Raw genomic sequence first — 112,862 nt, forward strand, 5'->3', positions numbered from 1 at the left:
GAACAGGTCCAGCACGGCCGGCCGCTCGACCCCGCCGAGCCGCCGGATGAGCTCGAGGCCCTGGGCGAAGGACGCCGAGCGGTCCTGCTGCTGCGCTTCGGACATCGTGGTGTGGTTTCCCTTCCGGAGTGGGTTTTCGGGTCAGTCCAGGTAGGCGCGGGTGGCCTGGTCGGCCTTGCGGCGCTCCAGCGTGTCGATGCGCCCCTGCCCGATCATCGAGTACTCGATGCCGGCGGTGGCGACGGTGCGTCCGTGCTGGCGGACCGCCGTGCTGGCGCGGAACTTGAGGTTGCTGTCGCGGCTGAGGTCGGACTCCTCGATCAGCGACTCGACCGTGGCCGGCAGCGGGAACAGGAAGTCCTGGAACGACAGGTCGATCCGCTTCCACACACCCGCGTAGGCGGGCGCGCCCAGGCGCGGGCGGACCGCGGTCTCGAACTGCGCGATGCAGATCTGCCGCATCGCCTCGATGATCACGATGCCCTGCACGTGCTCACCGGTGTGGTGGTCGAGGATCAGCTCGTTGTCGCGGTGGATCCGCAGCTCGGCCCGGCAGTGCGTGGCCACCGGGCTGTGCACGCCCGCCAGCAGCACGTTCTCCGGCCGGTCCTTGTGGACCACCCCCGGGTGTGCCAGGGACTGCCGGAACGCGGCCGGGTCGGCGAGGCGCACCGACGCCTCGCTCTTTTCGCAAGCGGCTTCGAGCAGGTCGCAGTCGGTCCCGTCGATGCCCTGGCCGACGTGCACGACCCAGTGGCAGCCTTCCACCTCCGGCGCGCCGGAGGTGAGCATGGCCAGCAGGTCCGACATGGTCAGCACCCGGTCGCCGCGGGCGAACCGCGCGAACCGGTCGGCGACCACCACGACGTGGCGGCGGGTGTGGCCTTCGAACGCCCAGTCCGGCTCGACGGGAGCGTCCTGCGGGCGCGGGGAACCCTCCGGTGCCATCCGCGGCACCTCCATCCGGGTCGGGTCGCCCGTCACGACCGAGCCGAAGCTTGGGCGTCCAGGAGAGCCTCGGCGAGGCTCCGGGCCGTCGCGGCCGCGCGCCAGCGCGGTCCGGTCAGCTCGGTGGCCAGGACCTTGAGCATGGCACGCACCATGTCCGGCTGCTTCGCCACGTCCGTGGCCAGCAACGGTTCCACCTGGGCGGCCGCGCCGTCGAGATCGTCGAGCCGCAGGTGCGCGCGGCCGGTGTCGATCCGGATCATGGGGTCCATGGCCTCCCAGCGGTTTTCCAGCGACAGCTTTTCGTAGGCCTCACGGGCCGTCCTGAACTCGCGCAGCGCGGCGCACGCCTGCCCGACCGACAGCAGCGAGGTGCCGGCCATGTAGTGGCGGCGGTCCTTCGTGATGTTGAAGAACCGGTCCTCGCCGCCCGCGCCGAGGTCCGGGTCCTCGATGCTGGTCCAGCGCGCGATCGCGTCCAGCACCTGCTGCTCGGCCTGCACCGACGACCAGCCGCGCGCCTCGGCGAGGATCAGCGGCGCGTCCGTCAGCCGGCCGCCGACGTGGTAGTTGAGCCCGTCGGCGGCGAGCTTCGCGGACTCGATGCCGTTGCCCGACCAGAAGGCCACGCGCGCCTGCGACGTGCGCACCCAGCGCCGGGCGAGGAAGTCGTCGGCGTACTGGGTGTAGAGCCAGGCCGCGGAGTTGAGCTCGCGCGAAAGGCGGTACCGCCCGAGGTCGCCGGCGATCCACGCCATCATCGCGGTGGACTTCGCGCCGACCAGGAGCAGGTCCTGGGTCTGCTTCGGCCGCTGGCGCCCCTTCAGCAGCGCCGACGCCCGCTCCTCGATGACGGCGAGCTGCCCGAGGATCGAGTCGGGCGCGGTGCGCGTGTAGGCGCTGCCGAGGAAGTCGAGGTCCGACCAGAGGTCGTCGAGCTGGACGTCGTCGACGTTGGTCTTGGTCAGCAGGATGGCGTCGTCGAGCGCGCCGGCGCCGAAGTCCTCCTCCGGCCGCAGCTCGGTGCGGGGCGCCGCGGTGCGGGCCGGCGGGACGTCGTGCTCGGGCACGGCGACCGCGGTCACCAGCGCCGGTTCGTCGGCGTGGTACTCGGCAAGCTCCTTCTCCGGCAGCTGCTCGAGGTCACGCAACCCCAGCAGGGACTTCCAGCCGGTGCCGTACACCTGCGCGAGCACGCGCAGGGCCGCGATGGTGGGCCGGACGCCGCGTTCGGGCCACTGCTCGTACTCCCAGATCCGGGTGCCGCGCATGCCGGCCTTGGGGTCGCCGGTGACGGCGTTGTACTGGTGCGCCGCGACGTCGAGCGAGAGCTCGGACGCGAGCCGCCACGCGGTCCGGGGCGGGATCCGGCATTCGACGATCAGGTTCTCCGCCACCCTGGCCGGGATCGCCGCCTCCGGGAAACCCAGCGCGGCCAGCCGGTCGCGCAGTTGTGCACGGTAGGGCTTACTCCCTGGTTTTACCTGTCGACTCATCGTTCATCCAACGATTTCCGGCGTACTGGTGCACACGGATGACAGTACCGCAGCGTGACCGCAAGGGCCCACGACGTCACCAAGGACCTGGTCACACCACCCCATAAGGGTGATAGAGCACCCATTTCGTGCACGTGCACCCGACATTCTCTCACTCGACCGAGCGAAGGGGCGGCGGAAACCCACCGCCCCTCCGTCGCTCAGCCCGCCGCGAGGAAGCGCGCCCGGATGCCCGCGCCGAACGCGGTGGGCGTGCCGTCGTAGGCCGAGATCATCGCCGGTCCGGTGCCGCAGTTCCAGGTGTTCCACGTCCAGCCGAGGTAGGACGCCTGGTGCCGGTCGAGCCAGTCCATCAGACCGGTGACGTACCCGCTCGCGCAGTCGTTCTCGCCGATCTCCCCGGCCACCAGCGGCACCGCCGCGGCGACCGGCGCGAGCTGGCTGTCCCAGCAGGACGCCGAGCTGCAGACGTTGAAGTTGTAGGAGTGCCAGGACGCGACCAGGTTGCCCGCCGGGTCGCTCGGCCGGTACTGCAGCCACCCGGTGAGGTCGTTGGAGTACGCGAGCCCGCCGAGCATGACCACGTTGGTGGCGCCGGTCGAGCGCACCGCGTTCACCAGCGTCTGCATGCCCGCCACCGGGTACCCGATGCCCGGGCACGCGGAACCGCCGTCGCGCCAGCACGTCCAGGCCTGGGCGGAGCCGGAGACGGCGCGGTCGAGGTAGGGCTCGTTGAACAGGTCGAGGATCGTGGCGTTGTCACCCTTGAACGCGGTCGCGACCGAGGTCCACAGGTCCACCGAATGCGCGGTGTTCGTCATCGGCTTCTGGCAGGTCGAGTTCACGTCCGCGCACGCCGACGAGTTTCCCGTGTAGACACCCTGGGTCCAGTGCAGGTCGAGGATCGCGAAGAGACCGTTGGCGTGTAACAGGTCCACATAGGACTTGAGCGCGGCGCGGTAGGTCGCGCCGGCGTACTCCGGCTTGACGTTGGGCAGCCCGAGCCAGCAGTCCTCGTTGAACGGCACGCGCACGACGTTGGCGTGCCAGCTCTTGATCGCGGCCACCGAGGCCGCGTCCATCGGGCCGTCGAAGAGGCCGTTGCCCTGCACACACGCGAACTCCCCGCCGGAGCGGTTCACCCCGCGCAGGGTGACCGGGGTGCCCGCGGGGTCGGCCAGGCGGTTGCCCGCGACGTGCAGCGCGGGCGCGTCGCCCGGCGGCGGAGTGGTGGTGGTCGTCGTCGGGGTCGTCGGGGTGGTGGTCGGCGTGGTGCCACCGCAGGGCGCGCCGTTGACGCTGAACGACACCGGGGCAGTGTTCGTGCCGCTGTAGGCGAAGTTCGCCCCGGCGGTGACCGACGCGTTCGGCGCGACCGTCCCGTTCCAGGTCGCCGGGGTAAGCGTGACGGTCTTCCCGCTCTGGACCCAGGTGCCGTTCCAGCCCTGCTGCAGCTGCTGGTTCCCGGTGTAGGCGTAGCTGACCGACCACCCGGACAGCGGCGCCGTCCCGAGGTTCCTCAGGGTGAGGTTGGCGGTGAAGCCGGTTCCCCAGTCGTTCGTCGTGTAGCCGACCTCGCAGGCCGTGGCCGCGGCGGCGGGCGACGGGGTGCCGAGGGTGAAGGCCGTCGTCGCGCCGACGACGGCGAGTGCGCTGAAGGCGCCGAGCAGTGCTGGTCCGGAACGCATCGAACACTTTCTTGTGCAGGACTTATCATGAGAGCGCTCCCAGCAGCGCTGGACAGTACCGCCCACCCCTGGCCCTGTAAAGCCCGCCGCGATCTTGGGGAAGATTCTTCCGAATCCACCCCAACGGCGGCATCCGGCCGCCTCGGCCGGTGGCTCAGCGCGACCGCGGGATCGGTTTCCCGCCAACGGGTTCGGCCGTTCAGGAGCGTTCAGTGGAGGCCGGGAGCGGCCGGTCGCCGGAAAACGGGCCACCGGAACGGGCCGCGGCCGGGTCGCGCTTTACAACCCGGACATCCCGGGGTTACGTTCTCGGCGGCTGGAAGCGCTCCCATGCCAGGTCGCCTCGCCAGAACGCGGCCACCACCCAGGGGCGTCGTGGTGCAGGCCACGGCGCCCCTGGCCGCGTCCTCGTCCGCCTCCCGGGAGACCCGATGACCAGGTTCGCCGGCGCCCTCGGCGCGCTCTGCCTCGCCGCCGCGGGCACCACCGCGGTGGTCGCCGCCGGTCCCGCCACCGCCGCGCCGGCCTGCGAAGCCGGCTACCGCGCCAACGCGTGGCAGACCGGGTACACCGCCGAGATCACCGTGACCAACGGCGCCACCGCGCTCTCGTCCTGGACGCTCACCTGGCACCAGCCCGGGAACCAGGTCGTGACGTCCGCGTGGAACGCCACCGTCCGGCAGTCCGGCGCCGCGGTCACCGCCGAAAGCCTGCCCTACAACGCCGCGCTGCCCGCCGGCGCTTCCGTTTCGTTCGGCGTGCAGGGCACCGCCACCGGGACGAAACCCCGATCCCGTGGACTTCGCGCTCAACGGCGTCGCCTGCGGTGACCCCGCTCCCCCGGTGACGACCACACCGGCCACCACGACGTCCGCACCACCGCCCGCCGGGTGCGCCCAAGCCGTGGTCTGCGACGACTTCGAACAGCAGACCGGCGGCGCCCCGGGCGGCCGCTGGACCGTCGGCGCGGCGAACTGCCAGGGCACCGGCGCGGTCACCGTCGACGGCACGGTCGCGCACTCGGGCAGCCGGTCGGTGAAGGTCACCGGCCAGGGCGGCTACTGCAACCACACGTTCTTCGGCACGAGCGTCCCCGGCACCGGTCCGCTCTTCGGCCGGTTCTGGGTCCGGCACACCACCCCGCTGCCCGCCGGGCACGTCGCCTTCCTGGCGATGCACGACTCGGTCGACAACCGCGACCTGCGCGCCGGCGGCCAGAACCACGCGCTGCAGTGGAACCGCGAGTCCGACGACGCGACCCTGCCCGCGCAGAGCCCGGCCGGGGTCGCGCAGAGCGTCCCGCTGCCGACCGGGACGTGGTCCTGCTTCGAGTTCGAGCTCGACGGCGCCGCCGGGCAGCTGCGGACCTGGCTCGGGTCCGCGGCGGTGCCCGGGCTGGTCGCCGACGGCGTCGCGACTCCCGACGTCGACCAGCAGTGGCTCGCGCGGGCCTGGCACCCGTCGGTGACCGACCTGCGGCTGGGCTGGGAGAGCTACGGCACCGACGCCGACACGCTGTGGTTCGACGACGTGGCCGTGGCTCCCGCGCGGCTCGGCTGCGCTACCGCCTGACGATCCGGTCGATCTCGGCCAGCTCGTCGTCGGTGAACTCGAGGTCGGCCATGGCGGCGACGGTGTTCTCCAGCTGCGCGACGCTGCTGGCGCCGATCAGCGCGGAGGTCACGCGGCCGCGGCGCAGCACCCAGGCGATGGCCAGCTGCGCCAGCGTCTGCCCACGCCGCTTGGCGACGTCGTTCAGCGCGCGGATAGTCGCGAGGGTGTCCTCGGTGAGGCGATCGCGGGTGAGGAACGGGCTCGCGCCGGCCGCGCGCGAATCGGCCGGGACGCCGTCGAGGTAGCGGTCGGTCAGCAGGCCCTGGCTCAGCGGCGAATACGCGATCGACCCCACGCCGTGCTCGTCGAGGGTGTCCTGGAGGCCGTCCTCGACCCAGCGGTTCAGGATCGAGTACGACGGCTGGTGGATCAGCAGCGGGGTGCCCAGCTCCGTCAGCGCGGCGATCGCGGCCGCCGTCTGCTCCGGCGAGTAGTTGGAAATGCCCGCGTAGAGCGCTTTCCCCGACCGGACGGCGGTGTCGAGGGCGCCCATGGTCTCTTCGATCGGCGTCTCGGGATCCGGCCGGTGGGAGTAGAAGACGTCGAAGTGGTCCAGGCCGGTGCGCGCGAGGCTCTGGTCCAGGCTGGCGAGGAGGTTCTTGCGGGAGCCCCACTCGCCGTACGGGCCGTCCCACATCAGGTAGCCGGCCTTGGACGACACCAGGATCTCGTCGCGGTGCGGGCGGAAGTCGGCGGCGTAGTGCCGGCCGAAGTTCGCCTCGGCCGCGCCGGGCGGCGGGCCGTAGTTGTTGGCCAGGTCGAAGTGCGTCACGCCGAGGTCGAACGCCCGCCGCAGCACCGCGCGCTGGACGTCGAGGGGCTTGTCGTCCCCGAAGTTGTGCCAGAGGCCGAGCGACACGGCGGGCAGCTTCAGCCCGCTGCGCCCGGCGCGCCGGTACGGCATGTCCGCGTACCGGTTTCCGGCGGCGGTGAAGGGCGACATGGTTCTCCTTGTCGGGAAGACGGCTCGGGCGAGTCTAGCCGCGCGGCTTGAGCGCCCCGGCGAACGACGCGGCGGGCGGGAGCGCCGGCAGCAGCGTCGCCTGGTACGCGTGGTAGATGTCCGGTTTGCCGGCCCAGACCGTCGACGCGGGCCGGTTCTCCGGGTCGAGCTCGTGGTGCCACGACCCGAGTTCCCGGTCAGCGAAACAGGCTTCGGCGTGTTCACACCACTGCGCGAACCGGTCGAGGTAGGCCGGGTCGCCGGTCTCCTGGTGCAGCGTCCACGCGGCGGCGATCGCCTCCGCCACCACCCAGTGCAGGCGGGTGCGCACCACCGGCGTCCCGGCGAAGTCGGTGGTGTAGACGAATCCCGGCCGGCCGTCGACCGCCCAGCCGTCGCGGACGGCGGTGTCGAACAACGCCACCGCGTCGGGCACCAGCCACTCCGGGGCGCCGTCACCGAGCGCCCGCTTGAGGTGTACCGCCAGCCGCGCCCACTCGAAGAGGTGCCCGATCGTCGCGCCGAACGGGCGGAAGGGGTGCGCGGGCTCGTCGCGGTTGTGGTCCAGCAGCACATGCCACCGCGCGTCGTAGTGCTCCGGCAGCCGCCAGCCGTGCGCGCGGGCCTCGCCGTGCACCAGTTTGTCCACAATGGACAGCGCGCGGCCGGCCCAGACCGCGTCGCCCGTGACGTCCGCCGCGGCCAGGAACGCCTCGACGCTGTGCATGTTGGCGTTGGCCCCGCGGTAGTCCTCGAGCCGCGTCCAGCCGCGGTCCCAGACGTCGGCGACGCGGCCGGGGCCCGGCTCCCAGAACCGGCGTTCGACCACGTCAAGCGCCTCGGCGAGCAGCGGTTCCGCGCCCTCGGCGCCGGCGGCCACCGCGCTCGAGGCAGCCAGGACGACAAACGCGTGCTCGTAGGCGCGCTTCTCTGACAACGTTGTCGTCGCGTACCAGCCGCCGTGGTCCGGGTCGCGCAGCAGGCCCGTCAGCGCCGCCACCCCGTGGTCGACCTGCGCTCCCGTGTCCGAGCCCTGCAGGGACGCCAGCGCGAAGACGTGCGTCATCCGGCAGGTGATCCAGGTTTCGACGGGCCGGTCGAGCACCGGGCGGCCGGTGTTGTCGAGCCAGGCGAACCCGCCGCCGGGGTGCGCCGCGCGGGCGGCGAAACCGAGCAGCCGGGCGGGTTCGGCCCGCACCCAGGCGGGAACCGATGACGGACTTTCCACGCTGTGCCTTTCTCGGTGATCGACGGCCTCCGCCAAGGTAGGCCAAGGCGTCCGGGCCCGTCACCGCGGGCTGTTCCGGAGGCGTGCCACCGCGTATCCTGACCTTGAGAGCGCTCCCAGTCTTCGACGCACGCTACCCGACGAAGGGACAGACGTGACCAGGAGACGAAGTACGATCCTCGCCGCCGTCACCGTATTGCTGGCGAGCTTGACGGCCATCCTGCTGAACACCGGCACCGCCGAAGCGCACGGCGCCCTGATGAAACCGGGCAGCCGGACGTTCCTGTGCTGGCAGGACGGGCTCAGCTCGACCGGCCAGATCATCCCGCAGAACCCGGCCTGCTCGGCCGCCGTGGCGACCAGCGGCGCCAACTCGCTGTACAACTGGTTCGCCGTGCTGCGCTCCGACGGCGCCGGGCGCACACGCGGGTTCATCCCGGACGGGAAGCTGTGCTCCGGCGGCAACCCGGGGTACGCCGGCTTCGACCAGGTCGGCGACTGGCCGCTGACGCACCTCACCGCCGGGGCCACATTCGACTTCTCCTACAACGCGTGGGCCGCGCACCCGGGCTGGTTCTACACGTACGTGACGAAGGACGGCTGGGATCCCTCGAAGCCGCTCACCTGGGACTCGCTGGAGGACCAGCCGTTCCTGACCGTCGACCACCCGCCGGTGACCGGCCAGGTCGGCACGGTCGACGGGCAGTACAAGTGGACCGGCGCGCTGCCATCGGGCAAGTCGGGCCGGCACGTCATCTATTCGGTGTGGAAGCGCTCCGACAGCGCCGAAACGTTCTACGGCTGCTCGGACGTCACGTTCGACGGCGGGCACGGCGAAGTCACCGGCGTCCACTCGCCGGGCACCCCGACCACGACGCCGACCACGCCCACCGACCCCCCGCCCTCGGGCGGCTCGTGCATGGCGATGTACGAGGTGACCAACTCCTGGAGCGGCGGCTACCAGGCCACGGTGACGGTCATGAACCACGGCACCACGGCCTACCGCGGCTGGCAGGTGGGCTGGACCCTGCCCACGGGCCAGACGGTCGGCAGTGTCTGGAACGGCACGCTGAGCCAGTCGGGCTCGGTGGTGACGGTCCGCAACGCCGACTGGAACGGCCGGGTGGAGCCGGACGGCGAGACGACGTTCGGGCTGGTCGTCAACGCGCCGGGGACCAACCCGGCCCAGCCGACGCCGACCTGCCAGGGCAGCTGAGCGGGGCGCCGGTCCCGTCCGTCAGCGGGCGGGGCCGGTGCTGCCCCGGGTGATCAGCCGGGGCCGCGACGCGCAGACGTCACCGGGGTGTTCCCCGGCGAGCAGGTCGTGCAGGACCGACGCGGCGAGTGAGCCGAGCTCGGCCAAGGGACGCCGCACGGCGGTGAGCGCGGGACGGACCAGGCGGCAGAGCGGGGTGTCGTCCCAGGAGACGACGGAGAGGTCCCCGGGCACGGAGAGGCCGAGTTCGCGCGCCGCGACGAGGACGGCCACGGCGAGGGTGTCGGTGTCACAGAGCAGCGCGGTGGGACGCGGGTCGGCGGTGAGGACCCGGCGAACCGCGCCTGCGGAAGGTTCGGGATGTCCCGAGTCGCTGGTGAGCACCCGGCGGACCGCGCCGGCGGAAGGTTCGGGATGTCCCGGGTGGACGGTCGGCGCCTCGCCCCTTCGCGCGGCCGGCGGCCCGAGCCGCGCCACCGCCTCGGTGAACGCCCGCTCCCGCACCCCCGCGTCCGCGAACGGCGCCGCTCCCGCGATCCGCCCCACCCGCCGGTGTCCCAGCGCCGCGAGGTACTCCAGCACCTCCCCCACCCCGGCCACGTCGTCGACCCACACCGACGGCACGCCCGGCACCCCGCCCGGCCCGCCGAGCACCACCGCCGGCAGGCCGACCTCCGCCACATTCCGCGGCCCCGCTAGCAGCACGCCGTCCACCCTCCGCTCGGCCCGCCACCGCCGGTACACCACCAGCTCGGTCTCCCGGTCCGGCGCGATCCGCACCAGCAGCTCCGCCTCGAACCCCGCCAGCAGCGCCCCCAGCAGCAGCTCCGGCGGCCGGTCGAGCACCAAGCCGGTGACGCCGGTGCCGGCCGGCGCGGGGCCGCACCAGCCCAGCCTTCGCGCGGTCTCCGTGATGCGGCGGCGGGTCTCCTCCGAGACGCCCGGGCGTCCGTTGAGCGCGTACGAAACGGCCCCTTTGGACACTCCCGCCTCCCGCGCGATGTCGGTGACCGTCGGCCGTTTCACCGGACACCACCGGAAAGCCGGTCCGTGTCCGCGCGGACACCCGCCGTCGTGCGCCTTGACACCCGGGGCTCCCGCGAACAACACTCCGTCCGGGAGCGCTCCCAGCCACGAGGGAGTGGCAGGCCAATGGGGAGTGCGCGCACATGAGGCAGATCCGAAGACGGCTGGCCTTCGCCGTCACGCTCGTCCTGCTCGTCCTGACCGGCGGGTGCGGGCCGGGCACCCCCGAAGCCATCACGCTGACCCTCGCGACCTTCGGCCAGTTCGGCTACGACGACCTGATCCCCGGTTACGAGTTCACCCACCCCGGGATCACCATCACCCAGGTCCGGACCGAGCAGGGCGGCCCGTACCACCAGGACCTGCTGGCCAAGCTGCAGAACGGCCAGCCGCTCGCCGACGTCCAGGCCGTCGAAGAAGGACATCTCGCCGACGTCCTGGCGCAGTCCGGGAAGTTCGCCGACCTGGCCGAGATCGGGCCCGCCGACGTCAAGCCCGGCCGGTGGCTGGAGTGGAAGTACGCGGCCGGCCGCAGCAAGGACGGCAAGCTCGTCGGCTACGGCACGGACATCGGCCCGCTCGCCATGTGTTACCGCAAGGACCTCCTCGAAACGGCCGGGCTGCCGACCGACCCCGGGTCGGTGAAGACGATGTTCGCGACCTGGGACAGCTACTTCGCGGCGGGCGAGAAGTACGTCAAGCGCACCAAGGGCAAGGCCTGGTTCGACTCCGCCGCGCAGAACTTCAACGCCATGGTCAACCAGCTCCCGGTCGGCTACCTCGACCGCGAAGACCACCCGACGCTGGAAACGAACACCGCGCTGCGCGGCGCCTGGGACCGGGTCACCACCGCCGTGAAGCAGGGCCAGTCGGCCGGGCTCACCGCCTTCGCCGACGACGGGAACAACGGCCTGCGCCTCGGCGCCTTCGCGACGAAGGTCTGTCCGTCGTGGATGCTCGGTGTCATCGAACAGCAGGCCGGGCTGGGCAACGCCGGCAAGTGGGCGATCACCGACGCCTTCCCGGACGGCGGCGGCAACTGGGGCGGCTCCTACCTGACCGTGCCGACCTTGAGCGCGCATCCGAAGGAGGCCGCCGCGCTCGCCGCGTGGCTGACCGCGCCGGAGCAGCAGCTGCACGCGTTCCGGGTGAGCGGGAACTTCCCCAGCCAGGTCGACGCCTTCACCTCCCCCGACCTGCTCAGCGAGATGAACGGCTACTTCGGCGGCGCGCTGAGCGGGCAGGTGTTCGTCGCGCAGGCGCAGAAAGTCGGGAAGCCGCAGTACAAGGGTCCGGGTGACGGCAAGATCCAGGAGACGGTGATCGCGCCCGCCCTCGGGTCGGTCGAGCGGGGTGCCGACCCGGCCGCCGTCTGGCAGCAGGTGCTGATCGGGGTGCACCGGGTGGTGCCGTGAGGCCGGGACCGGCAAAACCCGCTCGCGCGGGCCCGCCGGAGCAGGCAGGGTGCCGGTCATGACCACTCCCCTCTCGACACCTTGGCGGCACTACGACCTCCGCCGTCCGGGTCCCGAAGACCACCTGCCGGTGCTGGCCGTCCTCGACAGCTGGTGGGACGGCATGGGCGGCCCGGAAGCCTCCCGTCAGCGGGCCCTGCTGCTGCCCAAGCTGATGTTCCAGCACTTCACCGACAGCAGCTTCGTGGTGACCTCCGACGAGCGGATCGTCGCGTTCCTGATCGGCTTCGTCTCGCCGTCCCGGCCGGCGGAGAGCTACATCCACTTCGTCGGCGTCGACCCCGCCGAGCGCGGCAACGGGCTCGGCGCGGAGCTGTACGAGCGGTTCTTCGCCTACAGCCGGGCCAACGGGCGCACGACCGTGCGCGCGATCACGTCGCCGGTCAACAAGGGGTCGCACGCGTTCCACACCCGGCTGGGGTTCGTCACCGAGCCGGGCCCGAAGGAGTTCGACGGACTGCCGGTCCAGCCCGACTACGACGGGCCGGGGCTGGACCGGCTGTCCTTCCGCAAGGACCTCTAGCCGGACACGCTGAAAGACCGCACGCCCAGCCCGGTCTGGCCCTGCCACGGCTCGAAGCCGAACTGGACGCTCGTCAGGTACCAGGCGTCGCTGATCTTGCCGCGGTTGACGCCGTCCCGGGTGAAGTCGCTCAGGTTGACGTCGAGGCTGTCGGTGCCGGACGTGCGGACGTAGGAGATCACGTTCCAGCCGATGTTGCCGAACCAGACGTTCCACGTCGCTCCGGCCAGCTGCGCCGTCCCGATGACGCTGCCGACCGGCTGCGGGGCGCCGCGGTGGTTGCCCCAGATCATCACCTCGGCGCCGGTGTTCTGCCCGGCCGGGTTGGGGTTCGGGTCGTACCAGACGTCGTAGGCCGCGTCCCACTGTCCCGCCTGGACGGTCGCGTAGTCCACATGCGACCGCAGCGAGCCCAGCGACCGGACCTGCCGGGGCAGGCCGCTGCCGCTGCTGCAGTTGCCGTAGTGGCAACCGGCGAACACCGACGGATAGCTGCCCGGCGCGCCGTTGGTCGGCCGGTTGTGCGACGCCGTCGTGACGGTGAACCCGGTGGCGGACACCGAAAGGCACTGGGTCGTGTCGTCGCCCCAGTTGTTGTTCTGCACGATGTACTTGCCGCCCTGGATGCGCAGCGAGCCGTACTTGTCACAGAGCTGCGTGTCCGCGGCCGCCGGTGGGGCGGTCAGCACCACACCGCCGGAGAGCAGCACGGTCGCGGCTCCGAACGACGCCAGTGTGGCCCGTAGCCGGTTCTTCATGAGCGGTTCCTTCCTGGAGTGGACGGGGTGGAGACCCGGGCCGGACGGCGGCTGCGCGGCACCGCCCGGCCCGGGAGCACTGCGGGGTTACTGCACCGGCGGGTAGGCGTTCTGGACCAGCTCCTCGAACTGGGCCTGGAACCACTTGCCGGACAGCGGCGAGTTCGGCAGGGCGCCGGTCAGGTTGCCGCCGTTGGCCTGGTCGCTGCCGTGGTAGGTCGGGTCGCACATCCGGTCGAAGCCTTTGCCTTCGTCGTTCGGGATCTGCGAGCTCGCGCCGTCGGACTCACCCGGCGGCTTGATCCAGACGTAGGCGTCGAAGTGCGCCGCGGGCGACGCGGTCGGCCGCGTGCCCAGCCCGGCTCCGCTCTGGTTGCACCAGTTGCCGCGGTGCAGCCGCCGGTCGGTCCGGCCGGAGTTCACATAGCTGTCCACAGTGGACCCGGACGCGCTGCCGGGCCGGGCCGAGCCGCCCCAGCCGTTGCGCGAGGTGTCGATCAGCATGCCGATGCCACTGGGCAGGCCGGCCGAGACGAACGCGGTGTACATCGCGGTGGCGAACGGCACCTCGGCGAAGTACGGGTTCCACTGGTAGAACGTCGCCGACTTGATCTGCTGGCCGCCCACGGTCAGGTTCGGGTCGGGCAGGTTCGGCTCGGTCAGCGGGGTGTAGTTCGCCGTGTCGCTGATGAAGCCGTCGATGCTGTTCACCCCGGCCGTGGTGCCCTGCAACGTCTGCTTGACCAGGTTGACGAACGGGCCGAAGTTACTGTCCCAGCCCAGCCACGCCGAGTGCGCGATGTCCAGGTAGTTGTAGACGTTGGAAATCGCGTGCAGCTTGTTCAGCGCGTACTGGATGCCCTGGGTGTAGGCCCCGGTGGACTGCGCTTCGGCGCACTTGGCCGTCGCGGTGTTGGTGATCAGGTTGGGCAGCGAGTCCGGTTCGACGACCGCCACGACCCGCAGCGGCGCGTACTTCGCGTCCGACAGGATCGAGGCGATCGGGTCGATGTACTCGCTCTTGTACCGGGCCAGGCCGTTCGAGCCGGCCTGCAGCTCACCGTTGGACGCCAGCGCCGCGCAGTCGCGGTTCGGCAGGTCGTAGACGACGATCTGGATCGTCACCGGCGTCGCGCCGCTCTGCTGGGCCAGCGCCGCGTCGAGGTGCCCGCGCAGGCCACGGGCGCTCGAGGTGCCCTCGATCGCCGCGATCCGGTCGAGCCAGACGGCCGTGGAGGTGTTCGCCACCTTGGCCATCTGCGCGCCGAGCGTGCCGCCCTTGGCCGCGGCCGCCGCGGTCACCGAGGCCGACCAGTCCGGGTTCACGTACCCCTTGGCCCCGGCGTACGGGTTGTCGACGTGGGTTCCGGGCTGCGGGGTGGTCGTGACGGTGGTTGGGGTCGTCGGAGTGGTCGGCGTCGTGGGTGTGGTGGTCGTGCCGCCCGTGGTGCCGTCACAGTGGACGCCGTTGAGCGAGAAGGAGGCCGGGACGGCGTTGTTGCCGTTGTAGGACCCGTTGAAGCCGAGGCTCGCGGTCGCGTTGGTCGCCAGCGTCGCGCCCCAGCTGGGATTCTTCGCGCTGACGTGTTTACCGCTCTGGCTGAACGTCGCGCTCCAGCCCTGCGTGACCTGCTGGTTGCCGCCGAAGTCCCATTCGAGGTTCCAGCCGGACGTGATGGGGTCGCCGAGGTTGGTCACCGTGATGTTCGCGGTGAACCCCGGCTCGTACAGGTTGGTGCTGTAGGTGACCTTGCAGCCGGTGGCGGCGGTCGCCGGGCTGCCCCCGGCCACCAGCAGCCCCGCGACGACCGCGGCGGCCGTCACCGAGGAAGCCACGGCGAACCGCATCTTCCTCTTCGGGGACCAGAATGCACTCTTCATCGAGTGTGCTCCTTCGTGTTGTCGGGTCAGGCGGAACAGCTGGTGGAGCCGACGGCGAAGCCGCTGGGAGAGCCGGTCGAGGCGCCGGTCGCCTGGAAGCCGATCGACGTCGAAGCGCCGCCGGCCAGGTCGGGCGCCCAGGACGGCGCCTTGGCCGTCGCCTGCTGCCCGGACTGGGTGACGGTGGCGCCCCAGCCGCCGGTGATCTGCGTCCCCGAAGGCGCGGTCCAGCCGAGCGCCCACGTCTTCAGCGGGGTGGTGCCGGTGTTCTTGAGCGTCACGGAGGCGACGAACCCGCCCTGCCACGCGTTGTCGACGTGGTAGGTGACCGCGCAGCTCACCGCGGGCGGCGGGTCGGTGGTCCCGCCACCGCCGCCGACCGGCGGCATGAGGTACGGCTGGAGGATCGCCTGCTTGGTCTGGTTGACCGTCGTCCAGTCGTCGTTGAGGATGCCGCCGGTGTCGCCGGAGTTGGGGTTCCACGACCAGTACGTGAAGCTCATCCCGGTCGCCCCGGTCCCGGCGTACTTCATCAGCTCCTGCAGCCACGTCTTGTCGCGCGGGTCGGCGAGGGTGGTGCCGAACTCGCCGAGCAGCACCGGCGCGATGTTCTGCTTCTGGAGGTAGCCGAAGAAGTGGTCCCACAGCGCCGGCAGGTTCGCCGGGAACGACGGGTCGGAGAACCACGGCTGGGCGAACACCGACGTCGCGTACTCGTGCGCCGAGTACACCAGCTTGTCCGGTTTGGACAGTCGCACCGGGAACTGCCGGGCGCCGGAGAGGTTGCCGCCCCACCAGCCGCACTGCGGGTCACCGGTGCCGCTGACGCAGTCGACACCCTCGACGATGACCAGCCAGTCCGGATTGGCGGACAGGACCGCGTTTCCGCCGCGCGCGGCGGCGAGGCGCCAGTCGGTCGCGGTGTCCCCGCAGCCCCAGCACGCTCCCCCGCCACCCTGGATCGAGTGCGGCTCGTTGTGCAGGTCGGCGCCGATCACCGTGGTGTTGCCCTTGTAGTGCTGGGCGAGCATCGTCCAGTCGGACAGCCAGCGGCTCTCGGGGTACGCGCTGGTGTACCAGAGCGGGGACTGTGCGCCGGAGTCCGGCCGGTGCTGGTCGAGGATGACGCGCATGCCCTTGGTGCCGGCGTAGGCGATGATCTTGTCGAGCACCTGCAGGCCGGAAAGCCCTTGCAGGTCGGGGTTCTGGACGGCGTCGATGCTGTTCGGCTTGACGCCGGGGTCGAAGAGCTGGTTGGAGTAGGGCAGCCGCAGCGTGTTGTAGCCGAGGCCCGCCATCTGGTCGAGCATGTCCCGGTAGTTGCGGCTCCACAGGCCGTGCGGCGAGTAGTTGCCGGTCTCGGCGCCGAACCAGTTGACGCCGGTCATCCGGACCGGCGCGCCGGTGGCGTCGACGAGCTGGGAGCCGGACGCGTGCCAGTAGCCGGTGCCGGTTCCCTGGAGCGCGGGGGCCGCGGTGGCCGGGGACGCCGTGAGAACGGCGCCCCCGACCAGTGCGGCGACCGCGAGGGCGAGCAGTCGCTTCATCGAGTGCCTTTCAGCCGAACAGGGCGACGTGGGCGGCGAACGCCGTGGCGATCTCCGACTGCGCCCAGAACCGGTGGTAGGTGAACGTCGGCGCGGCGCCACCGTCCAGATAGGACTGGACCTTCGGCCACTGCGGGTCGCTCTGGTAGAAGGAGCGGATCGAGGTGAACGTCGAGCCGGCGTTGATCGGGTCGCCGTTCGGCATCGTGCCGGTCCAGCCGGAGGGCACGTACAGGCCCTGGTCGGTGGTGGCGTTGTAGGCGTCGTCGAACCGGTTGTAGTCCGTCCGGGTCTCCGGCACCGCGATGCCCTTGCTGTCGGTGTTCGCCGAGAGCGCCGTCAGCAGGCTCTCCCCCACGGTCTTGGCCTGGGCGTTGCTCGAGCCGGCCGCGTAGTACAGGAGCGTCTTGGCCAGCGATGCCGCGACCCCGACGTCGTTGCTGTAGTTCTTCACCGTGACGTGCAGGCTCGTGTTCGAGCCCGGGCTGGTGGCGTTCCAGGTGTCCGGCGCGCCGCTCCAGCCGAGATCGGCCGGGATCTGGAAGCTGCCGCCGGCCCCGACCGTGGTGTTCGCGATCGCCCACGGGACCCACTTGTCGAGGATCTTCTTGGCCCGGGCGTCGTTCGTGGCCTGGTAGTACTCGGCGATGCGTTCCATGCCCCAGGTCTGGAAGCCGAACCACTGGTTGCTCGGCGGGTCGTGCCAGACCGGCTGCTGGTCGTAGAACATCCCGTAGAACGTCGGCGTCCCGGACGGCGGGGTGCCGTACTGGCCGTCCCAGCTGTTGGTCGCGCCACCGGCGAGGCCGCCTTCGGACGACTGGAGCCACTGCAGGAACTCCAGCTGCCGGCCGAGACTGGTCGCCCAGTCGCTCGCGCCGGTCGCCGACGTCACCTTCAGGCCCGGGTCGGCCGACAGCGCGTACGCGGCCAAGGGGTTCTGGTATCCCTGGTGCGCCGCTCCGTCACCGATGCGCCACGCCCACGCGTTCTGGTCGAGCGAGCCGCCCCAGGCGTAGTACCAGGAGACGAGGTAGTGCTCGCTGTCCTTGCCGGTGCCGGCGGGGCAGCTGCTCGGGTTGACGCAGTTGCCGATCTTCTTGAAGTACTTGTCGAACAGCGAGTACCGGAGGTAGTCGCCCATCTTCGACGCCTTCTTCACGACGGCCGCGACGTCGGCGCTCTTGCCTTGGGCGGCTGCCCATTTTTCGGCCTGGAAGGCCACCTGGACGGCGCGGGCGTCCGCGTCCGGCGCGTCGGTGTACTTCCACTGCTTGGCGTAGGCCGAGTCGCCGGTGAACAGGTCGAGGTAACCGTTCTTGCCGCCGAACTTCAGGGTGTCGCAGCTGGGCTGGGTGACGGTCTCCCAGACCGACTCCTGCGAGCCGCGCTGGAAGGTGTTGATGAACGCGGGCGCGGTGTTCGTGCCGTCCTCGCAGTGGCCGAACTTGTAGATGTTGTCGACGTCGAGCAGCCAGTGCATGCCGTAGACGTCCGCCGAGCCGTAGGCCGCCTTGAGCTCGGCCGCGATCGGGTCGCTGCCGACGGAGACGCCGGTCTGCAGCTGCGACGGGTAGGACTTCGGGCTCGGGTACTCGGCCGCGTAGGTGGCGGGCTTGCTCGCGTTGTAGCCGGAGTTGCCCGGCTGGTCGGCCGCCGACGGGATCGCGTACGTCTCGATCGACGTCCACGCCTGGTTGAACGGCGACCAGTCCCCGGTGATCCGCCCGTAGGACGCCTCCAGCCACAGGTAGTAGCTGAACGCCTCCGACGTCGTCTCGTGGCCGTGGTCCGGGGCCTCGACGATGAGCGTCTCGATCGAGTGGTAGGGCACCAGGATGTTCCCGAACTTGCGGAAGTAGCCGTTGTTCGGATCCTTGATCTTGTTGTACTGCGTCAGGAACGCGAGCTGGTAGTCCGAAGTGGACGACGAGATCTCGGTGACCGTGACAGTGGCCGCGGTGTAGCCGGTGCCACTCGCGGTGAAGGTGGCGCTGCCCAGCGCTCCCCCGTTGTCGGCGCTCTTCACCGTGACGTTCTGCGGGGTGCTCCAGTTCGACGTGGTGAAGGTGAGGCTCGTCGGGGTCGCGGTGAGGTCGGTGCTGCCCGCCGTGCGGGCGACGCCGACGGTCACCGAGCTCGTCGGCGCGCCGGCGAGGCTGACCGCGAACGTGGTTGTCCCGCCCTGCTTGACCTGCGTGGTCGCCGGGGTCGCGACGATCGTGGGTCCGGAAAGGACCTTCACGCTCACCGGGCTCGACGACGTCGAGGCGTTCTTGTTGTCGTAGGCCTTGGCCGTGATCGAGTACGTCCCGGCGGGGACGTTGGCCCAGCTGCCCTCGAACGGCGCGGAGGTGTCGGTGGCCAGCAGGCTGTCGCCGGCGTAGAACTCGACCTTGCTCACCGTGCCGTCGGAGTCGGCGGCCGTCGCGGCGAGCGGGATCGTGGCCGGGGCGTAGTAGGTGCCGGACGACGTCGGCGACGTCAGGCTGACGGTCGGGGCCTTGTTGGCGCCGGTGCACGCGGTGCCGTTGACGGAGAAGTCCGTGGGCGGGCGGTTGGCGGAGCCCTTCGAGCCGTTGAAGCCGAAGCTCGCGCTGGCCCCGGTGTCGAGGTGGCCGTTGTAGGAGAGGTTCGTCGCGGTGACCGCGGCGCCGGTCTGGGCGAAGGTGGCGCTCCAGCCCTGCTGGACCTTCTGGCCGTCGAGGAAGGTCCAGCCGACCTTCCAGCTGTCGAGCGGCGCGCCGTCGTTGCGCAGCGAGACGTTCGCGGTGAACCCGGTGTCCCAGTCGTTGGTGGTGTAGGTGACGGAACAGGCGACGTCGGCGGCGAGCGCCGAGGAGGGGACGACCAGCGCGGCGGTGAACGCGACCACGGCCGAGACCATGGCCGGCGCGCGGCCGCGTAACCAGCGCGTTCGGCGCACAAGGCGCCGTCGGGGAGAGGAACGCATGGCTGCGGAACTCCTTTGTCCGTAGGGAGCCAGCGATCTGGGAGCGCTTCCAGGCGCAGACGGTAGCCAGCCGGAAACGTGGATGTAAAGAATCGAGTCAGAAGGACACCGCGGCCGCGGACGTCACATCCGTGCTCCCGGCTCGCACCGGCGCACTGAACGCTCCTGAACAGCCGCCCCCGACGGTCGCCCGTTCACCCGTCCGGCCCAGCATGCCGGTCACCCTCAGCACCAAGGAAACACCGTTTAGCGCCAAAGGCGTGCACCTCAGGCGGGATCGCTCCCAGCCACCGGCGCCCCCGGCCGTGTCGACCCTTCAATCACGCGTGTCGACCCTTTAATCACGTGAGTCGACCCTCCGGACACGCGAGTTCGCCGGTCGGCCCGTGCGGGAAGGGTCGACACGCGTGATCAGGAGGTCGACACGCGTGATTGGGGGGTCGACACGGCGGTCAGCTGGAGGCGCGGACCGCCAGGGAGACCGGGAGGATCTGCTGCCGCGGCTTCAGGTTCTGGTCGTCGAGCAGCTGGATCAGGGTCTCGACCATCGCGTGGACCTGCTCGCGCGGGTCCTGGTGGACCGACGTCAGGGGTGGGTCCATGGCCGGGGCCAGGGTCGCGTTGTCGTCGAAGCTGACCACCGCGACGTCCTCCGGGATGCGGCGGCCGGCCGCGTCCAGCGTGCGCAACGCGCCCACCGCCATCATGTCGCTGGCGACGAACACCGCGTCGAGGTCCGGTTGCCGGGTGAGCAGGGCCGACATCGCCGAAGCGCCGCCGGCCAGCGTGAAGTCGGCCTCTTCGGCCAGGTCGGCGGGGTCGAGGCCGGCGTCGAGGAGGGTCTTGCGCCAGCCGGCGAGCCGGTCGATCGGGGCGCTCTGGTCCTGCGGCCCGGCGATGGTGCCGATCCGCCGCCGTCCGGCCGCGACCAGGTGCTCCACGGCCAGCCGGGCGCCGCCCTCGTTGTCGAAGTCGACGACGTGCACCCCGCGCCGGATGCCGGCCGCCTGCCCGCCGAACACCACCGGGATGCGCAGCAGCCGCAGTGCCTTGGGCAGCGGGTCGGCGCGGTGCGGCGCGAACACCAGCGCGCCGTCGACGTGCCCGCCCTCCAGGAACCGGACGGTCTTGCTCAGGTCCTCGCGCGTGTCGCTGAAGATCAGCACCATCTGACGGCCGACGTCGGCGAGCTCGCGGTAGCCGGCCCGCATGACGGCGGTGCGGTACGGGTCGTCGAGCAGCCGGGCCTCCGGCTCCGACAGCACCACCGCGATCGCCCCGGTCCGGCGGGTGACCAGCGACCGCGCCGCCTGGTTCGGGGAGTAGCCCAGGTCGCGGGCCGCGGCGAGGACCTTCTCGCGCGCCGCCGCGCTGACGTACGCGTCGTCGTTCAACGCGCGCGACGCCGTCGACCGCGACACGCCGGCGAACGCCGCGACGTCCTCCAGTGTCGGCCGTTCTTCATCCCCTGCTCGAGGCCCCACGCCTACCGCCCTCGCTCCCGCCACCACCTGTACGCGGACAGCTTAACCGGCACTGGTGCGCAAAGTCCGGGAGCGCTCCTCGCAGGAAACGCTCCGGTTACGACCCCTTGACACCGGTCGAGGCCCCAACCAGACTCTGCGACACCTGGGAGCGCTCCCAGTCCGGCTCCCAGCAGTAGGAGCGCTCATTCCCGTCAACAAGGTGGTTGGACACGTGAGAACGATCCGGAACGGCCTGGTCCTGGCACTGGGCATCACGATGACGGCGCTCGGCGCCACGGCCTGCGGTGGCGGCGGTGACGAGACCCCGGCGGCAGCGGGTCCGAACGAGCACGTGGACCTCACGCTGGCGACGTTCACCGAGTTCGGCTACGAGGCCCTCATCCCGGAGTACGAGCGGCTGCACCCGAACATCAAGATCACCCACCGCAAGACCGGCCAGGGCGGCCCGTACCACCAGGACCTCATCACCAAGCTGGCCGCCGGCTCCGGTCTCGCCGACGTCTCCGCGGTCGAGGAGGGCCACCTCTCCGACGTCCTCGACAAGGGCTCGAAGTTCAACGACCTGAGCAAGATCGGCCCCGCCGACGCCTCCCCCGAGCGCTGGCTCGGCTGGAAGTACGACGCCGCCAAGACCAAGGACGGCAAGGTCATCGGCTACGGCACCGACATCGGCCCGCTCGCCATGTGCTACCGCAAGGACATGTTCGCCGCGGCGGGCCTGCCGACCGACCCCGAGGCCGTCAAGCCGCTGTTCGCCAGCTGGGACAGCTACTTCTCCGCCGGCGCCGACTACGTCTCGAAGACCAAGGGCAAGGCCTGGTTCGACTCGGCCGCGCAGAACTTCAACGCCATGGTCAACCAGCTCCCCCAGGGTTACATCGGCTCCGACGACAAGCTCGCCGTCGAGGGCAACCAGGGCATCAAGGACGCCTGGACGAAGGTCACCGACGCCGTCGCCAAGGGCGAGTCGGCCAAGCTGACCGCGTTCAGCAACGAGTGGAACACCGGCTTCAAGCAGGGCGCCTTCGCCACGAAGGTGTGCCCCGCGTGGATGCTCGGCGTGATCAAGGAGCAGGCCGGCCCGGAAAACGCGGGCAAGTGGGCCGTCACCGCGGCCTTCCCCGGCGGCGGGGGCAACTGGGGCGGCTCGTACCTGACCGTGCCGACGCAGTCGAAGCACCCGAAGGAAGCCGCCGAGCTGGCCGCGTGGCTGACCGCGCCGGAGCAGCAGATCAAGGCGTTCCAGGCCAAGGGCACCTTCCCGAGCCAGGTCAAGGCGCTGTCGGACCCCGCGCTGCTGAGCCAGACCGACGCCTACTTCGGCGACGCGAAGGTCGGCGAGCTGTTCGCCGAGCAGGCCAAGAAGGTCCAGAAGCCGCAGTACAAGGGCCCGGGCGACGGCCAGATCCAGGAGAACGCCTCCAGCCCGGCGCTGCAGGCGGTCGAACAGGGCAAGTCGGCGGCGGACGGCTGGCAGCAACTGGTCGACTCGGCGAAGAAGATCACCCGCTGACCTCATGACCGTCATCGACAAGGTCGCGCCGGAAGGGAGTACGGCCGGGAAGCGAGTGTCTTCCCGGCCCACCTTCCGGCACAAGCTGAGCCGGTGGGACGTCAAGGTATCGCCGTACCTCTACGTCGCGCCGTTCTTCGTCGTGTTCGGGATCGTCGGGCTGTTCCCGCTGCTCTACACCGCCTACGTCTCGCTGTTCGACTGGAAGGCCGGGGACGACAACCCGGAGTTCATCGGCTTCGACAACTTCAAGGAGCTGTTCGCCGACAGCCAGTTCTGGAACGCGCTGACCAACACGATCAGCATCTTCCTGCTCTCCAGCGTCCCGCAGCTGATCATCGCGGTGCTGCTGGCGGCGCTGCTCGGCGCCCGGCTGCGCGGCGCCACCGGCTGGCGCGTCGGCATCCTGCTGCCGTACGCCGCGAGCCTCGTGGCGATCGGCATCATCTTCGCCAACCTGTTCGGCCCCAAGTACGGGCTGATCAACGGCGTGCTGCAGACGATCGGGCTCGACCCGGTCGACTGGCAGGCCAGCCGCTTCGGCAGCCACGTCGCGATCGCGATCATGGTGAACTGGCGCTGGACCGGCTACAACGCCCTGATCGTGCTCGCGGCGATGCAGGCCATCCCGAAGGAGCTGCACGAGGCGGCGTTGATCGACGGCGCGGGCACGTGGCGCCGGTTCACAGCTGTCACCCTGCCGCTGCTGAAGCCGACACTGGTCTTCGTCACCATCACCTCGACGATCGGCGGCCTGCAGATCTTCACCGAGCCCAAGCTGTTCGACGCCCTCCCGGGGTCGAACAACGGCGGCTCGACCAACCAGTTCCAGACCGTGACGCTGTACCTGTACCAATCGGCGTTCGAGAACTACAACCTCGGCTACGCCTCGGCGATCGCCTGGGTGCTGTTCGTGATCATCGTGCTCATCGCGCTGGTGAACTTCTTCCTCACCGGCCGGCTCGCGCGGACCCCGGCGGTGAAAAAGAAATGACCACACTCCAAAGTGGACTGCGCAAGTCCGTCGCCACGCTCGGGAAACCGCGCAAGGCGACGTACATCGTGCTCGCCATCTTCGTGCTCGGCTCGCTGTTCCCGTTCTACTGGTCGTTCCTGGTGGCCAGCCGCGACAACGGGATGCTCACCGAGCGCATCCCGCCGTTCGTGCCCGGCGGCAACTTCTTCGCCAACGCCGCCCGCGTCTTCGACACCGTGCCGTTCTGGAAGGCGCTGGCCAACAGCGTGATCGTGTCCGGCACGGTCACGCTCACCACGGTGCTGTTCTCGTCGCTGGCCGGGTTCGCCTTCGCGAAACTGCGGTTCAAGGGGCGCAACGGGATGTTCGTGTTCATCGTCGTCACGCTCGCCGTGCCGACGCAGCTGGGCATCATCCCGCTGTTCATCGCGATGTCGGAGCTCGGCTGGGCCGGCGGCCTGCAGGCGGTGATCGTGCCCAACCTGGTCACCGCGTTCGGCGTCTTCTGGATGCGCCAGTACACAGTGGACGCGCTGCCGTACGAGCTGATCGAGGCCGCGCGCGTCGACGGCTGCAGCATGATCCGGATCTTCTGGAACGTCTGTCTGCCCGCCGTGCGCCCGGCCGCGGCGATCCTCGCGATGTTCACGTTCATGACGTCCTGGAACGACTTCCTCTGGCCGCTGGTGGTCCTGGACGCGGGCAACCCGACCGTCCAGGTGGCGCTGGAGAAGCTCCAGAGCGGTTACTACGTCGACTATTCGCTGGTGCTGGCCGGCACGACCCTGGCCACCATCCCGATCCTCATCGTCTTCGTCCTCCTCGGCCGCCAGATCGTGGCCGGGATCATGCAAGGTGCCGTGAAAGGGTGACCATGTCCGTACATCCCGACAGCGTTCGGGCGGAGACCGCGTCGATGTTCCCGCCCGGCTTCGTCTGGGGCGCCGCCACCGCGGCGTTCCAGGTGGAAGGAGCCACCACGGCCGACGGGCGCACCGACTCGGTCTGGGACGTCTTCGCGCGCCGTCCGGGTGCGGTCGTGGGCGGCGACACCGGCGACCCGGCCGCCGACCACTACCGGCGCTACGGCGAAGACGTCGACCTGATGCGCCGGCTCGGCCTCGGCGCCTACCGGTTCTCGCTGGCGTGGCCGCGGGTCCGCCCGGACGGCGGCGCCCCCAACACCGCCGGGCTCGCCTTCTACGACCGTCTGGTCGACCGGCTCCTGGAGGCCGGGATCCAGCCGTGGGCGACGCTCTACCACTGGGACCTGCCCCAGGCGCTGGAGGACAAGGGCGGCTGGACGGCGCGCGACACCGCGTTCCGGTTCGCCGACTACGCCGAGACGGTGCTCGCCCGGCTCGGTGACCGCGTCGCCAGCTGGTCGACGCTCAACGAGCCGTGGTGCGCGGCGATGCTCGGGTACGCGGGCGGCATCCACGCGCCCGGCCGCACCGACCACCCCGCCGCCGTCGCCGCGACGCACCACCTGCTGCTGGGCCACGGGCTGGCGATGGACGTGATCCGCCGGCACGCGCCGGGCGTCCCGGCGGGCATCACGCTGAACCTCTACCCGGTCGTCCCGCACGACCCGGCGAACGTCGCCGACGTAGCCGCGTGCCGCCGCATCGACGGGCTGCAGAACCGGCTGTTCCTCGACCCGGTGCTGCGCGGCGGCTACCCGGACGACCTCGTCGCCGACCTCGCGCCGTTCGGGCTGGGCTCGGTCGTGCGGGACGAGGACGCCGCGGTCATCGGCGCGCCCGTCGACTGGCTGGGCGTGAACTACTACCGCGACTACCGCGTCGCGGGCCGCCCGGTGCCGGGCAGCGAGCCGGCGGGCCCGGAGTGGGTCGGGGCGGGCGACGTCCACTTCGTCCCGGACCCGGCGGCGGCGCACACCGACTCCGGCTGGGAGGTCCAGCCGGCCGGGCTGACGGAGTCACTGCTGCAGGTCCACCGCGGCTACCGACGGGTCCCGCTGTACATCACCGAGAACGGCGCGGCATACCCCGACGTCATCTCCGACGGCGGCGACATCGTCGACACCGACCGCGTGGCATTCCTCGACTCCCACCTGCGAGCAGCGCACGACGCCATCGCGGCGGGCGTCGACCTACGCGGCTACTTCTACTGGTCACTGCTGGACAACTTCGAGTGGGCCGAGGGCTACGCAAAGCGGTTCGGCCTGGTCCACGTCGACTACGCAACCCAGCAGCGCACCCCGAAGCAGAGCGCGCACTGGTATTCACGGGTGATCGGGCTGAACGGCCTGGGCTGACGAGGACCCAGACCCCCCTCCCGCACCCCGATCCGAAGCCAGAACACGGCCGGCAGCGCCGGGTCAAGGCATCTTTCCCGCCTTGACGCGGTGTTGCCGGCCGTAGTCACAATGAAGGCTTCGGGGTGCCGGAAGGGCCCTATCCCTATGCCAAACTGGCCGGTATGGGACTGCGCAGCGAAGCTTGGTTCAACAACCCCGCCGACCCCGGAATGACGGCGCTCTACCTCGAGCGATACATGAACTGGGGCCTGACCAGGGAAGAGCTGCAGTCCGGCAAGCCGATCATCGGCATCGCCCAGACCGGGTCCGACCTCTCCCCCTGCAACCGGCACCACCTGCAGCTGGCCGACCGCACCCGGGAGGGCATCCGCGAGGCGGGCGGGATCGCCATCGAGTTCCCCGTCCACCCGATCCAGGAGACCGGCAAACGCCCCACCGCCGCACTCGACCGCAACCTCGCCTACCTCGGCCTGGTCGAAACGCTCTACGGCTACCCGATCGACGGCGTCGTGCTGACCACCGGCTGTGACAAGACGACCCCGGCCTGCCTGATGGCCGCCGCGACCGTCGACCTCCCGGCCATCGTGCTCTCCGGCGGGCCGATGCTCAACGGCTGGCACAACGGTGAGCGCACCGGCTCCGGGACCATCGTCTGGAAGGCCCGGGAGCTGCTGGCGGCCGGCGAGATCGACGACGCCGGGTTCATGGAGCTCGTCGCGTCCTCCGCGCCGTCGCCGGGGCACTGCAACACCATGGGCACGGCGTCGACGATGAACGCGCTCGCCGAAGCGCTCGGAATGAGCCTGCCCGGCTGCGCGGCCATCCCGGCGCCGCACCGCGACCGCGCGCGGATGGCCTACCGCACCGGGCTGCGGATCATCGAGATGGTGCGCGAGGACCTCAAGCCGTCGGACATCCTGACGCGCGAGGCGTTCGAGAACGCCATCGTGGTGAGCTCCGCGATCGGCGGCTCGACCAACGCGCCCATCCACATCGGCGCGATCGCCCGGCACATCGGCGTCGACCTGCCCCTCGAGGACTGGCAGCGGCTCGGCCACGCCGTCCCGCTGCTGGTCGACCTGCAGCCGGCCGGCAAGTACCTCTGCGAGGAGTTCCACCGCGCCGGCGGTGTCCCGGCCGTGGTGCACGAGCTGATGCGGCACCGGCTGATCCACGAGGACGCCGGCACCGTCAACGGCCGCACGCTCGGTGACAACTGCCGCGACGCCGAGGCCGGCGACCGCGACGTCATCCGCACCTTCGACACCGCGCTCACCGGAGACGCCGGGTTCCTCGTCCTCAAGGGCAACCTCTTCGACGCCGCGATCATGAAGTCCAGCGTCATCTCCCCCGAGTTCCGGCGGCGCTACCTCGCGGGCGGCGTCTACGAGGGCACCGCCGTCGTGTTCGACGGCCCGGAGGACTACCACGCCCGCATCGACGACCCGGACCTCGGTGTCGACGAGCACTCGCTGCTCGTGATGCGCGGCACCGGCCCGCTCGGCTACCCGGGCTCGGCCGAGGTGGTCAACATGCGCCCGCCCGCCGAGCTGATCAAGCGCGGGGTGCACGAGCTGCCCTGCCTCGGCGACGGCCGCCAGTCGGGCACGTCCGGGTCGCCGTCGATCCTCAACGCCTCCCCCGAAGCCGCGGCCGGCGGCGGGCTTGCGGTGCTGCGGACCGGTGACCGGGTGCGGATCGACCTTTCGGCCGGTACCGCGAACGTGCTCATTCCCGGCGAAGAGCTCGCACTGCGGCACAAGGAGCTGGCAGAGTCGGGTGGGTACCCGGTGCCCGAAGCGCAGACACCGTGGCAGGAGATCCAGCGCTCGATGGTCGACCAGCTGTGCGACGGCATGGTGCTGCGCCCGGCCGTGGCGTACCAGCGGATCGCCGCCACGAAGGGCATCCCCCGCGACAACCACTGATTTTCCCGCCGAAACACCGCTTCGGCCGGGCGCGGAGCGGGTACCACTTCGATAGCCGAGGCGAGGAGGCCACCCATGCTGCCGGAGCGAGAACGCCACGCCCTTCGCGAGATCGAAGCCGGGCTGCAGGCGAGCGACCCCGCGTTCGCCGCCGCCTTCAGCGGCCGGCGGCCACGCCGGGTCACCCGGGCGAACTTCCTGCTCGTCCTCTGCGACGTGACGGCGGTCGTGATGCTCGTCGTCGGTCTCTTCGCCCGCGACGCCGCTCTCGTGCTGTGGGGCACGGTCAGCGCGGGCGCGCTGGTCGCCTGGCACATCGCCCGCAGCGAGAAGACGCACAAGTCCACCGAGGGCGACACGACCCCGACCGCCGACTCCCACTGAGCAGGCGGCCGACGGGTCCACAGTGGACTATTCGGCCGCCTTCGCCGCGCCCGCGACCGCCTCGGCCACGCTCGGCACGATGTGCCCCGGCTCCAGGTCCTCCCCCACGACGTCGGCCGGCGCTCGCGCTCACCCCGACGAAGACGTCCGCGCCGCGCAGGGCGTCCTGCACACTGCCGGTGGCGCCGCCAGCCAGTGCTTCTCCCCGACCAGGTCGCGCTCGCCGTGCAGCACTCCTTCGCTGTCGCAGACGATGCCGCCGGCGGAGTAGCAGGGCCGCGGCCGGGCCCCGGTCGCCCAGCCCGAGCAGGGCGGAGCCGTCGGAGACGATCGCGACCGAGTTGGCCTTGACCGTCTCGACCTTCGTTGCCGGGGCCCGAAACGCTCAACTGAGCTGCTTCAACGCCGCTTCCGCCGATCCCGCGTGCTCGTCCAGGTCTCGCCACGGGTCGGCCTTGCGCGCCAGCCGCTGCTTTTCCCGCGCCGGGCCCCAGCCGGCCGGGTCGGCCTTGCCCAGCTCCCGCCAGTCCAGCGGGGTCGCGGCGGCCGCGCCCGGGCGGGCGCGCAGCGAGTAGGGCGCGACGAACGTCTGCGCGTACCCGTTGCGGTTGGCGTCCAGGAAGATCCGGTCGCCGCGCTTTTCCTTGCGCTGGGCCGTCGTCAGCCGGTCGGGGTCGTCCGCGGCCACGGCGCCGGCCAGGGCGCGGGAGAGTTCCAGCACGACGTCCGTGTCCGCCTTCGCGTCGAGGGGCGCCAGCACGTGGAAGCCGCGGCCGCCGGTCGCCTGGACGAACGCGGTGAGCCCGGCCCGCTCGTAGTGGTCGCGGATCCGCCGCGCGACCGCGCGCAGCTCGGTGACCGGGGTGCCCTCCGGCGGGTCGAGGTCCAGCACGAGCCGGTCCGGGCGCTCCGGCGCGTCCACAGTGGACAGCCAGACGTGGAACTCGATGCTGCCCTGGTTCACCAGGTAGTCCAGCGTTTCGGCGTCTTCGCAGACGACGTACTCGTCGGTGCCGCCGCCGCTGCGGGGCACCCGCTCGACGCGGATCGAGTCCGGGAAGTGCTCCCCCGGGTGCTTCTGGAACCAGCTCTGGCCTTCGATGCCGTCGGGGTAGCGCCGCAGCGTCAGCGGGCGGCCGCGCAGGTGCGGCAGCATGACGTCCGCGACGGACCGGTAGTACTCGGCGACGTCCCCTTTCGTCAGGCCGTCACCGGGGAAGAACACCTTGTCCGGATGAGAGATCTTCACGCCCGCTCCCTCAGGACGCCTTGAGCGCCTTCTCCAGCTGGGCGCGGGTCATCTTCGACCGTCCCTTCACCCCCTGCTCGCGGGCGAGCTTGTCGAGGTCGGTCTTGGACAGCTCGCCGAGGTCAGGCTGCTTCTTCGTCGTCTTCTTCGTGGGTGCCTTGCCACCGCCCTTGCGGCTCTTCACGCTGCGGGACAGGGCTTCGAAGAGGTCGACGACGTCGGCCGAGGGCTCCGGCTCCTCCTCGTGCGTGATCTCCTTGCCGGCCTTCTTGGCCTTGAGGAGCTTCTCGACGCGGCCGGAGTACTCGTCGCGGTAGTCCTCGGGCCGCCACGGCGAGGTCATCTCGTCCACCAGCGACAGCGCCATGTCGAGCTCCTTCGGCCGCGGCTTCGGCAGCTTGGGCAGCCCGCCCATGACGTCCTTCGGCTTCCGCAGGTCGGCGACGAAGTGGAGGGTGTTGAGCACCATGACACCGTCGCCGGCGCGGATCGCCGACAGGTACTCCTTGCCGCGCAGCACGAACTTGGCGATCCCGGCCTTCTCGCTGCGGTCCATCGCCCGCAGCAGCAGGCCGTACGCCTTGGCGAAGTCCTCTTTCGCGGGCTTGAGCCAGTACGTCCGGTCGAAGAACCAGGGGTCGATCTCGTCCAGCCCGACGAACTGCTCGATGTCGATCCGCCGGGACCGCTCGGGCGCGATGTCGTCCAGCTCGTCGGGTTCGACGAGGACGTGGTCACCCCCGCCGAGGTTGTACCCTTTGACGATCTCGTCCTGGGTGACCTCGTCGCCGGTCCGCTCGTTGACCTTGCGGTTGCGGATCCGGTCGGACGTCCCGCGTTCGAACTGGTGGAAGTGGATCGTGTGGTCCGCCACCGCCGGGTACAGCTCCACCGGGACGGTGACCAGCCCCAGGCTCAGCGCCCCGCTCCACACCGGTCTGGCCATGTCGACCTCCTCACCGCCATCCGATACCCGCGGCGAGTCCCGGCGAAACCGGCTCAGGCCACTTCGCTGCTGCGGCCGTCACCCCGGTGCAGGCCCAGCATTTCGAGCAGCAACGCGCAGTCATCGGGTCCTTCGCACTGGCCGCGACGGTCAGCGCGGCCTTGCGGCGCGTCTCCGCCTGCTCCGGGGTGTCCCCGCCCTCCAGGAGGAGGTCCGCCACCGGCCGCAGGTCGTTCCGCTTGTCTCGCATGTTGTTCTCCCCTCCGGTCAAGGCCTTCTCCCGCGGACTACCCGGGAGCACCTCACGCGACACAAGAGGCACCGAAAGGGTCACCGGAGACAGCCTCGATTAGGCCGAACGAGTGAATTCAGTGGGCTTTGGCGCCGGAACCGGCAAGGTAGGTGAGACCCACGTCACAGCAGGAGGCCGAATGGGCACCCAGCTCCGCATCAGCCGCGAGGACGGCTCGCTGCCCTGCGAGGTCTGCGGCTTCCCGACGATGCACGTGGCGCAGGTCGTCGCGGACGACGGGACGGTGCTCGGCCGGACCCTCGTCTGCACGACGTGCCAGCGCAGCCGGCACCGCCCGGAGGCGGCGATGGAGACGGAAGCCCCACCCGACGAGGTCCCGACCGCCTAGCCGGGGCCCGGCCGCCGTCAGCCGGTGGTCGTCGCCACCGCGGCCACGAACTCGGCCGCCACCTCGTGCAGCTTCCGGTTGCCGTCCTGCGAGCGCTTGACCAGCCGCTGGAACGCCTCTTCGGCCGTGATGCGGTGGGCCGCCATCAGGATGCCCTTGGCCTGGTCGATCACCGCACGGGTCTCGAGCGCGCGGTTGAGCTGGTCGATCAGTTCGCGCGCCGCGAAGTAGCGGCGGGCGCTGCGAAGGCCGAACACCACCGTCGCCGTGTACAGCTCGAGGATCTTCGTGCCCAGCTCGCTGAAGCCGTGCTCGCCGAAGCCGAACAGGTTGACCGCGCCGGACATGTCGCCGTCCACCGTCAGCGGCGCCGCCAGGAAACTGGCCACGCCCAGCTGCTCGGCCGACGACACGAACTGCGGCCACAGGTCCCCGACCGCGCCGACGCCGACCCGCACCGGCTGGCCCGTCTCGGCCGCGCGCAGGCACGGGCCGTCGCCGATCCGGTACTGCTCGCGGTCGAAGTTGACCGCCCGCTGGTCGGTGCTCGCGACCGTCTCCGGCACGCCCTCCCGCACCAGCGTGATGCTCGCCATGTCCGCCCCCGGCACCACCTGCACCACGTGGTCGCACACCGCCTGCAGCATCTGGCCGAGGTCGAGCTCGGTGTCGAGCATCGCGGTCAGCGACTCCATCGCGAGCGTGACCTCGTCCAGTCTCGCGGTGAGCTGCTCATGGCCGCCCGTCATCCTGGTAACGCCCCTCTTCTGGTTCTCAGGGCGCTCAAGACCAGGGAGGACCCGGGCGCGCGCCACTAGTGGGCCGCTAGCGCTTTAACGGGTCCAGCGCGAGATTACTGCATCCCGATCACGCCGGGCGCAAGCGGTCACCGCCGTCGTGGGGCACGCGTCCGTTCGGAGCAACGGCCTTCGCGGCTAGCCACGCAGTGCCGGAAGCAGCTCCTTTTCGGCGAAGTCGAGGAAGTCCTCCTGCCGGTCTCCGCCGATCTGGATCAGTGCGACGTCGGTGAAGCGTCGCCCCGGCGAACCAGCGGAACTGCTCGTGCGCGCGTTTCACCGCCGCGTCGCGGTCGGGGCCCCAGGACACCGGCAGCTGCGCGATCTTGCGGCTCGGCGGGCCGGGCTTCGTCGCGTCCCACTCCTGCGCGAGCTCGGCCTTCGGCTCGACGGCGATCATCGCGTCAGCGACCGGGGCGAACCGCTTGACCGCCTGCGAGCCGACACGGCGATGCCGACCGGCGTCCGCTTCTCCGGCAGGTCCCACAGCTTGCCCTCGTAGTCGAAGGAGCCGCCGTCGAAGAGCCCGCCGATGATCTGCACGGCTTCGGCGAGCAGGTCGTGGCGGACGTTGGCCGGCGGCCAGCCGCGGCCGACGACGTGCTCGCCGCCTTCTGCGCCACGACCGCCGGTTGGTAGCGCATGGTCGGGCACGTCACGAACGTCATCAGCTCGACGCGCTCGGTGCCCTGCGTGACCGCGCCCAGCACGCTCCAGGCGTAGGGCGAGTGCCCCTGCTCGGCGAGCCAGGGCGAGTAGTGGTCGCTCATCACTTCGAAGTCGAAGCCGGCCTGCTCCGCGCCGGCGGCGAACCGGATTAGCTCGTTCGGGCCGGTCTGCTCGGTCATCAGGGTGTAGCCGACCGTCATGGGTGACGTTTGCCCGGCGACCGGCCGGGTATCCCGCGGGCGTCGGAAGGAGTGGTCATGCCCCAGTCGTGGAGCGCCAAGCGCGAACGCCAGTACGAGCACGTCAAGGACTCCGCCGAAGACCGCGGCGCGAGCACCAAGCGGGCCAAGGAGATCGCCTCGCGGACGGTGAACAAGAACCGCGCCCAGGCCGGCGAATCGAAGCAGGCGAGCAGGACGTCGCTGAAGGACAAGTCGCCCCAGCAGCGCGGCGGCGAGCGGTCGGGGAACGGCAAGGGGCCGGGCGGGCCGACGAAGGACCAGCTCTACAACGAGGCCAAGAAGCGCTCCATCGACGGCCGCTCCAAGATGTCCAAGAAAGAACTCGAAAAGGCGCTGGGCCGGTGACCAGACCGGAAACCCCTGATCGGCAAGTGTCAGCGTTCCCCCGGATGGGTAGTAGCTTCGGCATGGAAGAAACACGAAGTGGCGGCCGGCAGAGCGGCCAGCCGGCGGCCGACGGGCTGCTGGACGAGGTGGTCGAGCTGCGGCTGCCCGCGATGGCGGAGCAGATCCCGCTGGTCCGCATGCTCACCCACGGCATGGTCTCGCGCGCCGACTTCGGCCTGGACGCCATCGCGGACGCCAAGATGGCCGTCGACGAGGCGTGCGCGCAGCTCGTCCAGCTGGCCGAGCTCGGCTCGCAGCTGCACTGCCGGTTCCGGCAGTCGCCCGAGGGGCTGCACGTCGTCGTTTCGACCCGGTCCACCGACCCGCGGCCGCCGAGCGACCGCACGTTCGGCTGGCACGTCCTGACCACGCTGAGCCGTTCGGTGACGGCGCACTGCGACGTTCTCCCCGGTGGAGGCGCGGGCATCGTCACGATCGAGCTGGTGCTCAACCCGGGAACGAGCGCGTGAGCGGCGAGCGCAAAACCCTCCTGCACCGACCGGACGAATACGCCCACTGCGAACCGCTGTTCGACGAGCTGGGGACGCTCGACGCCGACGACCCGCGGCGGGACGTCGTCCGGGCGAGACTGGTGACCGAGCTGCTGCCGCTCGCCGAGCACATCGCGACCCGGTTCTCCGGTCGCGGCGAGCCCCGCGAGGACCTCGTCCAGGTGGCGCGGATCGGTCTGATCAACGCCGTCGACCGGTTCGACCCCGCACGCGGGCACGACTTCCTGTCCTTCGCCGTGCCGACGATCATGGGTGAGGTCCGGCGGCACTTCCGCGACACCGGCTGGTCGGTGCGGGTCCCGCGGCGGCTCAAGGAGCTGCACCTGTCCCTGAGCCAGGGCTCGGCCGCGCTCTCGCAGCGGCTGGGTCGCGCGCCCACGCCGACCGAGCTGGCCGAGCACCTGAACCTGGACGTCGACGAGGTGCGCGAAGGCCTCATGGCCGGCAACGCCTACCAGGCCCTCTCCGTCGACAAGCCGGTCCACGACGACGCCGAGGCGCTGTCGCTGGCCGACACGATGGGCGAGCCCGACCACGAGATGGCCATGGTCGAGAACCACGAGGCCCTCCAGCCGCTGCTGCAGGAACTGCCGGCGCGGGAGCGCGCGATCCTGGTGATGCGGTTCTTCGGCGGGCTGACGCAGACCCAGATCGCCGACCGCGTCGGCATCTCCCAGATGCACGTCTCCCGGCTGCTTTCGCAGACCCTGGAGCAGCTGCGCGGGAAGCTCACCGGCGACGCCTGAGGCCCCGGACCCGCTTCACTTTCTTCCTCGTTCGGCAAACCGAGCCGGTGCCGGCCGTGCCCACGGCCGGCACCGGCTCTCGTCGTGGGTCAGCGCAGCCAGCCGGGGCGGTCACCCTGGCGCAGCCGCCGCCACTCGCCCGCGAACCGCTCGCGCAGCTTCTCCGCGGTCGCGGCGTCCTGGGCGTGCAGCAGCCCGAAGGTGAAGGTGTTCTGTCCCTCGCCGTGCCCGGCGATGGCGAGGTGGTGCAGGACGTCCCGGCCCACCACGGTGTCCTGGTGCTCGCCGAGGGTGCTCTGGGCGGTCTTGACGTTCTTGCGCCACTGGCGCAGCTTCTCGCCGTAGACCGGCTTGACGGTGTCCGCAGCGTACCGGGCCCGCTTCGCCTTCTTGCGGACGTCGTGCAGGGCCATCTCCAGCTCTTCGCCGTCGAGGCCGCGCGTCGCCGCTTCGGCCCGGCGCAGCTTCTTGGCGGCCTTGCGGACCGGCTCGCGCAGCCCGGACTTCGCGGGCTTGCGCGCCTTGGCCGTCAGCGGTGGCTCCTCCAGCATCAGGTCCAGCGCCCGCAGCAGCGCCAGGTACCGCTTGCCGGTCAGCGCCGCCATCGCCTTGGTCCGGCCTTCCTCGGCCTCGCGGCCGAAGTAGCGGGTGAGGAACTGTCGCAGCGGCCCGAAGACCAGCTCCGGCGGCACGCCGTCGAGCCGCTCGGCGAGCCGTTCCTCGGTGACCTCGGTGTCCCGGGCGGAAGCCAGCTGCTGCCCGAGCCACTTCAGCTCGGCCGTGAGCGGCCCGGTCGTCTTCTTGTCCACAATGGACCCGAAGGTGCGCAGGGCGCTGCGCAGCTTCCGGGTGGCGACGCGCATCTGGTGCACGGAGTCCTCGACGTCGAGGCGCACCCCGACGTCGGCCCGGCGCAGCTGGGCGTGATGCTCCCGCAACGACGCCAGCACGACCGCCCCGGCCGTGGGCTTCTTGCGCCGGCGCGGCGCCGCCGGCACGCGGTCGCCGATCAGGCGCCGCAGCTTCGACGGCCACGGCGACGCCGACGCGCCCGCTTCGGACAGCGCGCGGTCGAAGTCGTCGAGGCGGCCGGGTTCGGTCCCCGGGTCCAGCTCGAGCTCCAGCTCGCGCCACTCGTCGAGCCGGGCGCTCTCGCCGCCGGCCTCACCGGTCACGTGGTCGTCGGTGAGGGTCGCGATCGTGCGGCCGTCGGCGTCGGCGAGCCGGTGCTCGAAGCGGTCGGTGCGCAGGTGCGCGATCGGCACCAGCTTCTCCCCCAGCGTGTAGGCCCGGACCAGGCGCCGGAGCCGGCCGGGGACCTTGTGGACGTCGCCGCCGAGCGGCAGCTGGATCTCCAGGCGCTCGTCGGCCGAGACCGGCAGCTTGAGGTGCCAGCCCGCGTCGTGGCCGCCCACGCGGCGCCGCAGCGTGATGCCGCCGCGGGCGAGCCGGAACGTCTCGGTGTCGTAGTAGGAGGCGTCGAGGATGTGTTCGACCGGCGGGTCCTGCGCCTCGACCCCCGCGACGCCGACCAGCCGGGGCACACCGCTGCCCGCGACGATCTCGTACTTGCGTTCGCGCTCGGTCACCGTCGACGGCGCTGCCATGGTCAACCTCCTCGGGGTCCGGGTGTCCTCCCCGGGTACCCGGCGGGTGCCGGGCCGACACGGGATTCGCCGCGCGAGCAGCGGGTATCCGTGGCGGGAAATCCCCCGGCGACCAGGAGCGTGCATGAACGGCAGCCAGCCCGCAACCGATCTGACCACGGTGCTCGCCGCTGACCACCGCGAGCTCGACCGGCTGTGCACCGAGCTCGAGCTCGGCCAGGGCAGCCCGGAGAACCGCAAGGACCTCGCCGACCACCTGATCGCGGAGCTGGTCCGCCACGCGGTCGCCGAAGAGCCCTACCTCGAGGGCGACGGCGACCTCACCGAAGCCGACGGCCTGATGCGGCAGCTGGAGGGCGCGGGGCCGCAGGAGACCCGCTTCGAGCGGCTGCTCGGCGGGCTGCTCCGCGCGGTGCGCCGGCACGTCCGCGACGAAGGACCCGCCGCGCTAAAGCAGATCCGGCTCAGCTGCTCGCCCGACCGGCGGCACGAGCTGGGCCAGGAGGTCCTCGAAGCCCGCGACGCCGCGCCGATGCTGCCGCACCCCGGTCTGGCCGACCGGATGCCGCAGGCCGACCAGCTGTGGCCGGGCCCGGGGTTCGTCGACCGCGCCCGCGCCGCCCTGAGCCGGGCCGGCGCACCCGGTTGACCCGCTCGCCGTCCGGGATCGGGTTGAATGGGGGCACCACCCCGGCCGTGACGGACAGCGAGGACGAATGAGCGTCGGCAGAGACGAGTGGGCCCGGGAACGGGCCGCCTTCGGGCAGGACGGCCCCGCCGCGGCGGGCGGGCTGGCGACCCAGTTCGCCGACCTCACCCGGACGCTGCTCGACGCGACGCCGACCGTCGGCGGGGTGCTCAAGCTGGTCGTCGGCGCGGCGGTCGCGATCGTGCCGGGCGCCGACCTGGTCAGCGTCACGCTGCGCGCGCCCGACGGCACGTTCCACACCCCCGTCGAAACCGACCCCGTCGCTCTCAAGCTCGACCAGCTGCAGTACGACCACGGCGAAGGCCCGTGCGTCGAGTCGGCGCGCCCGGACGGCCCGGCCGTCGGCTGGTCCCAGGACGTCGGCACCGACCCGCGATGGCCGTCCTTCGGCCCGGGCACCGCCCGGCACGGCTACCACTCGGTGCTGGCGACGGCCCTGCTCCCGGACGCGCGGCCGCCGCGGCTGTCCGGCGCGCTCAACATCTACTCGACCAGCCGGGACGCGTTCGACGACCGGTCGGTCGACACGGCGCTCCTGCTGGCGACCCACGCCTCCCTCGCCCTGGCGCACACCGAAGCCCTGACGACGGCCGAGCTGGAAGCGGCCCACCTGCGCCGCGCGCTGGAAAGCCGCGACGTCATCGGCCAGGCGAAGGGCATTCTGATGCAGCGCCGCGGGATCACCGCCGAAGAGGCGTTCGACGTGCTGCGCGAGGCTTCCCAGCAGCTGAACGTCAAGCTGGCGGACCTGGCCCGGACGCTGGCCACCCGGCACACCGAGATCGACGTCCCCGAATGACACACCGAAGGCCGCCACCGGGTTCCGGTGACGGCCTTCGAAGCGGGAGCTCCTACTGCGCGGAGTACGGGGAACGGTTCTCCAGCGGCGGGCTGACGTCCGGGTACCGCGCTTCCTGGCTCGGCACCGGGTTCACGGTCGGGCCCGGGTCGGGCTGCTGCGGTCGGTTGCCGCGCTGGACGACCGCCTCGACCTCCTGCTCACCGCGGATGCGGGCGAGCACACCGAGCGTGATCGCGTGGGCCAGCGCCAGGATCAGCAGCAGGACACCGACGCGCCCGACGACGCCCGGCAGGTCACTACCGCCCAGGTTGATGGTCGAAACGAGGGCCAGCACCCCCAGCGTCACCAGGTGGAACAGCACCGTGACCAGCCGGGTCATCGAAGCGCCCGCGGCCGGGTTGCCGTATGAGTTCTCCAGGTAGCGGCGGCCGCTGCGGTAGATCACCTGCCCGTCGATCAGGACCAGCGCGATGCCGATCGCGAGGAACGACAGATACGCGTTCGTGGCCATGCCGGACGCTCCTTCCTGGGGGGACCTCTGCGGGTGAAATACCCGGCGGGTTGCGCAGGGAAACCCCGCGGTCACCCCGTGAAGGTGTCCGGGTCGGGTCCGGTGCGGCGGCCGGCGTCGAGTTTGCCGACCGCGGTCATGTCCTCGTCGTCGAGTTCGAAGCCGAAGACGTCGATGTTCTCCCGCATCCGCTCGGCCGACGACGACTTCGGGAACACGATGTTCCCGAGCTGGAGGTGCCAGCGGAGCACGATCTGGGCGGCCGTCCGCCCGTGCTTCTCGGCCAGGTCGGCGAGCACGGGGTCTTCGAGCACTTCGGCCTGCGCGAGCGGGCTCCACGCCTCGGTCGCGATGCCGTGGGACTGGTGGTAGGCCCGCAGTTCCGTCTGCTGCAACGCGGGGTGCAGCTCGATCTGGTTCACCGCGGGCGCCGTCCCGGTCTCCTCGGCGAGCCGGTCGAGGTGGGCCGGCTGGAAGTTCGACACCCCGATCGCACGGGCCTTGCCCGCTCGAAGGATGTCCTCGAAGCCCTGCCACGTCCGGACGTAGTTGTCCTTCCGCGGCAACGGCCAGTGGACGAGGTAGAGGTCGACGTAGTCGAAGCCCAGCCGGCGCAGGCTGCCTTCGAGCGCGGTGATCGCGTTGTCGTGCCCGTGCGCGTCGTTCGCCAGCTTGGTGGTGACGAACACGTCTTCGCGCTTGAGGCCGGACTCGGCGACACCGGCGCCGACCCCGTCTTCGTTGCGGTACATCTGCGCCGTGTCGATGTGTCGGTAACCCGCGTCCAGGGCCGCCCGCACGGCCCGCGCGGTCTCCTCGGGAGGGATCTGGAAGACGCCGAACCCGAACTGCGGGATCCGGACGCCGTTGTTCAGCTCCACGGTGGGGACGTCGGCACTGGTGGTGGTCATGCTTGCGGCCTACCCGGCTGCTCCAGGCGCGAAACGCGCCGGGACGGCAGCGGCCCGCGGCGTCGCTCGTTCGAGTGACACCGGCGTGGTTGACGCCGCATCGGGCCGGGTACACGGCGGCCAGGCGAGGAGGTGTTCCATGATCGAAGAAGTCAGCAAGAAGCCGGCCGCCGACCGGTCGGTGGGTGAGCTGGTGACCGACCTCACCGACGAGGTGAAACGGCTCGTGCGGGACGAGATGCGGCTCGCCGTCTTCGAGCTGCGGACCAAGGGCAAGAAGATGGGCCTCGGCGCCGGGCTGTTCGGCGCGGCCGGGATGTTCGCGCTGTTCGGCACGGGCACGCTGGTCGCGGCCGCCGTGCTGGCACTGGCGCTGGTGGTGCCCGGCTGGCTGGCGGCGGTCATCGTCGCGGTCGTGCTGTTCGTGATCGCCGGGATCGCGGCGCTGGTCGGCAAGAAGGAAGTCACGCAGGCGGTGCCGCCGGTGCCCGAAGAGGCCATCACCGGCGTCCGCGAAGACGTGGACACGGTGAAGCAGGGAGTGCGCACATGAGCGGGGACTTCCCGAAGAACGCCGAGGAGGCGCGGCTCGACCGGGACACGACCCGGGAAGAGCTCACCGAGACGCTGGAAGCGCTCGGGCAGAAGCTCGACGTGAAGACCCGGGTCAAGGAGAACGTCGACGAGAAGCTCGACCTCGCGACCGCGAAGGTCGCCGACGTCACGAACGAGCCGACCGCGGTGAAGTTCCGCCAGGGCGCGGACGTCGTCCGGAGCAACCCGGTCCCGATCTTCGCCGGCGTGCTGGGCCTGGTGATCCTGATCCGCCTGATCCTGCGCCGGAGGAACTCGTGAACAAGGCCTTGTACAAGCCGATGAGCTGGGTGGTGGGCGCCCTGGGCGGCCTGCTCGCCGGCCAGGTCTTCAAGCAGGTCTGGATGCGCGTGGCCGGGGAGGACGACGCCCCCGACGCCACCGACCGCGACTACACCTGGCAGCAGGTGGTCATCGCGGCGGCGGTGCAGGGGGCGATCTTCGGCGCGGTCAAGGCCGCCACCGAACGCGCGGGCGCCGTCGGTTACCGGAAGGCGACCGGCGACTGGCCGGACGACTGACCACAGTGGACGGCCGGCGGCGGGGCGCTCACGCCTCCCGGCCGGCCTCCGGCACGGGGCCCGAGGTGAACCGGGTGAGCGCGGCGGCGGTGCGCGGGTGGATCTCCAGCAGGAGGTCCGCGCCGGTCGCCTCCAGCGACCGCGAGACGGCGTGCCCGGCGACGACGACGGCGAGGTCGGCCCGGCCGTTCGCCTGCAGCAGCGACCGGACCCCGGCGCAGCTGAGGAAGGCGACCCGGGACAGGTCGACGACGAGCCGCTCACCGGTGGCGAGGGCCTGGTCGAGGGTGCCGACGGTGGCGGCGTCGATGTCTCCCACCAGCGTGACGACGCGGATTCCACCCGGTCGGTCGGTGGTGGTGGCGGTCAAGCCGGACGGATCATCGATCGTGCGGAAGAGGTCGTACATGGCGCTCCCTATTGCGGCTGGCAGGGGCGCTGACCGGAGCACGTTTCTGAACAACAGCCAACACCTCTGACCGTACGCCCCTGTGCCCGCAGGTCAACCCCGCGGGTTCCCCGTCCCGACCTGGGGTAATCCGCGGGGCCGAAGATCCGTCCCGGAAGGAGACCCATGCGTGCCGTGATCGTCGGCGGCGGTTTCGCCGGAGATCGCCGTGTGACCCGGCGGATTACTTGGGGCTCTTGCTGCCGGAACTCGCGGCCGGGCTCCTCGACTTGCGGCGGGTGACGGTTTCCTGCCCCGAGACGCAGCGCCGTGCCCGGCGAGGCGACCGGCGTGGGCTACGACGCCCGCGAGGACCACCGGATCGGGTACGACCGGCTCGTGCTCGCGGCGGGCAGCGTCAACAAGCTGTTGCCGATCCCGGGTGTCCCGGAGTACGCACACGGCTTCCGCGGCGTGCCCTCGTGTGGTGCGTCGGCGTGCGGCCGGACCCGCTGGTGGACGGCCTCGGGCTCGAGACGGCGAAGGGCAGGCTCGTGGTCACCGACGAGCTGCGTGTGCCGGGCCACGACGACGTGTTCGCCTGCGGTGACGCGGCCGCCGTGCCCGACCTCACCCGCCCCGGCGAGTACACCGCGCAGCACGCCGGGCGCCAGGGGAAGCTCGCCGGCCGCAACGTCGCCGCGTCGGTGGGTTACGGCCGTCCCCGCCGCTCCCGGCACCATGACCTCGGCGCCGGGCCGCCGCGGCGAACCCGCTGCACATCCCGCTGTCCGGGGTGCCGGCGAAGGCCGTGACGCGGGCCTACCACCTGATGGCGATGCCCGGGAACCGCGTGCGCACGGCGGTCGACTGGATCCTGGAGAAGCTGACCGGCCGCCGGACGGTCCAGCTCGGGCTGGTCCGGTCGGGCTCGGTGCCGCTCGACACCGACTCCCCGGAGCTCCCCCGGCGGTGACCGCCCGTGCAGGAGTCCACTGTGGACACTTTTGCGCCGCGGGCGTCAGTCCTCGTCGAAGACGGCCAGCGCCTGCCGGCGGTGCAGCAGGTCGACGGCCTCGTCCAGCTGCCGTTCGAGCTCCTTCAGCCGGGCTCGCTCCGCCGGGGTCAGCCCGCCGTGGTGGAGGGCCGCGGCGCGCAGCCGGTGCTCCTCGTCGATCAGGTCGGCGATCCGGTCGGTGATTTCGTGCGCTGCCATGGGAAATGCCCTTTCGACGCCGGCTGCCCGCGAGCTTACTGCGCCGATCGCCCGCCGTCCGCCGTCTCACGGGCGAGCTCGACGAAGGCGCGCACCACCGGCGGCGCCGGGCCCGTCCGCCAGGCCAGGCCCAGGTCGATCCGCGGCACCGGGTCGGCCAGCCGCCGCAGGACGACGCCTCGGGGGCGTAGGCCACGGGCACGATGTTCCGGCACCGCCGCGATGCCCGCGCCCTCGGCGACCGCGCGCATCAGCTGCTCGTCCTCCGGTTCTTCGCGGACGATCGGCGGGACGCCGTCCGGCCAGACCTGGCCGCTGATCGTGTCGTACTGGCCCGGGCCGTTCTCCCGCGGCCAGAACACCACCGGTTCCGCCGCGATCCACGCCCGCCGCAGCCGGCCGCGGCGGCGGGCCAGCGGATGCCCCGACGGCAGGGCGATCAGCACCTCCTCCGAGCCGACCACCGCCACCTCGACCCCCGGCTCGGACACCGGCGGCCGCACGAAGCCGGCGTCGATCTCGCCGGCGGCCAGCCGGGCCAGGTTGAGGCTCGTCCAGCCCGTCTCCAGCGCCAGCTCGACCTCCGGGTGCCGCGCGCGGTAGGCCGCGACCAGGTCGCCGGCGAGCGGGCCGGGCGCCGACCGGGTGTAGGCGATCCGCAGCCGTCCGGTGTCGGCCCGCCCGGCCGCGGTGATCACCCCGCGCGCCCGGTCCAGGCGGTCGAGCAGGTCACGCGCCTCCGCCGCCGCGACGCGGCCTGCCTCGGTGAGCGCGAACCGCGGGCCCGAGCGGTCGAGCAGCGCGACCCCCAGCTCCGCCTCGAACGCGCGGATCTGCTGGCTCAGCGACGGCTGCGACACGAACAGCCGCGCGGCCGCCCGGGTGAAGTGCATCTCTTCGGCGAGCACGGCGAAGTAGTGCCATCGGCGAAGGTCCACTCAGCGATTATAGGCCGATCCTATGCATCCATCAGGACCAGGTCTTGGACCGCCCGCGCCGGCCGCTGCTGTCCTGGAGGGGTGACTACGACCAGCGCACCCCTGACCCGAGCCGACCGCCGGCAGCTCGCCCTCGCCGTCGCGGCGGACCGCGGGCTCGTCGACCCGATGGCCGGCTTCGTCGACCTCGCCGGCCTGCGCACCGCCGTCGAAGAGCTCACCGACGCGTTCGCTCCGCTCGGGCGCGTCCAGCACACGGTCGCCGCCAAGGCGTGTGGCCTCGCACCGCTGCTGCGGTTCCTCGGCGACCTCGGGGTCGACGCCGAGGTCGCGAGCCCGGGCGAAACCGCGGTCGCCGAAGCCGCCGGGCTCCGCGGCCCGCGGCTGGTGCTCGACTCCCCCGCCAAGACCACCGCCGAGCTCGCGCACGCCCTCGCCGAAGGCACCGCGGTCAACGCCGACAACTTCCAAGAGCTCGCCCGGCTCGACACGCTGATCGGGGCCACACCGCCGCGGTCGGTCCTGGGCCTGCGGATCAACCCCCAGGTCGGGGCCGGCCGGATCGGCGACACGAGCACCGCGACCGCCGCGTCGAAGTTCGGCATCCCCTTGCGCGACAACGGAAACCGGGCCCGGCTGCGTGAAGCCTTCGCGCGCCGGCCGTGGCTGACCCGGCTGCACGTCCACGTCGGCTCGCAGGGCTGCCCGCCGGAGCTGATGGCCGCCGGGGTCGCCGCGGTGCACGCGCTCGCCGAGGAGATCAACACCGGGGCCGGGTACCGGCAGGTCACCAGCCTCGACCTCGGCGGCGGGCTGCCGGTCAACTTCGCCTCCGACGAGCCGGGCCCGACCTACGCCGGTTACGTCGCGACGCTGCTCGCGCGGGTCCCGGCCCTGGCCGACGGGCGGTACTCCTTCGTCACCGAGTTCGGCCGCTCCCTGCTGGCGAAGAACGGGTTCCTCGTCAGCACCGTCGAGTACACGAAGGTCGCGGGTGGACGGCCGATCGCCGTGACCCACGCGGGCGCCCAGGTGGCGGCCCGCACGGTGCTGCAGCCGGAGCACTGGCCGCTGCGGCTCACCGCGCTCGATCCCACCGGGACGCCGAAGAGCGGACCCGAAGTGCCGCAGGACATCGCCGGGCCGCTGTGCTTCGCCGGTGACCTCCTCGCCCGCGAGCGACCGCTGCCGCTGCTGGAGCCGGGTGACCTCGTCGTCGCGCACGACACCGGCGCCTACTACTTCGGCGCGCACTACGCGTACAACACGCTGCCGCGCCCGGCGGTGCACGGCTTCACGGTGGGCCGAAGCGGTGACGTCGGGTTCACGCCGATCCGCCGCGCCCAGTCGATCGCCGAGCTGGTCGCGGACGCGGGCGGCGAATTCCTCGGAGCGCTCCCGGAGGCTTGATCCCCGGCGTACGATCCGGGCACGCCGAGGGGAGACTGCCATGGGGGCCGGTCGCGAATCCGGGTCGCTGCCACGTTTTGCCGCGGCCGGAGCCGGGATCGTGGTCGCCGCGCAGGCGGTGGTCCTGACCGTCCTCTCCGGCCGGTACGGCTTTCACCGCGACGAGCTGTACTTCGTCGCCGCCGGCCACCGGCCCGACTGGGGCTACGTCGACCAGCCGCCGATCACGCCGTGGCTGGCCCGCGCGTCGACGGCGTTGTTCGGCGAGACGCCGACCGGCCTGCGCGTGGCGGCGACACTGCTCGGCATGGCGACGGTCGTGGTCGTCGTGCTGATCACCCGCGAGTTCGGCGGCGGCCGCGGGGCGCAGCTGTTCACCGCGATCGCCACGGTGCTGTCGTCCTATGTGCTCGTCGTGACGCACATGCTGGCCACCAACACCGCGGACCTGCTGCTGTGGTCGCTGATCACGTTCTTCGGCCTGCGGCTGCTGCGGACCGCCGACGGCCGCTGGTGGCTCGCCGTCGGCGCCGCCGCCGGGCTCGGCATGGCGAACAAGTGGCTGGTCCTGATGCTGCTGTCCGGGCTCGGGATCGGCGTGGCCGTTGCCGGGCCGCGCCGGGTGCTGCGGAGCCGGTGGCTCGCGGGCGGGGTGGTGGTCGCCGCCGTCTTGACGGCGCCGGTGGTGCTCTGGCAGGCGTCCCACGGCTGGCCGATGCTCACCGTCGCCGGCGGGATCAGCGAGGACGACGGCGCGGAGAACCGCATCCTGTTCGTGCCGATGCAGGTGGTCTACCTCTCCCCTGTGCTGGTGCCGGTGTGGATCGCCGGGCTCGTGCGGCCGTGGCGCGACGCCCGCCTGCGCTGGGCGCGTGCCCTCTCGATCGCCTACCCGGTGGTCTGCGTCGAACTCCTCGTCCTGGGCGGGAAGCCGTACTACTCGGTTCCGTTGCTGCTCCCGCTGGTCGCGCTCGGCGCGGACCCGGCGCTGCGGTGGCTGCGCCGGGGCGGGGCGACCCGGCGGGCGCTGACCGGCGCGGCGGCTGCGGTGTGCGTCGTGGTGTCCGTCCTCATCGGACTCCCGGTGCTGCCGGCTTCGGCGCTGGGGCCGGTGCTGGCGGTGAACAAGGAGCCGGGTGAGCAGATCGGCTGGCCGGAGTTCGCCGGCAGTGTCGCGGACGCCTGGGCGCGGATCCCGGCGACCGAGCGGGACACCGCGGTGATCCTCGCCGGAAACTACGGCGAGGCGGGGGCGCTGGAGCACTACGGGCCCGCACTCGGGCTGCCCCGGCCGTACTCGCCGCACATGTCCTACGCCGACTGGGGGCCACCACCGGACCGGCTGGTCGGCCCGGTGCTGCTCGTCGGCGGCTTCGAACGCGGCTCACCCGCGGCCCACCTGATCACCGGCTGCCGCGTGGTGGCCGAGAACCGCACGGCCGGCGGCGTCGACAACGACGAGGACGGCACCCCGCTCTCGCTGTGCACGCTGACCGAGCCGTGGTCCACCGCCTGGCCGCACCTGCGGCAGTTCTACTGAGCCGGTTCGCGCTACCCTCGGGCGCATGGTGGCGACACGCACGACGGTGGTCGTGGTGGGGGCGGGTCCCGCCGGGCTGACGGTGGCGAACCTCCTGCGGCGCGCGGGGATCGGCTGTGTGCTGCTGGAAGAGCAGAGCCGCGCGTTCATCGAGCAGCGGCCGCGGGCCGGGTTCATCGAAGAGTGGGCGGTCCGCGGGCTGGGGCAGCGCGGCCTCGGCGAGCAGCTCCTCGCGAAGGCGCCGCAGCACGAGAAGTTCGAGTTCCGGTTCGCCGGGAAGCGGCACGCCTTCCGCTACGGCGACGTCACCGGGCAACGGCATTTCGTCTGCCCGCAACAGCTCCTGGTCACCGACCTGGTCGCGCAGTACACCGACGCCGGCGGTGAAGCGGTCTTCGAGGTCGCCGACGTCCGGCTGCACGACCTGACCTCGGACTCCCCCGCGGTCACGTTCCGGACGGCCGAGGGCGAGCACCGCGTCGGCTGCGACTTCGTCGCCGGCTGCGACGGCGCCCGCGGCATCTCCCAGGGTTACCTGCCACCGGAAACCACCGTGAAGTCCCACCACGACTACGGAATCGGCTGGCTGGCCCTGCTCGCCGAGGCGCCGCCGTCCGCCGACGGGGTGCTGTTCGGCATCCACCCGCGCGGGTTCGCCGCACACATGGCCCGCACACCGGCGGTGACCTGCTTCTACCTGCAGACCGCGCCGGGTGAGGCCGAGGCGGACTGGCCCGACGAGCGCGTCTGGGAAGAGCTGCATGCGCGGCTCACCGTGCCCGACGGCGAAATCATCGAAGGCAAGCTGATCGAGAAGCGCATCCTCGACATGCACAACTACGTCGTCGAGCCGATGTCGCACGGCCGCCTGCACCTGGCCGGCGAGTCGGCGCACCTGGTCGCGCCGATCGCGGCGAAGGGCATGAACCTCGCTCTGCACGACGCGTTTCTGCTCGCCGAAGCGTTCCAGGCGTACTACGCCGGAGACACCGCGAAACTCGACGGCTACTCCGCCGCCTGCCTGCCGCTGATCTGGCAGTACCAGGAGTTTTCCCTGTGGCTGTCGGACATCTTCCACCACACCGCGACCACGGGCGGCAACCCGTTCCTGGCACGCATCGCGGAAGCCCGGATGCGCCGGTTGCTGGGTTCGCCCGCGGCCGCGGCGGCGTTCGCGGAGCTGTACATCGGCAAGAACGCCGACCTCTAGCTCCAGGCGATCTTGAACACCCAGGCGAAGCGCCCCGCCTGGCGGGCCGCGGCGGGGACGTCGATCACCAGCGAGCCGTTCTCCACCGTCCAGCGCAGGTTGCCGCGGTAGCCCAGCATCGTCACCCGGTCACCACCGCGGATCGGGACCGGCGCGTCGACCACCAGCCTGCTGCCCGGCGCCGCCAGTGAGTGCACGTAGAACGCCTCGTTCTGCTTGACCGTGAACCGCAGGTCGCCGAGCTGGGCCATCCGGGACCAGTACGTCGTGCCGTAGATGGCTTCGCCGTTCACCTTCAGCCACGCGCCCGCGTCGCGCAGGTGCTGCTGCATGACGTCCGGGATCGTGCCGTCGAAGTCCGGGCCGATGTCCAGCAGGAAGTTGCCGTTCTTCGACACGATGTCGACCAGCGTCCGGACGACCTCCTCCGCCGTCATGTACCGGTCGTCCGGGGTCGCGCGGTTGTAGCCGTAGGAGAACGGGTCGAGGCCGCGGCTCGCCTCCCACTTCGCCACCACCGTGTTCGGGTAGGTCGTGTACTCCGGGGTCGTGAAGTCGTGGTCCGGGATGCCGCCGCGGTCGTTGTAGGTGACGTCCTTGGGGCGCTTGCGGTTCTTCGCGTGGTTGAAGTACTCCGAGACCACCGCGCGCGAGTCGTTGACACCGCCGATGTCGAACCACAGCACGTCCGGGTCGAACTTCGAGATCAGCTCGAGCACCTGCGGCGCCTGGTAGTCGCGGACGAAGTCCTTCCCGGCCGTGTAGCCGGCGTAGGGTAGCGGCGCCCCGGTGTAGGGGTTGCGCGGCGCGTGGCCCATCCACGGGTTGTCCGGGTTGAACCATTCCGGCAGCGAGAAGTACAGGCCGTTGCGCAGCTGCGGGGTGTACTTGCGGGACGCCGTGAACAGCTCGTTGATGATGTTGCGCTTCGGGCCGAGCTTGACGGAGTTGCGGTCGCTGACCGCGGTGTCCCACAACGCGAAGCCGTCGTGGTGCTTCGAGGTGAGCACGTAGTACTCGGCGCCCGCGTCCGCGATGAGCTTCAGCCAGCTGCGCGGGTCGAACTTCTTCGCCGTGAACAGCGGGATGAAGTCGTCGTAGACGAAGTCCTCGCCGTACTTCTCCCGGTGGTAGGCGTAGGTCGCGCCGTTCGGGTCCTGCTGGTTCTGCCAGTACCACTCCGCGTACTGCTGCCCGACCGGCGCCCACGCCGGCACCGCGTACACCCCCCAGTGGATGAAGATGCCGAACTTGCTGTCGGTGAACCAGTACGGCGCGCGGTGCGTCGACAGCGAAGCGTCGGTCGGCCGGAAGTCCGGCACGCCGAGGGTGACGGGCACCTGCTGGGTGGCGAGGGTGCCGCGGCCGGCGGTCACGCGGATTTGGCCGTTCGTCGTGGTGCCGGGCGGGACCGACGCGTTCGGCGCCAGGCCGAGCCGCACGGTCGCCTGCTCCCCCGGCGCCAGCGCGCGGATGGTCGCCGGCACGGTGGTCCGCCCGCCGGGGACGTCGAGGGTGACCGTGACGCGGTCGCGCGCGCCGAGCCAGACGGTGCCCGCGTTGACCACGGTCGCCTCGGCCGCCTGCGGGCCGCCGTCGGTGAGCAGGTTGGCGCTCGAGCGGCCGTCCAGCACCAGCGCGGAGCGGCCGACGGCCACCGGCTGCAGGGTGAGCGCGAAGACGTGCAGGCTGGAGACGTTCGGCGCGGGGGCCGCGGTCGTGGGCAGGGTCAGGCCGACGGCTTCGCGGGCCGGGTCGACCCAGACCTGGCCGGTGGCCAGGGAAACCGGGTTGTTGTCGACGACTCCCCCCGGCGCGTAGCGGAACGGCGCGACCAGGGCGCCGGTGCCGGTGTACCAGTCCGGGCCGGACAGCGACCCGGTGCTCGTGCTGCCGTCGGCGTAATGCACGGTCGCCGTGCCGCCGGTCGTGCCGTAGCTGGCGGCGACCAGGAAGTACGCGACGAAGTACTTTCCCTTCGGCAGGTCGATCTTCTGGCCGGTGGCGGCGATGTTGTTCTTCGCGCCGGCGGCCGCGGAGCCGAGCTTGAACGGGACGCCGCCGACGGTCGCGGTCGCCGGGAGGTGCTCGGCTGGAAAGGTGTACCCGGACCCGTCGAAGTCGCCGCCCGTGGCGGACGCGCTGTCGATGCCGTCGTTGGAGAACCAGGCGTCGAGCGCGACCGGGACCGGCGGCGGGGGCGGGACGATCGGGGTGTCCGGGCTGTCCGCGGCGGCGTCGACGGCGGGCATGGACGCGCCGGCCGGGGTGCGGCCGGCCGCGGTGAGCGCCACGGCGCCACCGACGGCCATGCCGAGGGCTTGACGGCGGGGGAAGGTCGTCACTGAACCTCCAGGGATCGGATGAGTACGGCGGAAAGACGGCAGACTGGTCCCACCAGAGGCTCAGTGGGGCTTATTCATCCGATGACTGACCCTGCTCGTTGAGGTTTCCGCTGTCAAGAGGCCATCCGGCGCGATCGAAGTGAACCGCGCGGGTAAGCACGCCGTACTACTGAGTAACGAGCTGCAGCACTCGCGCCACCATCAGCCGGACCGAGAGGCCAGACCCATGTCCACCCTTCCGAGCGCGCTCAGCCGCCGGGCGATCGCCATGCTCAAAGCCGTCGCCGAAGGCCGCGCCGAGCTCCGCTGCAGCTGCGAACCCGACCTCCGCGTCGACGGGCTTTCGTCCTGCGACCAGAACACCGCCCACGACCTCGCCCGCGCCGGGCTCGTGCGGCCCACGACGATCGTCGCCCCCGGTCAGTGGGCGCCCGCCGAACTGACCGAAGCCGGCCACCTCGCGGTGGGCGGCGGGTTCCCCGCCGCGGCGTGAGCCGGAGACCGCGCCGGCCAGAAACCTCCGCGCCGCGCTGAACCACCCCGCTCCGATGACCGTGCTCTGGGTGAGGGCGTCTCGCACACGCCCTCCGGAGTCACCACGACGCAACGATCCGGCCAGCCTCCGCCTGATCGGGACCGGGCGGCTCCGGCGAGCGGCCGTCGCGGCAACGGCCACCTCGCGCGGGCCCGTCCGGCATCCCCAGAATCCCGGACGGGCCCGCCCCTCGCTGTCCGGGATCTTGTCCACCTCGCTCACCTGATCAGCGGTCCCTCGGTCATCGCAACCACGCCACCGTGAGTACATGCGACGCTTCCTCGCCGTGAGCGCGGCTGTCCTGACGGGGTTCGGCATCCTGACGACGTCCGGCAGCGCGAATCCGGAAAGCGCCTTCCCGGTCGTCGCCGAGCACGCCGTGGGCGGCTGGGTCGGCACGTGGGCCGCGGCGCCCGCCTCCGCCGTCGCCAACACCCCGGACGGCTACCCGGGTTTCTCGATCCGCAACGTCGTGCACACGAGCGCCGGCGGCAGCCGGACCCGCGTCCACCTCTCCAACGCCTTCGGCGCCTCCCCGCTGACCTTCGGGCACGTCACCATCGCGGTGCAGGGCGCCGGCGCGGACGCGGTGCCGGGCACCCTGCGGTCGCTGACGTTCGGCGGCGCGGCGAGCGTTGTCGTGCCGGCCGGCGGCGAAGCGCTGAGCGACGCTGTCGGCCTGCGAGTGCCCGCCGACACGAACCTGCTCGTCACCACCTACGTGCCCACCAAGTCCGGGCCGGTGACCTACCACCCGGCCGCGACGCAGACGTCGTACTTCACCCGCGCGGGGGACTTCGCCGGCAGCGAGTCAGGCGCGCCCTACACCGAGCAGACGTCGGTCTGGCACTACGTTTCCGGCGTCGACGTCCAAGGCGGGGCCGAGGCCTCGATCGTGACGCTCGGCGACTCGATCACCGACGGCGTCGGCTCGGCCTCCGGCGCGAACCACCGCTGGCCGGACTACCTCGCCGACCGCCTGCACGGCCGATTCGGCGTCCTCAACGCGGGCATCAGCGCCAACCGGCTGCTGCTCGACGTGCCCGGCTCCGGCGCCGGCCAGAACGCCTTGTCCCGCTTCGACCGCGACGTGCTGAGCGTCGGCGGGGTGCGGACGCTGATCGTGCTGGAAGGCATCAACGACATCCAGCAGGACCCGCACCAGACCGACCCGAACGCGATCACCTCGGCCTACCGCCAGCTGGTGGCGCAGGCGCACGCGCGCGGCATCCGCGTTCTCGGCGGCACGCTCACGCCGTTCAAGGGCTGGGGCGTCTACGACGAAACCCTCGAAGCCACCCGGACCGCGGTGAACACGTTCATCCGCACCAGCGGGGTGTTCGACGGCGTCGTCGACTTCGACGCCGCCGTCCGCGACCCCGCCGACCCGCTGCGGATGCTGCCGGCCTACGACTCCGGCGACCACCTCCACCCCGGCGACGCCGGGTACGAGCGGATGGCCGCCGCGATCCGGCTAGACCGGCTGTGAGCGCGGGATGAACAGCACCGCCACCAAGCTGAGCACCGCCACGGCGACGAGGTAGAGCGACACCGAAAACGAGGTCCCCGTGGAGGTCTGCAACGCCGTCGCGATCAGCGGCGCGAACCCGCCGCCGAGGACCGCGCCGACCGCGTAGGAGAACGACGCGCCGCTGTAGCGGTACCGCGGCTCGAACAGCTCCGCGAACAACGCCGACTGCGGCCCGTACGTCGCGCCGAGGCCGACGTTCAGCACCACCACGGCCACGATCAGCCAGACCGCGGCCTTAGTGTCCACCAGCAGGAAGAACGGGATCGGCCAGACGACCAGCAGCACCGACCCGGCCAGGTACACCGGCTTGCGGCCGGCCCGGTCCGACCACGCGGCCGTGACCAGGATGCTCACCAGCCACGTCACGCTGCCCACGATCACCACCACCAGCAACGTGGTGCGGTCGATCTTCAGCACCGAAGTGCCGTAGGACAGCAGGTAGGCCAGGAAGATGTAGCCGATCGCCGTGTTCGCGATGAAGCTCCCGGACGCCACCAGCAGCGCGCGCGGGCGTTCGCGGAAGACGTCGACCATCGGCCGGCTGCTGCGCGCCTCGGACTCCCGCAGCCGCGCGAACACCGGCGACTCCTCGATCCGCAGCCGGATCACCAGGCCGACCCCGACGAGCACGATGCTCGCCAGGAACGGCACCCGCCAGCCCCACGCCGCGAACTGGGCGTCGGTCATGGTGCGGCCGAGGACGAAGAAGAACAGCTGCGCCAGGATCAACCCCGCGGGCACGCCGATCTGCGAGAACGCGCCGTACCGCCCGCGGTGCCCCTCCGGCGCGTGCTCGACGGCCATCAGCGCCGCGCCGCCCCACTCGCCGCCCGCGCTCAGGCCCTGCAGCAGCCGCAGCACCAGCAGCAGGATCGGGGCCCAGACCCCGATCGCCGAGTACGTCGGCAGCAGGCCGACCCCGACGGTCGCCACCCCCATGAGGAGCAGCGACAGCACCAGCATCGCCTTCCGGCCCACGCGGTCACCGAAGTGGCCCCAGAGGATTCCGCCGACCGGCCGCGCCAGGAACCCGACGCCGAGCGTCGCGAACGCCGCGAGGGTGCCCGACGCGGGCGAGAGGGTCGTGAAGAAGAGCTTGCCGAACACGAGCGCCGTCGCCGTGCTGTAGATGAAGTAGTCGTACCACTCGATCGTGGTCCCGATCGCGCTCGCCACGGCGACCCGCCGCAGCTGTCGTGCCGCGACCGGGGTGCTCACGAGCCGGCCAGCGCCGGGACGAGGTCTTCGGCCAGCAGGTCCATCAGCAGCCCGTCGTGCCAGTTGCCGTCCGGACCACGCTCGTAGGAGCGCATCGTGCCGACCGGCCGGAAGCCGAGCGACTGGTAGAGCTGGATCGCGGACTTGTTGTCCGCCGCCGGGTCGATCACCACCCGGTGGTGCCCGCGCACGGTGAACAGGTGCTCGGCCAGCGTCCGGATCGCGTCCGAGCCGAGACCCCGGTGCTGGAAGTCCGGGTGCACGGCGATGTCGATCCCGGCGTGCCGGTACTGCGGGTCGGCCTCCTCGAAGGCGAGTTCGATGCCCACGACGACGTCGTCGTGTTCGATGGCGTAGGTCGTGGTGCCGTCGTCGGGGTCCAGCAGATAGGACACCTGGGCGGCCACGGGCTCCTCGGCGTCGGCCCACCAGCGGGCGACTTCGGGATGCGACAGGATCTCCTCGAACCGGGCGGCGTCCGAGGCTGCGGCGGGCCGCAGCCGGACACGGCTTCCGGTGATCAGGCCGGTCATCGGCCCAGTGTCGACCCCCGGAAGCCGTCTGTCGAGACGCACTGCCCGTCGCTAGTCCAGGTTCATCGGGCTCCCTGGCTGGATCGGGGGCAGCTGCGGCGGGTCGAAGTCACCCCGCTCCAGCCGGGCCCAGTCCTCCGGCGTCGGGTCCCGGTAGTAGCGCTGCCAGACATCGTCGCCCGCCGGCCAGTTGCCGGTGCGGGCCGCGTTGCGCGCTTCGTGCAGCTCGAACGCGTCGGCGTCGGTCAGCGGCCGGGTGGTGACGTGGCCGGTGCCCGGCACGTTCGCACCACCGTCCGGGACGGCCGCGCCCGGACGCGGGTTGTACCGCATCCCTTCGCCGCCGGCGTGGACGTCGTTGACCATCTGGTGGTACGAGTCGTCGGCCATGTCCATCCGGTTCCGGATGGTCGGGTCGGCGTGGTTGCCCTGGAAACCCGGCTGGTGCGCGTACCCGAGCTGGTTGAGCTGGACGGCGGTGTTCGGGTCGTTGTTCTCGATCGCGGCCCGCTGGTCCCGCCGGTAGGTGGGCGCGTTCCACCCCGAGTCGTGCACGGCGTGGCTGGTGCCGGTGCCCGGGTGGGCGCGGTGCGCGCCGTGCTCCTCGTAATACGCCCACGCGTTGTTCTCGAGGTCCCGGCCGTCCTTGCGGGCGACCTTGCCGGGCGCGCCGTTGTCGTTCAGGACGTCGAAGCCCGCCGTGTGCTCGGACTGGTGGGTCGAGTTGCCGTCGATCTTGGAGCCGAACTTGTTCTCCAGCCGCTTGCGCTCGAAGTCCTTGTCGCCGTAGGTGCCTTCCGGGTACTTGTGCGCCCGGCGCTTGCCCTTGTTGATCCCGCCGTTCGGCTTGCTGTACGGGTGGAACCGGTCCGGCTTCTTCCCGCCGCCACCGCCGCCCGCGCCCGCCGCCGAGCACGGGGTCGCCTTCGCGAGCCCTAGCGGGTCGATCATGGCGGTCGGGTTGCCGACGTAGGCCAGCGAATCCGGGTCCGGCGTCAGCCCCAGCGGGTCGTGCGAGACGAACCGTCCGCTCTCCGGGTCGTAGTAACGGTGCAGGTTGTAGTGCAGCCCGGTCTCCGGGTCGTGGTACTGCCCGGGGAACCGCAGCGGGGTGCCGGCCTGGCCGCCCGTGGACACCATCGCACCCCACAGCGCCGTGTGCTGGTGCCCGGCCAGCGCGCCGGTCTCGTCGAGCAGCTCCGCGGGCGAGCCGACCAGGTCGGTCAGCACGGCGTGGAACCGGTCGGCGCCGTCGCCGAGCACGCGCTCGGTCTGTGCGAGCGGACGCTCGGCATCCGGCGCCCAGTCCCAGACAGTCGCCACGAGCGGCCCGCCTGGGGTGCCGTGCACCTGCTCGGCGAGCGACGTGCCGTCCCAGGCGAACTCGATCTGCTCGACGACAGCTCCCGCCGCGTCCAGCCGTTGTTTCGCGATCCGCCGTCCCACCGCGTCGTATCGGTACTGCCACGTGACACCTTCGGGCGTGCGGACGGCCGTGAGCCGGTTCTCCGCACTCCAGCGATAATCCCAGTGCAGCCCGCCGCGTTCCCGCGCCACGACGCGGCCTTCGGTGTCGTGGGTGTAGCGGGTGGCGCCCGCCGCCGTGAGCAACGTGCCGCGGTACCCGCGCGGGCCGCTCGCCTCGGGGGCCCCCGGCCAGTCGGCGGTGGTGATCGCGCCCGAGACGTCGTAGGCGTAGCTCTCCTGCCAGCGGGCGCCGCGGACGGCGAGCACCCGGCCGCCCGGGCTGACCTCGAGGCTGCGCGGGCCGGAGATCAGGTCGGTCACCGTGGCGAGGTGGCCGTCGGGCAGGTAACCGTATTCCCGGTGCTGCACGGTGGCTTCGCCGCGGCGCACGGTCTGCGCCGCCAGCTGGCCCGCCGGCGTCCAGGCCTGCTGGAGCTCCGCGGCGACGCCGTACCGGGTGACCAGCCGGCGCGCGATCTCCTGCCCGGCCGCGTCGTAGCCGAACTGCAGCGTGCGCCCGCCAGTGGCCAGCGACGTCGCGCGGCCGCGGGCGTCGTAGGCGAACACCGCTTCGGCGCCGGTCGGCGTGCGCCGATGGGTCCGGCGGCCGAGCGCGTCGTAGGCCGACAGCACGGCCCGGCCGTTGACCGACTCGCTGACCACCCGGCCCAGCGCGTCGTAGGCGAAGCGGACCTCGCTGTGGGCGTTGCGGGCGATGGTGACGCGGTCGGCCGCGTCGTAGGCGAATTCGGCGACCTCGTCGCCGCTGCGGCGCCGGACCACCCGGCCGAGCGCGTCGCGCTCGAACGCGATGGTCTGGCCGGCGCCGTTGCTGCGCAGCACGAGCCGGCCCGCCACGTCGTAGGCGTAGTCGAGCGCCCGGCCGTTGTAGTCGACCTCCCGCACGAGCCGGCCCGCGAGGTCGTACTCGTAGCGCCAGACCAGCCCGGCTTCGTTCGTCACCGAGATCAGCCGCAGCTCGGTGTCGTAGCCGTAGCGCAGGACGCCACCGTCCGGTCCTTGCTCGGCGACCGGCAGGTCGAACTGCGCGTACTCGATCCGGCTGACCCCGCCGCGCGGATCGGTCCGCTCGTCGGTGTTGCCGAGGGCCACCGAGCCGAAGCGGTGCACGGCACCGTCCGGGTCGACCTGCTCGACGAGGTCGCCCGCCGCGTTGTGCACGGTGCGGGTCGTGGCGCCGGTCGGATCGGTGACGCCCGCGAGCCGGCCGAGACCGTCGTAGGTGTAGCGGGTGACCGAGCCGTCCGGCGCGGTGATCGCGGTCGGCAGCCCGGCCGCGTTCGACTCGAACCGGGTGACGCCGCCGAGGGCGTCGGTCACCGTGGCCATCGTGCCGGTGGACTCGTCGTAGGTGTAGTTCGTCGCGGCGCCCGTCGGATCGATGTCCCGGGCCAGCCGGCCGCGCTCGTCGTGCTCGTAGCGCCAGACGGCGCCGTCCGGCCCGGTCACCGTGGCGGGCCGGCCGCCCTCGTCGTACTCGGTGGCCATCCGGGTGCCGTCGGCCCGGATCACCGTCGTGATGTTGCCGGCGGCGTCGCGCTCCCAGCGGGTGACGTGCCCCAGCTCGTCGGTCCGGGCGACCTCCCGGCCGAAGGCGTCCAGCTCGGTGCTGGTGCTGTTGCCGAGCGCGTCGGTCCGGCCGACGACCCGCAGCCGCTCGTCGAGGCGGTAGCGCGTGACGGCGCCGAGCGAGTCGGTGACCGAGGTGAGCCCGGGTTCGTAGGTCAGCGTGGCGTCGAGGTAGCCCTCGGCGCCGCGGGCCTGGACGCAACGGCCTCGCGCGTCGTAGTGGTAGCCGTACCAGCGGCCGTTGACGTCTTCCCAGCGGATGATCCGGCCGTCGGCGTCGTAGCGGAACCGCTGCGGGGTCCCGGCCGCGTCGGTGACCTCGACCAGGCGGCGGCGCTCGTCGTAGCGGTATTCGGCGAGCGGGACCGGCTCCCCGGCCACGCGCACCGCCGTGATCAGCCCGCCGGCCGAGTCGAACTCGAGCCGGTAGCCCCCGGAGTGCTCGACCGCCACCGGCACGCCGTCGCGGTGCTGCACGACGACCCGGTTGCCCGCCCCGTCGACCATCGCGCGCAGCGGCAGGGTGGTCTCGCCGGCCTCGGCGGCGAAGTACCGCATCCGGTCGCTCTGCGGCGACCCGACGACGAAGCCGTGCCGGACCCGGCGCAGCGCCAGGTACGGGCCCTGCTCCGGCAGCACCGGCTCCATGCCGCGGGGCACCGGGTAGCGCAGCAGCAACCCGTCGGCCAGGGCCAGGTGCAGGCCGTCCGGCTCGACCTCGATCCGTTCGTCCACTGTGGACGTCCACGTGGAACCGAAGAACCGGCCGGCGCGGTAGCTCGACAGGTGCGTCCGGCCGAGCTCGAGCGGCAGCGCACCGGGCAGCAGGACGTCCGTCTGCTCGAGCAGCACGGCGCCGGTGGCGACGTCGATGGGGTCGCCGCACAGCGACCGGTCGGCGGCCGGGGTGGTGTGCTCGGACGGGTTCGGGTTGTTGTCCTTGACCTTCGGCGGCGCCTCGGGCCCCTTCCCCGCGCCCGACGGCGTGGTGCTGCCGTCGGGGCTCTTGGGTGCCGGGGACGGCGTCGGGTCGGGGTTCTTCGGAGTCTCGTCCGGTCCCTTCGACGCCGGGGGCGGGTCGCTCTTGGGCGGCGGGTCGCCCTTGGCTCCGGAGGCGTGGGTGCTGTCGTCGGGGCCCTTCGAGGCGGGCGGCGGGTCGGTCTTCGGCGGCGGCGCGTCGGGTCCGCCCTTGCCCTTCGGCCCGTCCAGGCCCTTCGGGTTGCCGTTGATGTCCGCGTGCTTCGGCGTCGGAGCGGCCTTGCCCGGCTTGATGTTCTTCAACGCCTTCGCCGCATCCGAGAACAGGTCCCCGGCGCGCTTGAGCAGCGGGATCAGTGCCTTCAGCGCCGTGACCAGCCGCTTCACCAGGTCGGCGATCTTCGATGCGGTCTTCGCGACCGCGCCGATCACCTGCGGCACGACCCAGGTCAACCCGATGCCCAAGGTGAACAGCACCTGCAACGCCCACGAGATCAGGTGCCCAACCAGCTCGGCGATGATGTCCCGCACCAACGCCCGCACCGCCGCGACCACCTCACCGGCGGTCTTCACCCCACTGGACGCACCCTCACAACCCTTCTGCGCGGTCTCCAGCAACGTCACGGTGTCCTGGGCACGCTGACGATAAGTGTCAGCCGCGTTCCCGGTCCACGACACTGTGTCGGCCTTGACCATGCCGGTGAGGTCTTCGCCGATGCTGCCCAGCTCGGTCGCGACGTTCTTCCACGTCTCCGACTGCGCCGCGATTTCGTCGGCGTTGCCGGTGAGGCCGTTCAACGCCTCCTTGAGCGGGCCGACGTGCTCCATCAACCAGCCCACCCCGGCGGCCAGGATCGCCCCGAACGGATCCATCGCCATCGACAGGGCGTCCAGCGCGGTGCCGACCGCGCCCATCGCGACCGAAGCCCAGTCGCCACTCTCGATGGCCGACTTCAGGTCGTTCGCCGACTCCAGCAGCGAAATCCCCGAGTACGCCTTCGTCGAGTCCTTTGTCTCCGCGACCAGCGGGTTGCTCACTTCAAAGCCTTCCTGCCAGCCTCGGACGGCCGGTTCACCAGGGGTTGTTGTCCTGCTCGTCCGGGTCCGCGGGACCCCCACGCCGCGGCGGCGAGGCCGGTGGTGCCGCGGCGCCGCCGGCGGGCGGCGGCGTGGGCGGCAAGTCCGCGGGCGGCTGCTCGTCCGGCTCCTCGGGGTCCGGGAACCGGCCGCGCAGGTTGTCGAGCAGCGCCGTGCGGGTCTCCTGGTCCTCGGTGCCGAGGTGCGCGGTCATCACACCCGCCACCTTGTCGGCGATGCCGGCCTGGGCCTTGTGCATCGTCGCCAGGATCGTCCGCGACAGCTCTTCCAGCGGGAAGGACTTGATCTTGTTGCTGAAGGTCAGGTCCATGACGGTGCCGTCCGCGCCGACGGTGACGTTGACCGCGCCGTCGCTGCTGCTCGCCGTGAGCCGCAGCCCTTCGGTCTCGGCCTGCGCCGCCTGGTACCGCTCCGCCTTCGCCGCGAACCCGGCCGCCCAGTCGTCCATCCGGCGAATCGTCTCGTCCGGATCCCGCATCAGGTCCCCCAGCCCGTTGGTGCCCGGGCTTGTCATGCCTTCACCTTTTCTTCCGCCGTGCGCGGCGAAGCCGAGAGCTGACGCTCGAACGGCTGCGCGTTGCCTTCTTCACCGTCGCGATAGGACTGCGCGGCCGTGCGGACGTTGTCCGACAGCCCCTGCACGCCTTCGATCGACGCGTTCAGGGTGTCCTTCGCCTGCTCCCCCGTCGGCCGGATGATCGGCGGGAGGAACGCGCACAGCAGCCCGTACGCGTGGTCCGACATCGCCGTGTCCGCCGCCGAAACCGCCGTGTTCAGCCGGTCGATCAGGCTGTCCACGTGACTCGCGTGCGCAACCAGGTCGTCCGGCTCGACTTCGAAGCCGCCCGCCGTCATGCGCTCACTTCCAATCCTGGTTCTTCCAGTCGCCGATCACCGGGGGCGCCACGGCCTCTTCACCCGCGAAGAAGTTCGGGTCGTCGCTCTCGAGGTAGGCCGCCGACTTGTGTTCCTTGTCGTCTTCCTTCTTACCGCCCTTGGCGCCGGCGCCCATGCCGCCCATGCCGGGCTGGCCCGCCGCGCCGGCCGCACCGCGCCCGGACATCGCGTTGCGCGCTGCCGCCGCTTCGGCCTCCGCGGCCGCGCCGGACGCGGCACCACCGCTGAGGTTGCCGACGCCGCGCCCGCTCGCCCCGCCGGCCCCGGCGCCGCCGGTGCCGCCGCCGATCCCCCCGAGGGAACCGCCGCCGCCCGCGCCGCCACCGCCGATGCCGCCGAGCCGGCTCGCGATGCTCTCGCCGTTGATCCCGCCGCCGCGGCCGATGGTCGGCAGCTTGCCGCCGCCGACCCCGCCCGTGCCGCCGATCCCGCCGGTGCCGGTGGGCAGCCCGGTGATCGGGTCGATGCCCGGCGGGGTGAAGCCCGGGATCGGGCTGCCGCCGCGGATGCCGCCGGTGCCGCCGCCCGGGATGTCCGGGATGGGGATGTTCGGCGGGGTGTACCCGCTGCCGCCAGGCCCGCCGCCGCCCGGGATGCCCGAGGGCGAGAAACCGGACGTCGTCGTCGTGTCGCTGGGGTGCGGGATCGACGAGCCGGGGATGCCGGCGCCGGAGAAGCTGCCGCCGCCGGGCGTGTTCGGCATGTCGAAGTTCGGCGGGGTGAAGCCGCCGCCACCGGCGCCCGAGCCACCCGCGCCGCCCCCGCCCGAGGCGGCGGGGATGCCCGCGCCCGAGAACCCGGAACCGCCCGGGCCACCGGCTCCGGAACCGCCCGCGCCCGAACCGTCGCCGGGGATGCCGCTACCGGAGAAGCCGGAGCCGCCGGCTCCCGACCCGCCGCCGGGAATGCCCGCACCGGGGCCGCCGGCGCCCGAGCCACCGGGGCCGTTCACCCCGTCGAGGCCGGCCGCGGAACCGTCGGTCGCCGAGGCCCGGTCCATCGCGGTGCGCGCCATCAGCGGCTCGGCGCCGCCGGAGCCCGCCCCGCCCGAGCCACGGGCCATGCTGTCGCGGTTGGTCGCGGTGGCGGACGGCAGCTTCGGCGGAGCCGGGAACCGCGGCGTCGCGACCGCGCCGCCGATGGTCTCGTCGTACTGCGTCATGATCTGTGCCGCGTGGTCACGCGCGGCCGTCTGCGCCCGGTAGGTCTGCATGGCCTCGCCGGCCGCCGCCGCATACTGCACCGGGTCGGTCATCGACATCAGGCGCTGGTTGGTGCTCTGCAGGTCGAACTGCACCGGCGGGTTGGCCGCCATCTGCCGCTGGGTCTCGTTGAGCGTCTGCGAGTGGATCTCCTGCTGGCGCCCGGCCAGCGTCGCGCCCTGCGCGGTCGCGCCCAGCCACTTGCCGACCCCGGCGAGGTGCTCGCGGACGGCGTCGCCGGCGTCACCCTGCCAGTTGCTGGTGCTCGCGTTGATCGCGTCACCGAGGTTCTTCTGGTGCGTGCCCAGGTCGTTGCCGACGCGCACCCACTCTTCCGAGGTCTCCGCGACGGTCGCCGGGTTGGCGTCCTTCGTGATGGCCTCGTTCATCTGCTCGTGGCTGGCGTTGGCCCACAGGGTCTTCGGCGCGCCGCCGTTCTCGCGCATGGTCAGGCCCTCGTCGAGCCCGTGCTTCGCGTCGTCAAGGTGCTGCTCGTACAGCTCCTGGATCTTCTTGTCGCGCAGCACCGGGTCGACGGCCGGGCCGAGCCAGCCGGCCCGGATCTCGTCGTCGATCTGCTTGGTCGCCATCTCGCGGATCTCGTCACCCGAGGGCGACTTGTCCGTGGTCAGCGGCCCGACGTAGTACTTCGACGACGAATCGGCCGTCACGTCGTAGAGCGGGCTGCGCGGGTTGTAGTCCGGGGACGAGGGGTCCGACACGGACTCGGCGGTGGCTGCCACGGTCTCCCTCAGCTCTGGTCGGCGGTCGGGAGCGCGACGATCTTCGCCTGCGTGTCCTCTTCCCGCGACTTGTAGTTCTGCTTGGCCAGCTTGATGGCTTCGATGTAGGTCGGGAACTCCTGCCGGGCCGCCTGCAGCTGCGTGACCAGGCCGTTCTCGTCGGCGGCGGTGCTGACCATGTGCGCGGAGACCCACTGCCCGGTCGCGGTGCGGCTCATCGCCGGCGCGTCGTGCAGGCGCTGCAGGTTGGCCCAGCGCTGCTCGAGCGACTCCAGCACGCCCTCGAGGGCCTCGATCAGCTTGTTGCCCGTGGTGTCGTCGATGGCGAAGCCGCCGCTCTGGGCGAGCCGCTTCAGCTGCGCACCGGCGAGGCCGATCCGGACCGCGGCCAGCGCCTTCGTCTCGGGCGTCGTCGCGGACTGCAGCTGCATCGTCGCTTGGAGAGCCTGGGCGGTCGCCTCGGTCTCTTCCGTCATCAGGGCTGTTCCTTCCCGGTCAGTAGACCGCGGCGATCGCGCGGCGGATGGCGCGGGCGAGGTCGGCCCGCCCGGCCGGTGCGTACTCCGCCGTCAGTTCCCCGGCCTCGCCGGTGGTGGTGTGCACGAGGTAGCGGCCGTCGGCGGTGTCGAGCCAGCTCAGCGGCTCACCCGCGACCCGCTCCCCGTGCCGGCCCTGCGCGGTGACGGCGATGTGGCCGCCGCCCAGCCGCGGCTCGGCGAGCACCCGCTCGAGCACCGCGACGTCGGACTGCTTGGGAGCCGGCGGACGGCGGCCCGGCCGCACGACGGCCTTGACCTCGATCATGCCGAAGGCGTCGGTCTCTTCCTCGTCGAACTCCGCGTCCGCGATCCGCTTGGCCGTCATCGCCGAGACCTCGCGCCCGGCGGCGCGGTGCACGACGTGCTTGCCGGTGGTCGCGGCCGGGGCCGGCGGCAAAACTCCGGTGACCACCTCGACCAGCTCCTCGTCCGCGAAGAGCGAGAACAGCAGGTCGTCGGTGTCCGGGGCCTGGGTGACGCCGAGCGCCTGGGCGCCGTCGGTGACCACGAGCACGGCGACGTCGGCGCCGAGGCCGTCGATCCCGCTCACGGCGACCGAAACACGGGGCGCGGCGAGCAGCTCGAACGCCGTCCGCACCCCCGGGTGCAGCTCGCCCGAAACCGAAAGCCGGCGCTCCTCGAGCGCGTCGTAGACCTGACGCGCGACCCCGACGAACCGCACCGGGTCGGCCGGGAGGTTCCCGGCGCGCAACGGGTACCGCCGGACGTCGCCACCGGTCGCCCGACCGACGACGAGGGCTTCGACGACCCCGAGGACGAACTCGAACCTGTCCGCCATTTCCCCTCGCTGCTTCTTGTGCGAACCCAAGCGGTCAAACCCTCAAGCAACTCTCTTGACGAAGATTAGCAGTGCCGCATGTCCGCGCGTCGGCACCGCCACCCGGGTGCCCGAAAGACCACGATCCCCGGGACTGTGCGGGCAAAGCGCCCTCCGTGACCAGCTCACCCGATGCGGTGCTGGTGCACCCGCAGCTGCAGGGTGACCAGGTCCAACAGGGGCACCGCGACGTCCCGCTCACGGGCACGCGCGGTGAGGTCTCCGAAGATCTGCTCTCCCTCGACCGGGTGACCGCCCAGCAGGTCGCGGTACAACGAAGAACCACCCGTCCCGGGATCGGTGACGATCCGGCGCGTGGCCTCGAGCTCCCCGGCGGGCACGGGGTACCCGGCGGCTTCGGCGACCACGGCCGCTTCGGCCACGACGGCCTCGGCGAACTCCCGGCCGCCGGGCACGGCGACGACGTCGCCGGTGGTGCCCCGCATCAGGCTGTTCACGGCGCCGATCGCCGCGATGAACACCCATTTCGCCCACATCGACCCGGTGATCCGCTCGTCGAGCGCGGCCGGGAAACCGGCGTCGCGCAGGGCGGCGTCGACGTCGGCGAGCCGGGCCGGCGCGGGCTCGGTCCGGGCGCCGTAGGCCAGGTTCTGCAGCGGCCCGAGCCGCCGGATGGCGCCGTCGTCGTCGAGGGTGGTCTGCACCTTGGCGACCCCGCCGAGCACGGCGGCCTTCCCGAACCGCGCGTCGAGGACGTCGAGGTGCGCGAGTCCGTTGAGGAACGGCAGGATCAGCGTCTCCGGGCCGACCGCGGGGGCGAAATCGTCGATGGCCGAGGTCAGACCGGTTGCCTTGACAGCAAGGAGAACGAGGTCGTAGGTCTCCTCCAGCGAGCCGGTTTCGACGAGGGCCGGTTCCAGCACGGTGTCTTCCCCGAGGCCGGTGATCCGCAGGCCGCGTTCCCGCAGCAGTTTCGCCCGCGCCGGCCGCACCAGGAAGGTGACGTCCCGGCCCGCCCGCAGCAGCCGTCCGCCGAAGTACCCGCCGGTCGCACCGGCGCCCACCACCAGGATCCGCAAGTCGCTCACGACGCGAAGGTACGCCGCGGCCACAACGTCCCCACAGCAAGACACAGCAAACGGACAGCTGAAAACGGGGCCGATCGCCGCTCGCGAGGCGTTGACCAGGCATGGGAAGACGGATCGGCTGGGTGCTCGCGGGCGCCGGCCTGACGGTGGCGGCACTGACGGCGGGACTCCTGGTGGCGACCAGCGGGCGTGAAGTCACCCCGGCGGCCGCCACGGCGTCGCCACCCACGCCGTCGCCCCCACCGGCCACTTCTCCCCCGCCGACCTCGTCCACCGCTCCCTACCCGGACCTTTCCTCGGTGGCGTCCGACGTCTCGGACGCGGTGACGTCGGCGTCACGCGGCACGACCGTGGGGTTCGTGCTGTACGACCGCCGGTCCGGCAAGGTGCTGGCGTCCCAGGACGCGGACGAGCCGTACTACACCGCGTCGGTGGTCAAGCTCCTGATCGCGATCGACGAGGTCCACGACGACGAGACGGGCGCGTGGGCCCTCCCGGACGCCGACGACGTCGAGGACCTGACGGACATGCTGGCGGGCAGCAACGACGCGATCGCCTCCGCGTTCTGGGAGCGGAACGGCGGCACCGGCATCGTCACCCGCACGGCGGCCCTGATCGGGCTGTCGAACACCACACCGCCCACGGATCCGACACAGTGGGGAATGGCGAAGACGACCGCGTCGGACGTGGTGGCGGTGTACTCGTACCTCGAGGACGTGGTGCCCGACGAGGTGGCTTCCCCGCTGCTGGCGGCGTTGGCCGACGCCCGGAACCCCGCCGACGACGGCTGGGACCAGTACTTCGGGATTCCGGACGGCCTGCCGGGGACGTCGTGGCAGATCAAGCAGGGGTGGATGATTCTGCGCAACGCGCTGGTGCTGAACACGACCGGGGTGGTGGGCGGGCGGTTCGTGGTGGTGTTGCTGACCCAGCAGCCGTTGGTGAGCTCGGCCAAGGGGCGTGCGGCGGTGACGGCGGGGATCACGACGCTGGGGCCGGTGCTTTCCCAGCTGACCGCGGCGTGACTAAACGGCCCGGGCCCGCTCGATGTCCGGGCCCCGGTACATCCGCTCGGGAATCCGGGCCAGCGTCGACGGGTGCACCTGGGGCCCCAGCCCGTAAAGCTTCTGGAAGCTCATGATGAGCGGCCGCCAGGCGTCGGGGTCGATGCGGTCGGCGTGCCCGTCCAGCCGGACGGAGTCGTGCACGAACACCCGCTGGACCCGGACCTCGATGGCGACGATGCCGCCCTTCTGCCGGGGATCGTCGTCGGCCACGGGATGCACGGCCTCGACCACGGCCTCCATCACAACCGGACACTCGGCGACCCGAGGCGGGACAACGGTCTCGGAAGGCACCGGGGTCAGCCCGGCCCGCGAGAACTTGTCGGCGACGTGGAAGTATCCGCGCTGCTGCTTGCCGGCGGGCACCGGATCGGACCCGGTGGTCAGCGCGAGCCGGTCGACCGCCCCGGCGAGCGCGTCCGAAGGCAGGTTGAGCACGCACTCCCGGGTGCGCAGGAGGTTCTGGGCGGTCTTGGACCGCGCCCCGAGCCCGAGCATCGCCCGCCAGCCGAGCCAGAACGCCGACGACATCGGGGCCAGGTTGGGCGAGCCGTCCTCGTTGGTGCTGGAAATGAGCACCACCGGGGTGCCGAAATAGAGGATTCCGGGCTCGATGGCCGTGTGCGCAAGGGTTTCCGTCTTCACGACACCGAGTGTGCCGTCCCCGGAACACCCCACGCTGGCGGGAATCGGCCGTCGCGATCACCGGCGGGAGCACCGGTGATCGCGACGTGGTTCAGCGAGCCGCGGTGAGCGCCCGGCGGGTCAGCACCCGGGCCAGGTGGCGGCGGTACTCGGCCGTCGCGTGGGGCTCGTCCGGCGGGTTCGTTCCCTCCGCCGCCAGCTCGGCCGCCTCCGTGACGGACGCCCCCGAAGCCAGCGCGGCCTCGGTGGCCGGCGCCCGCAGCGGCACCCCGCCCATGTTCACCAGGCCGACCCGGCCGCCGACGACGGCCACCCCGACCATCGCCCAGTCGATCGCGCGGCGGGTGAACTTCTCGAAACCCCAGCCCTGACCGGCCTGCGACGGCAGGCGGATCTCCGTCAGCAGCTCGTCCGGCTCCAGCGGCGTGGTGAACGGGCCGAGGAAGAACTCCGCCGCCGGGATCCGCCGCTCCCCCGCCGGGCCGCGCGCGACCAGCACCGCGTCCGAGGCCAGCACCGCCGCCGGCAGGTCGGCCGCGGAGTCCGCGTGCACCAGCGACCCGCCGATCGTGCCACGGTGGCGGACCTGCCGGTCGCCGACCACGCCGGACGCGTGGGCCAGCAGCGGCGCGTGCTCCAGCAGCACCGGGTCGCGCTCGAGGTCGCTGTAGCGCGACAGCGCGCCGACCACGACGTCGTCGCCGTCGAGGCGGACGTGGCGGAGCTCGTCGAGCGGCCCGATGTCGACCAGGTACTCCGGCGCCGCGAGCCGCAGCTTCATCAGCGGCAGCAGGGAATGCCCGCCCGCCAGCACCTTCGCCTCGTCGCCGAGGGCGGCCAGCCGGGCCACCGCCTCGTCCACAGTGGACACCCGCTCGTAGCGGAACTCGGCGGGGATCACCGGTCCACCTCCTGCCCGGACGCGTCGATCACGGCGCTCACGATGTTGTGGTACCCGGTGCAGCGGCACAGGTTGCCCTCGAGCCCGGCGCGCACCTCGTCACGCGAGGGCTTCGGGTTGTCGGCCAGCAGCGACACCGACGCCATGATCATGCCGGGCGTGCAGAACCCGCACTGCAGACCGTGCTGCTCGCGGAACGCCCGCTGCACGGGGTGCAGCGAACCATCCGAAGAGGACAGTCCCTCGACGGTGGTGACGGCGTGGCCGTCGGCCTGCGCGGCCAGCACCGTGCACGACTTGACGGACTCGCCGTCGAGCAGGACCGTGCAGGCGCCGCACGACGTCGTGTCGCAGCCGATGTTCGTGCCGGTGAAGCCGGCGGTGTCGCGCAGGAAGTGCACCAGCAGCGTCCGGTCCGGCACCTCCTCGGCCACCGGCCGCCCGTTGACCTCGATCGAAACCTTCACCGCGCGTTTCCCTTCCGAGCTTCTTCCAGTGCGGCCCAGACCCGGATCGGCGTCGTGGGCATGTCCAGGTGGTCGACACCGCGGGCGCGCAGCGCGTCGACCACGGCGTTGTGCACCGCCGGCGTCGAACCGATCGTCGCCGCCTCGCCGATCCCCTTGACCCCGAGCAGGTTCCGGTCGGTCGGCGTGGCCATGTCGACCAGCTCGAAGTCCGGCAGCTCGACCGCGGTGACGAACGAGTAGTCCGCCAGGCTCGCGGTGGTCGGGTTGCCGTCGTCGTCGTAGGTGACGACCTCCAGCAGCGCCTGCGCCGCGCCCTGCCCGAGACCGCCGTGGCGCTGGCCGCGGAAGGTCAGCGGGTTGACGATCGGGCCGGCGTCGTCGACGGCGACGATCCGCCGCAGCTCGACCTTGCCGGTCTCGGTGTCGACCTCGACCACGGCGAGGTGCGCGCCGAACGGGAACGTCGGCTTGCCGCCGCCGAACCAGACGTCGGCGGAAAGCTTGCCCTCCCCGGCGGTTTCGGCGACCTGCGCCCAGCTGAGCACCGTGCTCGACGGCGCACCCTTGACCTGCCAGACGCCGCGTCCGGCGTCCAGCTCGAGGTCGTCCGCGGACGCTTCCAGGAGCTCGGCCGCCAGTTCGCGCGCCTGCGCGATCACCTCGTCGGCCGCCTGCCGGATCGCCGATCCGCCCAGCTGCAGCGACCGCGACCCGAAGGTGCCGACGGCCTTCGGCACCTCGTCGGTGTCGCCGTGCCGGACGGTGATCTTCTCGAGCGGCACCCCGAGCTGGTCGGACAGCAGCATCGCCAGCGACGTGCCGAGCCCCTGCCCGTGCGGCGAGCTGCCGGTCCAGGCGACGACCGAGCCGTCCGGGTGGATGTCGACGCGGCCGCTCTCGCCGCCGGCGTCGCCGCCGGTGATCTCGACGTACGCGGCGATGCCGAGACCCAGCTCGACCGGGTCGCCCTCGTCCCGGCGCCGCTGCTGCTCGGCGCGCAGTTCGGCGTACCCGGCGGCTTCGAGCGCCTTGTCCAGCGCCGCCGCGTACTCGCCCGTGTCGTAGGACGCGCCGGTCGGCGTGGTGTACGGGAACTCCTCGGGCCGGATGAAGTTGACCCGGCGGACCTCGGCGGGGTCGAGCTCCAGCGTGGCGGCGAAGACGTCCATCGCGCGTTCGAGCACGGCGGTCGCCTCCGGCCGGCCCGCGCCGCGGTAGGCCGCGATCGGCGTGGTGTTCGTGACGACCGCGCGGCTGCGCGTCTCCACCTTCGGGAAGCGGTAGACGCCGACGGCCATCAGCTCGGTCAGCGTCGGCAGGAACAGCGTCCGGGGGTAGGCGCCCGCGTCCTGGATGACGTCGAGGCGGTACGCGAGGACGGTGCCGTCGCGCTTGCCGCCGAGGGTCACGGTGTTGCGCTGCGCGCGGCCGTGGGTCATCGCCGTGAGGTTCTCGCTGCGGGACTCGACCCAGCGGACCGCGCGGCCGGTTTCCTTCGCCGCCCAGGCCAGCACGGTCGCTTCGGGGTCGGCGCCGATCTTCGCGCCGAAGCCGCCGCCGACGTCCGGGGCGATGACGCGGACGCGGTCGTCGCCGACACCGAGGCTCCCGGCGAGCTGCGAGCGGGCGATCTGGGCGTTCTGCGTGGAAAGCCAGACGGTCAGCCTGCCGTCTTCGCCCCAGACGCACGACCCGCCGCGGACTTCGAGCGGCGCGGGCGCGACCCGCTGGTTGACGATGGTCCGCGACACGACCACGTCGCAGTCGGCGAAGATCTCGTCGTCGAAGCTCTCCGCGCCGTTGACCTGCATGACGTTGCTGCCGGTCTCCGGGTACAGCAGCGTCTCCCCCGCGAGCGCGGCGTCGATGCTCGCGACGGCGTCCAGCGGGTCGTAGTCGATGTCGACCAGCTCGGCCGCGTCGGCCAGCTGGTAGCGCTCTTCGGTGAGGACGAGCGCGACGGGTTCGCCGACATACCGGACAACTCCGTCGGCCAGCCACGGTTCCTTGACCGATCCTGCCGCGTGCGGATCGAGCCCGAGGTCGGCGGCGGTGAACACGCCGACCACCCCCGGCGCCGCCTTCGCCTCGGTGACGTCGATGCCGCCGATCCGCGCGTGCGCGACCGGACTGCGGACGAACACCGCGTGTGCGGCGCCGGAAAGCGCTTCCTCCCGCAGATCGTCCACATAGGTGCCGCCCGCGGTGATCAGGTTCTCGTCCTCTTGGCGGACCACCCTGGTCCCGACAATGCTCATCTGGTCTCCTGCTCGCCGTTACCCGCCCGATCATGCCCTGTCCGGCGGGCCGGCGTCATCCGGCGAACGCCTGCCGGCCCAGCACGACAGCGAGCGCGAGCCCGGCAACACCGATCCCGATGCGCAACGGCGTCGCCGGCAGGTGGCGCACGAGGGTCGCCCCCAGCCAGGAGCCGCCGAGCGACCCGAGGCAGACGGCGAGCGCGGCCGGCCAGACGACCTTGCCGGTGACCGAAAAGACGATCGCGGCGAGCAGGTTCGCCGAACCGGTGACCAGGTTCTTCGCCGCGTTCGTCCGGGCGAGCGGCTGGCTCCAGACGGACACGAGCAGCGCGAGCATGAGCACCCCGGCGGCGGCGCCGAAGTACCCGCCGTAGATCCCGATGCAGAACGCGGCGATGGCGGTGGCCGGGCTCAGGCCGTGGTGTTCGGCGCCTTCGGCCAGCCGGCGCAGCCGCGGGCCCGCCATGAGCACGAGGGAGGCGCCGCCGATCAGCCACGGGACGACGACGGTGAACGCGCCGGACGGCGTCAGCAGCAGCACGGCCCCGCCGCACGCGCCGCCGACGGTGGTGAGCAGGCAGAGCGGGACGAGCTTGCGCCGCTGCCCGGCGAGCTCGGGCCGAGCCCCGGCGGCGGCGCCGGCGGTGGTCCCGAGCATCGCGACGGTGTTGGTGACGTTCGCAACCACCGGCGGCAGCCCGGCGGCGAGCAGGGCGGGGTAGGAGACGAGCGAGGCGAGCCCGGCGACCGCGCCGGTCAGTCCGGCGCCGACACCGGCGAGGACGAGCAGGAGGAGAACGCCGGGGTCTGTGATCACGTTGTCATCTCAGCACGGCGGTGGGTTCGGGCCGCGGTGGGCTTGGACCCACCGGCCGCGGACGCGCCCGCTCGAAGCCCGCGCGGCTTGGTCCCACCGGCCCGACTCCCGCTCGGACCCCAGTCGGCTTGGTCCCACCGGCCCGGACTCGCCCGCCCGGGCCTCTGGCGGCTTGGTCCCACCGGCCCGGCGCCCGCTCGGGCCCCTGTTGGCTTGGGCCCGCCGGCCCGACTCCCGCTCGGCCCCGGCCAGCTCGATCCCACCCGCCCCGGCGCCATGAATGACTCATTCATCGCGTCCGAGGTAGTGAATGACTCATTCATGGCGTTTCGGGACCGGTTCATCGTGTTTCCGGACCAACCGCAACCCGAGCCCACCGCCCCGCGGTATAGGCCGTTATACGAATTACCCAGGACTTGTCCGAAACCGGACTGGATCGGCCGCCGGGGTTGCCCCGCCGGCTTCCGGCGTCTCAGAATCGCCGCGGATGACAAGGTTGTCAGCGAGTGGAGGCCGGACCATGGGTGAGCTGAACCGGCGGCGGGCGCTGCTGGGCGCGGGCGGGATCGCCGCCGCACTGGCCTCCGGGCTGCTTCCGGGGGTGGCCGGGGCGGCAACGACCGGCGCAGCGGCGGCACCTCCCCCGGGACCGCCCGATCCCGTCGCCGCCACCTACCTGCGGGTCCTCCTCCGCCACACCCGCTGGGCCGAGCAGCAGTTCGACCCGGTCGCCGGGATCTACCCGGCCCGGGACTTCACCTTCGCCGTGGTCCTCGGCAACGCCCTCCTCCTCACCCGCGACGGCTACGACGCCGCCGTGGCCGGGATCGAAAAGGACCTGCTCCGGGAGCACACCCTCGCCACCATCCGGCACTTCGCCGCGTCGAACCTGCTGACCGGCGGCGCCGAGTGGGGGCGGAAGCTGTTCTTCGACACCACTTTCCAGTCGTACTTCCTGCTCGCCTCCCGTCTCTTGTGGACAGAGCTGGACACCACGACCCGAGCGAACGTCGAACGCATCACCACCGAGCAGGCCGCCTACACGACCGCCCTCGGCACCCGCGACGACCCCACCTCGGGCGACTGGACGCCGAACGGCCTGAAAGGCGGCTACGTCGGGGACACGAAACTCGAGGAGATGGGCGTTTACGCCCAGTCGCTCGCCCCCGCCCTCGCCTGGGCGCCGAACGATCCCCGCGCGAAAGCCTGGCGTGACGCCTTCGGCACGTGGAGCCGCAACGAAGGCGGGCTGCCCGCCGCCGACCTGGCCAACCCCCGGCTCGTCGACGGCGTTCCGGTCAGCGCCAACACCGCCACCAACCTCTACGACACCTTCCTCGTCGAGAACCACGGCTCGTTCGGCCCGCACTACCAGGAAGAGCTCTGGCGCACGTCCGGCCGCAACTCGATGCACTTCCTCGCCGCCGGCGCCCCGCTGCCCGAAGTGCTCACCGCGCAGCCGAACGGCGAGCTGCTCTGGCGCACCATGCTGCTGATGACCAGCGACGCCGGTGAGCCGCTGATGCCGATGGTCGCCGACCGCGAGCACCTCTACGGCCGGGACGTCATCCCGCTGGCCTTCCGCGCCCAGGTGCTCGGCGACCGGTACGCCGCCCGCGCCGAAGCCGACCTCGCCGCGCGGCTCGAGCCGTACCAGGCCTACGCGCCCGTCGACCGGATCACGAAGTTCTCCGGTGAGCCGAAGTACGAGCCGGAGGCCCGCGCCGAAGTCGCCATCAGCTACCTGCTGCACGAGTGGCGCGCGAAGCACGGCGGCCCGGTGACCCCCGCGACCGGCGCCGAGTTCGACAGCCACGCCGCCGGGGTCGCCGACTTCGGCGCCGGGCCGGGCCTGCTCGCCCACTGCTCCCCCGCCGCCTGGGCCGCGACGGTGAGCAAGGCCGGGTTCGTGAAGTTCGCCTGGCAGCCGCACCACGACGACTGGCTCTTCGTGCTCGGCGGCGCGAACCCGATGCTGCTGCCCGCCACGAACGCCGTGGTGAAGGACCGCCGCACCACCACCTACCGGAAGGTGCGCGACGGTTTCGACGCCACGTTCGGCGTCCTGCGCTTCGACTCCGGGTACGCCGCGCTCGCCACCCTCCCGACCGGCGCCGCGGTGTACGCCAGCACCGGCGTCGCCGAGAGCGAAGGTGTCCTCAACGTCTACAACCTCGTCATGCCGGGGGTTCCGGGGCTCGACGGCGACCGCGCCTACACCGCCGCCGAAGGCACGGTGACGGTCAAGGCGCCGGCCGGGCCGACCGGCGCCCGGACCGACGACCTCACCTTCACCCCGGTCACCGCGCGGCACGTGCGCATGCTCGGTGTCCAGCCGGACCCGCAGTACGGCTATTCGCTCTGGGCGTTCGAGGTCCGCGACGGCGACGGCCCGGACCTCGCGCGAACCGGGACGGCGACGGCGTCAAGCGCGACCGCCGGTAAGGAAGCCAAGTACGCCGTCGACGGCGACCCGGCCACCCGCTGGGCAGTGTCCACATCGGACCGGCCACGGGCGGACAGCTGGCTCGCGGTCGATCTCGGCGCGCCGCGGCCGATCGACCGCGTGAAGCTGAGCTGGGAGGCCGCCGCCGGGCGGAAGTACCGGATCGAGACCTCGCCCGACGGCGTCACCTGGACGACTGCGGTGACCTACCCAGTGCCCGCGCTGCGCAGCACGAAGGGCTGGCTGGACGTCGACGGGCGGGCCGGGATCGTCGTCGAGAGCACGAACCCCGTCACGGTCACCGGTGACCGCGTCACGCTCTCGGACGGCCCGGCCGCGCCCCTGCTGGCCGAGCTGTACCCGGACTCCGCGAACCTCGCGAAGCTGGCCGGACGCACTCGCGCCACGACCTCGGCGCCGGCCGTCCGCGTGACCGTCACCGACGGCTTTCTGGTGCTGGTCAACCTTTCCGGCGTCCCGGTCAGCGGGACGGCGTCGCTGCCGCAGGACCGCGCCGCGCTCGAGCTGTACCGCGGCGAGCAGGTCACCACGGCGACCGGCACCGAGTACACCGTCGGCCTGGCCGCCGCGGAAGGCCGGATCGAACCGGCGCGGTTCACCGTCCGGGGCGCGCCGCCGGGACTCGAGGCCGTCGTGCGGGACGCGAGCCGTGTCGACCTGACGGCGCCGCCCGGGTTCCTCCCCGCCTTCGTCACGGTGACCCCGGACGGCGGCCGCCCGCGGCTCGTGGTGCTCCCGCCACGCCGGAGCGTGCCCGTCGTGTTCGGGGAACTACGGCCGTATCCGCTGGCCGACGCCGCGCTCGGCCGGACCACCTTCCCCGCCGAACCCCTGCCGCCGGGGATGTCGAGCCCGTCGGCGGCCGTCGACGACAACCCGGCGACCGCGTGGCGGCCCGGCCCGGGCGGGCGGATGGTCGTCGATCTCGGGGCGGTGACGGCGGTTTCCGCGGTGGACCTGGCCTGGACACCCGGACGCCGTCCGCGGGCGAGCGTCGAGACCAGCCTCGACGGGGTCACGTACAAGACGGCGCAGACCGGGCCGGCGCGGTATGTCGCCGTCCGCACGGACTGGCGGACCGGCGACGCGAGCCTCACGCGGTTGTCCGTGCGGACTTGATCGATCTCGCACCCCTCGCGCCGGGCCCGGGGGCGAGTACCTTGGCACCACAGGTCACCCCTGCCCGGGAGGTCGGATGCGCGTCACGATCGCCGAGGTCGCCCGCCGCGCGCGGGTGAGCAAGACGACCGTGTCGAGAGTGCTCAACAACAAGGCCGACGTGGACGCGGCGACCGCGATCCGGGTGCGCGAGGTGATCGCCGCGACCGGGTACATCCCCAGCGCCGGCGCGGTCGGGCTGGCCCGGGGTGTCACCCGCACGGTCGGGATGCTGGTGCCGGGGCTGACCTGGCCGTGGATGGGCGAAGTGCTGCAGGGGGTCGCCGACGTCGTGGAGTCGAAGGGCTACGGCCTGCTGCTCTCGACCGCCAACCGCGGCGCCGACTCCCTCGAAGAGTTCTCCCGGCAGGTGTCGGCCAAGGCGTTCGACGGGCTGCTGCTCGTCGAACCGCCGGACGCGGTGCGGCACCTGCGGATCCTGCACGACTCGGGGCTGCCGGTGGTGGTGATCGACGACCGCGGCCGGCGTCCCGCGTTCCCGTCGGTGGGCACGGACAACCGCCAGGGCGGCGCGGCCGCGGCCCGCCACCTCGTCGAGGGCGGCCGCACCCGGCTCGCCACCGTGACCGGCCCGCACGACTTCGGCTGCACGGCCGACCGGCTCAACGGCTTCAACGGCGTCGTCCGCGACGCCGGGTTGACCCTCGATCCGCGGCTGATCATCGAAGGCGACTTCACCAGCGAAAGCGGTGAAGCGGCGATCCTCCAGCTGCTGGACACGGGCCCGGAGTTCGACGGCGTCTTCGCGCACAACGACCTCACCGCGGCGGGCGTGCTGTCCGGGCTGCGCAAGGCCGGGCGCGCGGTGCCCGGTGACGTCGCCGTGGTCGGCTTCGACGACATCCCGCTCGCCGCGCACACCCAGCCGCCGCTGACCACGATCCGCCAGCCGCTGCGCGAAATGGGCGAGACGGCGGCCCGGCAGCTGCTCGAGCAGCTGGCCGGGGCGCCGCCTCCGGACGAGCCCCTGATCGTCCCGACGACCCTGGTCGTGCGGGAGTCGACTCAGGAAACGGTCAGCGCCGCCGACAGGGGGACGTTGCGCGAGGAGTCGCCGACGTAGACGCGGTACTGGCCCGCGTTCGTCGTCCACGATCCCGTCCAGTGCGCGAGGTCCCGCGGGGTGACCGGGAACGACACCTGCTGGCTCTGCCCGGGGTTGAGCTGCACCTTCTTGAACCCCTTCAGTTGTTTCGGTGGCTCACCGTTGCCGGACGGCTGCCCCAGGTAGAGCTGGACGACGTCGGCGCCCGCCCGGCTGCCGGTGTTGGTCACCGTCGCCGTCACGGTCGCTGTGCCGTTCGTGCCCTGCGGCGTGACGACCAGGTTCGAGAACCCGAACGTCGTGTACGAAAGGCCGAACCCGAACGGGAACAGCGGCTCGATGTTCCGGCTGTCGTACCAGCGGTATCCGACGTTGAGGCCTTCGGAATACTCGATCCGGTCGTTGGCGCCCGGGAACTGCTGGACGTTCGCCGTCGGCAGGTCGGCGATCTGCTTCGGGAAGCTGACCGGCAGCTTGCCCGACGGGTTGACGTCGCCGTAGAGCAGCGACGCGATCGCGTTGCCGTTCTCCTGACCCGGGTACCAGCCCTCGATGACCGCCGCGGCCTTCGACAGCCACGGCATCGTCACCGCCGACCCCGTGTTCAGCACGACGATCGTGCGCGGGTTCGCGGAGGCGACCGCGTCGATCAGTTCGTTCTGCTGGTTCTGCAGGTCGATCGTGTCGAGGTCCTGGGTTTCGGACTCGCCGTAGCTGGCGAACACGACCGCGACGTCGGCCGCCCGGGCTGCCGCCACCGCACCCGGGATGTTCGGCGTCTGCACGTGCTCACCCGCGCCGTCCACATAGGACACCGTGACACCGGCCCCGGCGCGGGCCTTGATGCCGTTGATCGGGTTCACCGACGCCGGCGACGGGTTGACCTTGGCACTGCCGCCGCCGATGTTCTGCGGGTCGATCCCGTCGCCGCCGGAGAGCGCGATCGACTTCGTCGAAGCGGTCAGCGGCAGGACGCCGTTGTTCTTCAGCAGCACCGACCCGGCCGCTGCGACGTCCCGGGCGGTCGTCACGTTCGCGGCGTTGGTCACGACCGATTGCGGAGTGCCCCGCCGGGCCCGGTCGAACACGCCGAACTTGAACATCTGGGTCAACACGCGCCGGACCATGTCGTCGACTCGCGCCTGCGTTACTTCGCCGCGCGAGACGGCGTCGATCAGGCCCTGGCCGAAGAACGCCCCGCCGGGCATCTCCATGTCCATCCCGCCGTTGGCCAGCTGACGCGCACCGCCGGTCGCCGAGCCCCAGTCGGAGCCGACAAACCCGCCCCAGTTCTCGTCCTGCTTGAACGCGGTCGTTAGCACCCCGCTGCTCTGGCACGCCGGGACGCCGTTGATCTGGTTGTAGGCGCACATCATCGACGCGACCTGGCCCTGGCTCGCGACCTGCTGGAACGCCGGCAGGTACAGCTCGTGCAGCGTCCGGTCGTCGATGATGACGTTGTCCGACGGCGTCCCGCGCGACGCCCCGGCCTCGACGTTGTAGGCCGCCGCGTGCTTGGCTTGCGCCATCACGCCCTGGCTCTGGATGCCCTGGATCGTCGCGGTCCCGGCCGCCCCGGCGAGGTACGGGTCCTCGGCGTAGGTCTCGAAGTTGCGGCCCCACCGCGGGTCCCGGACCAGGTTGATCGTCGGGCCGAGGGCGATGTCGACACCCTTCCCGGCGAACTCGGCACCCATCGCGCTGCCGTAGCGGTTCATCAGGCCGGTGTCCCAGGTCGCGGCGGCCGTCACCGGCGCCGGGAACTGCGTGACACCGTCGAGGCCGTCGCCGACCCCGGCCGGGCCGTCCTGCAGCCCGAGCGCCGGGATGCACAGCTCCGGCACCGCGTCGGTGTTGCCGATGTACGGCCCGGTCGCGCCGTTGCCGTGCAGCACCTTCACCTTCTGCTGGGCGGTCATCACCGCCATGAGCTGGTTGACGCGGTCGGCGACCGGCGCCGTCGAACCGACCCACGGGCAGCCACCGGGGTTGGTCGGCGTGGTCGTCGGCGGTGCGCTGTCGCTCGTGTGCACCGCGAACTCCCACAGCGAGTCACCCCACTGCGTGGCCCGCGCGGTCGCGTTCAGCCGGACGTACCGCGCCGTGCCGGACACCGCCGGGTGCTCGGTGCCACCCGCGCCGGACACCGTCGCCGCCGTCGTCCACGACGAGCCGTTGGTGGACAGCTGGATCGTGTACGCGCTCGCGTACGCCGCCTCCCACGTCAAGTCGACCCCGCAGACCGGGCGTGAGCTGCCGAGGTCGACCTGGATCCACTGCGGGTCCGCGGCCAGGCTGGACCAGCGGGTTCCGCCGTCACCGTCGAACGCCGCCGAAGCCGGGAAGGCATCCGACTGCACACTGGACGCCGTCGCCGGTTGCCGGAGCGCGGCGTTCGCGCTGCCGCAGGCCTGGGCCGAGCCGTCGCCGAACACCTGGAACTCCCACAGCGACACGCCCCACTGGGTCGCGCGCTGGGTCGTCGTCAGGCGGACGAACCGGCCGGAGCCGGACACCGGCAGCGTCTGCGTGCCGCCGGTGCCCGTCGTCGTCGAGTACACAGTGGACCACTGGTTGCCGTCGGCGGACGCCTGGACGGTGAACGCCTTCGCGTAGGCGGCCTCCCACTGCAGGACGACCTGCTTCAGCGTGTGTGACGCGCCGAGGTCGACCTGCAGCGTCTGCGGGTCCGCGGCCAGGCTCGACCAGCGGGTGCCCGGGTCGCCGTCGACCGCGGCCGAAGCCGGGAAGGCGGCGTTCTCGGTGGAGGACGCGGTCACCGCGTGCCCCTGCGAGAGCAGGGACGGCGCGGCTTGCGCGGTGAACAGGGGCGCGGTGAGGAGCCCGGCGGCCACCACCGCGCCCGTGACGAGCGCGAGCCGCCGCCTCACTGGTAGACCCGCACGTAGTCGATCACCATGTCCTGCGGGAGCACGGTCCCGGCTCCCGGCGGACCCGGGAAGTCCCCGCCGATCGCGTTGTTGAGGATCAGGAAGAACGGGTGGTCGTAGACCCACGGCCCGCGCGTGCTCTCGACGGTGGCGCGGTTGATCGTCTCGAACGCGTTCCCGTCGACGTAGAACGTCATGTGGTTCGCGTCCCAGTCGAGACCGAACTTGTGGAAGCCCGCCGCGACGTCCTGGCCGAGGTCCAGCGGCGCGCCGATGCCGCCGGCGCCGTTGTACGCGGGCGCGTGGATGGTCGAGTAGGCCAGGTTCGGCGATTTCCCGACGTGCTCCATGATGTCGATCTCACCGCAGTTGGGCCACGGCGTGCCGCTGAAGAAGTTGGCGCCCAGCAGCCAGAACGCGGGCCAGAGCCCCTGCGTGCCGGACACCTTGATGTTGGCCTCGACGTGGCCGTAGGTGAAGCTGAACTTGCCCGCGGTGTTGATCCGGCCCGAGGTGTACTGGCAGGTGCCGCTGCCGCTGATCGGGTCGACCGGGCAGGCACTCCCCGGCGTCGCCTCGCGGCGGAGCTGGATGACGAGGTTGCCGCGGCCGTCCTGCTTCGCGTTGTTGTTGTTCGTGTAGTACTCGAGCTCGTTGTTCACGCCGGGGCCGGTCTCGGCGGTCCACTTGCTGGCGTCCGGGCCCGCGCCCGACGCGCCGTTGAACTCGTCGCTCCAGACCAGCGTGCCCGGGAAGTGCGGGGCCGGCGGCGCGGGCGGCGGGGTGGTCGGGTTGCCGCCGGTGCCGTAGACGTCGAAGCCCCACAGCGAGTAGCCGTAGCCGTTCGAGCGCGCGGTGCCGTACATCCGGACGTACCGGCCGGTGCCGTTGACGGTCAAGGTCTCCTTGAAGCCCTTGCCGGTGGTCGTCGAATAGATCGACGTCCAGTTCGCGTTGTCGTTCGACACCTGGATCTGGTACGCGACGGCGTAGGCCGGGTCCCACTGCAGGACCACCTGGTGCACGGCCGCGGTCGCGCCGAGGTCGACGGTGATCCAGCCCGGGTCGACCCAGCCGGTGGTGGCGCTGGTCGCCCAGCGCGTGGCCGGGTCGTGGTCGAACGCCTTCGCCGGGAGGCAGCCGGGGCAGTTGCCGTCGTCCTGGTAGGAGGACGCCTGACCGGACTTGCCGTACGAGAGCAGGACGTCGCCGGGCTGCGTGGTGCCGCCCCCGCCGTAGACCTGGAACTCCCACAGCGAGTAGCCGTACTGCGTGGCGCGCTGGGTGCCGGTGAGCCGGACGTACCGGCCGGTGCCGGTGACGTTCAGCGTCTGGTTGCCGCCGGTCGCGGTGGTGGTCGAGTAGAGGGTGCTCCAGGTGGCGCCGTCGGCAGACGCCTGGAGTGTGAAGGCCTTGGCGTAGGCGGCTTCCCAGTTCAGCACGACCTGGGACAGCTGCTGGCTGGAGCCGAGGTCGACCTGCAGCCACTGCGGGTCGCTGAAGGCACTCGACCAGCGGGTGCCCCCGTCGCCGTCCACGGCGGCGGACGCCGGGAACGCGGCGGATTCGGACGAAGACACCGTCACCGGACGGCCTTGGGAGAGCAGGACGGGAGCGGCCTGGGCGACCGGTGCGGTGAACAGGGCGGCCAGGGTCAGGACGAGGACGGCGAGAACCGGGGTTCTCGGCATGCGGCGTTGCATGGGCACCTCCACGGCGAACCGGCGCCGGGGCGGCCTTGCCCCGGCGCGGATCGGCTCACGTGGTCCTCGGCGCGGGTGTGGGGCCCGCCCTTCGGAACGCTCTTAGTTCAAGATATAAATAAAGAGCCGTAAAATGTCAACGGCGCTGCGCCGGACGGTCACGGACCACGCCCGCCACTGGTCCGGGAGAACGAATCCCCGCCGGAACCTTGACTACGCCGACATGCGCGCTGTTAACTGCGAACCGCTGGTCGGAACCGGTTCCGTGACCGCCATCCGGATCGTTCCGCCACGACACGCATCTCTTTCGGGCTGACCGGTTCGCGCCGTCGCACCCACCTCGGCACCGCTCTTCCGGCTCACGGCGTCGGGCGAGTGACGAGGCGTGAACCCTTCGCACCACCCGACACCGGCGCGAGCTGTGGGGCTCGCCCGGTCCGCCGCCGCCCGGCACCCGCCGGGCGGCTCTCCTCGCGTTCCCCCTCGCTACAGCAGGCAGGCAGATGAGATCAACGACGTTCTCCCCGGCACACCGCCTCCTCGTCCTCACCACCACCCTCGTCACCGCACTCACCACGGCGGTGGTCGTCGGCTCCGCGCCGGCGCAGGCCGCCGCGTGCGGGAGCACCAACCTCGCGCAGGGCCGCACCGCGACCGCGTCCTCGACCGAGAACGGCGGGACACCCGCGTCCGCCGCGGTCGACGGCAACACCGGCACCCGCTGGTCCAGCGCGTTCAGCGACCCGCAGTGGCTCCAGGTCGACCTCGGCTCCGCGCAGCAGCTCTGCGACGTGGCGCTCACCTGGGAGGCCGCGTACGCGAAAGCGTTCTCCGTGCAGCTGTCCTCGGACGCGACCACCTGGACGACCGCGTACTCGACCACCACCGGCGCCGGCGGCACGCAGACCGTCGCCCTCTCCGGCACCGCCCGCTACCTCCGGATCAACGGCACCCAGCGGGCCACCGGCTACGGCTACTCGTTGTGGGAAGTCGCGGTGCACGGCACCGGCGGCGGGACGACCATCCCGCCGACCGACCCGCGCAACCCGGACCTCGGGCCGAACGTGTCGGTGTTCGACCCGTCGACCCCGGCGTCGACCATCCAGAACCGGCTGACGCAGATCGCGAACCAGCAGCACACGAACCAGTTCGGCAACGAGCGTTACGCCGTGCTGTTCAAGCCCGGGAACTACAACGCCGACGTCAACCTCGGCTTCTACGAGCAGGTGGCGGGCCTCGGCCTCTCCCCCGACGACGTCAACCTCAACGGGCACGTCCGCGTCGAGGCGGACTGGCTGCAGCAGGGTGACAACCCGGCCAACAAGGGCAACGCGACGCAGAACTTCTGGCGCTCCGCGGAAAACCTCTCGGTGACGCTGCCGGCCGGCCAGGTCGAACGCTGGGCCGTCGCGCAGGCCGCGCCCTACCGCCGGATGCACCTCAAGGGCAGCCAGATCCAGCTGTGGAATGGCGGGGACGGCTGGGCCAGTGGCGGCCTGATCGCCGACAGCAAGATCGACGGGGTCGCCGTTTCCGGTTCGCAGCAGCAGTTCCTGACCCGCAACAGCGAGCTCGGCGGCTGGCAGGGCGGCGTGTGGAACATGGTGTTCGTCGGCTCGACCGGCACCCCGCCGGCGTCGTTCCCGAACCCGCCGGAGACCGTCGTCGGGCAGACGCCGGTGATCCGCGAGAAGCCGTTCCTCTACGTCGACGGCTCGGGCAGCTACAACGTGTTCGTCCCGGCACTGCGGCAGAACTCGTCCGGCACGAGCTGGGGCCACGGCGCCCCGGCGGGCCAGTCGATCTCGCTGAGCGAGTTCTACGTCGCGCACCCGTCGGACTCGGCGGCGACGATCAACGCGGCGCTGGCGGCGGGCAAGAACCTGCTCGTCACGCCGGGTGTGTACCACCTCGAACAGGCGCTGAACGTCACGCGCCCGGACACCGTGGTGCTCGGCCTCGGTCTCGCGACACTGCAGCCGACCAACGGGAACGCGGCCATCACGACGTCCGATGTGGACGGAGTGAAGATCGCGGGGCTGCTGATCGACGCGGGCGCGGTGAACTCGCCGGTGCTGGTGCAGGTCGGCCAGCCGGGCTCGGCCGCGAACCACGCGGGCGACCCGACGTCGCTGCACGACGTGTTCTTCCGGATCGGCGGCGCGGCCGTCGGGAAGGCCACGCAGACGCTGGTGGTCAACTCGAACAACGTCATCGGCGACCACATGTGGCTCTGGCGCGGCGACCACTCGAACGGCGTCGGCTGGAACGTCAACACCGCGGCGAACGGCCTGGTGGTCAACGGCGCGAACGTGACGATGTACGGCCTGTTCGTCGAGCACTACCAGCAGTACGAGGTGCTCTGGAACGGCAACGGCGGCCGGACGTACTTCTTCCAGAACGAGATGCCGTACGACCCGCCGGACCAGGGGTCCTGGTCCAGCGGCGGCGGCCGGCAGGGCTGGGCGGCGTACAAGGTGGCCGACTCGGTGACCAGCCACGAAGGGTGGGGGTTGGGCAGCTACTGCTTCTTCAACACCAACCCGTCCATTGTGGCCAGTCACTCCTTCGAGGTGCCGAACAACGGCGGGGTGCGGTTCCACAACCTCGTTTCGGTGTCACTCGGCGGCGTCGGCACGATCGCGCACGTCATCAACGACTCGGGTGACGCCGCGAACACCGGGCACCAGGTGAGCCCGCTGGTCAGCTACCCGTAACACCGCGGCGACGTACGCGTCCGGGCGGACCAGCCAGGCTTCGCCCGGACGCGCACCGAGCACCCCGCCCACCGGAATCTCGACCGACCGTGTTCCCTCGGCAGTCACCCCCGGAGTCGTGAGCAGCAGAAACCCCTGCCGGGCGAGGTCGCGCACCCGTCCACCCGGGACGGTCACGTCCGGCAGCAGCACCCCCGGCCCCGGCGGCGGCAACGCCCCGCGCGGCGGCCGTCCGGCGAACGGCCGAGACGGGTCCGGTGTGGTCAGGGGGGAATCGCTGTACCAGAACGGTTCGGCGAGCCGTCCCGAGTCGACCTCGGCGTGCACACCGCCGGCCAGCGCCCGGTCGCGGCGTTCGCGCCGTTCTTCGTCCTGGGGCACCAGGAAGTCCATCGTCGCCGTGGTCACCTCGGCGTTCTCCACCGCGGCCGCGTGCCGCTCGGTGTGGTAGCTCTCCAGCAGCTCTTCCCCCGCCAGCCCGCGCAGCACCCAGGCCAGCTTCCACGCCGCGTTCTCCGCGTCGGCCACGCCCGAGTTGAGCCCCCGGGCCCCGAACGGCGCGACCAGGTGGGCGCAGTCCCCCGCCAGCAGGACCCGCCCGGCGCGCATCCGCTCGACCAGGCGTGTGTGGAACCGGTACACCGAGCGCCAGACGACCTCGTACGGCCGGTCGCCGAGGATCGCCCGGATCCGCCGGTCCAGCGCCCCGCCGGTCTCCTCGGCGGGGAGGTCGTAGTCCGCCGGGACCTGCCAGTCGATGCGGAACTGCGAGCCGGGGCACGGGTGGATCAGCACCTGGCGGCCGGGGTTCCACGGCGGGTCGAAGTAGAACCGGCGCTCGGCCGCCCAGCCCGGGAGGTCGGCGCGGATGTCGCAGATCAGGAACAGGTCCCGGAAGGACACTCCTTCGAGGTGCAGCCCGAGGGCCTTCCGCACGACGTCACCCCGGGCGCCGGTGGCGGCGATCGCGTAGTCGGCCTCGATCCGGCGCGGCCCGTCCTTCGTCGCGCACTCGACCACGACGTTCCCCGGCTGGGTCAGCCCGGTGACGCGGTGGCCGCGGCGGACGTCGATCAGCGGCTGGGCGGCGATCAGCTCGTCCAAGACCTCCTCGACCCGGGCCTGCGAGAGGTTCACGAACGGCGGCAGGGCCGAGCCGCCGTCCGGCAGGTCCAGCGAGAACAGCTCCCGGTCGCGGTGGAAGGTCCGCGCGGTCGTCCAGGTGAGACCCTCCTCGGCGAGGCAGCCCGCGCCGAGCGACGCCCAGACGTCCAAAGTGTCCCGTTGCTGGCAGATGGCCTTGGACCCCACGGGGTCGCGCACCTCGTGCTCGTCGACGAGCACCACCGGCACGCCCCAGCGCGCGAGCAGCAGCGCGGCCGTCTGGCCGACCGGGCCGCTGCCGAGGACGGCGACCGTCATCCTTGGAGCTGGTCCCAGACTTCGCGGTCGCGCTCGGCGGTCCAGATCACCGGACGCTCCACTCCCGACAGCTCGTCCCACAGCCGGGAGACGTCGAAGGGCAGGCAGTGCTCGAAGATCGGCCACTGCCCGTACTGGTCCACCAGCGCCGCGTGGGTGCGTTCGAAGGCGTCCTTGAGCGTGCCGCCGGCGTCGCGGACCGCGCCGACCTCACGGATCATCGTGGTCAGGAAGTGCCGGGTCTGGGTGATCGCGGCGTCGACGGCTTCCTGGCCGCGGCTCACACCCCCGCGGCCGCCGATGAGCACCTCGGCGCCGAACGCCGCGACGGTGTCCAAAGTGGACGACGACCACTCGCGGTGGAACGCGTCGCCGGTGTACAGCGCGGCTTCGGCCTCGACGAGGTCACCGGCGTAGAGGATCTTCTGCCGGGGCAGCCAGGCCACGAGGTCGCCTTCGGTGTGGCCGCGTCCGCAGTACTGCAGCACGAGGTCGCCGCGATCGCCGCCGAGGTCGATGGTCAGCCGGTCGGAGAAGGTGAGCGTCGGCCAGGTCAGGCCCGGCACCGACTCGGCGGCCTTCGCCAGCCGCGGCATCCGGCCGAACTCGCTCGCCCAGTCCTCCTTGCCGCGCTCGGCGACCAGGGCGCGGGTGTTCTCGTGGGCGACGATGACCTCGGCGTCGAACGCCGAAGCGCCGAGCACGCGCACCGCGTGGTAGTGGCTCAACACCAGGTAGCGCACGGGTTTGTCGGTGTGCTCACGCAGTTTCGCCAGCCACTCGCGCGCGGCGACCGGCGTCGCGAGTGCCTCGAAGCAGACGAGGAAGTCCTCACCCTCGATCGCGCCGATGTTCGGATCACCTTCCGCGGTCAGCGCGTACACGCCGTCGGCGAGCACCTCGAGGGTCTGCGCCTTCTCCGCGAGGTCGGCCGAAGAGGCGAAGGCTTTCTTCGTCATGACGAGCACTCCTTGATCGTCAAAGGTTTGACTATCTGCTCGACAGGCTAGCCCGCCGGACGGCCGCGCGGAACCCCTCGTCCCCTAACCTGAGCCCATGACCGACCGACCGGCCGACCTCGACTACCTCTCGTTCGTCGACTACGCGATCGGGAAGACGCAGGCCGAGCTGCCCACGACCGACCCGGTGGCGATGCGCCTCGGCCTGACGCTGCACCGGCTGACCGGCGCGCTGGTCTACGACTGGGAGTCGACGGTGCACCGCCCGCGCGGCCTGAGCTGGGGCGGGTTCCGGGTGCTGTTCGTGCTCTGGCTGGCGGGCCCGCTCGAGTCCCGCCACGCGGCGCGGCTGGCCGGCATGAGCCGCGCGGCGGTGTCGGCGCTGGTCAAGACCCTGGAGCGCGATGGCATGGTGACCCGCACCCAGGTGCCGACCGACCGCCGGGCGGTCGAGCTGGCGCTGACGGAATCGGGCCACACGGCGGTGACCGACGCGTACCAGGCCCACAACGAGCGCGAGCAGGCCTGGGCGGCGTCGCTCACGCCGTCGGAGCAGGCGGTCCTGATCGGACTGCTGGAGAAACTGACCACGGGCCCGGCGGCCGCGGCGGCCCAGCGCCTGGCTTAGCTGGCCAGCCCGGGCAGGGTGTGCCCGGTCTGCTCGGCCTTCGCCCGGAGGTAACGGACGTTGTTCTCGGTGGCGAAAACCCCGGTCGCCACCTGACCACGCACCAGGATCCCGGCGGCCTTGAGCTGCGCGGCCTTGTCGGGGTTGTTGGACAGCAGGTCGATTTCCCGCACACCGAGAGCGTCGAGCATCTGCGCGGCAACGGTGTAGTCGCGGGCGTCTTCGGGCAGCCCGAGCGCGGCGTTCGCGGCGTAGGTGTCGAGCCCGCCGTCCTGGAGCGCGTAGGCGTCGAGCTTGTTGTAGAGCCCGATCCCCCGGCCTTCCTGCCGCAGGTAGAGCAGGTAACCCCCGACCTCGGAGATCTTCTCGACGGCCTCCGCCAGCTGCGGCCCGCAGTCGCACCGCGCGGACCCGAAGACGTCCCCGGTCAGGCACTCGGAGTGCGGCCGCACGAGCGGCACGTCCCCGGGTGTCCCGAGAACGAAGGCGAGGTGCTCACCATCGTCGGCGAGCCCCCGGAAGGTGACGGCCTCGGCGTCGACCGCGAGGCCGCCGTCGAACCGGAGCGGGATCCGCACCCGCGTCCGCACCTCAGCCACCATGCCCTCACCCCTGGTCTCGCCCACAAGATCGACCCTACCGGAAGTTGAGCGTCGAACTTTCGGGTCGGGTCGCACGTCACTGGGGCCAACACGGGGTGGCCGGTGGATCTTCCCGGGCTCGCGCGGCGGTACTGACGGTGCCGGCTCGGACACAGCGGATGCGGCGCACCTCGGCGATTCGATCGGGAAGCGGAGTCCGTCCATCCGGGATCGGTCGCCGAGCGCAGGCCTCCTGCACCTGCACCGAAAATCAGTTCGGCGCGGGTCGTATCCTTCGGCCATGATCCCCGGTGCCACCGCCGCTTCGTTCCTGCTGGTCGTAGTCCTCGGCGCGATGTCCCCCGGACCCGACTTCGTCGTCGTGACCCGGACCTCCCTCACCGGCGGCCGCCGGGCCGGGATCGCCGCCGGGGTCGGGATCGCGCTCGGCGTTTTCGCCTGGGTCGTCGCCATCGCGCTCGGTGTTGCCGCCGTGCTCACCGCTTCGGCCGTCGCCTTCAGCATCGTGAAGCTGATCGGGGCCGGCTACCTCGTGTACCTGGGTGTCAAAGCCTGGCTCGCCGTGCGCCGCGGGGAGTACCGGGACCTGCGAAGCGACAAACCGACCACCCCGCTCCACGCCGTCGCCGCCTTTCGGCAGGGGCTCTTCACCAACCTGCTCAACCCCAAGGTCGCCGTCTACTTCCTCGCGCTGCTCCCCCAGTTCCTGCCCGCCGACGGCTCCACTCTGCAGACGCTCGAGCTCGCCGTCATCGCCACCGCCGGCACCGTGCTCTGGTTCGCCACCCTCGCCCTCGTCGTCGGAGCCCTCAAGCGGTTCTTCGCCGACGGGCGCGTCCGGCGGGGGCTCGACGCCGTGCTCGGCAGTGTGCTCGTCGCGCTCGGGGTCAAAGTCGCCGCCGAAACGGCGTGAGGGCCCGCCGGAGCGGGCCCTCACGCACCGTCAGCCCAGCTTTTCCGCCGCCAGGCGGGTGCCTTCGACGCGTGCCTTGATCTTCGCGAACGCGATGTCGCGTGAGGTCGACGTGTCGTCGGCGAACGGGGAGAATCCGCAGTCGTCGCAGGTGCCCAGGCGCTCGGCTGGGAGGAACTTCGCCGCCGTGAGCACGCGGTCGCGGACCTCCTCCGGGGTTTCCACCCGCGGGTCGATCGGGTCGATGACGCCGACGAACACCCGCTGGTCCGCCTTCAGGTTGTCCGCGATGACCCGCAGCGCGCGCTCCGGCTCGGCCTCGCTGGCCAGCTGGACGAAGAAGCGCCCGGCCTTGAGGTCGAACAGCGTCGGGAGCAGGTCCGCGTAGTCGACGTCGAGGCTGTGCACGGAGTCCTGGTCGCCACCCGGGCAGGTGTGGACGCCGATCTTCGCGCGCTCCTCCGCCGTGAAGCGGTCGAGCACCGCGTTGTTGAGGTCGACGAACTGCCGCAGCAGCCCGCCCGACGGGTCCAGCTTCAGCGAGAGCCGGCCCTCGGTGAAGTCGATCTGCACGCTGTCCGCGCCGGCGTCGAGGCTGCGCCGGATGTCCGCCTCGGCCTCGTTCACGAGGTCGGCGACGAACTGCTCCTGGGTGTAGCCGTCGATGCCGTCGGCCGGGTAGATCAGCGAGACCGCCGACGCGGCGATCACGGCCTGCTTGACCGGCTTGCCGGTGAGCGCTTTCGCGCGGGTCAGGTACTCGTCCGCGTGGGTGGCGTAGCGGAACGGGCCCGCGGTCAGCCGCGGCAGTTGCCGGGTGTGGCCGTCGGCGAACGGGATCACGACGCCGTCGGGCGCCAGCGCGGTCAGGCCGGCCAGCGGGTACGTCGCGAAGCTCGGCTTGCCCTGCTCGCCGTCGGTCAGCACCGGCGAGCCGGTCTCCTCGAGCCGGGTGATCGTGTCGGCCAGCGCGCGGCTTTCGAGGTCCGCGAGCGCGGCGGCGTCGATCCGCCCGGCGGCGAACTCGCCGAGGCCCGCGACGAGGTAGTCGGGACGCGGGATGCTGCCGATCGGCTCGGTGGGCAGGGTCATCAAGTCCTCCAGCTGCTCGAAGGTCCTGACCGGTCACCCCGGGCGCGAAGCAGGAGCCGGCCACCCGTCCCCAACGGCCGCCCCCACGGGACGTCCCTTCCGTCGTCCGGGCCTCGACCGGCCACGTTCAGGGGGCAACGTAACGTCCCCGGTACCGGTTACGGAGCGCAGATCACCCGTACGGCGCAGTAAAAAGCATGAAATGAGAAGGCATTCGGCGGTTCGTCCGCGCGACGATTGGGTATTCGCTCTGGCGATACGGCGGGTTCGGCGCCGAAGGAGTACTCCCCGATGCTCAGTCACCACGAACGCACCGAGCTCGAGAAGATCGAGCGCAGTCTCGAGCTCAGCGACCCCGACCTGGCCACCGCCCTGCGCGAGGGCAAACGGCGCCGGAAGCCGCGCGCCCTCCGCACCGCCCTGCTGATCGCCCTCGACGTCACCGCCGTGGCGCTCCTCGTGGTCGGGCTGATCCTGCCCGACCCCGGGGTCACGCTCTGCGGGATCCTCGCCCTCACCGGCGCCGTCTGGACCCACGTGGCGCGCCACCGCGTCTGAGGCGAGACTGGGCCCGTGAAGTGGGTCCTGCACGTCGACCTCGACCAGTTCATCGCGGCGGTCGAGATCGCCCGCCGCCCCGAGCTGCGCGGGAAACCCGTGGTCGTCGGGGGCGCCGGGGACCCCACCGAACGCGCCGTCGTCGCGACGGCGTCGTACGAGGCGCGCGCGTTCGGGATCCAGTCCGGCATGCCGCTGCGGATCGCGGCGAAACGCTGTCCCGACGCCGTTTTCCTGCCGAGCGACCCGCCCGCCTACCTCGAGGTGTCGGAGCGCGTGATGGCGGCGCTGCGGGAGTTCCCGGTGGTCGTCGAGGTGCTGGGCTGGGACGAGGCGTTCGTCGGCGCCGAGACCGACGACCCGGAGGCGCTCGCGGCCGCGCTCAAGGAGGCGGTGGCCGCCGAGACCGGCCTGTCCTGCGCGGTCGGCATCGGGGACAACAAGCTGCGGGCCAAGCTCGCCACCGGGTTCGGCAAGCCGGGCGGGATCTTCCGGCTGACGCGGGAGAACTGGTGGGACGTCATGGCCGAGCGCCCGACCGACGCGCTGTGGGGCATCGGCGGCAAGACGGCGAAGAAGCTTGCCGAGCTCGGCATCACGACGGTGCTCGACCTGGCCGGCGCGGAGGCGGCGGCGCTGGCCGCGCGGTTCGGCCCGAAGACCGGACCGTGGCTGCGGTTGCTCGGCGGTGGCATCAGCGACGCCGAGGTCAGCGCGACACCGTACGTGGCCCGCTCCCGCAGCCGCGAGACGACCTTCCAGCGCGACCTGACCGACCCGGCCGAGATGGCGGCGGAGGTGTCGGCGCTGGCGAAGCGCGTCACGCAGGACGTCCTCGAGGAGGGCCGCCCGGCGGCGCGGGTGGCGGTGAAGGTCCGGTTCGCGCCGTTCATGACGCACACACACAGCATCACCCTGCCCGAGCCGACGTCGGACGCCACCGAGATCGACCGGGCGGCGCGCGAGGTCCTGGGGATGTTCGAGCTGACGCGGGCGGTGCGGCTGCTGGGTGTCCGGGCCGAGTTCCCGCGCGAAGACTAGAGCTCGTCGGGGAGCGGCAGCGGCCGGTCCGGGTCCAGCTCCACCCCGCCCGCCCGCAGCGTGTGGTCGAGCATCGCCCAGATCGTGCCGGTCAGCTGGTCGGTCAGCTGCGCCAGGCTGAGCGCGCCCGGGTGATCGAGCCAGCGGGTCGTCGCCGACTCGACGTAGCCGACCAGGCCGAACGCGATCGTGTCCGCCGGCGCCGGGTCCAGGCCGAACGCCGCCAGGTAGCCGGTGAAGAGGCGGCTCAGGTGCCGCGCGATCGTGCCGCGGACGTCGGTCGCGGTCACCGGCGCGCCGGGCAGCGTGCGGGCCAGGTAGCGGTGCAGGTGGGCGTGCTCGGTCAGCCAGCGCAGGTGCGTCGAGATCACCGTGGAGATCATCCCGTTCGGCGACCCTTCGGGGTGCCAGAGCGGCCGGAGCTCGGCGGTGACCAGCTCGGCCGCGCGTTCGGCGATCGCGCGCTGGAGGTCGGCCGCGCCGTCGAAATGCCGGTACAGGCGGGTGCGGGCGACACCGGCGCGCTCGGCGATCTGCTCGGTCGAGACGTCCGGGCCGTGCTCGGCGATGGCCGCGAGCGCGGCGTCGACGAACTCCGCGCGCCGCCGTTCCTGCTGCCCGGCCCAGCGCGCCGCCCGTCCGTCGACCTTGGTCACGGCGGAAGCCTACTCACGGCGCGCCGGGCGGTGTACGCTGCCGAAGTAGCTAGTACATCGCGTACCCCCTACTTTCGGAGGCCGCCATGGGCGTCGAGGCCCAGGACCGGGACGTCACCGCGGCCCGCCTGCTGAAGAGTTCCGCGAAGAACTCCTACGACCCGTACGTCGACATCGACTGGGCCGCGCCGCTCGCCGAGGGCAAGGCGTACATGCCGCTCGAGCGCGTCTCCCTCTACGGCACCGACCTCTGGGCGAAGCTGACGCCCGAGCAGCGGATCGAGCTGTCCAAGCACGAGATCGCCAGCATCATGAGCGTCGGCCTGTGGTTCGAGATCGTGCTGATGCAGCTGCTCGCCCGGTACGTCTTCGACCTCGACGCGCGCACCGAGCACGCGCAGTACGCCATGACCGAGATCGGCGACGAGACCCGGCACTCGGTGATGTTCGCCCGCACCGCCGACCGGCTCGGCGTCCCGCGCTACGGCGTCCCGCAGGTCGTGCACCGCGCGGCGAAGGTGTTCGGCGCGACCGCCGCCGGGCCGTCGATGTTCGCCAGCGTGCTGGTCGCCGAGGAGACCACCGACCGGCTGCAGCGCTCGATGATGGACGACGACGGGATCCAGCCGCTGATCCGCTCGGTCAACCGCATCCACGTCGTCGAAGAGGCCCGGCACGTCCGGTTCGCGAAGGAAGAAGTGCTGCGGGAGACGCCGAAACTGTCGAAGGCGGCCCTGCAACGGCACCGGCTGCGGACCGCGCTCGTCGCCTACGGCGTCATCGACAGCATGGTCGACCCGCGGATCTACCGGAGCGTCGGAATCCCCGCGCGCGATGGCCGAGCGGCGGCGCTGGCGAACCCGCACTTCCACGAGACACGGCGCTGGATGGCCGCGAAGATCGTGCCGTTCCTGCGCGAGACGGGGCTGATCGGCGGCCGCTCCGAAGGCATCTGGCGGCGCGCGCACCTCGTTTGAGAGCCAACCGGAAAAATCCCGTCCCGCCGGCGGCCCGGGTCCGCCACGATTGCCGGGTGACCGAAGAAACCCCGCTCGGACCGGCGGTTCCCCGGCGCCGCCCGCTGCTCGCCCGCCCGGTCGCCACCGGCCTGATCGGGGTCCTCGCCGGCGCGTTCCTGGTCGGGGTGCCCTGGCTGGTGCTCGGCCTCTTCGGGGACGAGCCGAGCGGCCGGGAGCTGACCGCGCCCGCCGCTCTCGGCGGGCTGACCCGCGCCCAGGACGCGATCGCGAAGGTCGACAAGGTCCGGGGCCAGGCCCAGATCGACCGCGTCGGCAAGACCGACCGCGAAACGGGCAACCGCGTGTCGGCGGCCTACGGCGGGGCGGGCGCGGTGGTGCAGCAGTACCAGGACGACCGGCTGCTGCGGTCGTTCCAGCTGATCGCCGTGCGCGCGTCCTCGCCGGAGCTGTTCGCCCCGTTCGAGGACGTCCAGGCCCTCGGGGTGGCCAAGCCGAGCACCGAGCTGGTGAGCATCGGCGACGTCGGGTGCCTGGTGCACAACGACCCGGCCGCGCCCGGCTCCACCCCGGACCCCGACCGCTCGTTCGTGCTGAGCTGCCAGCGCACCGGCCCCGGCCTGACCGTCACCGTGCGGAGCCTGGCCACCGAAGGCAACCACGACCCGCGGGAGCTGGCCGGGATCGTCGAGCAGGCATGGCAAGAGCTCAGCGCATGACGACCGTGCGGCTCGCCCGCGCCGACGACGAGGCCGTGCTCGCGAAGCTCGACGAGCGCACCTGGACGACGGCGGTGTCCCCCGCTCCCCCGCCGCCGCCCGGCACGCCGTTCTTCGGCGACGGCACCCGGCCGGAGAACGTCCTCGTCGCCGAGCACGACGGCGCGGTCGCCGGGTACGTCCGGCTCGACGCGGGCTTCCCCATCCCCGCGCACCGGCACGTGCTGGTGGTCGGCGGGCTCGCCGTCGACCCGGACCGGCGCCGGCTCGGCATCGCGCACCGGCTCGTCGACGCCGCCGTGGCCGAGGCGCGCCGCCGGGGCGCCCGGAAGCTGACGCTGCGCGTGCTCGGGCACAACACCGCCGCGCGCCGGCTCTACGAGCGCTGCGAATTCACCGTCGAAGGGGTGTTGCGCGCGGAATTCCACGTCGACGGCGAGGACGTCGACGACGTTCTCATGGCGTGCGTGCTCGCTTGACAGCTTCCCGGCGGTTTTGCCATCCTGGTTGCGGGCCGAGAGGCGCTGCGACGGAATCCTTTCCGCCACGCTCGGCCCGGACCACGACCCAAGGGCGCCTCCTTCACGGGAGGTGCTCTTTTTTGTTGCGCGGACTCAGACCCTCGGCCCTCGGCGGCCGCGCCTAGCTCCAGCCCCGCACCCGTTACGGCACCAGCGTGCCGCGATCAGTGCTGCCCTTTTCCGTTTTTTCCATCCCGAAACGCCGATTCCGGAGTGACCGAAGAATGAGCGAGAAACTGCAGAACCGCAACGGCCTCGACTTCGCCGTCGCCGACCTCGCGCTGGCCGACGCCGGCCGCACGCAGCTGCGGCTGGCCGAGCACGAGATGCCCGGCCTGATGGCGATCCGCCGCGAGTACGCCGCGACGCAGCCACTGAAGGGCGCCCGCGTCGCCGGGTCGCTGCACATGACCGTCCAGACCGCCGTGCTCATCGAGACCCTGGTCGCCCTCGGCGCCGAGGTGCGCTGGGTGTCGTGCAACATCTTCTCCACCCAGGACGAGGCCGCCGCCGCGGTCGTCGTCGGCCCGGAGGGCACCGTCGACGCCCCCTCCGGCACGCCGGTGTTCGCGTGGAAGGGCGAGACGCTCGAGGAGTACTGGTGGTGCACCGACCAGCTCTTCGCGTTCTCCGGCGGCCAGGCGCCGAACATGATCCTCGACGACGGCGGCGACGCCACCCTGCTCGTCCACAAGGGAGTCGAGTTCGAGGCGGCCGGTGCGGTGCCGCAACCGTCCGAAGAGGACCCGGAAGAGTACCGGATCGTCCTGGAGACCCTGCGTGCCAGCCTGGCCGCCGACGGTGACCGCTTCACCCGGATGGCCAAGGAGATCCGCGGGGTCACCGAGGAGACGACCAACGGCGTCAAGCGGCTCTACAAGCTCGCCAAGGACGGCGAGCTGCTCTTCCCGGCGATGAACGTCAACGACTCGGTGACGAAGTCCAAGTTCGACAACAAGTACGGGATCCGGCACTCCCTGGTGGACGGGATCAACCGGGCCACCGACGTGATGATCGGCGGCAAGCGCGTCCTCGTCTGCGGGTACGGCGACGTCGGCAAGGGCGCGGTCGAGGCGCTGCGCGGCCAGGGCGCCCGCGTCGCGGTCACCGAGATCGATCCGATCTGCGCGCTGCAGGCGGCGATGGACGGCCTCGACGTCGTCGAGCTCGAAGACGTCGTCGCCACCTCCGACATCTTCATCACGACGACCGGGAACTACGGCATCATCTCCGCGGACCAGATGAGCCGCATGAAGCACAACGCGATCGTCGCGAACGTCGGGCACTTCGACAACGAGATCGACATGGCGGGGCTCGCGAAGCTGCCCGGCGTCGTGAAGAACGAGATCAAGCCGCAGGTGCACGAGTGGACGTTCCCCGACGGCCACGCGATCATCGTGCTCTCCGAGGGCCGCCTGATGAACCTCGGCAACGCGACCGGCCACCCCTCGTTCGTGATGTCGAACTCCTTCACCAACCAGGCCATCGCGCAGATCGAGCTGTTCGCCAAGCCCGGTGAGTACGCCACCGACGTCCACCGGCTGCCCAAGCACCTCGACGAAAAGGTCGCCCGCCTGCACCTCGACGCCCTCGGCGTGAAACTCACCAAGCTGTCGAAGGCCCAGGCGGAGTACATCGGCGTGGACGTCGAAGGCCCGTACAAGCTCGACCACTACCGGTACTGAGCGGAAGTTGCTCCATTTGCCGCAGTTTGGCACCCCGCGAAACCGGCCATCCTCCGAACGAGAGCGCATCCGCCCGGACGGCACGGAGCCGGGCCGGGTCTCGTGCGAAGGAGAGTGTCAAGTGATCGTCCTCGGTGTGATTCTGCTGGTCATCGGGTTCATCGTCGGTATCCCGGTGCTGTACACCATCGGCATCGTGCTCGCGGTGGCCGGCGTTGCGCTGGCCATTCTCGGCGGCACCGGCCGCAAGATCGGCGGCCGCGCGCACTGGTACTGATCCCGTGACCCCCGGCCCGGTCCGGTCAGCGCTTTTGCTGACCGGACCGGGTCTTTCGGTTTTCACGGCGCGCCCGGAAAGCCGCCGCGGAAAAAAAAGGGTCCTCCGGCTCCGAGGGGGAGGGAGAGCCGAAGGACCTCGTTAGTGTTAGCACATCGCCAAGCCCGTGTACACAGCTGCATACACGATCGGGTTACGACCCTGACACCGTCCTGACGCCTTCCTGACACCGCGAAGGCCTCCCCGGCGGACGGCAAAGCCCGGCGGGAAGGCCTTCACGGATCCTGGCGGGAGGCTCAGGAAACCTGGCGCAGCAAGGATTCTTCCGGCGCGGCCGCGCACGCGCAGCCGCCGCCGACGGTGTGGCAGTCGACGATCAGCCCGTGCCGGACGCGGTCGGGGTCCCCGCAGGCCGGATCCGCGCATTCGGCGAATCCGCCTTCCGGGTGGACCACCAGCGTCCCGTGGCAGTGGTCGATCCCCGCGTCACAAGAGGCGCACTCCATGACCGGCCCGCCTTTCCGCGATCGGTGTGCTCGCACCTCTTGGTACCACCGGGAAGCGGACGGGTCCGGTACTGGGACGGCGTGTCGGCACAACCACCCGACCGGGATCGCGGCAGCGGCTCAGGCGGACTTCGGCGCCCGCTTGCGGGCCGCCGGCTTCTTCTTGGCCGGCTTCTCGTCCTCATCGGACTCGCCGGACTCGTCCCCGGCGGTGTCCGATGTGGTCTTGGTGGTCGTTTTCGCCGCGGCCTTCGCCGGCTCGCGGGACTTCTTCGCCGCGTCCACACTGGCCTGCAGCGCGGCCATCAGGTCGACGACGTCGGCCTTGGCGGTGACCGCCGCGGGCTTGGTCGTCTCCTCCCCCGCGACCTTGGCCTCGATCATCTCCTCGAGGGCCTCGCGGTAGTGGTCGCGGTACTTGTCCGACTCGAACACCGGCTCGGCCAGCGAGTCGATCAGCGAGCCCGCCATCGACAGCTCCTGCGGCCGGATCTGCGGCGGGTCGTCCCGCAGGAACGGGAAGTCCGGTTCGCGGACCTCGTCCGGCCACAGCATCGTGGTCATCACCAGCACGTCGGAGTGCACCCGCAGCACCGCCATGCTCTCCCGCTGCCGGACGGCGACCTTCGCGACGGCCACCTGTCCGGCCTTGTGCAGGGCGTCGCGCAGCACGATGTACGGCTTCACCGCGTTCTTCTGCGGCTCCAGGTAGTACGTGCGGTCGTACTGGATCGGGTCGATCGACTCCAGCGGCACGAACTCCAGGACGTCGATCGTGCGCTGCGAGGACAGCGGCAGCTCGGCCATCTCGGCGTCGGTGATCACCACCATCTCGCCGTCGGGCAGCTCGTAGCCCTTGGCGATCTCGGCGTACGGCACTTCCTGGCCGTCGATCGTGCAGAACCGCTTGTACTGGATGCGCCCGCCGTCGGCCTCGTGCACTTGCCGGAGCGAGACGTTCTTGTTCTCGGTGGCCGCGTACATCTGGATCGGGATGGACACCAGCCCGAACGACACCGAGCCCTTCCACATCGCCCGCATGCCCCGCACCTCCGAGATCGCCTTCACGCTACGTAGTTACCGTAGCCCGAATCGTCCCCCGGCGACAGTGCACCGCACCGGCGATCTAGACCTCTGCCAGGTACTTCTCCCAAAGTGCCGGATCCATGAACCAGTGTTGGAAGTCCGTGGGATCCGTGAAACCGTTGGCGAACCGCTTCGCGACCGCGGGGTTCTGACCGGCGACACCGAGGATCTGGAGCACGTGCGGGGGCGGCGGCAGGAGCAACGCGTTCGTCCATTCGGTGACGTGCCGGGCGTACTCCCAGTAGCGCTCGAACGTCGCGTCCATCCACTCCGCGTCGAACGGCCGGTCGCCGCGCTCCACGATCGCGTCCAGGTAGGTCGCCGCGCAATGGCTCGCGTTGTTCGAGCCCTGGCCGGTGATGGGGTCGTTCGCCACGACGACGTCGGCCATGCCCAGCACGATCGCCCCGCCGGGCAGGGTGCCGACCGGCCGGCGAACCACCGGCGTGTAGCCGCCCGCGAGTGTCGCCTTCGGGTCGGTCAGCTCGGCGTCGCGGCAGCGCTCGTACTCCCACGGCACGAACTGCCGCATCAGGTCGAGGATGCGCACGAAGTGCTCGGCCGGGGCCGGGCGGTCGTCGAAGCAGTCGAGCGGGCCGCCGGGCACCCCTTCGAAGAAGAGGATGTCGCAGTTCCCGCTGAGCGTGTGCGCGGGGATCATGAACAGCTCGCCGACCCCGGGCACGATGTTGAACCGCACCGCCTGCTTGTCCGGGTGCTCCGGCCGGGGGCGCACGCCGTGGGCGTAGGCGAGCGAAAGCGCGCGCATCGGCTTCGTGTACGGCGACCGCTCCGGGACGCGGTCGAACAGCTGGACCAGCTCGCCCTTGCCGGCCGAGATGATCACCAGGTCGTACAGCCGGGCCAGCGCGTCCAGCTCGGAGGTCATCACGCCGTGGATGACGAGCTTGCCGCCGCGGTCTTCGAACAGCTCCAGCCAGCCCGCCATCTTCACGCGCTGGTCGACCGACTGCGCGATCTCGTCCAGCTCGGCGAACCAGTCGAGCGCGCGGCCGCCGTCGGGCGCGGCCACCGAGACGCCGAGGCCCTCGACGTCGACCGTCTCGGACTCCCACAGGTTGATCCCGAGGTCCCGCTCGTGCTGCAGCGCGTCGTGGAACATGCACTGCGTCGACATCACGCGCCCGTGCCGGATCTCCTCCGGCGTCCGCGCGGACATCACGGTGACGTCGAAGTCCTTCGCCAGCAGCCCGAGGGCCAGCTGCAACCCGGACTGCCCGGCGCCGACGATCAGAACCCTGCGCATGAAGCTCGTTCTCCTCTGTTCAGGCGTGCGGGGCGCTGCCGGCGAGCTCGCGCGGGCCCGACAGCACGGCGAGCGACAGCGTGTGGCCGACCAGCTCGGTCAGGGTGGCGATCGTCGACGCGCGGTCGCGCGCGTCGCAGGTCACCAGCGGGACGGCCGGGTCGAGGGCGAGCGCGTCGCGCACCTCGTCGAGGTCGTGCACCGGCTTGCCCTCGAACTGGTTGACCGCGACGACGAACGGCAGCTCGGAGTCGTTCTCGAAGTAGTTGATCGCCGCGAACGACTCGTCGATCCGGCTGGTGTCGACCAGCACCACGGCGCCGAGCGCGCCGCGGCTCAGGTCGTCCCAGAGGAACCAGAACCGCGCCTGCCCCGGCGTGCCGAACAGGTACAGCAGCAGGTCCGGGCGCAGCGTGATCCGGCCGAAGTCCATCGCGACGGTCGTGGTCGACTTGCCGCCGGGCGGGATGTCGTCGACCCCTTCCCCGGCTTCGGTCATCCACGCCTCGTTGCTCATCGGCGGCACTTCCGACACCGCGCCGACGAACGTGGTCTTGCCGACACCGAAGCCCCCGGCGACGACGATCTTCGCGGAGATCGTCAGCAGATCGCCCTCAGGCGGGGAGCCGCTTGAGCCCATCAAGGATCCTCTCGAGCACGTTGGTGTCGTGGTGGTAGGCGTGCGCGGTGGGGTGGACGAACACCGCGCCCTGCGAGGCGAGGTCGCCGATGAGCACCCGCACCACGCCCAGCGGCAGGTCCAGCCCGACCGACAGCTCGGCGATCGAGCACCGGGTCCGGGCGCGTTCGTAGAGCGAGCGCGACTCGGGCATGAGCGTGTCGCTCAGCGCCGGGTCGTACCGCGGGACCGACACCAGCGTCTCGACCAGCAGCTGGTGCCGGGTGCTGGTGCGGCCGCCGGTGAGCGCGTACGCCCGGATCCGGCGGCTGCGCCGCGGCAAGGCGGTGTCCTTCTCGGACACGGGAACCACATCCTTGTCGGGCACGCGGATCACACCTTCGGCCGGCGCGCGGTGAGCACCTGGCGCAGCTCGGCGCGCACCTCGGGGGTGAGCGCGTGACCGGCGTTGGTGATGAACTGGGTCATCTCGTAGGCGACCACCTTCATGTCCGCCTCGCCCGAGGTGAGCACCGCGAGCCCGGCGCCGGACCCGATGCCCATGAAGAGGAAGTAGCCGTGGGTGAGCCGGATGATGATCTGCTCGCACGCGCCCTTGCCGAACAGCGCGGCGCTGTTGCCGGCCAGCGACAGCAGGCCGCTGGCGATGGCCGCGAGCTGCTCGGCCTCGGCTTCGGCCACGGAGTCGGACGCGGTGAGCGGGAAGCCGTCCACGCTCATGATCAGCGCGTGGCTGACGCCGTGGACCTTGCGGACGAAGTCGTCGAGCAGCCAGGCGAAGTTCGCCGGGGCCGAGGGGTGGGGGGCGCTCACGAGGCGGTTCCTCCGGGCGTCTCGTCCTGCCGGGTGCGGTTGTTCTCGGCGAGCGCCGCCTGCTCGCCGTCGGCGAACGCGCCGAGGTCGGCGAGCAGCTGCTCGTGGCCCGAGGCGGCCGGCGCCGCGGGCGGGGGCGGTGGCGGCTCGGGCGCGGCGCCGCGGATGCTGCCCGGCACCCGGCGCGGCAGGCCGTTGGCGGTCATCCCGCCGGTAACCTGCTCGACCGGCCGCGGTCGCGGGGTGGGCTTGCGCGGCGCCGGGGCCGGCTCCTCCCGGGGGAAGGCGCCCGGACGGCGGCGCGGCAGCGTGCCGACCGCGACCGGCTCGCCGTTCGCGCCGGGTTCGGCCGGTTCGGCGGTGACGGTGCGGGTGCCCGACCACGCGTGTTCGGCGAGCTCGGTGACGATGCCGGTGGGCAGCAGCACGGTCGCCACCGTGCCGTGCGGGCTGCGCCGGTCGAGCCGCACGGTGACCCCGTGGCGGCCGGCGAGCCGGGCGACCACGGCGAGGCCCATGTGCCGCGCGGCGGCGTCGTCGAGGTCGCCCCCGGCGGCCAGCCGCGCGTTGAGGCCTTCGACGCGGTCGGCGGGGATGCCGATGCCCTCGTCCTCGATCCGGACGAGCACGCTGCCCTGTTCGGTCAGGTGCGCGCTGACGTTCACCGGCGAGCTCGGCGATGACTGGTTGGCGGCGTTGTCGAACAGCTCCGCCAGCACCCGGCCGAGGTCCTCCGCGGCGAAGCCGACGATGCCGAGGTTGACGACCCGGCCGATGGTGATCCGCGCGTAGTGGTCGATCGAGGACATCGCCTCGCGCATCAGGTCGAGCACCGAGGTGGCGCGGGCGGCGTCGTCGGCGGTGTCCTGCCCGGCCAGCACGCGCAGGTTCTCGGCGTTGCGGCGCAGCCGGGTGGCGAGGTGGTCGAGCTGGTAGAGCTCGGCGAGGCGGTGGTGGTCCTCCTCCCCCTGTTCGAGCTCTTCCAGCCGGGCCAGGAGCTGGTCGAGCAGGTTGAGGTCACGCAGGGCGACGCTGGCGCAGATCTCGGCCAGCACGGCCTCGTCGGCCGGCGTCGCGACCGCCTCGACGGGCGGCAGCGCGGTGATCGCCGGGCCCGCCACGGGCGTGTAGCCCGGGTGCTTCGGGGGCGCGGTCAGGTACTGCGCCGCGGCGACCCGCGAGCGGTCCAGCAGGACGCGTGATCGATCCAGGAGTTCCCGGGCCCGGCTGGCCATGTGGTCCCACTTCTTCCTTGCTCAGGTGCGGAAACGGTGCACTGCGCCGACCCCCGGGCGGCGATGCCGGACATGGAAGCAGAAAGCTTCGACAGATGTCCACAGCCGGTTCCCGCGCGAACGCGGGCCGTGAGCGCGAATTCGGAGCGTCGCCGCTGGTGAGCGCAGCGGACTAGGCCAATCGGACCAATTTTGCAAGTTGCGGGTCACAACGGAGCGCACACAGCGGCCGATATCGCAGCTGACTGGGGTTCGCACGCCGGAATCCCGGCCGCGTCCGATTCGTCCCAAACTTGCGGGGCACGCAACTTTTTGCGTGGCACGCAAGTTTTTCGCTACACTGCGTGCATGTCGCCGGACGGACCCCCGAAGCTCACGCTGCGGGAGCGCAAGAAACGCGAAGCCCGCCGCGCGCTGGCGCAGGCCGCGTTGCGGCTCGCGCTGGACCGCGGGTTGGAGAACGTGCGGGTCGAGGACATCGCCACCGAGGTCGGCGTCTCGCCCCGCACATTCAACAACTACTTCTCCAGCAAGGAGCAGGCGGTCTGCTCGATGGTCGTCGACCGCCACGAGGGGATGCGCGAAGCCCTGCTCGCCCGGCCCGAGGGCGAGCCGCTCTGGGAGTCCGTCAAGCAGGCCGTGATCGAGCAATATTCGCGTGAGGGCGAGCCGGATCGCGCGTATGTTGCGCGTATCCGGGAGCTGATGGGCCAGCTGATGCTGCGCGGCGAGTTCCTGAACGCCCACGCGGCGGTCGAACGCGTCCTCGCCGAGACCATCGCGAAGCGGGCGGGCGGGGCGGACCACCTGCTGTGCCGGCTGATGGCCTCCTCGGTGGAAAGCGCCGTCCGCGTCGCCTTCGTCAACTGGTTCATGACCGAGGGCGAGCCGTTCCTGCCCACCCTGGAACGGCTGCTCGACGAGCTGGCCACGGGGATGCCCACCCTGACCGGCGGCACCGCACCGAATCCCGGACCGAACACCACCACCGCACTGGGGGAACCGTTGTGCTAGTGAAGCTCCTGCGCAGTCACCTGCGCCCGTACAAAACGACGTTGTGGGTGATCGTCGTCCTGCAGCTCGTGCAGACGATCGCCATGCTCTACCTGCCGACGCTGAACGCCGACATCGTCGACAACGGGCTGATCAAGGGCGACCTGGACTACATCCTGCGCGTCGGCGCGATGATGCTGGCCATCACGCTCGCCCAGATCGCCGGCTCGATCGGCGCGGTGTACTTCGGCGCGCGCACGGCGATGGCGATCGGCCGCGACATCCGCGCCGGCGTCTTCCACCGGGTGCAGGACTTCTCCGCGCGCGAGGTCGGCCAGTTCGGCACGCCGTCGCTGATCACCCGCACCACCAACGACGTCCAGCAGATCCAGATGCTGGTGCTGATGACGCTGACGCTCATGGTGTCGGCGCCGATCATGTGCGTCGGCGGCATCATCCTGGCGCTGAACCTCGACGTGCCGCTCTCCTCGCTGCTGCTGGTGATCGTGCCGGTGCTGGCGGTGGCCGTCGGCACGATCATCACCAAGATGCGCCCGGCCTTCCGGCTGATGCAGGAGCGGATCGACAAGATCAACCAGATCCTGCGCGAGCAGATCATGGGCATCCGCGTCATCCGCGCGTTCGTCCGCGACAAGCACGAGCGTGAGCGCTTCGACGTCGCGAACGACGCGCTGCTCACCGTGTCGCTGCGGGTCGGGCGGCTGATGGCGCTGATGTTCCCGATCGTGATGCTGGTGATGAACGCCTCCAGCGTCGCGGTGCTGTGGTTCGGCGGGCAGCGCATCGACTCCGGCAGCATGCAGATCGGCGCCATGACGGCGTTCCTGTCCTACCTGCTGCAGATCCTGATGTCGGTCATGATGGCCACCTTCATGTTCATGATGGTGCCGCGCGCGGAGGTCAGCGCCGAGCGGATCACCGAGGTGCTGGACACCGAGTCCAGCGTCCGCCCGCCGGTGACGCCGATCCGGCCCGGGACGGTGCACGGGCACCTCGAGCTCTCCGGTGTCGAGTTCCGCTACCCCGGCGCGGAAAAGCCGGTGCTGTGCGACATCTCGCTGATCGGGCGGCCGGGTGAGACCACCGCGGTCATCGGGTCGACCGGCACCGGCAAGACCACGCTGCTCAACCTGATCCCGCGGCTGATGGACGCCACGCAGGGCACGGTCAAGGTGGACGGCGTCGACGTCCGCGACCTCGACCCGGCGGTGCTCGCGCGCGCGGTCGGGCTGGTGCCGCAGAAGCCGTACCTGTTCGCCGGCACGGTGGCGAGCAACCTGCGGTACGGCAACCCGGACGCCACCGACGAAGAGCTGTGGCACGCGCTGGAAGTGGCGCAGGGCAAGGACTTCGTCCAGGCGATGGCCGAGGGCCTCGAGTCGCCGATCGCCCAGGGCGGCACGAACGTCTCGGGCGGGCAGCGGCAGCGGCTCGCGATCGCCCGGATGCTGGTGCACAAGCCGGAGATCTACCTCTTCGACGACTCGTTCTCCGCGCTCGACTACGCGACCGACGCGGCCCTGCGCCGCGCGCTGGTGCCGGAAACCGCCGACGCCACGGTGGTCATCGTCGCGCAGCGGGTCAGCACGATCCGCAACGCCGACCGGATCATCGTGCTCGACGAGGGCCGCGTCGTCGGCACCGGAACCCACCACGAGCTCTTCGACGGCAACGAAACCTACCGGGAGATCGTGCTGTCCCAGCTGACCGAACAGGAGGCGGCGTGAGCACCACCAACGAAACCGCCGTCACCGACGCCGGGGAACGCCCCACCGCGGAACGGCAGAAGAACACCGGCGCCGCGACCTCGGGGCCGGGGCGCTGGATGGCCGGCGGCGCGCCGCCGGAGAAGGCGCTCGACTTCAAGGGCTCGCTCAAGCGGCTGCTGAAGATGCTGGCGCCGCAACGGCTCCAGCTGATCGGCGTGCTCGTGCTCGGCGCGGCGAGCGTCGCGCTGACGGTGATCGGGCCGAAGATCCTCGGTCAGGCCACCGACGCGATCCTCGCCGGTGTGCTCGGCAAGCAGGTGCCGCCGGGTGTCACGAAGGAGCAGATCGTCGCGGGGCTGCGGGCCCGGGGCGACAGCACCCTCGCCGACATCTACGGCCGCGTCGACCTCGTGCCCGGCGTAGGCATCAACTTCGACAAGGTCGGCCAGATCCTGCTGACCGTGCTCGCCCTGTTCGTCATCGCGTCGTTCTTCGGGCTGATCCAGGCCCGGCTGACCACGACGCTGGTGCAGAACGCGGTGTACCGGCTGCGCCAGGACGTCGAGGACAAGTTCGCGCGGCTGCCGCTGAAGTACTTCGACCGCCAGCCGCGCGGCGAGGTGCTTTCCCGGGTCACCAACGACATCGACAACCTGGCGATGTCGCTGCAGCAGACGCTGTCGCAGATCGTCTCGTCGCTGCTGACGGTGATCGGCGTGCTGATCATGATGTTCCTGATCTCGCCGCTGCTGGCGCTGATCGCGTTGCTCACGGTGCCGCTGTCGGCGGTCGTGGCGGCCAAGATCGGCAAGCGGGCACAGCCGAACTTCATCAAGCAGTGGTCGACCACCGGCAAGCTCAACGCGCACGTCGAGGAGATGTACACCGGCCACTCGCTGGTCAAGGTGTTCGGCCGCCGCGAGGAGGCCGCCGCGCTCTTCGACAAGCAGAACGAAACGCTCTACGAGGCGAGCTTCCGGGCGCAGTTCATCTCCGGGATGATCCAGCCGGCGATGATGTTCATCGGCAACCTGAGCTACGTGCTGGTGGCCGTGATCGGCGCGCTGCGCGTCGCTTCGGGCAGCCTGACGCTCGGCGAGGTGCAGGCGTTCATCCAGTATTCGCGCCAGTTCAGCCAGCCGGTGACGCAGATCGCCAGCATGGCGAACCTGCTGCAGTCCGGGGTCGCCTCGGCCGAGCGGGTGTTCGCGCTGCTCGACGCCGAGGAGCAGGGCCCGGAGCCCGCCGACCCGGAGCGGCCGTCCGTCGTGCGCGGGCGGGTCGAGTTCCAGGACGTCTCGTTCCGGTACCTGGCGGACAAGCCGCTGATCGAAGACCTGTCGCTGACCGTGGAACCGGGCCAGACGGTCGCGATCGTCGGCCCGACCGGGGCCGGGAAGACGACGCTGGTCAACCTGCTCATGCGGTTCTACGAGCTCGACCGCGGGCGGATCACGCTCGACGGCGTCGACATCGCGAAGATGAACCGCGAGGAGCTGCGCGACCAGACCGGCATGGTGCTGCAGGACGCGTGGCTGTTCGGCGGCACGATCGCGGAGAACATCGCCTACGGCGCGGACGACCCGAGCCGGGACGAGATCATCGAAGCGGCGAAGGCCACCCACGTCGACCGCTTCGTGCGGACGCTGCCGGACGGCTACGAGACGGTGCTCGACGACGAGGGCGGCACGGTCAGCGCGGGTGAGAAGCAGCTGATCACGGTGGCGCGGGCGTTCCTCGCGAAGCCGGTCATCCTCATCCTCGACGAGGCGACCAGCTCGGTCGACACCCGCACCGAGGTGCTCATCCAGCGGGCGATGAACTCGTTGCGCAGCGGGCGGACCAGCTTCGTCATCGCCCACCGGCTGTCGACGATCCGCGACGCCGACGTCATCCTGGTGATGGAGCACGGGCGGATCGTCGAGCAGGGCGACCACGAAACGCTGCTGCACAGCGGCGGCGCGTACGCCCGGCTGTACGCGGCTCAGTTCGCCGAAGCGATGGCCGAGACGGACTGATCTTCGTCGCCCCGGCCAGGCAAACCGTAGTGAATGACTCATTCATGGCGCCAGACGCCATGAATGAGTCATTCACTACCTCCGGCCGGGGCGCTGCGGTCGCCCGGTAGGCTGGCGGTTCCGAGCGGAAAGGGGTGCCGGGCCGGCGATGGCGGACAAACTCACCGAGTACCGCGGCAAGCGTGGCAAGGACCGCACCCCCGAACCCTGGCCGGAGGGCCCGCCCGTCCCCGGGGACGACGACCTCTTCGTCATCCAGGAACACCATGCCACCCGGCTGCACTGGGACTTCCGGCTGGAGCGCGACGGCGTGCTCGTGTCGTGGGCGGTGCCGAAGGGCCTGCCGCTGACCCCGGGCGTGAACCGGCTCGCCGTGCACACCGAAGACCATCCGATGGAGTACCTCACGTTCGCCGGCGAGATCCCCGCCGGCGAGTACGGCGGCGGCACGATGACCATCTGGGACACCGGGACGTACGAAACGCTGCACTGGAACGACCACAAGGTCGAGGTCGTCTTCCACGGCGAGCGCACGCGCGGCAAGTACGTCTTCGCCAACCGCCACGAGGAGGACAACCGGGACTGGACGCTGCGGCGCCTCGACCCGGCCGAGCCGGGGCACGAGGACGCGCCGGAGTTCCTCGAGCCGATGACCGCAGCCCCGGGCGACCTGCCCGCCGACGACGACGCCTGGGCGTACGAGTTCGCGTGGGGCGGCCTGCGCACGATGATGCAGGTCTCCGGCGGCCGCGTCACCCTCCACGACGACACCGGCGCCGACGTCACGAGCCGCTACCCCGATCTGCACAAGCTCGGCGAGGAGTTCGGGTCGACGGAAGTGCTGCTGGACGGCGAAGTCGTGGTGGTCAAGGACGGCAAGCCCTACCCCGACGGCCTCGAACAACGCCGTCGCGCCGACGGCGCCGCCGCGAAACGGCTCAAGACCAGCTGCCCGGTCTTCTACTTCGCCTCCGACGTCCTGCACTTCGACGGCAAGCCGACCCTCGAGCTGCCCTACACCGAGCGCCGGGAGCTCCTGGACGGCCTGGTCGTGACCGACCGCCACTGGCAGGTGCCGCGCTACTTCGCGGGCGGCGGCGAGGCTGTCTCCGGCGCGAGCCGCCAGCACGGCCTGCCCGGCATCGTCGCCAAGCGCGCGGACGCGCCGTACCGGCCGGGCGAAGACGGCTGGCTGCTGGTCAAGAACTAGCGAGCGCCACACCCGCGACGGCGACCACCGCGCCGGCCACGATGTTGCCGGTCAGGGCGGCCGTCGACGGCGGGGTCTCCCCCACCTGCCGCAGCAGCCACGGCGAGAGCGCGGCCCACGCGCCGAGGACCGGGACGACCCAGCCGATCAGCGACAGCCGCCGCGTGGCGGTCCGGGCGATGGCGAGCGCGACGAGGACCAGGCCCACCAAGGTGTTGCTCAGCGCGAGCACACCCGCGCCGCCGAAGCCGGTGACCCACGGGGCGAGCACGAGGTAGAGACCGGCCAGGAGCACGAACCCCGCTGCGGCGCCGAGCACCGCGGTGCGGGGCCGACCGGCCCGGGTGGTGTGTGAAGTCATCTCCTCACCTCCACCCGGAGAGGTACCCGCTCGTCGCGGTGCGTAACCGGGGCCTGCCCGCAGCCCTCGAGACGTGCAGGTCCCGGCCGGGAAGACTCAGCAGCCGCAGGTGTAGTAGGTGATGTCCCAGTGGTTGCCTTCGTCGCAGTAGAGGTTGCCGGACCCGGCCTTCCACTGCGGATAGCCGTCGCCGCGGAGGCCGATGTAGGCGAAGGAGTTCTTGATGTAGTTGTCGATGCAGCTGTTGTGCGCGATGTCCACCTTGTAGCCGTTGTAGTGGCTGTAGGTGCCCGACGCGTGCCCGACCTCGGTGCCGCCGGTGATGTTGACCGCGCAGCCGCTCGCCCGCTTCAGCGTGATCACGCCGGTGACCGTGGTCTGGTTGATCTGCTCGTAGGACGTGCAGGTCGAGTTCGACCGCGTGGTGCAGCCCCCGCTGGAGGAGTGCGTGACCCCGGCGGCGGACAGCTGCGACGCGGCCTGCGCCTGCGAGAGCTTGGTGACCTCGACACTCGCGGACGCGGTCCCGATGGTGGCGAACACCACCGTCGCGGCCGAAGCGGTCAGCCCCACGGCCACCCGCGCCAGCATCCGTTGTCCCGGCATGGCTTGCCTCCTGATGTCTGCGACGATCGACGAGCGGCAGCCAAATCCGCGGTCCCATAACTTCGCCAAACACCGCGGCCGGGAGCAGGGGTGCGGGCCGGGTCAGGTCCTGATCTTCGTCAAGACTTCACGGGTTCGCTCCCGCGCCGGGGATTCACCGGTGACGGCGGTGAGCTCCCCCAGCGCCCGCAGCTCCCACAGCGGGAACCCGAGCCCGCGGAACAGCTCGGCCGAGGTCCGCAGGTTCCGCGCGGCTTCGGCCCCGGCGCCGTCGTCGGCCTGGGCCCGGCCGAGGCTGAGCAGGGCGTACCCCGCTCCCCGGCGGTCCCGCAGCTCCCGGAACACGCCCATCGCGACCCGCACGTGCCACCGGGCGCCCGCCGGGTCGCCCGCGCGGCGGCGGGCCTCGGCGAGGCTGCGGTGGGTGTAGGCGGCCGCGTGCCGGTGCCCGATCTGCTCGAACAGCGCCAGCGACCGCGTCAGGCAGCGCTCCCCGTCCGCCACCTCCCCGGCCTCGGTGTGCAGGTCGCCGAGGCTGCGCAGGACGTGCGCCTCCCAGTGCCGCTCCTGCGTGCGGACGGCGCCGCCGAGCGCGCCGGTGAGCAGGTCGGCCGCCTGGTCGCAGCCACCGTGCCGGCGCAGGACGTCGGCGTACCGCTTGGCGGCCTGGTCGAGCCGGCGGCCGTCGTCGCATTCCCGGGCGAGCAGCATGCTCACCTCGAAGCTCTCGACCGCGCGGCGGACGTCCCCGACGTCCTCGGCCAGCGAACCCAGCTGAGCCGCCGCGGCCGCCTGCCCGCGCCGGTCGCCGCAGTCCCGCAGCAGGCCGAGGGCCTCCCGCAGCTCGGCCTCGGCGGCACGCGGGTCGCCGCCGTCGAGGTGGACGTCGGCGAGCGCGGCCAGCACCACGCCGGTGCCGCGCGGGTCGTCGAGCTGCCGGAAGCGCGTCTCGGCCATGACGAAGTAGTTCCGCGCCTGCCGGCCGCGGCCGTGCTGCCAGTGCACCGAGCCGAGGTGGTACAGCTTTTCGGCCTCCGCGCGCGGGTCCTGCCGCCGACGGGCCGCGACGAGGCCGAGCACCGACACGGCGCGGGCGTCGTGGCCGAGCCACGGGGTGCCGGCCAGGGCGGTGCAGGCGTCGGCGAGCCGTTCGGTGAGCTCGTGGCGGCCGTGGGCGCCGGCCAGCCGGACGGCGGCGGCGATGAGCGCGGTCTCTTCCGCCGCCCAGCCCAGCGGGTCGGCCGCGATCCGGCGCAGCACTCCGGGATCCGGCCGTGCCGCGGGCTTCCCGGCCGGACAGTGTTCCTCCGCCCGCCGTCCCCGCGCGTGCTCGGCGAGTGCCAGCGTGACCTCGCACGCGCGCAGCAGCGCCGTCCGGTCGCCCTCCGGCGCCGGCCCTTCCGTCACGACCAGCCGGACGAACGGCGGCACCACCCACCGCGCCCCCACCGGGTCCAGCAGGTGCGCCTCGGCCAGCGCGTCGAGCCGGTCGCGGGCCTCGGCCGGCCGGCGGTCCAGCAGCGCCGCGGCCCACCAGACAGGGATCGTGCCGTCGAAAACCGCGAGCAGCCGCAGCAGGACGACGTCGTGCGCGGGGCGTTCCCGCACCGCCGACGTCACCGCGGCGCGGACGCCGAGATCACCGGTGGTCAGCTCGTCGAGCCGGCGGCGTTCGTCGGCGAGCCGCGCGGCGAGCTCGCCGACGCTCTGGTTCGGCCGCGCGGCCAGCTTCACCCCGGCGATCCGGACGGCGAGCGCGAGCCCGGCGCAGTGACCGAGAAGCCGTTGTGCCGCTTCGGGTTCCGCGCGCAGCCGGGACTCCCCCGCGATCGCCGCCAGCAGCGCCCGGGCGTCCTCTGTGGACAGACTCGGCACCGCAACCGCGTGGGCGCCGCAGAGGCCGGGCAGCTCCCGGCGCGACGTGACGAGCGTGGCGCAGCCGGGTCCGGCCGGCAGCAGCGCCCGTACTTGGGCCTCGGACCCGGCGTCCTCCAGCAGCACCAGCAGCCGCCGGTCGGCGGTGTAGCTGCGCCAGAGCCCCGTCAGGCCTTCGCGGTCGGCCAGCTCCGCGGGGGTGGCGCCGAGCAGGCGCAGGAACCCGGTCAGCACGGCCGCCGGATCGGCCGACGCGCTCAGCGACGCCGTCAGCTGCCCGTCGGGGAAGCGGCGGCGGGCGCGCCAGGCGGCCTGGACGGCCAGCGCGGACTTCCCGGCCCCGGCGGCGCCGTGCAGCACGACCGGCGCCGGGCCGCGCAGGGCCCGTCCGACGTCGGCCAGCTCGGCCGCGCGGCCGGTGAAGTCGGGCACCGCGGGCGGCAGCTGGGCGGGCGGGCCCGGCGTGGTCCACTCGGTGCCGGCGATCCGGCGGTACACCGCGACGAGGTCGGCGCCCGGCCACACACCGGCCTCTTCCCACAGCGCCCGGCGCGTCCGGCGAAGGACCTCCAGCGCCGAGTCGCGGCGGCCGACGGTGCCGAGCGCGGACGCCAGCCGCGCGGCGAACCGTTCGTCCGCGGGCCGTGCGGCGACCACCGGGTCGAGCCGCTCGACCACGGCCCGGCCGTCGCCGTCGGCGAGCTCCAGCTCGACCAACTGCAGCAGCGCGGCCGAGCGCCGGTCCTCCAGCCACAGCTTGTGCGCCTCGAGCAGCGGCCCGCCGACGACGTCGGCGAACGCGTCCCCGCGCCAGCACGCCAGGGCCCGTTCGAGCGCGCGGCGGCGCTGCGCCCGATCGTCGGCGCCCGAGGCCAGCAGCGTCAGGAAGTCGTCCGCGTCCAGCTCACCGGGCTCGACCGTCAGCGCGTAGCCCCGCGGCCCGGACCGCAGGCGCTGCCCGGCCTCGGCCGCGCCGAGACCGGGTGAGAGCGTCTTGCGCAGCTTCGACACGGTGACCTGCACGATCGCCGCGGCGCTCGACGGCGCGGCGTCCGGCCACAGCTCGTCGACCAGCGTGTCACGGCCGACGAACTGGCCGGCGCGCGCGAGCAGGACGGCGAGCAGCCGCCGCGGCTGGGCCGCCGACGGCAGTTCGGCGGTGGCCGTCATCGGACCGAGGACCTGGAACCGCACGGCTACACCCCACCCGCGAGATCACCTGATCGAGCGAGCTGAATCTAACCGCCGGGTGCGCGGTCCGTCCCCCGATCACCCGGATGGCCGACGCCGTTGGGCTCACGCGTGGGCGATCAGCTTCGCCAGCAGCTCCGGGTGGTCGGCCAGGCCCGCGCGCAGCGTGTGCTCGCGCAGCGGCTTGAGATCGCCGTACGGCCGGTTGGCCCAGTCCAGGGCGCCCTGCGGCGGCTCCGGGTCGTACTCGATGACGAACTGGACGGTGGTCGCGACCTCCCGGCCGGCCAGCCGTTCCACCAGGTGCAGTGCCAGGTCGATGCCCGCGGAGACACCCGCCGCGGTGATCACGCGGCCGTCTTCGACCCAGCGTCGCGCGACCGGCGTCGCGCCGAGCCCGGCGAGGACCTCGCGGAACATCCAGTGCGTGGTCGCCTCCTTCCCGTCGAGGAGCCCGGCCGCGCCGAGGACCAGCGAGCCGGTGCAGACCGACGTCACCAAATCGGCGCCCGCGGCCGCGGTGCGCAGCCAGGCGAGGAGAGCCTCGTCGGCCATCGCGCGCAGGGTCGGCACGGTGCCGCCGGGCACCAGGACCGCGAACGGCGACGGCACCTCGTCGAACGTGTGGCTCGGGGCGATCCGCAGCGGTGTGTCGGTGTCGACGGCGTCCTTCGCCGCCCCCACCACGACGGTCCGGTAAGCGGGGTCGATCTGGGCCAGCGCGCTGAGCACCTGCAGCGGGCCCACCAGGTCGAGCGGCGTCAGCCCCGGGTACACGACGAAGGCGATGGTCTTCTGCTCATCGGTCATGCCCCGACCTTGGCGGCGCGCGCGACCCGGTGGCACGCGGATGTCCGAAAACCTGCGAACCGCGTCCGAGCGCCGGTCCGGCTGCTAGCGTGCGATCATGGCAGGTTCACCCAGACGGGTCACGATCGTCGGCTTCCCCGACGTCGAGCTGCTGGACATCGCCTGCCCGGCGGACGTGCTCGACGCCGCCAACCGCCACGGCGCGCGCCCGCCGTACGAGATCCGGCTCGCCAACCTCGACGGCCAGGGCATCCGCAGCGGCTCCGGGCTGGTCCTGCAGCCGCACCTGCGGCTCGACCAGGTGGCCGGCGACCTGGACACGCTTGTCGTCGCGGGCGGCTGGGGCAGCACGTCGGCGGCGGCCGACGAGCGCGTGCTCGCCCACGTCCGGCGGCTCGCGCGGACCAGCCGGCGGGTGGCGTCGGTCTGCACCGGCGCCGAGGTGCTGGCCGCGGCGGGCCTGCTCAACGGCCGCCGCGCGACGACCCACTGGCGCTGGGCGGCGAAGCTGGCGGAGGACTACCCGGCGGTGACGGTGGACCCGGTGCCGCTGTACGTCCGGCACGGCAACGTCTACACGGCGGCCGGCGTGACCAGCGGCCTCGACCTGACCCTGGCGCTGGTGGAGGCCGACCACGGGCCGACGCTGGCGCGCGAGGTGGCCCGTTCGCTCGTGACCTACCTGCAGCGGCCGGGGAACCAGGCCCAGGTCAGCCTGTTCCTGGCCGGCCCGCCGCCGGAGCACCGCGAGGTCCGCGACCTCACGGCGTACATCGCCGAGCACCTCGACCACGACCTCGGCACCCCGGCGCTCGCCACCCGCGCCGGGATCAGCGCCCGCCAGCTCACCCGCCTGTTCGACGCCCACCTCGGCACCACCCCCGGCCGGTACGTCCGCACGATCCGCACCGAGCACGCGGCCCGCCTGCTGTCCGGCACCGACCTGCCCCTGGCCACGATCGCCCGCCGCTGCGGCTTCGGCTCGACCGAAACCCTCCGGCAGGCCTTCCTCGACCACTTCGACACCCCGCCGTCGGCCTACCGCCGCGTCCACGTCCGGCAGGCCTACGGCTGACCCCCGTGTCGTCCACCCGGGTACGCGTGTCGTCCGGCTGGGTACGCGTGTCGTCCGGCTGGGTACGCGTGTCGTCCATCGGCGTACCGGACGACACGCGTACCTGAACGGACGACACGCGTACACCGGCGGACGACACGGCGCATCCGGACGAACCGGGCCGTCGGCGGCCCCTTGCGTGAGGCGCGCGGTCCCGCTGTCAGGATGTGCGGGTGGACCGCCCCGACCTCGACGACGACGAAACCGGCCCGATTCGCCGGGTCACCGACGAGGTGTCCCCTTCCGCGGCCCGCGGGACGTCCGGAACGCCGGGTACGCCCCGGAAACCGGCCCGCCGGACACCCCCGGAAGGCACCCGCCGCGCGGCCGACGCCCCGCGCCGGGCCGACACCGGGCCGCAGCGGGTTCCCACCGGCGCAAAACGAGCCGAGAACGGCGCCCGGCGGCTTCCCGAAGACGGCCGCGCCGACACCGGCCCCCAGCGCGCCGCACGGCGTGGAGACACCGGGCCGCAGCGAGCCGCCGGAGCCCGGCCCCGCACCGCGAAGCAACCCGAGCCCACCGCCCCGGAAGCCGGACACGGGCACGGCCACGGTCACGGACACGGCCCCGCCGCCCCGGCGTCCCGTCGCGTCCGGCTGCTGCTGATCTGGCTGCTGGCGCCCCTCGCGCTAGCGACGGTCATCGGCATGATCGTGCTCTACCCCTGGGGCAAGGCCGACCCGACGAGCGTCGTCCCGCAGGGCACGCCCGTCGCCGCGAACATCACCGCCACCAACACCGGTCCCTGCCTCGCCCAGGGCCAGGTCCAGGTCGGCGACCAGACGGACCCGAACGCCAAACCCTGCCTGACCGTCGACCTCACGATGACCGACGGCCCGGCGAACGGGAAGCAGCTGAAGCTGACTGTCCCGATCGAGCCCAGCACCCCGCGCTTCACCGCCGGGGACGCCGTGGTGCTCGCCTACAACGGCGGGAACGCGGCCGACCCGGCGAGCTTCCAGCTGGTCGACTTCCAGCGCGGCACCCCGCTGCTCGTGCTGGCCGCGCTCTTCGCGGTCGCCGTGCTGGTGCTCGGCCGCTGGCAGGGCCTGGCCGCGCTGGCCGCGCTGGGCCTGTCCTTCGTCGTGATCGCCCTGTTCATCCTCCCGGCCATCCTCGCCGGGGAAAACCCGCTGGTCGTGGCCATCGCCGGCGCGGGCGCGATCATGTTCATCGCGCTCTACCTGACGCACGGGCTGTCGGCGAGAACGTCCGCGGCCGTGCTCGGCACGCTCGTCAGCCTCGCGCTCATCGGGGTGCTGTCGGCGATCTTCTCGGCCGCCGCGTCGCTGACCGGGCTCGACGACAGCACGTCGACGCTGATCGGCTCGCTCGGCCACGGCATCGACGCGCGCGGCCTGCTCCTCGCCGGCGTGGTGATCGGCGCGCTCGGCGTGCTCGACGACGTCACGGTCACCCAGACCAGCGCCGTCTGGGAGCTCCGGCGGGCCAACCCGGACCTGAGCTGGCAGGAGCTGTACCGCTCCGGGCTGCGGATCGGCCGGGACCACGTCGGCTCGGCGGTCAACACGCTCGTCATGGCCTACGCCGGGGCCGCGCTGCCGGTGCTGCTGTACTCGTCGATCTCGGGGGTCGGGCTGGGCGCGCTGCTCGGCAGCGAGGAGATCGCGCAGGAGATCATCCGGACGCTCGCGGGCAGCGTCGGCATCGTGGCGGCCGTCCCGGTGACGACCGTCCTGTCCGCGCTGATCGCCTCACGAGAGCCCGCGACGTACCTCAGCAGCACCACGAAGGCCGTTCCGTCCCACCCGTAACACGAGCGCACCCCGACCGCACCGGACCAGCGAGAACGCGGTAGGAAGGCGGCAGCCGACCCGGGGAGACGCCATGTTCGTGCTGTTCGGCCCGCGCCAGCTCGTGCGCGGGACGCTGCGGCTGGTCACCGCCACCGTCCAGGCCGTCGAATCCCTGCCGCGGATCGCGGCCGCCCTCGAAGACATCCGCGCCACCGTGCAGCACGTCGAACGCCTCGCCGGCTACATCGCCCAGGAGCTCCCCGAGCTCGCCTACCAGCTCGAACAGCTCCGCAAGGAGAACGACGAGCTCAGTCGAGAGTCGCCACGAACCGGCTGACGGCCTCCATCGTGAAGCGCTGCACGTACTTGCCCGACGGCGCCACCGACGCCAGCCGGTAGAGCGGCCGGTCGGCCACGCCGGTGCCGCGCGCCTCCGCCTTGAGCTCGGCGACCAGCAGCT

At 71.8% G+C, this 112,862-nt stretch carries 103 protein-coding genes, 1 pseudogene and 1 riboswitch (2 of these 105 only partly in view); of the genes and pseudogenes, 47 read left to right on the forward strand and 57 right to left on the reverse strand.

Going from position 1 to position 112,862, the window contains the following annotated elements:
• The 4 genes from ACZ63E_RS16425 to ACZ63E_RS16440 all read right to left on the reverse strand — a co-directional run.
• Positions 1–105 carry the 5' portion of a carboxymuconolactone decarboxylase family protein gene (locus ACZ63E_RS16425; protein WP_465336804.1) on the reverse strand. The gene continues 705 nt to the left of window position 1, outside the view, so 105 of the gene's 810 nt are visible here — the first part of the coding sequence; it begins with the start codon at positions 103–105; its stop codon lies beyond the left edge, outside the window.
• A 36-nt stretch (positions 106–141) separates the two neighbouring features.
• A complete protein-coding gene (locus tag ACZ63E_RS16430) occupies positions 142–948 on the reverse strand; it encodes an AfsA-related hotdog domain-containing protein (RefSeq protein ID WP_465336805.1) in 807 nt (268 codons plus the stop codon).
• A gap of 32 nt (positions 949–980) precedes the next feature.
• Positions 981–2,444, reverse strand: coding sequence for a hypothetical protein (locus ACZ63E_RS16435; RefSeq protein WP_465336806.1), 1,464 nt, complete (start codon positions 2,442–2,444; stop codon positions 981–983).
• A 200-nt stretch (positions 2,445–2,644) separates the two neighbouring features.
• Entirely contained in the window at positions 2,645–4,132 is a 1,488-nt protein-coding gene (locus tag ACZ63E_RS16440; protein WP_465336807.1) for a cellulase family glycosylhydrolase, read from the reverse strand.
• 431 nt (positions 4,133–4,563) lie between these two features.
• On the opposite strand from ACZ63E_RS16440, the gene ACZ63E_RS16445 reads away from it, so the two are divergent.
• Entirely contained in the window at positions 4,564–4,962 is a 399-nt protein-coding gene (locus tag ACZ63E_RS16445; RefSeq protein WP_465336809.1) for a cellulose binding domain-containing protein, read from the forward strand.
• Positions 4,928–5,704 (forward strand): hypothetical protein, encoded by a 777-nt coding sequence (locus ACZ63E_RS16450; protein ID WP_465336810.1) that lies wholly within the window; start codon positions 4,928–4,930, stop codon positions 5,702–5,704. Before ACZ63E_RS16445 ends, ACZ63E_RS16450 begins: the two co-directional genes overlap by 35 nt.
• On the opposite strand, the gene ACZ63E_RS16455 is transcribed toward ACZ63E_RS16450, so the two are convergent.
• Positions 5,694–6,689 (reverse strand): aldo/keto reductase, encoded by a 996-nt coding sequence (locus ACZ63E_RS16455; RefSeq protein ID WP_465336811.1) that lies wholly within the window; start codon positions 6,687–6,689, stop codon positions 5,694–5,696. The genes ACZ63E_RS16450 and ACZ63E_RS16455 overlap by 11 nt on opposite strands.
• A 34-nt stretch (positions 6,690–6,723) precedes the next feature.
• Positions 6,724–7,917 carry an AGE family epimerase/isomerase gene (locus tag ACZ63E_RS16460; RefSeq protein ID WP_465336812.1) on the reverse strand — a complete coding sequence of 398 codons (1,194 nt, stop codon included), beginning with the start codon at positions 7,915–7,917 and terminating at the stop codon, positions 6,724–6,726.
• 154 nt (positions 7,918–8,071) lie between these two features.
• Between ACZ63E_RS16460 and ACZ63E_RS16465 the strand changes: the two genes are divergently transcribed.
• Positions 8,072–9,133 (forward strand): lytic polysaccharide monooxygenase, encoded by a 1,062-nt coding sequence (locus tag ACZ63E_RS16465; protein WP_465336813.1) that lies wholly within the window; start codon positions 8,072–8,074, stop codon positions 9,131–9,133.
• Between the two features lie 21 nt (positions 9,134–9,154).
• On the opposite strand, the gene ACZ63E_RS16470 is transcribed toward ACZ63E_RS16465, so the two are convergent.
• Positions 9,155–10,159, reverse strand: a complete 1,005-nt coding sequence (locus tag ACZ63E_RS16470) for a LacI family DNA-binding transcriptional regulator (RefSeq protein WP_465336814.1) — start codon at positions 10,157–10,159, stop codon at positions 9,155–9,157.
• 143 nt (positions 10,160–10,302) lie between these two features.
• On the opposite strand from ACZ63E_RS16470, the gene ACZ63E_RS16475 reads away from it, so the two are divergent.
• Together ACZ63E_RS16475 and ACZ63E_RS16480 are read left to right on the forward strand one after the other, a co-directional pair.
• The gene (locus ACZ63E_RS16475; protein ID WP_465336816.1) at positions 10,303–11,574 is read left to right on the forward strand and encodes an ABC transporter substrate-binding protein; all 1,272 of its coding nucleotides are present in this window, start codon (positions 10,303–10,305) and stop codon (positions 11,572–11,574) included.
• A 58-nt stretch (positions 11,575–11,632) separates the two neighbouring features.
• Positions 11,633–12,157, forward strand: coding sequence for a GNAT family N-acetyltransferase (locus ACZ63E_RS16480; protein ID WP_465336817.1), 525 nt, complete (start codon positions 11,633–11,635; stop codon positions 12,155–12,157).
• On the opposite strand, the gene ACZ63E_RS16485 is transcribed toward ACZ63E_RS16480, so the two are convergent.
• The 5 genes from ACZ63E_RS16485 to ACZ63E_RS16505 all read right to left on the reverse strand — a co-directional run bounded on the left by ACZ63E_RS16485 (position 12,154) and on the right by ACZ63E_RS16505 (position 20,744).
• Entirely contained in the window at positions 12,154–12,915 is a 762-nt protein-coding gene (locus ACZ63E_RS16485) for a GH12 family glycosyl hydrolase domain-containing protein (RefSeq protein ID WP_465336818.1), read from the reverse strand. The two genes, ACZ63E_RS16480 and ACZ63E_RS16485, sit on opposite strands and share 4 nt — an antisense overlap.
• Before the next feature lie 87 nt (positions 12,916–13,002).
• Positions 13,003–14,796 (reverse strand): glycoside hydrolase family 6 protein, encoded by a 1,794-nt coding sequence (locus tag ACZ63E_RS16490; RefSeq protein ID WP_465336819.1) that lies wholly within the window; start codon positions 14,794–14,796, stop codon positions 13,003–13,005.
• Between the two features lie 26 nt (positions 14,797–14,822).
• Positions 14,823–16,343: a cellulase family glycosylhydrolase gene (locus tag ACZ63E_RS16495; protein ID WP_465336820.1), complete on the reverse strand. Its 1,521-nt coding sequence runs from the start codon at positions 16,341–16,343 to the stop codon at positions 14,823–14,825.
• Positions 16,344–16,353: 10 nt separating this feature from the next.
• Positions 16,354–19,218, reverse strand: coding sequence for a glycoside hydrolase family 48 protein (locus tag ACZ63E_RS16500; RefSeq protein WP_465336821.1), 2,865 nt, complete (start codon positions 19,216–19,218; stop codon positions 16,354–16,356).
• A 530-nt stretch (positions 19,219–19,748) separates the two neighbouring features.
• On the reverse strand, positions 19,749–20,744 hold the full coding sequence (locus ACZ63E_RS16505) for a LacI family DNA-binding transcriptional regulator (RefSeq protein ID WP_465337464.1): 996 nt from the start codon (positions 20,742–20,744) through the stop codon (positions 19,749–19,751).
• A gap of 250 nt (positions 20,745–20,994) precedes the next feature.
• On the opposite strand from ACZ63E_RS16505, the gene ACZ63E_RS16510 reads away from it, so the two are divergent.
• The 6 genes from ACZ63E_RS16510 (at position 20,995) to ACZ63E_RS16535 (ending at position 27,868) form a co-directional block, all read left to right on the forward strand.
• A complete protein-coding gene (locus ACZ63E_RS16510) occupies positions 20,995–22,296 on the forward strand; it encodes an ABC transporter substrate-binding protein (RefSeq protein ID WP_465336823.1) in 1,302 nt (433 codons plus the stop codon).
• Between the two features lie 4 nt (positions 22,297–22,300).
• Positions 22,301–23,290 (forward strand): carbohydrate ABC transporter permease, encoded by a 990-nt coding sequence (locus ACZ63E_RS16515; protein WP_465336824.1) that lies wholly within the window; start codon positions 22,301–22,303, stop codon positions 23,288–23,290.
• Positions 23,287–24,144, forward strand: coding sequence for a carbohydrate ABC transporter permease (locus ACZ63E_RS16520; protein WP_465336826.1), 858 nt, complete (start codon positions 23,287–23,289; stop codon positions 24,142–24,144). Before ACZ63E_RS16515 ends, ACZ63E_RS16520 begins: the two co-directional genes overlap by 4 nt.
• A gap of 2 nt (positions 24,145–24,146) precedes the next feature.
• Positions 24,147–25,553, forward strand: coding sequence for a GH1 family beta-glucosidase (locus tag ACZ63E_RS16525; RefSeq protein ID WP_465336828.1), 1,407 nt, complete (start codon positions 24,147–24,149; stop codon positions 25,551–25,553).
• Positions 25,554–25,717: 164 nt separating this feature from the next.
• The gene (locus ACZ63E_RS16530; protein WP_465336830.1) at positions 25,718–27,484 is read left to right on the forward strand and encodes an IlvD/Edd family dehydratase; all 1,767 of its coding nucleotides are present in this window, start codon (positions 25,718–25,720) and stop codon (positions 27,482–27,484) included.
• A 75-nt stretch (positions 27,485–27,559) separates the two neighbouring features.
• Positions 27,560–27,868, forward strand: coding sequence for a DUF3040 domain-containing protein (locus ACZ63E_RS16535; RefSeq protein WP_465336831.1), 309 nt, complete (start codon positions 27,560–27,562; stop codon positions 27,866–27,868).
• Between the two features lie 385 nt (positions 27,869–28,253).
• Here the strand turns inward: ACZ63E_RS16535 and ligD are convergent, their stop codons facing one another.
• From ligD to ACZ63E_RS16550, 3 genes are read right to left on the reverse strand one after another with little or no spacing between them, the layout of a single operon-like run.
• Positions 28,254–29,117 carry a non-homologous end-joining DNA ligase gene (ligD, locus tag ACZ63E_RS16540; protein ID WP_465336832.1) on the reverse strand — a complete coding sequence of 288 codons (864 nt, stop codon included), beginning with the start codon at positions 29,115–29,117 and terminating at the stop codon, positions 28,254–28,256.
• A 10-nt stretch (positions 29,118–29,127) separates the two neighbouring features.
• Entirely contained in the window at positions 29,128–30,063 is a 936-nt protein-coding gene (gene ku, locus ACZ63E_RS16545; protein WP_465336833.1) for a non-homologous end joining protein Ku, read from the reverse strand.
• A 10-nt stretch (positions 30,064–30,073) separates the two neighbouring features.
• The gene (locus tag ACZ63E_RS16550; protein ID WP_465336834.1) at positions 30,074–30,313 is read right to left on the reverse strand and encodes a hypothetical protein; all 240 of its coding nucleotides are present in this window, start codon (positions 30,311–30,313) and stop codon (positions 30,074–30,076) included.
• Between the two features lie 181 nt (positions 30,314–30,494).
• Between ACZ63E_RS16550 and ACZ63E_RS16555 the strand changes: the two genes are divergently transcribed.
• The gene (locus ACZ63E_RS16555) at positions 30,495–30,704 is read left to right on the forward strand and encodes a hypothetical protein (RefSeq protein WP_465336835.1); all 210 of its coding nucleotides are present in this window, start codon (positions 30,495–30,497) and stop codon (positions 30,702–30,704) included.
• Positions 30,705–30,721: 17 nt separating this feature from the next.
• Here ACZ63E_RS16555 and ACZ63E_RS16560 read toward each other — a convergent pair whose 3' ends face one another.
• A complete protein-coding gene (locus ACZ63E_RS16560; RefSeq protein WP_465312411.1) occupies positions 30,722–31,453 on the reverse strand; it encodes an ANTAR domain-containing response regulator in 732 nt (243 codons plus the stop codon).
• Positions 31,454–31,639: 186 nt separating this feature from the next.
• Positions 31,640–32,370: pseudogene (locus ACZ63E_RS16565) on the reverse strand (LLM class flavin-dependent oxidoreductase).
• A gap of 57 nt (positions 32,371–32,427) precedes the next feature.
• Here ACZ63E_RS16565 and ACZ63E_RS16570 point away from each other — a divergent pair.
• From ACZ63E_RS16570 to ACZ63E_RS16580, 3 genes are all read left to right on the forward strand, one after another.
• Positions 32,428–32,757, forward strand: coding sequence for a plasmid stabilization protein (locus tag ACZ63E_RS16570; RefSeq protein WP_465336837.1), 330 nt, complete (start codon positions 32,428–32,430; stop codon positions 32,755–32,757).
• A 62-nt stretch (positions 32,758–32,819) separates the two neighbouring features.
• On the forward strand, positions 32,820–33,269 hold the full coding sequence (locus ACZ63E_RS16575; protein ID WP_465336838.1) for an ATP-binding protein: 450 nt from the start codon (positions 32,820–32,822) through the stop codon (positions 33,267–33,269).
• Positions 33,266–34,057, forward strand: a complete 792-nt coding sequence (locus ACZ63E_RS16580; RefSeq protein ID WP_465336839.1) for a SigB/SigF/SigG family RNA polymerase sigma factor — start codon at positions 33,266–33,268, stop codon at positions 34,055–34,057. The genes ACZ63E_RS16575 and ACZ63E_RS16580 overlap by 4 nt, the downstream gene beginning before the upstream one ends.
• Positions 34,058–34,146: 89 nt before the next feature.
• Here the strand turns inward: ACZ63E_RS16580 and ACZ63E_RS16585 are convergent, their stop codons facing one another.
• Positions 34,147–35,664, reverse strand: a complete 1,518-nt coding sequence (locus ACZ63E_RS16585) for a CYTH and CHAD domain-containing protein (RefSeq protein WP_465336840.1) — start codon at positions 35,662–35,664, stop codon at positions 34,147–34,149.
• A gap of 124 nt (positions 35,665–35,788) precedes the next feature.
• Here ACZ63E_RS16585 and ACZ63E_RS16590 point away from each other — a divergent pair, with 124 nt between their 5' ends.
• Positions 35,789–36,313, forward strand: a complete 525-nt coding sequence (locus ACZ63E_RS16590; protein WP_465336841.1) for a hemerythrin domain-containing protein — start codon at positions 35,789–35,791, stop codon at positions 36,311–36,313.
• A gap of 67 nt (positions 36,314–36,380) precedes the next feature.
• Complete coding sequence (locus ACZ63E_RS16595; protein ID WP_465336842.1) at positions 36,381–37,172, forward strand: ANTAR domain-containing protein; 792 nt, start codon at positions 36,381–36,383, stop codon at positions 37,170–37,172.
• A gap of 52 nt (positions 37,173–37,224) precedes the next feature.
• On the opposite strand, the gene ACZ63E_RS16600 is transcribed toward ACZ63E_RS16595, so the two are convergent.
• Both ACZ63E_RS16600 and ACZ63E_RS16605 read right to left on the reverse strand, forming a co-directional pair.
• Positions 37,225–37,686 carry a hypothetical protein gene (locus ACZ63E_RS16600; protein WP_465336843.1) on the reverse strand — a complete coding sequence of 154 codons (462 nt, stop codon included), beginning with the start codon at positions 37,684–37,686 and terminating at the stop codon, positions 37,225–37,227.
• Between the two features lie 71 nt (positions 37,687–37,757).
• Positions 37,758–38,597 carry an aldo/keto reductase gene (locus ACZ63E_RS16605; protein ID WP_465336844.1) on the reverse strand — a complete coding sequence of 280 codons (840 nt, stop codon included), beginning with the start codon at positions 38,595–38,597 and terminating at the stop codon, positions 37,758–37,760.
• A gap of 139 nt (positions 38,598–38,736) precedes the next feature.
• Here ACZ63E_RS16605 and ACZ63E_RS16610 point away from each other — a divergent pair, with 139 nt between their 5' ends.
• The 3 genes from ACZ63E_RS16610 to ACZ63E_RS16620 are packed head-to-tail and all read left to right on the forward strand — an operon-like array spanning position 38,737 to position 39,712.
• Positions 38,737–39,150 (forward strand): phage holin family protein, encoded by a 414-nt coding sequence (locus tag ACZ63E_RS16610; protein ID WP_465336845.1) that lies wholly within the window; start codon positions 38,737–38,739, stop codon positions 39,148–39,150.
• On the forward strand, positions 39,147–39,452 hold the full coding sequence (locus ACZ63E_RS16615; protein WP_465312422.1) for a DUF3618 domain-containing protein: 306 nt from the start codon (positions 39,147–39,149) through the stop codon (positions 39,450–39,452). Before ACZ63E_RS16610 ends, ACZ63E_RS16615 begins: the two co-directional genes overlap by 4 nt.
• The gene (locus tag ACZ63E_RS16620) at positions 39,449–39,712 is read left to right on the forward strand and encodes a DUF4235 domain-containing protein (RefSeq protein ID WP_465312423.1); all 264 of its coding nucleotides are present in this window, start codon (positions 39,449–39,451) and stop codon (positions 39,710–39,712) included. Before ACZ63E_RS16615 ends, ACZ63E_RS16620 begins: the two co-directional genes overlap by 4 nt.
• 28 nt (positions 39,713–39,740) lie before the next feature.
• On the opposite strand, the gene ACZ63E_RS16625 is transcribed toward ACZ63E_RS16620, so the two are convergent.
• The gene (locus ACZ63E_RS16625; protein WP_465336846.1) at positions 39,741–40,121 is read right to left on the reverse strand and encodes an STAS domain-containing protein; all 381 of its coding nucleotides are present in this window, start codon (positions 40,119–40,121) and stop codon (positions 39,741–39,743) included.
• Positions 40,122–40,597: 476 nt separating this feature from the next.
• Between ACZ63E_RS16625 and ACZ63E_RS16630 the strand changes: the two genes are divergently transcribed.
• Both ACZ63E_RS16630 and ACZ63E_RS16635 read left to right on the forward strand, forming a co-directional pair.
• On the forward strand, positions 40,598–40,915 hold the full coding sequence (locus ACZ63E_RS16630; RefSeq protein ID WP_465336848.1) for a hypothetical protein: 318 nt from the start codon (positions 40,598–40,600) through the stop codon (positions 40,913–40,915).
• The gene (locus tag ACZ63E_RS16635; protein WP_465336849.1) at positions 40,897–41,076 is read left to right on the forward strand and encodes a hypothetical protein; all 180 of its coding nucleotides are present in this window, start codon (positions 40,897–40,899) and stop codon (positions 41,074–41,076) included. The genes ACZ63E_RS16630 and ACZ63E_RS16635 overlap by 19 nt, the downstream gene beginning before the upstream one ends.
• Before the next feature lie 45 nt (positions 41,077–41,121).
• Here the strand turns inward: ACZ63E_RS16635 and ACZ63E_RS16640 are convergent, their stop codons facing one another.
• Both ACZ63E_RS16640 and ACZ63E_RS16645 read right to left on the reverse strand, forming a co-directional pair.
• Entirely contained in the window at positions 41,122–41,316 is a 195-nt protein-coding gene (locus tag ACZ63E_RS16640; protein WP_465312426.1) for a DUF2630 family protein, read from the reverse strand.
• Positions 41,317–41,351: 35 nt separating this feature from the next.
• Positions 41,352–42,254 carry a LysR family transcriptional regulator gene (locus tag ACZ63E_RS16645; RefSeq protein WP_465336850.1) on the reverse strand — a complete coding sequence of 301 codons (903 nt, stop codon included), beginning with the start codon at positions 42,252–42,254 and terminating at the stop codon, positions 41,352–41,354.
• An 81-nt stretch (positions 42,255–42,335) separates the two neighbouring features.
• On the opposite strand from ACZ63E_RS16645, the gene ACZ63E_RS16650 reads away from it, so the two are divergent.
• Genes ACZ63E_RS16650 through ACZ63E_RS16660 form a run of 3 tightly spaced genes read left to right on the forward strand, consistent with a single transcriptional unit; the run spans position 42,336 to position 46,414 of the window.
• Complete coding sequence (locus ACZ63E_RS16650) at positions 42,336–43,664, forward strand: type III PLP-dependent enzyme domain-containing protein (RefSeq protein ID WP_465336851.1); 1,329 nt, start codon at positions 42,336–42,338, stop codon at positions 43,662–43,664.
• A gap of 40 nt (positions 43,665–43,704) precedes the next feature.
• Positions 43,705–45,204: a glycosyltransferase family 39 protein gene (locus ACZ63E_RS16655; RefSeq protein WP_465336852.1), complete on the forward strand. Its 1,500-nt coding sequence runs from the start codon at positions 43,705–43,707 to the stop codon at positions 45,202–45,204.
• A 25-nt stretch (positions 45,205–45,229) separates the two neighbouring features.
• Positions 45,230–46,414 (forward strand): 4-hydroxybenzoate 3-monooxygenase, encoded by a 1,185-nt coding sequence (locus ACZ63E_RS16660; RefSeq protein WP_465336853.1) that lies wholly within the window; start codon positions 45,230–45,232, stop codon positions 46,412–46,414.
• Here ACZ63E_RS16660 and ACZ63E_RS16665 read toward each other — a convergent pair.
• The gene (locus tag ACZ63E_RS16665) at positions 46,411–48,759 is read right to left on the reverse strand and encodes an alpha-L-fucosidase (RefSeq protein ID WP_465336854.1); all 2,349 of its coding nucleotides are present in this window, start codon (positions 48,757–48,759) and stop codon (positions 46,411–46,413) included. The two genes, ACZ63E_RS16660 and ACZ63E_RS16665, sit on opposite strands and share 4 nt — an antisense overlap.
• Before the next feature lie 226 nt (positions 48,760–48,985).
• Between ACZ63E_RS16665 and ACZ63E_RS16670 the strand changes: the two genes are divergently transcribed.
• Positions 48,986–49,252 (forward strand): hypothetical protein, encoded by a 267-nt coding sequence (locus tag ACZ63E_RS16670; protein ID WP_465336855.1) that lies wholly within the window; start codon positions 48,986–48,988, stop codon positions 49,250–49,252.
• Positions 49,253–49,562: 310 nt separating this feature from the next.
• Complete coding sequence (locus ACZ63E_RS16675) at positions 49,563–50,783, forward strand: SGNH/GDSL hydrolase family protein (protein ID WP_465336856.1); 1,221 nt, start codon at positions 49,563–49,565, stop codon at positions 50,781–50,783.
• Here ACZ63E_RS16675 and ACZ63E_RS16680 read toward each other — a convergent pair.
• From ACZ63E_RS16680 to ACZ63E_RS16720, 9 genes are all read right to left on the reverse strand, one after another.
• Entirely contained in the window at positions 50,769–52,043 is a 1,275-nt protein-coding gene (locus ACZ63E_RS16680; RefSeq protein WP_465336857.1) for an MFS transporter, read from the reverse strand. The genes ACZ63E_RS16675 and ACZ63E_RS16680 overlap by 15 nt on opposite strands.
• A complete protein-coding gene (locus ACZ63E_RS16685) occupies positions 52,040–52,576 on the reverse strand; it encodes a GNAT family N-acetyltransferase (RefSeq protein ID WP_465336859.1) in 537 nt (178 codons plus the stop codon). Before ACZ63E_RS16685 ends, ACZ63E_RS16680 begins: the two co-directional genes overlap by 4 nt.
• Before the next feature lie 51 nt (positions 52,577–52,627).
• Positions 52,628–57,649: an RHS repeat-associated core domain-containing protein gene (locus ACZ63E_RS16690; protein WP_465336860.1), complete on the reverse strand. Its 5,022-nt coding sequence runs from the start codon at positions 57,647–57,649 to the stop codon at positions 52,628–52,630.
• Positions 57,650–57,683: 34 nt separating this feature from the next.
• Entirely contained in the window at positions 57,684–58,223 is a 540-nt protein-coding gene (locus tag ACZ63E_RS16695) for a YbaB/EbfC family nucleoid-associated protein (protein WP_465336861.1), read from the reverse strand.
• Positions 58,220–58,564, reverse strand: coding sequence for a type VII secretion target (locus ACZ63E_RS16700; RefSeq protein ID WP_465312437.1), 345 nt, complete (start codon positions 58,562–58,564; stop codon positions 58,220–58,222). The genes ACZ63E_RS16695 and ACZ63E_RS16700 overlap by 4 nt, the downstream gene beginning before the upstream one ends.
• Positions 58,565–58,568: 4 nt before the next feature.
• Positions 58,569–60,551, reverse strand: coding sequence for a hypothetical protein (locus tag ACZ63E_RS16705; protein WP_465336862.1), 1,983 nt, complete (start codon positions 60,549–60,551; stop codon positions 58,569–58,571).
• 8 nt (positions 60,552–60,559) lie between these two features.
• On the reverse strand, positions 60,560–61,027 hold the full coding sequence (locus ACZ63E_RS16710; protein ID WP_465312439.1) for a hypothetical protein: 468 nt from the start codon (positions 61,025–61,027) through the stop codon (positions 60,560–60,562).
• A gap of 19 nt (positions 61,028–61,046) precedes the next feature.
• Positions 61,047–61,889 carry an ESX secretion-associated protein EspG gene (locus ACZ63E_RS16715; RefSeq protein WP_465336863.1) on the reverse strand — a complete coding sequence of 281 codons (843 nt, stop codon included), beginning with the start codon at positions 61,887–61,889 and terminating at the stop codon, positions 61,047–61,049.
• 164 nt (positions 61,890–62,053) lie between these two features.
• Positions 62,054–62,977 (reverse strand): 2-dehydropantoate 2-reductase, encoded by a 924-nt coding sequence (locus ACZ63E_RS16720; RefSeq protein ID WP_465336864.1) that lies wholly within the window; start codon positions 62,975–62,977, stop codon positions 62,054–62,056.
• A 101-nt stretch (positions 62,978–63,078) separates the two neighbouring features.
• Between ACZ63E_RS16720 and ACZ63E_RS16725 the strand changes: the two genes are divergently transcribed.
• A complete protein-coding gene (locus ACZ63E_RS16725) occupies positions 63,079–64,002 on the forward strand; it encodes a hypothetical protein (RefSeq protein ID WP_465336865.1) in 924 nt (307 codons plus the stop codon).
• On the opposite strand, the gene ACZ63E_RS16730 is transcribed toward ACZ63E_RS16725, so the two are convergent.
• From ACZ63E_RS16730 to ACZ63E_RS16750, 5 genes are all read right to left on the reverse strand, one after another.
• The gene (locus ACZ63E_RS16730) at positions 64,003–64,686 is read right to left on the reverse strand and encodes a flavin reductase family protein (RefSeq protein WP_465336866.1); all 684 of its coding nucleotides are present in this window, start codon (positions 64,684–64,686) and stop codon (positions 64,003–64,005) included.
• A 91-nt stretch (positions 64,687–64,777) separates the two neighbouring features.
• The gene (locus tag ACZ63E_RS16735; RefSeq protein WP_465336868.1) at positions 64,778–65,587 is read right to left on the reverse strand and encodes an FAD binding domain-containing protein; all 810 of its coding nucleotides are present in this window, start codon (positions 65,585–65,587) and stop codon (positions 64,778–64,780) included.
• Positions 65,584–66,054: a (2Fe-2S)-binding protein gene (locus ACZ63E_RS16740; protein WP_465312445.1), complete on the reverse strand. Its 471-nt coding sequence runs from the start codon at positions 66,052–66,054 to the stop codon at positions 65,584–65,586. The genes ACZ63E_RS16735 and ACZ63E_RS16740 overlap by 4 nt, the downstream gene beginning before the upstream one ends.
• Entirely contained in the window at positions 66,051–68,315 is a 2,265-nt protein-coding gene (locus ACZ63E_RS16745; protein WP_465336869.1) for a xanthine dehydrogenase family protein molybdopterin-binding subunit, read from the reverse strand. Before ACZ63E_RS16745 ends, ACZ63E_RS16740 begins: the two co-directional genes overlap by 4 nt.
• A 55-nt stretch (positions 68,316–68,370) precedes the next feature.
• Positions 68,371–69,135 carry a sulfite exporter TauE/SafE family protein gene (locus ACZ63E_RS16750; RefSeq protein WP_465336870.1) on the reverse strand — a complete coding sequence of 255 codons (765 nt, stop codon included), beginning with the start codon at positions 69,133–69,135 and terminating at the stop codon, positions 68,371–68,373.
• Positions 69,136–69,655: 520 nt separating this feature from the next.
• Between ACZ63E_RS16750 and ACZ63E_RS16755 the strand changes: the two genes are divergently transcribed.
• Both ACZ63E_RS16755 and ACZ63E_RS16760 read left to right on the forward strand, forming a co-directional pair.
• On the forward strand, positions 69,656–72,721 hold the full coding sequence (locus ACZ63E_RS16755) for a discoidin domain-containing protein (RefSeq protein WP_465336872.1): 3,066 nt from the start codon (positions 69,656–69,658) through the stop codon (positions 72,719–72,721).
• 76 nt (positions 72,722–72,797) lie between these two features.
• Positions 72,798–73,844, forward strand: a complete 1,047-nt coding sequence (locus ACZ63E_RS16760) for a LacI family DNA-binding transcriptional regulator (RefSeq protein ID WP_465336874.1) — start codon at positions 72,798–72,800, stop codon at positions 73,842–73,844.
• Here the strand turns inward: ACZ63E_RS16760 and ACZ63E_RS16765 are convergent.
• Both ACZ63E_RS16765 and ACZ63E_RS16770 read right to left on the reverse strand, forming a co-directional pair.
• Positions 73,787–76,717: a glycoside hydrolase family 3 C-terminal domain-containing protein gene (locus tag ACZ63E_RS16765; protein WP_465336875.1), complete on the reverse strand. Its 2,931-nt coding sequence runs from the start codon at positions 76,715–76,717 to the stop codon at positions 73,787–73,789. The two genes, ACZ63E_RS16760 and ACZ63E_RS16765, sit on opposite strands and share 58 nt — an antisense overlap.
• Positions 76,714–78,408, reverse strand: coding sequence for a discoidin domain-containing protein (locus ACZ63E_RS16770; RefSeq protein ID WP_465336876.1), 1,695 nt, complete (start codon positions 78,406–78,408; stop codon positions 76,714–76,716). The genes ACZ63E_RS16765 and ACZ63E_RS16770 overlap by 4 nt, the downstream gene beginning before the upstream one ends.
• A 515-nt stretch (positions 78,409–78,923) precedes the next feature.
• Here ACZ63E_RS16770 and ACZ63E_RS16775 point away from each other — a divergent pair.
• Complete coding sequence (locus ACZ63E_RS16775; RefSeq protein WP_465336877.1) at positions 78,924–81,137, forward strand: discoidin domain-containing protein; 2,214 nt, start codon at positions 78,924–78,926, stop codon at positions 81,135–81,137.
• Here the strand turns inward: ACZ63E_RS16775 and ACZ63E_RS16780 are convergent.
• Both ACZ63E_RS16780 and ACZ63E_RS16785 read right to left on the reverse strand, forming a co-directional pair.
• Positions 81,039–82,559: an FAD-dependent monooxygenase gene (locus ACZ63E_RS16780; protein ID WP_465336878.1), complete on the reverse strand. Its 1,521-nt coding sequence runs from the start codon at positions 82,557–82,559 to the stop codon at positions 81,039–81,041. The genes ACZ63E_RS16775 and ACZ63E_RS16780 overlap by 99 nt on opposite strands.
• On the reverse strand, positions 82,556–83,518 hold the full coding sequence (locus ACZ63E_RS16785) for an MBL fold metallo-hydrolase (protein WP_465336879.1): 963 nt from the start codon (positions 83,516–83,518) through the stop codon (positions 82,556–82,558). Before ACZ63E_RS16785 ends, ACZ63E_RS16780 begins: the two co-directional genes overlap by 4 nt.
• A 97-nt stretch (positions 83,519–83,615) precedes the next feature.
• Between ACZ63E_RS16785 and ACZ63E_RS16790 the strand changes: the two genes are divergently transcribed.
• Positions 83,616–84,146 carry a MarR family winged helix-turn-helix transcriptional regulator gene (locus ACZ63E_RS16790; RefSeq protein ID WP_465336881.1) on the forward strand — a complete coding sequence of 177 codons (531 nt, stop codon included), beginning with the start codon at positions 83,616–83,618 and terminating at the stop codon, positions 84,144–84,146.
• Here the strand turns inward: ACZ63E_RS16790 and ACZ63E_RS16795 are convergent.
• A complete protein-coding gene (locus tag ACZ63E_RS16795; protein WP_465312456.1) occupies positions 84,143–84,748 on the reverse strand; it encodes a GTP cyclohydrolase II in 606 nt (201 codons plus the stop codon). The genes ACZ63E_RS16790 and ACZ63E_RS16795 overlap by 4 nt on opposite strands.
• A 280-nt stretch (positions 84,749–85,028) precedes the next feature.
• Here ACZ63E_RS16795 and ACZ63E_RS16800 point away from each other — a divergent pair, with 280 nt between their 5' ends.
• Complete coding sequence (locus ACZ63E_RS16800) at positions 85,029–85,661, forward strand: LysE family translocator (protein ID WP_465336882.1); 633 nt, start codon at positions 85,029–85,031, stop codon at positions 85,659–85,661.
• A gap of 30 nt (positions 85,662–85,691) precedes the next feature.
• Here ACZ63E_RS16800 and ACZ63E_RS16805 read toward each other — a convergent pair whose 3' ends face one another.
• Positions 85,692–86,753 (reverse strand): cobalamin-independent methionine synthase II family protein, encoded by a 1,062-nt coding sequence (locus ACZ63E_RS16805; RefSeq protein WP_465336883.1) that lies wholly within the window; start codon positions 86,751–86,753, stop codon positions 85,692–85,694.
• Between the two features lie 291 nt (positions 86,754–87,044).
• Between ACZ63E_RS16805 and ACZ63E_RS16810 the strand changes: the two genes are divergently transcribed.
• Both ACZ63E_RS16810 and ACZ63E_RS16815 read left to right on the forward strand, forming a co-directional pair.
• Positions 87,045–87,311 carry a DUF3040 domain-containing protein gene (locus tag ACZ63E_RS16810; protein WP_465336884.1) on the forward strand — a complete coding sequence of 89 codons (267 nt, stop codon included), beginning with the start codon at positions 87,045–87,047 and terminating at the stop codon, positions 87,309–87,311.
• A 15-nt stretch (positions 87,312–87,326) separates the two neighbouring features.
• A complete protein-coding gene (locus ACZ63E_RS16815) occupies positions 87,327–88,352 on the forward strand; it encodes a DNA polymerase IV (protein WP_465336885.1) in 1,026 nt (341 codons plus the stop codon).
• On the opposite strand, the gene ACZ63E_RS16820 is transcribed toward ACZ63E_RS16815, so the two are convergent.
• A complete protein-coding gene (locus ACZ63E_RS16820; protein WP_465336886.1) occupies positions 88,349–89,008 on the reverse strand; it encodes a TetR/AcrR family transcriptional regulator in 660 nt (219 codons plus the stop codon). The genes ACZ63E_RS16815 and ACZ63E_RS16820 overlap by 4 nt on opposite strands.
• An 86-nt stretch (positions 89,009–89,094) precedes the next feature.
• On the opposite strand from ACZ63E_RS16820, the gene ACZ63E_RS16825 reads away from it, so the two are divergent.
• From ACZ63E_RS16825 to ACZ63E_RS16845, 5 genes are all read left to right on the forward strand, one after another.
• The gene (locus tag ACZ63E_RS16825; RefSeq protein ID WP_465336887.1) at positions 89,095–89,985 is read left to right on the forward strand and encodes an AurF N-oxygenase family protein; all 891 of its coding nucleotides are present in this window, start codon (positions 89,095–89,097) and stop codon (positions 89,983–89,985) included.
• A gap of 56 nt (positions 89,986–90,041) precedes the next feature.
• Complete coding sequence (locus ACZ63E_RS16830) at positions 90,042–90,704, forward strand: hypothetical protein (protein WP_465336888.1); 663 nt, start codon at positions 90,042–90,044, stop codon at positions 90,702–90,704.
• Positions 90,701–91,183: a GNAT family N-acetyltransferase gene (locus tag ACZ63E_RS16835; RefSeq protein ID WP_465336889.1), complete on the forward strand. Its 483-nt coding sequence runs from the start codon at positions 90,701–90,703 to the stop codon at positions 91,181–91,183. Before ACZ63E_RS16830 ends, ACZ63E_RS16835 begins: the two co-directional genes overlap by 4 nt.
• A gap of 31 nt (positions 91,184–91,214) precedes the next feature.
• A riboswitch (S-adenosyl-L-homocysteine riboswitch) is annotated at positions 91,215–91,290 on the forward strand.
• Positions 91,291–91,449: 159 nt separating this feature from the next.
• Positions 91,450–92,910 (forward strand): adenosylhomocysteinase, encoded by a 1,461-nt coding sequence (ahcY, locus tag ACZ63E_RS16840; RefSeq protein WP_465336890.1) that lies wholly within the window; start codon positions 91,450–91,452, stop codon positions 92,908–92,910.
• Positions 92,911–93,031: 121 nt separating this feature from the next.
• Positions 93,032–93,187, forward strand: coding sequence for a hypothetical protein (locus tag ACZ63E_RS16845; RefSeq protein WP_247052228.1), 156 nt, complete (start codon positions 93,032–93,034; stop codon positions 93,185–93,187).
• A gap of 296 nt (positions 93,188–93,483) precedes the next feature.
• Here the strand turns inward: ACZ63E_RS16845 and ACZ63E_RS16850 are convergent, their stop codons facing one another.
• From ACZ63E_RS16850 to ACZ63E_RS16880, 7 genes are all read right to left on the reverse strand, one after another.
• Positions 93,484–93,693 carry a hypothetical protein gene (locus tag ACZ63E_RS16850; protein ID WP_465336892.1) on the reverse strand — a complete coding sequence of 70 codons (210 nt, stop codon included), beginning with the start codon at positions 93,691–93,693 and terminating at the stop codon, positions 93,484–93,486.
• Positions 93,694–93,813: 120 nt separating this feature from the next.
• Positions 93,814–94,734 (reverse strand): non-homologous end joining protein Ku, encoded by a 921-nt coding sequence (ku, locus tag ACZ63E_RS16855; RefSeq protein ID WP_465337465.1) that lies wholly within the window; start codon positions 94,732–94,734, stop codon positions 93,814–93,816.
• Between the two features lie 85 nt (positions 94,735–94,819).
• Entirely contained in the window at positions 94,820–96,046 is a 1,227-nt protein-coding gene (locus tag ACZ63E_RS16860; RefSeq protein ID WP_465336893.1) for a styrene monooxygenase/indole monooxygenase family protein, read from the reverse strand.
• A 19-nt stretch (positions 96,047–96,065) separates the two neighbouring features.
• Positions 96,066–96,686: a GTP-binding protein gene (locus ACZ63E_RS16865; protein WP_465312468.1), complete on the reverse strand. Its 621-nt coding sequence runs from the start codon at positions 96,684–96,686 to the stop codon at positions 96,066–96,068.
• Complete coding sequence (locus tag ACZ63E_RS16870; protein WP_465312611.1) at positions 96,661–97,029, reverse strand: DUF742 domain-containing protein; 369 nt, start codon at positions 97,027–97,029, stop codon at positions 96,661–96,663. Before ACZ63E_RS16870 ends, ACZ63E_RS16865 begins: the two co-directional genes overlap by 26 nt.
• A 29-nt stretch (positions 97,030–97,058) precedes the next feature.
• On the reverse strand, positions 97,059–97,499 hold the full coding sequence (locus ACZ63E_RS16875) for a roadblock/LC7 domain-containing protein (protein ID WP_465312469.1): 441 nt from the start codon (positions 97,497–97,499) through the stop codon (positions 97,059–97,061).
• Positions 97,496–98,734 (reverse strand): sensor histidine kinase, encoded by a 1,239-nt coding sequence (locus ACZ63E_RS16880; RefSeq protein WP_465336894.1) that lies wholly within the window; start codon positions 98,732–98,734, stop codon positions 97,496–97,498. The genes ACZ63E_RS16875 and ACZ63E_RS16880 overlap by 4 nt, the downstream gene beginning before the upstream one ends.
• A gap of 348 nt (positions 98,735–99,082) precedes the next feature.
• Here ACZ63E_RS16880 and ACZ63E_RS16885 point away from each other — a divergent pair, with 348 nt between their 5' ends.
• From ACZ63E_RS16885 to ACZ63E_RS16900, 4 genes are all read left to right on the forward strand, one after another.
• A complete protein-coding gene (locus ACZ63E_RS16885) occupies positions 99,083–99,748 on the forward strand; it encodes a TetR/AcrR family transcriptional regulator (RefSeq protein ID WP_465336895.1) in 666 nt (221 codons plus the stop codon).
• On the forward strand, positions 99,742–101,475 hold the full coding sequence (locus ACZ63E_RS16890) for an ABC transporter ATP-binding protein (RefSeq protein ID WP_465336896.1): 1,734 nt from the start codon (positions 99,742–99,744) through the stop codon (positions 101,473–101,475). The genes ACZ63E_RS16885 and ACZ63E_RS16890 overlap by 7 nt, the downstream gene beginning before the upstream one ends.
• Entirely contained in the window at positions 101,472–103,475 is a 2,004-nt protein-coding gene (locus ACZ63E_RS16895) for an ABC transporter ATP-binding protein (protein ID WP_465336897.1), read from the forward strand. The genes ACZ63E_RS16890 and ACZ63E_RS16895 overlap by 4 nt, the downstream gene beginning before the upstream one ends.
• Before the next feature lie 148 nt (positions 103,476–103,623).
• Positions 103,624–104,685 (forward strand): DNA polymerase ligase N-terminal domain-containing protein, encoded by a 1,062-nt coding sequence (locus ACZ63E_RS16900; protein WP_465336898.1) that lies wholly within the window; start codon positions 103,624–103,626, stop codon positions 104,683–104,685.
• On the opposite strand, the gene ACZ63E_RS16905 is transcribed toward ACZ63E_RS16900, so the two are convergent.
• The 4 genes from ACZ63E_RS16905 to ACZ63E_RS16920 form a co-directional block, all read right to left on the reverse strand.
• Positions 104,675–105,046 carry an SPW repeat protein gene (locus ACZ63E_RS16905; RefSeq protein WP_465336899.1) on the reverse strand — a complete coding sequence of 124 codons (372 nt, stop codon included), beginning with the start codon at positions 105,044–105,046 and terminating at the stop codon, positions 104,675–104,677. The two genes, ACZ63E_RS16900 and ACZ63E_RS16905, sit on opposite strands and share 11 nt — an antisense overlap.
• A 96-nt stretch (positions 105,047–105,142) precedes the next feature.
• On the reverse strand, positions 105,143–105,652 hold the full coding sequence (locus ACZ63E_RS16910) for a hypothetical protein (protein WP_465336900.1): 510 nt from the start codon (positions 105,650–105,652) through the stop codon (positions 105,143–105,145).
• A 102-nt stretch (positions 105,653–105,754) separates the two neighbouring features.
• A complete protein-coding gene (locus ACZ63E_RS16915; RefSeq protein ID WP_465336901.1) occupies positions 105,755–108,721 on the reverse strand; it encodes an AfsR/SARP family transcriptional regulator in 2,967 nt (988 codons plus the stop codon).
• 102 nt (positions 108,722–108,823) lie between these two features.
• Positions 108,824–109,528 carry a DJ-1/PfpI family protein gene (locus ACZ63E_RS16920; protein WP_465336903.1) on the reverse strand — a complete coding sequence of 235 codons (705 nt, stop codon included), beginning with the start codon at positions 109,526–109,528 and terminating at the stop codon, positions 108,824–108,826.
• Positions 109,529–109,625: 97 nt separating this feature from the next.
• On the opposite strand from ACZ63E_RS16920, the gene ACZ63E_RS16925 reads away from it, so the two are divergent.
• The 3 genes from ACZ63E_RS16925 to ACZ63E_RS16935 all read left to right on the forward strand — a co-directional run bounded on the left by ACZ63E_RS16925 (position 109,626) and on the right by ACZ63E_RS16935 (position 112,739).
• A complete protein-coding gene (locus ACZ63E_RS16925) occupies positions 109,626–110,603 on the forward strand; it encodes a GlxA family transcriptional regulator (RefSeq protein ID WP_465312479.1) in 978 nt (325 codons plus the stop codon).
• A gap of 212 nt (positions 110,604–110,815) precedes the next feature.
• Positions 110,816–112,420, forward strand: coding sequence for a YibE/F family protein (locus tag ACZ63E_RS16930; protein ID WP_465336904.1), 1,605 nt, complete (start codon positions 110,816–110,818; stop codon positions 112,418–112,420).
• 73 nt (positions 112,421–112,493) lie between these two features.
• Positions 112,494–112,739, forward strand: coding sequence for a hypothetical protein (locus ACZ63E_RS16935; protein WP_465336905.1), 246 nt, complete (start codon positions 112,494–112,496; stop codon positions 112,737–112,739).
• On the opposite strand, the gene ACZ63E_RS16940 is transcribed toward ACZ63E_RS16935, so the two are convergent.
• Positions 112,711–112,862 carry the 3' portion of a hypothetical protein gene (locus ACZ63E_RS16940; protein ID WP_465312612.1) on the reverse strand. Its footprint extends 490 nt past the window's final position, so 152 of the gene's 642 nt are visible here — the last part of the coding sequence; its start codon lies beyond the right edge, outside the window; its stop codon occupies positions 112,711–112,713. The genes ACZ63E_RS16935 and ACZ63E_RS16940 overlap by 29 nt on opposite strands.

The sequence above is a fragment of the Amycolatopsis sp. NPDC104819 genome, assembly GCF_055583145.1.

Excerpts from the sequence above, each read along its gene's own strand:
- ku (WP_465337465.1), bottom strand. The coding sequence starts at position 94,734 with ATGCGGGCGATGTGGAAGGGCTCGGTGTCGTTCGGGCTGGTGTCCATC.
- ACZ63E_RS16615 (WP_465312422.1), top strand. The coding sequence starts at position 39,147 with ATGAGCGGGGACTTCCCGAAGAACGCCGAGGAGGCGCGGCTCGACCGG.
- ACZ63E_RS16600 (WP_465336843.1), bottom strand. The coding sequence starts at position 37,686 with ATGGCCACGAACGCGTATCTGTCGTTCCTCGCGATCGGCATCGCGCTG.
- ACZ63E_RS16445 (WP_465336809.1), top strand. The coding sequence starts at position 4,564 with ATGACCAGGTTCGCCGGCGCCCTCGGCGCGCTCTGCCTCGCCGCCGCG.
- ACZ63E_RS16455 (WP_465336811.1), bottom strand. The coding sequence starts at position 6,689 with ATGTCGCCCTTCACCGCCGCCGGAAACCGGTACGCGGACATGCCGTAC.
- ACZ63E_RS16900 (WP_465336898.1), top strand. The coding sequence starts at position 103,624 with ATGGCGGACAAACTCACCGAGTACCGCGGCAAGCGTGGCAAGGACCGC.
- ACZ63E_RS16700 (WP_465312437.1), bottom strand. The coding sequence starts at position 58,564 with ATGACGGCGGGCGGCTTCGAAGTCGAGCCGGACGACCTGGTTGCGCAC.
- ACZ63E_RS16865 (WP_465312468.1), bottom strand. The coding sequence starts at position 96,686 with ATGGGCTCAAGCGGCTCCCCGCCTGAGGGCGATCTGCTGACGATCTCC.
- ACZ63E_RS16880 (WP_465336894.1), bottom strand. The coding sequence starts at position 98,734 with ATGGCCAGCCGGGCCCGGGAACTCCTGGATCGATCACGCGTCCTGCTG.
- ku (WP_465336833.1), bottom strand. The coding sequence starts at position 30,063 with ATGGCCAGACCGGTGTGGAGCGGGGCGCTGAGCCTGGGGCTGGTCACC.
- ACZ63E_RS16475 (WP_465336816.1), top strand. The coding sequence starts at position 10,303 with ATGAGGCAGATCCGAAGACGGCTGGCCTTCGCCGTCACGCTCGTCCTG.
- ACZ63E_RS16825 (WP_465336887.1), top strand. The coding sequence starts at position 89,095 with ATGGGCGTCGAGGCCCAGGACCGGGACGTCACCGCGGCCCGCCTGCTG.
- ACZ63E_RS16485 (WP_465336818.1), bottom strand. The coding sequence starts at position 12,915 with ATGAAGAACCGGCTACGGGCCACACTGGCGTCGTTCGGAGCCGCGACC.
- ACZ63E_RS16710 (WP_465312439.1), bottom strand. The coding sequence starts at position 61,027 with ATGACGGAAGAGACCGAGGCGACCGCCCAGGCTCTCCAAGCGACGATG.
- ACZ63E_RS16530 (WP_465336830.1), top strand. The coding sequence starts at position 25,718 with ATGGGACTGCGCAGCGAAGCTTGGTTCAACAACCCCGCCGACCCCGGA.
- ACZ63E_RS16795 (WP_465312456.1), bottom strand. The coding sequence starts at position 84,748 with ATGGTGGCTGAGGTGCGGACGCGGGTGCGGATCCCGCTCCGGTTCGAC.
- ACZ63E_RS16495 (WP_465336820.1), bottom strand. The coding sequence starts at position 16,343 with ATGAAGCGACTGCTCGCCCTCGCGGTCGCCGCACTGGTCGGGGGCGCC.
- ACZ63E_RS16430 (WP_465336805.1), bottom strand. The coding sequence starts at position 948 with ATGGCACCGGAGGGTTCCCCGCGCCCGCAGGACGCTCCCGTCGAGCCG.
- ACZ63E_RS16535 (WP_465336831.1), top strand. The coding sequence starts at position 27,560 with ATGCTGCCGGAGCGAGAACGCCACGCCCTTCGCGAGATCGAAGCCGGG.
- ACZ63E_RS16515 (WP_465336824.1), top strand. The coding sequence starts at position 22,301 with ATGACCGTCATCGACAAGGTCGCGCCGGAAGGGAGTACGGCCGGGAAG.
- ACZ63E_RS16660 (WP_465336853.1), top strand. The coding sequence starts at position 45,230 with ATGGTGGCGACACGCACGACGGTGGTCGTGGTGGGGGCGGGTCCCGCC.
- ahcY (WP_465336890.1), top strand. The coding sequence starts at position 91,450 with ATGAGCGAGAAACTGCAGAACCGCAACGGCCTCGACTTCGCCGTCGCC.
- ACZ63E_RS16800 (WP_465336882.1), top strand. The coding sequence starts at position 85,029 with ATGATCCCCGGTGCCACCGCCGCTTCGTTCCTGCTGGTCGTAGTCCTC.
- ACZ63E_RS16525 (WP_465336828.1), top strand. The coding sequence starts at position 24,147 with ATGTCCGTACATCCCGACAGCGTTCGGGCGGAGACCGCGTCGATGTTC.
- ACZ63E_RS16745 (WP_465336869.1), bottom strand. The coding sequence starts at position 68,315 with ATGAGCATTGTCGGGACCAGGGTGGTCCGCCAAGAGGACGAGAACCTG.
- ACZ63E_RS16885 (WP_465336895.1), top strand. The coding sequence starts at position 99,083 with ATGTCGCCGGACGGACCCCCGAAGCTCACGCTGCGGGAGCGCAAGAAA.
- ACZ63E_RS16755 (WP_465336872.1), top strand. The coding sequence starts at position 69,656 with ATGGGTGAGCTGAACCGGCGGCGGGCGCTGCTGGGCGCGGGCGGGATC.
- ACZ63E_RS16785 (WP_465336879.1), bottom strand. The coding sequence starts at position 83,518 with ATGACGAAGAAAGCCTTCGCCTCTTCGGCCGACCTCGCGGAGAAGGCG.
- ACZ63E_RS16685 (WP_465336859.1), bottom strand. The coding sequence starts at position 52,576 with ATGACCGGCCTGATCACCGGAAGCCGTGTCCGGCTGCGGCCCGCCGCA.
- ACZ63E_RS16560 (WP_465312411.1), bottom strand. The coding sequence starts at position 31,453 with ATGACGGGCGGCCATGAGCAGCTCACCGCGAGACTGGACGAGGTCACG.
- ACZ63E_RS16595 (WP_465336842.1), top strand. The coding sequence starts at position 36,381 with ATGAGCGTCGGCAGAGACGAGTGGGCCCGGGAACGGGCCGCCTTCGGG.
- ACZ63E_RS16440 (WP_465336807.1), bottom strand. The coding sequence starts at position 4,132 with ATGCGTTCCGGACCAGCACTGCTCGGCGCCTTCAGCGCACTCGCCGTC.
- ACZ63E_RS16810 (WP_465336884.1), top strand. The coding sequence starts at position 87,045 with ATGCTCAGTCACCACGAACGCACCGAGCTCGAGAAGATCGAGCGCAGT.
- ACZ63E_RS16695 (WP_465336861.1), bottom strand. The coding sequence starts at position 58,223 with ATGACAAGCCCGGGCACCAACGGGCTGGGGGACCTGATGCGGGATCCG.
- ACZ63E_RS16715 (WP_465336863.1), bottom strand. The coding sequence starts at position 61,889 with ATGGCGGACAGGTTCGAGTTCGTCCTCGGGGTCGTCGAAGCCCTCGTC.
- ACZ63E_RS16625 (WP_465336846.1), bottom strand. The coding sequence starts at position 40,121 with ATGTACGACCTCTTCCGCACGATCGATGATCCGTCCGGCTTGACCGCC.
- ACZ63E_RS16575 (WP_465336838.1), top strand. The coding sequence starts at position 32,820 with ATGGAAGAAACACGAAGTGGCGGCCGGCAGAGCGGCCAGCCGGCGGCC.
- ACZ63E_RS16570 (WP_465336837.1), top strand. The coding sequence starts at position 32,428 with ATGCCCCAGTCGTGGAGCGCCAAGCGCGAACGCCAGTACGAGCACGTC.
- ACZ63E_RS16920 (WP_465336903.1), bottom strand. The coding sequence starts at position 109,528 with ATGACCGATGAGCAGAAGACCATCGCCTTCGTCGTGTACCCGGGGCTG.
- ACZ63E_RS16640 (WP_465312426.1), bottom strand. The coding sequence starts at position 41,316 with ATGGCAGCGCACGAAATCACCGACCGGATCGCCGACCTGATCGACGAG.
- ACZ63E_RS16805 (WP_465336883.1), bottom strand. The coding sequence starts at position 86,753 with ATGACCCTGCCCACCGAGCCGATCGGCAGCATCCCGCGTCCCGACTAC.
- ACZ63E_RS16850 (WP_465336892.1), bottom strand. The coding sequence starts at position 93,693 with ATGGAGTGCGCCTCTTGTGACGCGGGGATCGACCACTGCCACGGGACG.
- ACZ63E_RS16605 (WP_465336844.1), bottom strand. The coding sequence starts at position 38,597 with ATGACCACCACCAGTGCCGACGTCCCCACCGTGGAGCTGAACAACGGC.
- ACZ63E_RS16675 (WP_465336856.1), top strand. The coding sequence starts at position 49,563 with ATGCGACGCTTCCTCGCCGTGAGCGCGGCTGTCCTGACGGGGTTCGGC.
- ACZ63E_RS16780 (WP_465336878.1), bottom strand. The coding sequence starts at position 82,559 with ATGACGGTCGCCGTCCTCGGCAGCGGCCCGGTCGGCCAGACGGCCGCG.
- ACZ63E_RS16555 (WP_465336835.1), top strand. The coding sequence starts at position 30,495 with ATGGGCACCCAGCTCCGCATCAGCCGCGAGGACGGCTCGCTGCCCTGC.
- ACZ63E_RS16905 (WP_465336899.1), bottom strand. The coding sequence starts at position 105,046 with ATGACTTCACACACCACCCGGGCCGGTCGGCCCCGCACCGCGGTGCTC.
- ACZ63E_RS16655 (WP_465336852.1), top strand. The coding sequence starts at position 43,705 with ATGGGGGCCGGTCGCGAATCCGGGTCGCTGCCACGTTTTGCCGCGGCC.
- ACZ63E_RS16435 (WP_465336806.1), bottom strand. The coding sequence starts at position 2,444 with ATGAGTCGACAGGTAAAACCAGGGAGTAAGCCCTACCGTGCACAACTG.
- ACZ63E_RS16725 (WP_465336865.1), top strand. The coding sequence starts at position 63,079 with ATGGGAAGACGGATCGGCTGGGTGCTCGCGGGCGCCGGCCTGACGGTG.
- ACZ63E_RS16775 (WP_465336877.1), top strand. The coding sequence starts at position 78,924 with ATGAGATCAACGACGTTCTCCCCGGCACACCGCCTCCTCGTCCTCACC.
- ACZ63E_RS16935 (WP_465336905.1), top strand. The coding sequence starts at position 112,494 with ATGTTCGTGCTGTTCGGCCCGCGCCAGCTCGTGCGCGGGACGCTGCGG.
- ACZ63E_RS16925 (WP_465312479.1), top strand. The coding sequence starts at position 109,626 with ATGGCAGGTTCACCCAGACGGGTCACGATCGTCGGCTTCCCCGACGTC.
- ACZ63E_RS16520 (WP_465336826.1), top strand. The coding sequence starts at position 23,287 with ATGACCACACTCCAAAGTGGACTGCGCAAGTCCGTCGCCACGCTCGGG.
- ACZ63E_RS16790 (WP_465336881.1), top strand. The coding sequence starts at position 83,616 with ATGACCGACCGACCGGCCGACCTCGACTACCTCTCGTTCGTCGACTAC.
- ACZ63E_RS16860 (WP_465336893.1), bottom strand. The coding sequence starts at position 96,046 with ATGCGCAGGGTTCTGATCGTCGGCGCCGGGCAGTCCGGGTTGCAGCTG.
- ACZ63E_RS16550 (WP_465336834.1), bottom strand. The coding sequence starts at position 30,313 with ATGCGAGACAAGCGGAACGACCTGCGGCCGGTGGCGGACCTCCTCCTG.
- ACZ63E_RS16585 (WP_465336840.1), bottom strand. The coding sequence starts at position 35,664 with ATGGCAGCGCCGTCGACGGTGACCGAGCGCGAACGCAAGTACGAGATC.
- ACZ63E_RS16610 (WP_465336845.1), top strand. The coding sequence starts at position 38,737 with ATGATCGAAGAAGTCAGCAAGAAGCCGGCCGCCGACCGGTCGGTGGGT.
- ACZ63E_RS16590 (WP_465336841.1), top strand. The coding sequence starts at position 35,789 with ATGAACGGCAGCCAGCCCGCAACCGATCTGACCACGGTGCTCGCCGCT.
- ACZ63E_RS16670 (WP_465336855.1), top strand. The coding sequence starts at position 48,986 with ATGTCCACCCTTCCGAGCGCGCTCAGCCGCCGGGCGATCGCCATGCTC.
- ACZ63E_RS16480 (WP_465336817.1), top strand. The coding sequence starts at position 11,633 with ATGACCACTCCCCTCTCGACACCTTGGCGGCACTACGACCTCCGCCGT.
- ACZ63E_RS16835 (WP_465336889.1), top strand. The coding sequence starts at position 90,701 with ATGACGACCGTGCGGCTCGCCCGCGCCGACGACGAGGCCGTGCTCGCG.
- ACZ63E_RS16490 (WP_465336819.1), bottom strand. The coding sequence starts at position 14,796 with ATGAAGAGTGCATTCTGGTCCCCGAAGAGGAAGATGCGGTTCGCCGTG.
- ACZ63E_RS16760 (WP_465336874.1), top strand. The coding sequence starts at position 72,798 with ATGCGCGTCACGATCGCCGAGGTCGCCCGCCGCGCGCGGGTGAGCAAG.
- ACZ63E_RS16770 (WP_465336876.1), bottom strand. The coding sequence starts at position 78,408 with ATGCCGAGAACCCCGGTTCTCGCCGTCCTCGTCCTGACCCTGGCCGCC.
- ACZ63E_RS16910 (WP_465336900.1), bottom strand. The coding sequence starts at position 105,652 with ATGCCGGGACAACGGATGCTGGCGCGGGTGGCCGTGGGGCTGACCGCT.